The sequence below is a fragment of the Bradyrhizobium sp. 155 genome, from assembly GCF_023101105.1.
GTDB classification, from domain to species: domain Bacteria; phylum Pseudomonadota; class Alphaproteobacteria; order Rhizobiales; family Xanthobacteraceae; genus Bradyrhizobium; species Bradyrhizobium canariense_D.
On record NZ_CP064704.1, the window covers coordinates 4702700 to 4818042 of the forward strand.

Genomic DNA, 115343 nt, shown 5'->3' on the forward strand with positions numbered 1-115343 from the left:
CGGTCGGGCGCGGCGTCCTTCGGTTCGACTTTACGGGCAAGTCGGGCAAACAGTGGAAGCTTCGCATCGAGGACAAGCGGATAGCCGCGATCGTGAAGCGCTGCGCGGAGATCCCCGGACACGAGCTCTTCAAGTACCTGGACGACGACGGACAGCCCCGCACCGTCGATTCCGGCGACGTCAACGCCTACATCAAGGATATCACGGGCGAGGACTTCAGTGCCAAGGATTTTCGGACTTGGGCGGGAACGGTTCTGGCAGCGTTGGCCCTGACCGAATTCAAGAAGTACGATAGCCAGGCCGAGGCGAAGCGCAACGTCGTCGCCGCCATCGAAAGCGTCTCGAAGCAGCTCGGCAACACACCGGCGATCTGCCGCAAGTGCTACGTGCACCCGGAAGTCCTGAACGCCTACATGTCTGGTGACCTCGTGAAGATGATTGATGCCAAGATCGCGCAGAAGTTCAAGCGCCAGTACGCCAAGCTCACTCCCGACGAGATCGTGGTGCTGGCATTTCTCCGCAAGCGTCTCAATTCTCTGAAGGCGCCCGCCTAGCCTCGCGTACCAGTCTCCGGACGCCCGCGTCCTCCTCGATGCTTGCGCGCACGCCTCGGCAGGTGCCGGAAGCTGTCGAAGGCGAACAGAAGCTGGCCGGCGTGCTTGTTATTGTCGGCTTGCTTGCCGCCTTCGCGCTTTCGGCCAAACGTAAAAGGGCATTGGACGCCTTCTGAATCAATCACGTGTTGGCCCACCTGCCAGAGTGCATAAATTCAGGCGGGGCTTTGGGGTCAGCCGCCGTCGCGTTCATCGTGGCGTGTTTGACCGAGTTCAGACGTATCGCGATGTAGACCGAGGAAGCCCCCCTTGCAACGACAACTTTTTAGTAGCTCCTCTATTCCTCTATTCCGAAACTTCGATTGCAATGGGTTGGTGATCGGATGCATCCGTCGCTTCGTTGACCTCGATGCTGCGAACGTAGCCGGTCAAATCTTCCGTCACGAAAATGAAGTCGCGGCAGTCGGGCCCCTCGGCCCACTGCGCGCGGTCGTAGATTCCGCAAGTCGGCGCACGCGCGCGGCCGGGACGATCGGCGGTCCATGCATCCCGATACGCCAGACCAGGCCGGCCAGATCGGGCAATCAATGCGTGCTGAGGGTCGGCAACGTCAAAATTGAAATCACCACACAGCAGGCTCGACGCCGCGACGGTCTGACTTTCATACGGCTCATCGTGCCGGGAGCCGGCCTGCTTCGGACTCATTGACGCGTCCTCCTGCAAATCCAGCAGGCGAGCGATCTGTGCCTCGCGCTGGCCGGCCGAATGGAACTCGAGATGCGTGTTGACGACGCGGACCACGCCAAACGAGGCCTGAACCGTCACCTCCAGGGCGTGACGGCGCATGCTCCGCACCGCGGCTGCGGCGGGCCATGGCAGCAGATGGTTTGCAATCTGCAGCACCGGCAACCTCGACAGCGTCATGTTACCGAAGCGATGGAGGTTGCCATCAGGATCGACAGTTTCGATCGCGGGCCGGAATATTGCGGAGTAGCCGGGCAAAAGGGCTGCCAGCTGTTCGCTCTGATCCGCTCCATCACCAAATCTCGAGAAGTTCGCGCTCACCTCCTGGAAGCAGAACACGTCCGCATCGAGCGTCTGTCGGGCGACGGCAACGATCCTTGCCAGATCGGTCACGCCGTCGCAGCCCTTTCCGCACTGTATGTTCCAGGTGAGAAGTCTCATTAACGGATGCCTGCACGCATGAATGACTGGACGAACTGACGCTGGAACAGCAGAAACGCGATCAGCAGCGGCGCCATCGTCATCACGGTTGCCGCCGTGATCACTGACCAATCCACGCCGGTCTCAGGCGCGCCGAACACGGCAAGCCCCACGGTGAGCGGCCGCGCTTCCACCGAATTCGTGACGATCAACGGCCACAGGAAATTGTTCCAGTGATAGCTGACGGAGACGAGGCCAAAGGCGACATAGGTCGGGCGAGCCAGCGGGACATAGACCCGCCACAGGATTCCGAGCGGACCCGCTCCCTCGACCCGCGCGGCTTCGACCAACTCCTGGGGCACACCCTTGAAGGTCTGCCGCAGCAGGAAGATGCCGAAGGCGCTCGCGAGATAGGGCAGCGCGATCGCAGGGATCGTATCGAGCAATCCCAACCTTGCGATCGCGCGGTAGTTCTCGACGATCAGGACGTCGGGCATGATCATCAGCTGGAGCAGAACGAGGGCGAAAGCGATGCCGCTGCCCCGGAACCTGAAGCGCGCAAAGGCATAGGCGGCCAGCGTCGACAGGATGAGCTGACCAACCAGGATCAGCGTCACCAGCACCACCGTGTTGAGATAGTACCGAGCGAACGGCGCCTGGTTCCAGGCCCGGGCAAAATTCTCCAGCGTCCAGGGCGCGGACAGGCTGAACGACGTGGCGTAAGCGGCCGGATGCAGCGCGCTCCAAAAGGCATAGGCCAATGGGGCAAGCCAGATCAAAGCCAGGAGCCATGCTGCGACGGCCTCAATGGGGCGTGTCCGGCCTCTCATTGATAGTGGATCCTGCGATCGAGGTAACCGAACTTGATCAGCGCAACCGAGCTCAGCAGCATCAGAAGCACAACCGTCAGCGTTGCCGCGTAAGAGGAATCTTGGAAGGTGAAGGCAACTTCATAAATGTAGTAGAGCAGCAGCGTGCTGGCGTTGTTCGGACCGCCCTTGGTCATGATGACCCAACTTGAAGGAGTTGATGACTGCGTTGATCGTCACGAACAACGTGGTCGGCATCAGCAATGGGAACGTGATCCGGCGGAACGTATACCACCGGCTCGCGCCTTCGATGGACGCGGCCTCTTCGAGGTCCGGCGAGAGCTGCTGCAGCGCCGCCAGGTAGAAAATCATGAAGAAGCCGGCCTCCTTCCAGATCACCATCACGACCAGACAGCCCATCACCGTCGAGGGATCGCCCAGCCAATTCCAGCCGCCGAAACCGAAAAGGCCGCGCAATTGATCCACCAACCCGTAATCCGGCGTGTAGAAGAACAGCCAGATATTGGCGACGGCGATCATCGGCAGCACGGTCGGCGTGAAATAGGCCAGTCGCAGAAAGCCGCGGCCGCGTATGTTGCGATTGACCCAGATCGCCATCACCAGGGCCAGGGCAATCGAGGTCGGGATCGTGCCGAGCGCGAACCAGAAATTATTGACCAGCGCCTTCCAGAAGATCGGATCGGCCGCCATGGACCGATAGCTGTCAAGCCCGACGAAGGCGTCCGTGCCGTTCCGCCGTGTGACGAATAGCGAATGCCGGATCGTCGCCAGAATCGGAAAGTGCGTGAATGCGATCAGCAGGACGGCCGCCGGCAACAGCAGCAGCCAGGCATTCACGGCGTTCCACCACGCCTGCGATCGGACGCGGCGCGGGGCAATCGGCGATGAGGCGATGGAGTCGGACATCTGTGAGCCGGCGGGATGGCGGTGGCGCGCCATCCCGCCACGTCCCTATTTGTAGGCGCGCAAGACGCGGTCGGACTGCTGTTGCGCGGAGGCCAGCGCCTCCTGCGGCTTCTGCGCGCCCGTGATCGCGGCCTGCACGGCATCCCCGATGAACTTGTAGATGCGGCCGTTCTCATGAACGGAGAGCTCCGGCACCGCGTGCTCCAGCTGATCGCGCGCAACTGTGGCCTGCGGGAACGCCTTTGCGTAGGCCTCCATCGTCGGCGTCTTGTAGGCGGCCGGCGACACTGCCACGTAGCCGGTCTTCATGCTCCATTCGGCCGCGCGATCCGGAGCCGTCATCCATTGAATGAACTTGACGGCCGCCTTCTGCTGTTCGGGAGACGCACTCTTGAAGATGTAGAAATTGCCGCCGCCGGTCGGTGATCCGCGCCGCTCTCTGGCCGGCAGCATGGCCACACCGAACTGGAATTTCGCGGCGTCCTTGACCGCCGTCAGATTGCCGGTGGTGTGCCACATCATCGCCGTCTTGCCTTCGAGGAAATCGTTGCGCAGCGTCGCCCAATCGATGCTGCCGGCCGGGGCGACGTTGTGCTTGCGCGACAGGTCGACCCAGTACTCGAGGGCGGCGACCGTCTTCGGAGCGGTCAGATAGACCTCGTTGCCGGGTTCGTTCATCATCTTCTGCCCGTTCTCGATCGCCAGCGCCTGCAGCATCCAGTAGGCATATCCGGTCGAGGGAATTTCGATGCCCCAGCGCGTCGTGTTGCCGCCATCCTTCTTGACCAGCTTCTTCGACATCTCGACCATTTCGTCCCAGGACGCCGGCGCCTTCTCGGGATCAAGGCCCGCCTCCTTGAAGGCGTCCTTGTTCCAGTACAGCACGATGGTCGAACGCTGGAACGGCACGCTCCAGGTCTTGCCGTCGATCTGCCCGTTCGCCATGAACGCCGGATAGAACTCCTTGAACCAGGCCTTGTCGCCGACGAGATCGTCAAACGGCACGATCGCGTTCTCGTCCATCAGCGTGAACACGTCGGTCGACAGCAACACCGACAGTTGCGGCGGCTGCCCGCCCTTCATGGCAGTCATCGCCTTGGTCATCGTATCCGTGTAGTTGCCGGCATAGACCGCCGTCATCTTGATGTCGGGATTGTCCTTCTCGAAGCGCGAGACCATGTCGTCGATGATCTTGGTGACGGGACCGCCGACCGCGACCGGATAGTACATGGTCAGATCCACCGCGGCGGCCGGGCGTGCAGCCATCGAGAGTACGGCAAACGCCGCTGCCATCAACATCGTTCGTCGCGCAAACATGGGACAATCTCCTTCGTTACTGCGTTTGAAACAGCCGCTGCTATCGACCGGATATCGCCCGCTGGCCCTCTGTGACGATGGTCTCCAAGCGAGTTTCCAAACTTGAATCGAACCGATGCTCGAGCCCGGGTTCCCACGCGATCCGGACATCCTCGCCTGGCCGAACCTTGCTGAAACCTTCGAGCCGCACCGAGATGGGCTGACCATCGACCTCGCACAGAACGATGCTGTCGGCCCCAAGATGCTCGATCGCCCTGACGCGCGCAAAACGGTCCCCGCCCGACACGATGCGGATATGCTCCGGCCGGATGCCGATGAGATGATCACCCTGGCGCAACAGGTTCATCGGCGGCGTGCCGATGAACCGCGCCGTGAATGCCGTCGCCGGCCGGTTATATAGCTCCTCTGGTGTGCCATTCTGCTCGATACGACCATCGCGCATCAGCACGACGCGATCCGCCATCGTCATGGCTTCGGTCTGATCGTGGGTCACGTAGACCATCGTCATTCCGAGCCGCTGTTGCAGGGCGCGGATCTCCGTCCGCATCTCATGCCGCAGCTTGGCGTCCAGATTTGAAAGCGGCTCGTCCATGAGGCAGACCCGCGCTTCCGCAATGATGGCTCGTCCCAGTGCAACCCGCTGGCGCTGGCCGCCAGATAGCTGCGACGGCTTGCGTTCAAGCAGATGCGCAAGGCCAACAATCTCGGCCACACGCCGGAGCCGCTCGTCTCGTTCCGCGCGCGACACGCGACGCACACGCAGTCCGAAGACGATGTTCTCGGCTACGCTCAAATGCGGAAACAGCGCATAGGACTGGAAGACCATGGAGATATTCCGCTGCGCCGGGGTCAGATGGGTCACGTCGACGCCGCCGATGGCGATCGTACCGGCATCAGCATCCTCAAGGCCGGCGATCAGCCGCAGCGTGGTCGACTTACCGCAGCCGGACGGTCCCAGCAGCACAAGCAGCGAGCCCTCGTTCGCCGTCAGACTGACGTCATCGACGGCGCGCATCGCGCCCCAGAACTTGGAGACATGACTCAGCGTGATCGCTGACATGGCCTGTTCGCTCTCACCGTGATGCAGCTACGCCGCTGGCGACGGCTCGCTGCAACGGACCAATGCAACGCCGCTCACCGCAGACAGACCGGTCCATGCGCCCTCCCTCGTGCCACGCGCATTCGTCGGCGTAGCCACTACGATGTTCATTTGAACATAGCGTAACACCATATGAAACAGAAAATTGCGTCCTTGGAGTTCAAATGATACTTTCGTTGAGAACGGAGGGCCTATGCTCAGGACCGCCACGACCCGTCAGACCTACATACTAGAGATCGTGCGCGAGCAAGGCTTCGCCTCCATCGAGCAGCTCGCGGTGCGTTTCGACGTCACTCAGCAGACCATTCGCCGCCTCGTGAATGCACTCTGCGACCAGGGCCTGCTCCGGCGGGTGCATGGCGGGGTCGGCCTCCCGGTCCAGAACCAGAACCTCGCCTATGGCAGCAGGCACAGGTTGAACGCCAGCGCGAAACGGCGGATCGCGCACGCAACCGCCAACCTCATCCCTGACGGGACGTCACTGATGATCGGACTTGGCACGACGCCCGAATACGTCGCGCAGGCGCTCTCCCGCCGTCGGGATCTGCGGGTGATCACCAACAGCCTGAACGTGGCCGCAGCATTCGCGCACAATCCGGACGTGGAGATCAGCATCGCGGGCGGCACGCTGCGGCAACTCGATCGCGATATCATTGGCGAGTCGGCTGCGCGCTTCTTCGCGGGTTTCCGCGCCGACTTTGGTATATTCGGTGTCGGGGGGATTGATGAGGACGGCACGCTGCTCGATTTCCATGCCGATGAAGTCAAGGCGCGTCAATCCATTGTGGCCAATTCGCGAACGTCCGTGCTAGTGGCCGACATCACCAAGTTCGGTCGCAATGCGACGGTCCGGGGCGGCCATCTCGACGACTGCCACCATCTCGTCATCGATGATCGATTGCCTGGATCGTTTAAGCCAATCGCGGACAGGTATGGCGGTCTGATCCACACGGCCCGCGACGCCCGCGCAGATTTCGAACGCCTTGGCCATACCTAGCGGACAACATAGACTCCCTTGCTCAGATCGATCGCGGACTTCAACGCACGCCGACAATCCGCGCCGCAATCGGCACTGAGCCAGTCCCACGTGCCGCGCACCTACGGGGGCGAGCTCGAGCGGTGGGGAGCTGTTTTCCCGGTGATCCGAGCCCTCGGCTTGAACCAATTCAAGCGTGTTCATCCGGTCTACCTCGGAACAGGCGCTTCCGATTCCAGCAGGGACGCGGCCTTGAGATCGCTCCAGAGCGCGCCCGGCACTGTGGTGGTCAGCGCTGCCACATTGCGCTCGACCTCCTGCGCATTATGCGCCCCGAGAACCACGCTCGCGACCGCGGGATGACCCAGCGCAAAATGTAGAGCGGCCGTCGGCAGCGCTACGTCATGAGCTGCGCAGATACGCTGGATCTCAGCAACCTTCGAAAGGATCTGCGGCGGTGCGTCTTGATAATTGTACTTGGCGCCCTTGATGGCGCCCGTCGCCAGAATCCCCGAATTGAACACGCCGCCAAGCAGCACCGCGATGCCCTGCTTCAGCGCCAGCGGCATGAACTCCTCGAGTGCTGGCTGCTCCAGCAGCGAATAACGCCCGGCGAGCAGCATCACCTCGAAGGACCCGGCCTGCGCAAAGCGCACGCACATCTCCGCCTCGTTGACGCCGATCCCGATGCCCGCGACCACACCTTCGGAACGAAGTTTGTCCAGCGCTACATAGGCCCCGGACATCGCTTCGCGAAACCGATCCTCGATCGCGTCCTTACCGTGGGTCCACACATCGACATCATGGATCAGCAACAGGTCGATCCGGTCGGTGCCAAGCCGCAACAGCGACTGCTCGACCGAGCGCATGGTGCCATCATAGGAATAGTCGACGACGGCTCGGTGCGGCTGTCCACCAATAAATCCGGACCGAGTCTCCGGCTGGTGAAACGGATCCATCCAGCGACCAGTTTTTGTGCAAAGCACCACATCCTTGCGCGGCACGCGCCGGAGCGCCGTTCCGCAGCGATGCTCCGACAGGCCGTTGCCATAGTGCGGCGATGTATCGAGCAGATTGATGCCGAGCTCGAAGGCACGGCTCGCTGCGGCAATTGCAGTGTGGTCGTCGAGCTCGAGAAAGAGATCGCCGAGCGGTGCGGTTCCGAACCCGAGGATGGAAACTTCGAGACCGGTCCGGCCAAGTGTGCGGCGCGGCAAAGCCGATTGCGAAACCATGGTGGATTGCTCTTCCTTCTCCGCGCCTCGATCCGCGCTAGTCTCATTGCAGCGACGCGCAGCGTATGTATTTGCCGTCAGGTGTCAACGCGAGGATTACGGGTCTCGTACAAGACTATTCCGCTCATACATTCGGGTTGCTAAGAAAAGCGGAACCGGCACGCGGGCACTTCACGGCCCGCGGCAACGAGGAGGAACGATGCTCCCCTATGTTACGCACGATGCACGCTTTGCTCGCCTGGTCTTTGGTCACGCCAATCTCGAAAAACTCACCAGCGGCTGCCGCTGGGCCGAAGGACCCGCTTACTTTCCGGCCGGCCGCTATTTGATCTGGTCCGACATTCCGAACAACCGGATGATGCGCTTCGACGAGACGGATTCATCGGTGTCGGTGTTCCGCTCGCCGAGCTTCAACTCGAACGGCAACACGACCGATCGCGAGGGGCGGCTCGTCACTTGCGAGCACTTCATGCGCCGCGTCACCCGGACCGAGCATGACGGCTCCATCACGGTGCTTGCCGAGCAGTTCGAAGGGCGTCGGCTGAACTCGCCCAACGATGTCGTGGTGAAATCGGACGGCTCGATCTGGTTTTCGGATCCGACATACGGCATCGACAGCGATTACGAGGGCCAGCAGACCAAATCCGAGATTGGCGCCTCCCACGTGTATCGGATCGATCCAGCGGGCGTCGAGATCAGCCTCGTCGTCTCTGACCGCGTGCAGCCGAACGGGCTGGCGTTCTCGCCAGACGAGAAGCTGCTTTATGTCGCCGATACCGGCGCGACCCACGTCGACGGGCTGCCCGCGACGATCTGGTCCTACAAGGTCCAGGGAAACAAGGTCGCTGAGCCCTCGCTGTTTTCCACCTGCCCCGACGGCCTCTACGACGGATTTCGCTGCGACATCCATGGCAACGTTTGGACGTCGGCGGGACGGAGCGTGTTCTGCTACGCAGCCGACGGGACACATATCGGCACCATTCCCATCGGCGAGATCGTGGCGAATGTCTGTTTCGGCGGTCCGCAGCGCAACCGTCTCTACATTTGCGGACAGACATCGCTGTATTCGATCTTCCTCAATACGCGCGCGGCCGTGTGAGGGAAAAGGCGGCGCGGGGCGGCGTGCGGCGCCATCCTCAGCCGTTCTGACCGCGCTTTCGCCGGCCGTCGGTGCCCTCGTCACCCTGCAGATCGGATTCAAGTTCCTCGATAGCGCGCGATCCGAACTTGCCGGTCTCTGAGCTCGCGGATACTGTGTCGAGCAAGGCAGTTCGTTTCGCTAAAATTTTGATTTACGATGATTTCCAATTTGTAAAGAAGGCGGGCCACCTTAGGCTGGCCATCTAGCTCGTGACGCGTTCGCCCCGCCCGTAGACGAGCAGCATGAAGATGATAACGAGACCATAGATCACTTGGCGGCCCGCCTCCGGCATCTCCATGATCGACAATACACTGTTCAGGAGCACGATCAGGACGACGCCGATCAGCGTGCCGAGATAGCGGCCGCGGCCGCCGAGGATGTTGGTGCCTCCAATCACGACGGCGGCGATCGAGGGCAGCAGATAGGCGTCTCCCATGCCTTGGTAGGCCTTGGTGGAATAGCCGGCGAGCAGCACGCCCGCGAGCGCGGCAGCAAGGCCGCAGAGGACGAAGCAGACCACCGTGACGCGGCGCGTGTTGACGCCGGCGAGATAGGCCGCCGCCTCCTTGTTGCCGATGGCGTAGATGTAGCGGCCGAGCGACATGCGCTGCAGGATCACGACCACCAGCACGGACACCCCGGCCCAGACGAACAGCGCGTTGGGAATGCCGAGCGTACGATCGCCCGCCAGCATCCGCATCAGGTCGGTCGCCCCGGTCTGAGGTGCGTAGCCGCCAGTATGCGCGACCATCAGGCCGCGCATCACGGCATTCACGCCCAGCGTAAAGATCATCGAGGGGACCCGCAGATACGCGACCCCGACGCCGTTGACGAGCCCGACCAGAACGCCGACCCCGAGCCCGACCGGAATTGCGAGAGGACCGCCGACCGAGGTCGCCATCATGGCCGCGGCCGCGAGCGTCCAGGGCACCGACAGATCAATCTGCGCTATCAGGATCACGATCATCATGCCGGCCGAGACGATCCCGAGGAACGCACCGATCTGCAATTGCTGCAGAAGATAGGCCGGAGACAACAGGGGAGCGCTGCCGAAACGGGCGAATGTGTAAACCGTACCCGCGACGAGAATGACGACGATGAACACCGCCGCAATCAGGATCGGGCGATCGTCGCGCGAGAGGCTGAATGAGGCCGCCGTCATCGAAACAGCTCCAACGTGTTCTTGACGCGCAGCATACCCAACGCGCCGATGCTGACGGCAGCGAGCAGGATCACGCCCTCGAACAGCGGCTGCAGAAGAGGGGCAATGTCGAAGATGCGGAAGAAGAAGGAAATCACGCGCAAGACCATAGCGCCGAAGATCGACCCGATCGCACTGCCGGTTCCGCCAAGCAGCGAAGTGCCGCCGATCACCACGGAGGCGATCGAGTTGAGCGTATAGGCGCCGGCCTGCGGAATGTCCGCATTCCCAGACGAAGTCTGGATAGCAAGGAAGAGACCGCCGCAGCCGGCGAAGAAGCCCGCGAGCGTGAAGGCGGCGATCTTGGCGCGCTCGATCGGAAGGCCGGACATATAAGCTGCGCCCTCGGCCGAGCCGATCGCATAGACGGCGCGGCCGAGAACGGAGCGGCGGAACGGCACCCATACCAGCAGCGGAATGAGAACGAGAAGCACGAAGGGGACCGGGATCCAGGCGAACGGCGCAAACCAGGCAGCCGCGCCATCGTCGAAGATGTGCACGGTCGAGGCGAAATCGCCGAGCGAGTTAGTCAGCGCCCAGTTCAGATCAACATCGATCTTGCCGCCCGGGGTCGGACGCAGGAAAAGCGCGATGCCGATGTAGACCGCGCCGGTCGCAAGCGTCGCGATGATCGGCTGGATGCGCCCATAGACGACGACGCAACCATTGATAAAGCCGGCAGCCGCGCCGATCACAAGGCACACGGCGATCCCGAGCAGAATGCCGCTCACGCCGCCCGGAAAGGTGCCGAGGCCGAGATGCACGCCGAACAGGTCGAGATGCAGCGGCGCACCACCTGCCGCGCCGGTCAGGAGGTAGCTTGCAAAGCAGCCGACCATGGTCATGACCGCTCCGACGGAGAGATCAAGGCCCGACATTAAGACCGGCACTGTCTGCGCCATCGCCAGCATGGCGAGCGCAAAGATTTCGTCGCCATTCTGCACCAGCACGGCGGAGGAGAAGCCGCGGGGATGCGCGGCGTTGTAGAAAATGTAGAGAGCACAGAACAACAGGATGGCGGTGACCAGACCAATGTTCTGGCGGATCCTGATCGCGAGATCGTCAAGCATGCGCCGCCCTCGCTGCGGTATCGGTGTCGACATTCAGGGAGCTTGCGACAATGTTGGTCTCGGTGAGGTCGTCGCCCTCGAGCTCGCGCACGATGCGGCCGTCATACATGATGACGACGCGGTCGCAGCAGCCGATCAGCTCGTCATAGTCGGTTGAGTAGAACAGGATTGCGGCGCCCTGGTCGGCGAGTTCGCGCATCAGCCGGTAGAGCTCCTGCTTGGTGCCTACGTCGATTCCGCGCGTGGGATCGTTGAGCAGGATGATGCGCGGATCAGTCATCAGCCATTTGGCGAGCACGACCTTCTGCTGGTTTCCGCCCGACAGCGTCGAGACCGCATCACTCGCGGCGTCCAACTTGATCTGCAGCCTCGCGATGGCTCGCTGGATCGCGGTGCGTTCCTTCCCGGTATCGATGAATGGGCCAGTCGAAAGCGCGTCGAGCGATGCGATCGCAAGATTGTCTGCGATCGACATCGGCAGCATCAGTCCTTCGGTCTTGCGGTCCTCAGGCACGAGTGCGATGCCGACCGATTTTGCCGCCGCCGGGGAGCCGGGACGTACCTCGCGATCTGCCACCGTGAGGCGACCAGTGACACCGCGCAAAACACCGAACAGCGCAAGCAACAGGGATTTCTGGCCCTGCCCGTCGAGACCGCCGAGCCCGACGATCTCGCCGGCGCCGATGCTCAGTGAAATGCGATCGAGCTGCCTCTCCCAGCACAGGTTCTCGAGCGCCAGCACCGGCTTCGCGGCATTTCGCGCCGGCTTGGGCGGATACTGGGCCGCGATGTCACGCCCAATCATGAGCTGGATGATATCGGCGGTCGAACGCCTCCCCTTGTCGAAGGTCTCGATATGGCGGCCGTTGCGAAACACCGAGGCCCGGTCGGCGAGCGCCTCGACCTCGTGCATGCGGTGCGAGATGTACAGGATTGCGACGCCCTCGGCCTTGAGCCGCGCCAGCATCGCATAAACCTTCTCCACATCGGCGCTCGTCAGTGCCGATGTCGCCTCGTCGAGGATCAGCAACTGCGGCCGCTTGCCGAGCGCCTTCGCGATCTCGACCACCTGGCGCCTCGATAGGGGCAGATCGCGCACGCGCCTCAGGGGGTTGACGTCCTCACAGCCGATCTCGGACAAAAGCTCTTCGGCGCGGCGGCGCTGCGCCTTCGCATCGATCAGGCCGAACCGCCGCGGCGGGGATGCAATGGAGATGTTGTCCGCGACCGAGAGGTCGGGCATCAGCGATAGTTCCTGAAAGATGCAGACGACACCGGCCGCATTCGCCGCCGACGGCGTGGCGAAGCTGACCTCGCTCCCCGCGAGGCGCATGCGACCGCTGTCGGGCTGCACCACACCGGCAATGATCTTGATCAGGGTCGACTTGCCGGCGCCGTTCTCGCCCAGCACGGCATGAATCTTGCCGCGTTCGCAGGCGAAGTCGACGCCTTCAAGCGCGCGAACGCCGGCATAGCGCTTGGAGATGCCGGCAAGCTCCAGGAAGGCGGATTGCGTCGGATCGGCAGCCGGCATGGCCGGGCCTTCACGCAACGACGGCCCGGCGAATGCCGGGCCGTGACAGAGACATCGCTGGAGCCGTCACTGGGTGTTCTTCTCGCTCTGCGACATGATCTCCGGTGCAGTGAAGTTCACGCCGCACGGTGTGAACTGGTTCGGCGCAAAGAAGTTGGCATTGAGCTCGGGCCAGTAATTCGTGCCCGGCTTGAGATCCTTGTAGGTCGCCACTGGAATCGGGATCGAGATCAGCTGCGGCATAATGTTGCCCTGCAGCGCCGAGATCGCCGCCTTGGTCGCGATCGCCACCAGCGCCGGCGACTGGCCGTAGGACATTCCCTTTAGTCCGTCCTTGGCGTGATCGGCAATCTGTTTGCGGTACTCGTTTTCGCCCTCGCCCGACATCGGCACAAAGGGATGCTTGGCAGCCATCAGTGCCTGCACGGTGCCGTCGGATCCGCCTTGGGTGAATACTCCGTCGAAATGACCATGCACAGCTAACGCATCTGCAGTCACCTTCTGCGAGGTGCCGGTGTCCCAATTACCAACCACCTCGGTGATTTTGAAGCTGTTGCCGGGCGATTCTATTACCTCGCGGAAACCGAGATGACGGTCGCGGTCAACGGAGTTTCCCGGGAGGCCACGGACTTCGAGGATGTCGCCGGATTTCTTGCCGCTCTCGTCGATCAGCCATTTGGCCGACATGCGGCCCATTTCCTTCTGGTCCTCGTTGACCATCATCACCTTGTCGGTGTCGAGGACGTTGTCGAACGGCACCACCACGACGTTGTTCTTGTCGGCAAGACGGATGATGCGATCAAAACCGTCGGGAGCTACCGCAATGGTAACGATTGCGTCGAAGCCTTGGTTGATGAAATCCTCCATCGCGCCAAGTTGCGCCGCGACATCGGTCCCGGTGGAAACAACCTTGAACTCCTTGATGTTCTCCTTGATACCCGGCTGATCGGCGAAAGCCTTGGCAGTCTTCACCATCTGGATGCGCCAGGTGTTGCCGACAAAACCGTTGACCAGCGCGATTCTGTAGGGGCCCGCCTTCTTGGGCCACTGAAAGAATTTGGTCTCGGACGACCACGGCTTGAAGCAGGCGGGGTCGGCGCCGGGACCGGAGACGACCTTTGGACCTGCCAGAGCACTCACCGATGACAACAGCAAGCCGGCGCAAGCCAGCCCCGCCAGACGAAGCGTCCACACCATGTCGTGTCTCCCTGAGCGTTTGTGTTCCACCCTAACGCGGCGCGTAGCCATGCCGGGAATTGACTTTCCCATGCGCGTGTCGGGCTAGGATGGCACGCAGCTTGCGATGCTGACAAGCCGAGGGCGGACGCTCCGGCGCGAGACACGATCTGAACGCACGGCCAAACCGACGGCAATTGTGGAAGCAGAAAACGTAACAATGACAGTCGGGTGTTCGTGGGCGGCAAGGGATTGTGCAACGGCGAAGCTGGCGATGGCCGGGCTTTCATGGTGGCATCCACGCGCGTGACGAAAAAAATGACACTCAGGGAAAAGTGTGAATCGCTACGCGAAGCCGAACGAAGCCCGCTTGCGGAAGCCGGGTTTTGAAAACCAGAGGCTGGGACTACTTGCTTTCGTCCGGCGGCCTGGCGCTCCTCCGCTAAGATAATGGCTGTAGCAACGCCGATCGCTCGCAGCTCCTCACTCAGCAGCTCGACGGCGAGATCAGGTATCGCACCGCGACGGTGGCTGGCGAACATGTCACTTGCTTGACACGTTCTGAAGCGCCGGTCTCTAATGTCCTTCAAGGTCCTGCGGTTGGACAGGCAACACTTTCTGCCCCCAAGCAAGAACAGGCTCGACTGCCCCACCCAGCGACTGTCAGGTCAAGGGTGCGGAATCCAAGATCGTTTCCTGGGAGGGAACAATGGACAGACGCCAGACGCTCAAGCTGATCGGTGGTACGGCCGCGTTGGCCGGTGCCGGTTTTCCGGGCTTTGCCTTTGCGCAAGCCCAAAAGGAAATGGTCACGGTCGTGAAGATCGCGGGAATTCCGTGGTTCAACGCACTTGAAAAGGGAATCCAGAAGGGTGCGAAGGATTTCAGCATTAATGCCACTATGGTTGGCCCGGCGAACGTCGATCCGGCACAGCAAGTAAAGCTGCTTGAGGATCTGATTGCCAAGAAGGTCAACGTGATCGGCTTGGTGCCGCTTGATGTAAAAGTCTGCGAGCCCGTACTGAAGCGCGCCCAGGCCGCCGGAATCAAGGTCATCACGCATGAGGGTCCGGAACAGGAAGGCCGTGACTGGAATGTGGAATTGATCGACTCCGTTCGGTTCGGCGAGGTGCAGATGGAACGTCTCGCCAAGGACATGGGCGGCGAAGGTGATTATGTGGTTTATGTCGGGACTCTTACGACGCCACTTCACAACAAATGGGCCGATGCCGCGATTGCCTACCAGCAGAAAAATTTTCCAAAAATGAAGCTCGTCGCCGACCGCTTCCCTGGCGCCGACGAGATCGACACCAGCCAGCGCACGACGCTTGACGTGATCAAGGCCTATCCCAACCTGCGTGGTATTCTCGGCTTCGGTTCGAACGGACCAATCGGGGCCGGAAATGCTGTGCGTCAGCAACGTCTTGGCAAGAAGATCGCCGTTGTCGGCACCGTGCTGCCAAGCCAGGCGAAGTCGCTTATCGCGGATGATACGATCCGCGAGGGTTTTCTGTGGAATCCCACCGATGCGGGTTACGCGATGGTCGCGGTGGCCAAACTCGTGCTCGATGGCAAGCCGATCACGGATGGCGTCGATGTACCCGGCCTTGGCAAGGCAGCCGTCGACGTTGCAGGAAAGCAGATCAAGGTGGACAAGATCATGCGCATCAACAAGGAAACCATCGACGGTCTGATCGCCGGAGGGCTCTAGGCCGGACCGGTTTAGTCGCCTCGTCGCGCTGCATTCCCGGCCCTTCCGGTCGGGAATGCGGGACCACTCGAGTGATCGCACGACTCCATTGCAGGCGAACCTTTGGTGACTTTCCTGGAAATGTCCGGCATATCGAAGCGCTTCGGCGGCGTGCACGCGCTCCGCGACGTCGATCTCACTCTGGAAGTCGGCGAGGTGCATTGCCTGGTCGGTGAAAACGGCTCCGGCAAGTCCACCCTGATCAAGATCATTTCGGGCGTCGAGGCAGCGGAGCCTGGCGGCCGTATCGCAATTTCCGGCAAGGAATATCCTAAACTGAACCCGGTCTACTCCACGCATTGCGGCATTCAGGTCATCTACCAGGATCTTTCGCTATTCCCCAACCTCACCGTCGCCGAGAATATCGCGATGGCGCACCATCTTGGCGGCCTCCATTCGGTGAACTGGGCCTCAATGCGCGCCACCGCGAAGGCCACAATGGCAAAGATCGGCGTTGCGTTCGACCCGGACGCGAAAGTGTCAGAGCTCAGCATTGCCGGACGCCAGCTGGTCGCGATCTGCCGCGCCTTGGCTGCGGATGCCAAACTCCTGATTATGGATGAGCCGACGGCATCGTTGACCCGCCACGAGGTGAACGCCCTGACCGCGCTCGTAAGCGAGCTGAAGCGTGCCGGCATCTGCGTCGTTTTCGTCAGCCACCGTCTCGATGAGGTGCTTGAAATCGCCCAGCGCGTAACGGTGCTGCGGGATGGCGCCAAAGTCGGTACTTTTGCCGCAGACACAATCGATGGGCGGAAACTCAGCCAGCTGATGACTGGCAAGTCCTTCGAGTATCAGATACAGGCGCCTGAGCTTGCCGCTGGCCCGGTTGTGCTGGAAGTTAAGGGCCTGGGCCGCGAGGGCGAGTATGAGGATGTAAGCTTGCAGTTGCGCGCGGGCGAAGTAGTGGGTCTCACCGGTCTGCTCGGCTCAGGGCGAACCGAATTGGCGCTATCCCTGTTCGGCATGAAGCCGCCCGATCGCGGCACTATCGCACTTGACGGGCGGCCCATCGCCCTCCGTACAAATGCAGAGGCGATCGATCGAGGGATCGCCTACGTATCCGAAGATAGGCTTACGCTTGGTCTCATCCTGAATCAGTCCGTCACGGCGAACGTCACGCTTACGGTGCTGGATCGTCTGGCTGGCGCGTTCGGCCTGATTGCCGCACGCGCGCGACAGACCCATGTCGCTCGGTGGGTTGCTGAACTCGGGATCAAGGTCTCCAATCCCGCCAACCCGGTGAAGACGCTCTCCGGGGGCAACCAGCAGCGGGTCGTGCTCGCCAAATGGATGGCGACCAATCCGCGGGTGCTTATCCTCGATAGCCCCACGGTGGGCGTCGACATCAGCGCCAAGGACGGCATTTACGAAATCATCCGGCGGTTGGCCCGCGACGGCGTCGCGGTCTTGATGATATCGGACGAAATCCCCGAGGTCCTTTATCATAGTCATCGCGTCTTGGTGATGCGGGAAGGTCGTTTGACAACCGACGTGCCTGCCGCAGCCACTTCCGAAGATGCGCTTCGGCAGGCCGTCAATGCCTGAATCGCACATGGCATCATTCGGCAGGTTTCGTCGCAGCCATGAGTTCTGGCTGCTGATAGTGATCCTTGGGCTCTGCGCCAGCTTGGGCTTCGCGAACGCCCAATTCCTGACCATGCAGAATCTGTTTGATCTGCTGACCTCCTATGCATTTGTCGGCATCCTAGCGCTCGGGCTGCTGGTCGTCCTGATCGCCGGCGGAATCGACATCTCATTCACCGCGACCGCGTCGGTGGCGCAATATGTCACACTTTCGCTTGCCAATGCTTACGGGGCGAACTGGATCGGCGTCTTCGCCATCGCGATTGGAATTGGCGGTGCGCTCGGTGCCCTCAACGCGATTTTCATCCAGAAACTTCGAATACCATCGATCATCGTTTCGGTCGCGACGCTGAACATCTTCTATGGGCTTCTGATCTTCTTCACCGGCGGCAAATACATCTATTCGTTGCCCGACTGGTTTGCGACCGGAATATTCTGGTTCGAGTTCGAATGGGGCAAGGATAGCTCGTACGGTGTCAATCTGCAGATCCTCGCGCTCGTGCTGGCATTTCTCGTCACCTGGCTCCTGCTTAACCGAACCAATATCGGCCGGCAAATCTATGCCATGGGAGGCAATACCGACGCCGCACAGCGGCTCGGCTTCCACATTTTCGGCCTCAATATACTGGTCTATTGCTACATGGGTGTCATGGCCGGAATCGCCTCTCTGATTCAGGCACAACTCGCGCAGTCCGTTGCCCCGACGGTGCTGGTGGGCAAGGAACTCGATGTGGTCGCTGCCGTCGTGCTCGGCGGCGCCAGCCTGATGGGCGGCGTCGGCACGGTCTTCGGCACGTTTTTGGGCCTGACACTGCTCGCGGTACTCCAAAATGGAATCATTTTGCTGGGCGTTTCGTCCTACTGGTCGCCGTTCTTCGTCGGCTTGGTTATTCTCATTTCGGTCTCTGCGACCGCCTGGTCGCAGCGCGAGCGGCGAACCCGGAGCGCGCCCCGATGAGCAACGCCCCTGCCCTCTCGCTTCGCCGGCGCATGGTCGGTCTCGCCAGCAGCGGCACAGTCGCCACCCTCATCCTGCTGTTGTTCGCACTCTGGGTCGTGTTCGCGATCACGATCGGCGATCGGTTCTTCTCGGTCAACACGCTGCAATCCATGGCTTTCCAGATGCCCGAACTTGGCATCCTCTCACTGGCGATGATGCTGGCCCTGCTATCTGGTGGACTCAACCTTTCCATCATCGCAACCGCCAATCTGTCCGGACTGACCATCGCCTTCCTGCTGACGCGCTACATCCCGGGGAGCCAGGGCCTTGCCTGGGTCGGCATTCAGGTCTTTGCGATCGCTGCAGGATTTGCAGTGGCTGCATTGGTCGGCCTCCTCAATGGTTTTGTCATCGCCTATCTCGGCGTTTCGCCGATCCTGGCCACGCTCGGCACGATGACGCTCTGCAAGGGTCTCGCGATCGGCCTGTCGCGCGGTAACGTCATCTCCGGATTCCCGGAGCCGATTGTGTTTATCGGCAACGGAACGGTTTTCGGGGTACCCTTTGCTCTGATCGTACTTGCGTTCTGCGCCTTGCCCGTCGCGCTCATGCTGAACGCGACGCCGTTCGGTGCAAAGGTTTACATGATCGGCTCGAACGAGAAGGCGACCCGTTACTCCGGCGTCAATACCCGCGCCGTCCTCCTCAAACTCTATGTATTTTCCAGCTTGCTCGCGGGCGTGGCGGCGGTCGTCATGTTGGCACGTTTCAATTCGGCCAACGCGGCATACGGCGAGAGCTATCTGCTGGTCACCATTCTCGCGGCCGTGCTCGGCGGCATCGATCCGTTTGGCGGCTTCGGCAAAGTCGGCGGGCTATTGCTTGCGTTGATCATCCTTCAGGTGATCTCCTCGGCATTCAACCTTCTGAACCTCAGCCAATTCCTCACGCTAGCGATCTGGGGTGGAATCTTGATTGCCGTCGCGGCGGTTCCTCATGTCGCCGGCAAAGCGCCGCGGTAGCCGGCGATGATGCACTCGATCGTCTCGAACCCTATTGCAGTTCTCGACATCGGCAAGACCAATCTCAAACTGGTCGTGGCGAGCGACGACGGCTGGCCGCTCGAAACACATGGGCTTCCAAATGTGCCTATGGCTCAGGGGTCGTACCTCGCCTATGACCTTGCCGGGTTAGAAGAGTGGTTTCTCGATACCCTTGCCGACGTGTCTCAACGCCATGCCATTGGCGCCGTGATCGTGGCTGCGCATGGATGCGGCGCGGTTCTCTCGACGGTGATACGCCAGTGCTGCCGATGATGGACTATGATGCCGTCTCTCCGCCCGCAATCGATGAAGCATATGCCCGGATCGCGCCTGGTTACGATGAGGTGTTTTGCGGAATCGGAGGGGCGATGCGGCTCGGAAAACAGCTGCTTTGGCAGGAAAGCGCGTATCCCGTCGAATTCGCTCGCGCAAAAACCTATCTGACCACCGCGCAGTTTTTCGCCCTGCGGCTTGGTGGACGTGCGGCCAGCGAAATCTCGCAGCTCGCGGCTCAGAGCCATATCTGGGACCTCATCCACCGTCAGCCTTCTTCTCTTATGCGTAAGCGCGGTTGGAGCCATCTGTTGCCCGAATGCGTACCCGCCGGTGAGGTGCTAGGGACGGTTTCGGAATCTGTAACCAGGCGCACTGGCCTGGCGCAATCGACCGAGATCCTCTGCGGCGTGCATGATTCCAACGCCAACCTGTTTCGCTACAAGGCCGCCGGCATGGCCGATGCCTCGATCCTATCGACCGGTACTTGGATGATCGGCTTTCAGCGCGGCCTCCCCCTGGACAAACTCAATTGCGCGCGCGCGATGGTTCTCAATATCGATGTCGATGGGGAGAATGCACCTTCGACGTTGATCGCGGCCGGCCGCGAATACGACCTCATCCGCGGGGATCATTTTACTTCTGATGCAGCCGTCCTTGCCGCATTGCCCACCCTGCTGTCGAGAGGAACCCTGGCGCTCCCCTCATTCGTCGGCGATGATGGATTGTTTCCGGGCGCTGCTCGCCGCGGACGGGTCATCGGGCCGCCCCCCGAAACGCCTGCCGAATGGCAGGCATTGGCGGTGCTCTACGCAGCGTTCAGCGCAAACCGCTGCCTTGATGCGCTCGAGAGCTCAAAACGCATAGTCATCGATGGTGGCTTTGCCGCAAACCTGCCCTTCGCCCGTTGTCTTGCGACTTTGCGATCCTCGCAGAGTGTCTGGGTGAGTCGATCTCCCGACGGAACGGCGCTTGGCGCTGCGCTGCTGTGGCGGCGATTCTCGCGTACGCTGCCGGTTTCAAGCGTGATCCTTGAAGCCGTCACATCACTCAGCAACGATAGGTTCGAACCGCGCGACCTTTCCACCGCTTACCAGTCCTGGATCGCTTTCTCGGAGCCCGCTTCATGACAGACCGTAATCATGCCGATCTCCGCCAAGGCATTGTCGATACCTGCAGGGAGATGAATCGAAACGGTCTCAATCAGGGCACATCCGGCAATCTTTCGCACCGGATTCCAAACGGCATGCTAATCACGCCTACCAGTCTGCCCTATGATCGGATGCAGCCAGAGGACATTGTCGCGATGGATTTTGCCGCGAACTACCAGGGCAACCATCGGCCTTCATCCGAATGGCGCTTTCATCGCGATATTCTGCGAGCACGCGAAGACGTCAACGTCGTGCTGCATACGCATTCCACCTTCAGCACGATTCTCGCCGTTCACGAACGTGATATTCCCTGCTTCCACTATATGGTCGCAGTTGCGGGTGGCAACGATGTCCGGTGTACGCCATATGCTTGTTTCGGCACGCAGGCACTATCGGACTACGCCCTCAAGGCCCTCGAAGATCGCGACGCTTGCCTCCTTGGCCATCATGGCTTGATCGTGACGGCCCAGACCTTTGAAAAGGCGCTTTGGCTCGCCTTGGAGGTGGAGACGCTGGCGAAGATGTATGTCCATGCGTTGGCTATCGGCGAGCCGCCGCGCCTCAGCGACGCTGAAATGGCGCAGGTACATGAGCAGATGAAACGCATGGGATACGGCCAGGCGCCTGACCTTGACGATGTCGGCGATGTTCCGCGCGCCTTACTGGACTCGAAACGGACAGCACATTGATGGTGGATTTCACGGACAGCTGCCACCGAGTTCGGTCAGCACCGGCCCACGCGAATGTTGCAACAGTCGCAAAGGTGTCAACGGACGTTGGCTAGGGTGCTTTCAAGCTGAGAGTGGCGGAAGAGTGAGGCCGCCCACCACCGATTCTACACGCAAGCAAGAGCAACGGGCTTTGGACTCAAAGCACAGCAGGCCACCTGGATCTCCGGAGAGAGCAATGGCGATGAGCGAAAGAGGTTACCGTAAATCATAAACCAGCGTCTACGTTTGAAGAAACGTTAGCAGCTTTGAGCAGCTTTCGCGAGAACTGTAGTCGCACGACTCCACCGTCCTCAAGAAATATGAGGCAGCGACGACCGCGCATCGACATATTCGGCAGAGTTTCCGGCGCCCCTGCCGACCGCAACCTGATCGACCTTTATGCCGACGCCGGCCTGGAGTTCATCAGCGACAAAACGTCCCGATGACAAGCTTGGGATCGCGTTTGGTTATGCGCATATCTCGAAACGCGCCCAGCAGCTCGACAGCGATTACCGAACTTTCGTGGCATCCACTGACTACAACGCGCGTTCGTAATCCGGAAACTACGCGGGGCATGTCCTGGCCGCTAAGATCGCCCCGTGTTTTTCCTGTGGAATGGGTCCATGTCGGGCGGAGGGGCCCATTCTATGTCGCCGAAGGCTTTTCTCGCAGCCGGACTCGTTTTCCGGTAAGCCTGAACGAGATCACTTTTTCTGGCGCTAGTTTTCTTGCTGGTCTACTTCAAGGCCATGAACTCGCTGCTCGACCTGTCACGCTTGGTCCAGGTCGTCGCGCCGCCCATCCTGGTCTTGGTCTGCGACCGCTTCTTCACCGCGCCTTTGCGCGTTGTCGCCGACCGGTTTGTCGGCAGCCACGGAGTCATCCTCCTATGTTGGTGTGGTGATTGATCACTGGAATGATGGTAACTTGCCGGCTGGCCTCGTCCTCAATTGCGATGCGGCGCGGGTCGTGCACGCGGGGGGCAGACGCAATCTCGCTGGCGGTGGTCCTGGCTTTGGCCAGGGCATCTTCATCGTCACGGCAGTCCAATCCCGATGGATCCTTCAATGCCGTCCCGTCCGGCCGCCAACCCAGCACGCTTCAGCTTGACGAGCTGCTGAAACCTCTGCTGGCGGCGTGGAATGAGCAGCGCTCCACGCTGCGTAGTCCGAAATAACCGACCCCCAAACGGATCCGCTGTCTTAAGCATGACGAACGCCCGGGCCTTCGTTTTCTATTGCGCGCAATGAAGGCTCACTAGCTCACGTTAGCAACGGGTCACAAGCCGCCGACCTGGCCCCTGGCTGCAAACTTCCGGTCTGCCCTTGTGAGCCGACATGCAGCGACACCGCGTAAGGAAGCGATGGGCCAAAAGCTGGCCTCGCGCCAATTGCTCAATTTCTCCGAATTGGTCGAATGAATCTCTAGCGAGGCGAGGCTAATTGCGAGAATGGTAGTTAACCCGGGAACGAACGATGAGATGGCTCAGGTGGCAGCTCGCACGCAGTGACGTCTTCGTCGTCCTCTTTGCCGTTGTTCTGATATGTGTCTGTGCTGTCGTTCTTGTTCGATATCCGTCCGTTCATCAGGCATCTGGCTTCGGCCCAGATTGGGATTGCAAGAGCGTCCCCAACAGTGAGCCAGTTTGCATCAAGAAAACTAGCCATTAGCTTGACGACTGCTGTGGGTCACCGCAATCACCCCGAAGCAACTCATGGCTAAAAGGAGGACATTCCCGGCATGTCGAGCACAACGTTTATCCCGTGCTGTGGCATGGAGTGGGTCCCCAGCACGTGTTCGTAAAGACGAACGCTCGAAGCTTTTGCAATGGGTCAAAATGCGAAGAACTCAAGTTGAACAACCTGGTCTGCTGTGGCGCGATGAGCGGACCTCCTCCGAACGAGGCGCAACTTGATGGGCCACAAGGGGGTGCAGTCCACTCCCCTCAGGTGCGCGGACCCGGCGCTCCAGGTCATCAGTAGGCAGGGTGGCAATGTTGAGCAGCCTGTGTCGGAGATTTAGTTCGCACTCAGGGACGAGTGCGCGACGTTCCGTGGCTAACTGACGACTTTGAGCGATGGTTTCGTTGGCTCGCTCGAGCCGGCGGCGTGTCTCGGCGCTGAATTCTTCGGCCATTTTGCGCTCCTAACATGCAGGCGGGAGCGCGGAATTGTCTCTCAGCCACCGGCGCCTACGGTTAGACCCTCGGCCGGCGATGCGTATCAACGTGCGGAGCCGCCCCTCACATTGCTGGCGGTTCCCTGGCTCTCGTCCAAGGCGCGGTAAGCCAGCGCTTGGAGAGGTTTTAGGAGGAAGCCCACCATCCGTCGGGGAATGGCTCCAGCAAAGTCCGATTGACTTGGTTGTCGTTGTCAGGGGCTGATAGCGCCTGCATTCCAGCTTGGTGGCGCGCGGCGACGGAAGCGGACAGACAGGGCGCCTGGTTCACGAGTTCGAAGGCGGCGCGAAGCAGGATGTGTCAAGCGTAATGGAGGCACACTGCGGGCGCTTCGCTCTGCTTCTTCGACTAGACCTCGAATATATTCCAATTCTGAGAGCTGAGAGGTGAGTTCGCTAAGTCGTTGGGCATAAAGGATTGCGCGAGAGCTTCGCATGAATGTTCTCCCCTGCGCAAAAAACTATCGGGAAAAACCAGCAAATCAATTTAACTATGTTAACGGGCTCGGTCACGAAAGTGCGCCCATAAGTTGCTCCAAGGCTATTCGAGGCTTCGCTACTCCCTCAGGGGCAGCGCGATGCGCTGGAGTCCGCTTTGGGTCCACAACCGGACCTGCACCGCAGCAACTTTCAGCTTCGCGTGTCCACACGGAAAACAATGCAGCACGACGGGATGGGACCGAACGCTGTCTGGGACCGACCATAACCCGATAACCTCGTCGCGCCCTGAAGTAGGCACGAGGCTGAATGTATGTCGAGCGTGCGGGCGGTCTTGAGCGACGGCTCAGGCCAACAAACCGTCTTGATGTGGCGCGAAGATAAAATCCTGAGGTCTGAGTGCTTGCTGGCTATGCACCACCACGTCGTTGCCTGGACTGAACGTGACCGTGCTCTCGTGCGTGACAGGATCGAACGGTGAGAAGCTCAGATCGCTGAAGTTCTCGATACCGAGCGCAGAGACGTCGATGTGATCGGCGCCCTGATTCGAGAGTCCCTGTCCGAAGTCTTCGACTTTATCGTGCCCGTTATCGAAATCGAACACGAACGTGTCGTTCCCTCCTTGGGCAAAGCCGAGCATCATCTGGGCATCGCCCCATATGTCATCGTTTCCCGTGCCGCTAACCAGCCTGTCGTTGCCGCCGCGCGCGTAGTCGGACATGGATTGGGCATCGCCGACGAGAATGGTCTCGTAGCTGCCCACGGCATGCGGATTCGGATCATTGCCGCCGACCAGGGTGTCATTGCCGCCATGCGCGCGGCCCGACATAGTCGACGCATCGCCATATGCTTGATTGATGAGCTGGGAAAATACGTTGCCACCGAAATAGGTGTCGTCGCCGCCAACGGCCTGATCGCCCATATTGCCGCCGGCATCGCCGTAGAAGAGATTTTGGTTTTGCGTGCCCGAGGCCTGGAATGTGTCATTGCCGCCCTGGGCACGACCAGACATGTCGCCCGCGACTTCGCCATAGAACGTACTTCCTCCTAAGCCGGTCTTGTTGAACGTGTCGTCCCCTCCGTGGGCAGAGCCGGACATGTTCCCGCCAGCATCGCCGGAAAAGACATTTCGGTCAGCGAGTGTTGCGTCGCTAGAGTCGTCGAACGTGTCGTTTCCCCCGGCGGCGGAAGCGGACATATTTGCACCGGCATCGCCGAAGACAAAATTGAACGGATTAATCCCGCTCACAGCGAAACTATCATTGCCGCCGGCCGCATGACCGGCCATGTCGCCGCCGGCGTCACCATAGAGATAGTTGTTGTACTCGGATCCGCTCGCAGTGAAGCTGTCATTGCCGCCCCGGGTATGCCCGAGCAAGCCTCCGCCAGCGTCGCCATAGAACACAAAACTGCCATCCGGTCCGATGTGACCAACGAATGTGTCATTACCGCCGACCGCGCAATTGATCAGGTTTCCACCCGCATCTCCATACACGATAATTGTTTGATGTCCGCCAGCAGTGACGCCGAAGTTGTCGTCACCACCCTGGGACTGACCAGACAATGTTTCGCCAGCGTCGCCATAGGCATTCACCCTCACTCCGGGCGTAAAGGCCAGGGGCAATTCGACATTGAACATGTCATTGCCCGCAATGGCCCAGTCCGAAATGTTGCCTCCAGCATCACCGTACATATCCAGGCTGAAGGTCTCGCCGGGAATGATAGCGGGCGCCGATACTTGAGCGGACAACGTGTCGCTGCCGCCCCGGGCATGATCAGAAATGTTTCCGCCCGCATCACCATATAGGCTTCCAGAGCCGGACGTCAGCAACGTGTCGTTGCCGCCGATCGCGCGGCCGAGCAAGTCCACGCCAGCATCCCCGAACAGTGTGTTTGTCGGATCGGAACCAACCAGTGTTTGCGCTACGCCATGCTGTCGGCCCGTGAGTGATCCACTTGTGTCGCCAAAGAGAACAGCCATGTGAACCTCCCTCGTGGTCCGCAGGTTGCCGCGGAGATGCGTCCAAATGACTTACAACGTTTCGTTGTTGTGATTAAATCACATTTTTAAACGAATTTAAATCATATATTTGAAATCGACAGCTATCGTCACGAGAGAAGGTTCTAGCCCGGATTGATCGAATTCGGGGCCAAATGCAGTACCGTGCCTAGTCCGCAACGTCTCTAAAACGGGGGGCGTCTCTCAACGTGAGCAGCCCATTCGGCATTCCGGACTTTTTCACGCGGGTTTTGACGTTGGAAGGTCGATGGCGTCCAGCTCGGATCATCGGGCGCAAAGACGTGCAGATTGCCTCGCGTTCGAGAGAGTCCTCCGAAACCCGAGCGCCGCAAAGGCTCGCCCGATCAAAGCTCCCGGTGTACTGCGGGATGATCCGGTTCTTGACCTCTTCACCCAGTGCTTTTGCCGCCCTTCCGGTATGGCCGATCGCGTGCTTAGAAGGCCCGAGCGCCTTGAACATTCTTCTGGAGGAGATCGGCCCTTTAATTGCGGTTTGTTGTCAAGTTACCATTCTTCCTCTCTCCAGTGACACGCCCGTAGCGATTGCTCCGTCGGAGCTGGTCAGGTTGCGGAGACGGAGCGATCGCGGATGGCGAGACGATTGCCTAGCGGGATTGGCAATCGACATCGTTGGCGGCTTCAGCGAGTTGGGTTGATGTCGTAGATGGGGTCATGGTCCTTTCCGAGGTCGCGAGCGCCTCATGATGATGTCCGGATCGGGCGCCTCAACGTCTGCAGCGGAGTGCGGGCGAACCGCCACCAGCCGATTGACCGAGGTCACCACAACCACCGTCCCAGCGGGACATCGCCAGTCCGGCGGACCGGACCAGGAACTTGCGAGCAAATATTAGATTGGCTTCGGCTGGACCCAGTCGAACGATGTGCCATCGACCCAGATGCAGTGGAGAATCACGGCGATCTTTCGGGCAATTGCGACCTTTGCCTTCTTCATGCCGATCCGGTTGGCGAGCTTCATGCCTCAGGCCTTTAGAGAAGACCACTTTTTGGTTCGAGAAAGAAGGACAGTGGCGGCCTCGAACAAGTAAGTTCGGAGAAGCCGGTCGCCCCGTCGAGATATCTTTCCGTTGGTGTCGGTTTCGCCGGATTGGCTACGTCGCGGCGTAAGGCCGAGGTAAGCGCCGACTGTCGACGCCGATCGGAAGCGCGAGGGATCATCGATCGTGTGGCGGAACGTTAGGGCCGTGACGACGCCGACACCCGGGACCGTCATCAGTCGCCGCGTCGTCTCGTCCAGCTTCGCCAACTGGCGGACCTCGTTGTCGAACTTTTCCTGTTCTCGACAGATGTTCTCATGGATCGAGAGCAGCGGCGATATCACGTTGAGGAGTAAATGATCAGCGCCTAAGAATTCGCTGACCTGGTTGCGGAACTGTTGGCCGATCGCGCGAGGGAATAGTAATCCAGATTCCTTGATCAAGCCACGAATCTGGTTCTCAATGTCTCGGCGCATCGACACTAGCCGAGATCTGGCGACAAGGATCGCTCGGATCTTTTGGCTTTCCTCACTTTTGACCTTGACCTCTCGATACCATCCCACTCGCACCAGTTCTGCAAGGCCTCGCGCATCATTCTGACCGCTCTTGTTCATACGGACCGACAAAGCTGCGTGCGCATGCCGAGCGTCGATGCAGACCACCGGAAGCTCAACCCTGCGGAGTTCATGCCATAGCCAACTCGCCATCGCACCCGTCTCGAAGCCGATACGCTCGGCTTGAGGCGCATGTTGCGAAGCAGGTCGGTCAAGGCACCAGGATTAGACTTGGCTTTTCCTTCGAAGATTACTTGGCCAGTCTCGTTGACAACGCATACGGCGGTTTCTCTCTGTGAGACGTCCAGCCCGACGTACTGCTTCATGGGAGCTCCTTCGAATCAGGTGATTGCGAGGGCTCGACGATAATGCGGCTTGCATGCCACGAGCGCCGACCGCAATTACGTCATCGTTTGCAAATTTGCCCCCTCATCGGCGTCCAATTTTGACCCCTTTGCGCGGCGGGGTTTGCTGGTAGCGCTCGTCTCGTCGGAGCTGGCCGGGATAGCGGAGGCGAGACGAGCGCGGGTCGCGTGATCGTCGTCTCGGCTTTTGAACCGCCAGCTATCGTTGCCGGTCTCGACGTGAAAAGCCGTTTTAATTCGGTCTTCAAACCGTGGATCGGCCTAAGGCTTTGCGAGGTGCGGTGGGCGGGGCCCAAACCTGGGACCCGCCTGATTAAGAGTTTAGCCACGAGTTAAGAACGTTCAATGATTAGGCAGTCGCCGCCTGAGCATATTCGGCCAAAAATTGGCATCCGTCCCACAGGCATAGAGCGTCCGCTCCGAGGACACTCTTCCGGTTCCCGAGAAGGCGGACGAGCGATAGGCTCGGCCGAAATCAACTGCAATGCCCGCGAGCCTGCCGGTCTCCAGTTGGCGCCAATCGCAGGATCTCGCGGGATCGTGCGTGGCGGTGCCGTCGCACACGCACGACTCCCAATTGGAACCATATCTCCGGTGACCGATTGGATCGCTGTTGAGTAGTGCAGACCAGCTGGCACCAGCCGGCACGAGACCTAGCGCCGGACATCGGTGGGGACGAATCCCATGATGGACCACGCGACCAGAGTTGGTAATCGATTGTTAGCAGCCTTGCCGCCGGCCGATTTCGCTTTGCTTGCGCCTCACCTGCGGAAAGTCGTGCTCGAGCGCGACGCCGTACTGGTCCGATCGGGAGATCGGATCGAGCACCTTCTCTTCCCCTGTGGCGGCGCGATTGCCTTCATCGTGGACTTGCCGAACGGGCAGACTGCCGCCACAGCGGTGATCGGTCGTGAAGGTGCGATCGGTCTAACGTTGGCGCTTGGCACATCCCACTCATCTGTGACGGTAGTCGTCCGCGTACCAGGGCCCGTGCTGCAGATTCCGGCGGCGCAATTTTTGTCAGCTCTGGGGCGCAGCCCCGCCATCGCATCCATGGCGCAGATTTTCACGAGATCGCTGCTGACGCAGGTTCAGCACGTCGCGGCTTGCAATGCACTGCATTCCGTCGAAGCCCGGATGGCCTGCTGGCTGCTTCAAATTCACGACCGGGCGAATAGCAGCAATCCCCTCCCTTTGACACAGGAGACTATGTCGGAGCTACTGGGGGTCCGGCGCACCACGGTCACGCATGTTGTGAGGGCATTGCGCGCGTCACGAGCCTTGAAATCCAACCGCCGCGGTCAGCTCGAGATTGACCGGCCGCGGCTCGAAGCCGTGGCATGCGAGTGCTACAAGGTGATGAGCCGCAGAATCGATCGGATCGTTTCGCGTGGCGCAGCAGGACTTATTCACGCCGCGCCGGCGCGAGACGCCTGCCAGCCGCCCGGCAACCGACTATCCAGGGCAGGCTCGTAGACCCAGGGCTCTCGCGCGAACCACTCGTGTGTAGCCGCGCAGACCCGGCAATAGGTGCGCGAAAGAATACCGCGCTGCAACGAAACCTTTCGCGATCGGTTTCGATACCCGTCGAAATGGCGTCGCCCGTTTCCGGGCATTTGATCATCACCACACCCATCTTGATCTCCTGCAACCTGTTGTGCGGTCAGGGCACGCTGCCCCGCCATCGACTGGACCGAGCGTCCCCTCGTCGCGGAGATGTCCGTCCAGTCGAACCGCGCGGCCGGTAGCCTCGGTTCAGACGGTCTTGTGAAACACCCTATTGAAGCTGGTCTTGATGGGCTCGGTCGTCTCGATCGCAACTTTCTGCGCGAGCTCCCAGAGCTCCCGATTCTGTGCGGAGACGACTTCGAAAGCCTCGCGGCTTCGGGCGGTCGAAAGATGCACGATATCCAGCAGCGACCTGGTCTCAGCGAGCCGGGATAAAAACTCCAGGGTGGCCCTGGTATTGTCTTTGGAAATCTCGATGACCTTGGCACCGTAATCGACGGCCCCTCTGGCGTTCATTGAGCAGGCTTCACGGAGAATGTCGCTGATCTCCTCGGAAGTCGCTTTCATGCTCGCGATATTTTTCTTGGTCTGCGCGGCGCCCTGCTCGGCGAATCCACGGAAGAGTTCCTGGAAATTCAAAAGCGGCAAATCGATCCTTGGTTTTGCACCATTCGTATTCTCATTCACCGGATCGGCCTGCGTTTCGACTTTCACATTGGCATCATTCACGAGCTTTCATCCTTTCAAGCGAAACTAGTTAATGGATTGAAGACTCCCCGCTCCCGGCACGTACTGCGCCAGAAAACCAGCGCCCCTGTTCTCGGCGTGACCGGAGGCTGCTGCGGATGAACCGCTCGCCCCCTGCCGAAGCCAATATGATCGATTAAATTCGAAACATCCGTTCGCTTTCGGACTCTCGCTGAAATAATTTGATGGGTTGCGACCAGGCGGAGCTTTAGATCTGCGACGTTGCAGCGACCGCTCGGTTGCACTCTGAGCTTGCTCGTCGTCTGAGATAGCCGGACTGGCGCCGCTCGCGCTGATGGTTCTCTTCTCGATCCACCCGGTCCCTGAGACTCTCAAGTTCTGCGAGTTGAGAGGCAAGGGCTTCGAGACGCTGGCGAAGAACAGCGGCAGGGTTGTCCACTCGAGCGCAGATTTTCATGTGAGTTCTCCTAGCAATATGTCCGCGAGAATTCCGCCAGCTTTGACGTGGGCAAAAAAAATATGCAATCAAAGGAAAACGCGACTAATTCGGCATGCTGCGTTGCCGATGACGATGCGGCGGCGCGTTAAAAAAGTACTCATGTGCCCCGGCGCGCGGCACGCTCCATTGGGTCTGGCTGCTCAGCTTGCAACAACAGCGGATCGAACCGTTGTTAAGGCTCGGAGCGGGTTGCGCTCGAAAGTCGAGTGGCGGCTCGCTCGCACTCGGGCTTGTGCCTCCGCTCGTCGTCTTCTTCATCTGCACAATCGACCCCTCCATATGCGGCCGGATTTCCGGAGTTCCCTCCCGTCGCGAAAGGTCCTTCGCCACCGGTCGCTCCGCCCGATCTGCCGCCCCCGCCGGATGGCTTTCCAGCAGCAGATGAGCCACCACGGCGCCCCCCAGGTCCGCCACTACCTCCAGGTGACCCGCCGCCAGAGGACCCCGAGGCCCCAGAGGACGGACGATCGTTGTCGAAGAATGACTGGTCCCTGTCATCGCCTTGCGTTGCTCCGTTCTGTCCGCCTGAACGTGCGATGGCTGTCGAGGTCAGCGAGGTCGACAGCAGCAGCGTCATGACGGGGGGTGTCACGGCCGCGAATCTTCCGCAGGTTTTCAGGAACGCCCGCCGGTCGTCATCTTCATTGCCACTTTGGCTCACGATGCGCTCCCCTTGATTTAAATTTACTTTATTGGTATTATATATTAAATAGACTTTCAACCAAAATTTTGTTTGAAAAATGGAGATTGCGAGGCGTGCGCCGCCGGCGGACTGCCAGCATTTCCATGGCCTTTCGGGCTTGCTAGCCCGTTGCCGGAGCCCCAATCGAGAGTATCAAATTAATATTTAATATGCATATATCTGATTAGCTGGGTCAAGAGCAGCGCACGACGGATGATTGCCATGCCACTGCAATTTCACCGGCCAATCGAAAACATGGAGATCTGGAGCGCGAGCGGCGATGGCTTCTCGTTTGTGATCAGCCTGGAGAGCCCTACCGGTCCAGGCTTTCACGGACGCTTCGGGTACCTGGCGAGTTGGCGACCACTCTACGAGAACAACGGCGCGATCAAGATCAGCGGGTCGCCCTTCCGAACATTGGCTGAGGCCGAAGGAGCCTGCCGCAACATGGCCGAGCATCTGCGCGCCGCAACCGATGCTCACCGCCCAGCATGATGCGATGTCCAGCTAACGCGTACGTTCCGGAAGGACACTGCTACGCTTGACGTCCTCGTCGTTTCGAACCGACGAATCCTGCTGTAGTAGGCCGGAAGGGGCGAGTTCACGTGCGGCCGCATGTTGCCCGTTTTGCGAAATTGCAAATGCCGCGAGAACTGTTCGATTGCTGATATCGAGCTTCTGGAAGATGTGGTGAAGGTGGACTTTGATCGTACCATCGGTAATGTTCAGGAAACGCCCAATCTCCTTGTTCGACAGCCCCTCCGATACAAGTCTCATGATCTGCCGTTCCCGGTCGGTCAGCTGCGTCGGAGCCTTTTCCTCACCGATGTGAGACTCCCCACGGACCTCGCCACCTGTGCACGGCGACCGCGATGCCGGCCCCTGGCGTTCCGCAACCTTCCTCAGGGTCGCGACCAGCATCTCCGGCTCAGCATCCCTCGTGAGGACGAGGCAGGCGCGGCCCGCGGCCAGCGTCTGCGACCTTTGATCGCCGGCCTTTTCAGCGAAGAAAATGACCCGGGTACCTTGGCCAGCGGTGTTTGCGATAGCCAGAATGTCAGGTCGACTGATACTGGGCATTGCAATATCGACCAGTGCAATGTCGGGCACCAAAAGTCGGATGGCCCCAATGCAGCTTGCAGTATCGCCGCAGGCGGCCACGATCGCGAAATCGCGCTGCGCCGCAAGGACGCTGCTGATCCCCTGCAAGACGATCGGGTGCCGATCCGCGATGACGACTCTGATGCGGCGCATGCTTCCCCTGCCTATTCCTGATACCCCGCGCGGCAGTTTTTATTCCTGCATTCACCTCAAGACGCGCGGGAAGCACAACAATCCGTTCTGCCAAAATGCCGCACTGTCAATTCGTCACGGCGATCGGCAACGCATGATGGCCACACCACTGTAACTCGCTTTGAGAATGCGTGCAGCACCGTAGGATTGCGGTCCTCCATGGAAAATCCGAAGCAGTCGATTCATCTACAAAACAGCGCCTTCTCTCCTGGCTATGATCTGCAAAACTCTCCCGCAGATCTGGCGGTCCAGTATGTGGCTGCCTGTCAGGATTGGTTAACCGCCATCAAGCTCATCACCGACCACTTATTACGAACGATATATAGTCACATTCACGATTCGAATCTAACATTCGACAAACTTGACCGGAGCGAGGCAGCTGAAAGCCTCGCCCCATAACACGAAGAGGAGGCTCAAAAAGTAATACTATTCATCCAACATCAATATGAGGAGTGGAAATTTTCCGACCATTAATCAGACGTCGCGAACGATAACGGCTCTGCTTCGGCAGTAGCACCGATGAAAACCTGGTCAGCAAAGTTCGGGCGACATTTTCGCTAACCCGGCAAACTTCAATCTGCGGTCACGGGACATCGCTGGTAATGAGTAGGTGGTCATATGTATTCTTCGGCTGTTTTGCGGCAAACGCATGAATCTCTGATCGTTCAATTCACCGAATTGCAGAATTTACGTAGTCGCGTGTCGATGGCCGAGCAGCGCTTGCTCGGCCCGATGCGAAGGGTCCGCCGGCGGAGACCGGCTGGGAGGCGACCGGCCGGTCGAAGGCACAGGCCCGGCTGGTAGCGCCAAGAAGTACCGCACTGCACACTAGAGTTCTGTGCGCGGGCCGATCAGGCTTGCCCGACGGGGCTTCGACCTGATAAGCCCCCCTCCTATTTCAAATCGGAAGTAGTGGGGACGGCTTCCATGGGGAACGAAGAGTGGGCATCCGCGACCACAGCTGAGCTGTGGCGGCTTTACGATGAAGTGACGACTGTTCTTAGTCGGAGAATGATTGCGGAAAAAGCCAAGCTCGAAGAGCGGCTTCGCAGGATCGAGGGAACTTCCGGGGCCCCCAACGGGGAACGTGCGCGCCGCCCCTACCCGCCCGTGCTGCCGAAGTACCAAAATCCGAAAAACCCGTCCGAGACCTGGTCCGGTCGTGGCAAGCAACCCCGCTGGCTGAAGGCGCAGCTCCGAGCCGGCAAGAAGCTGAACGATTTGTTGATCAACCGTTCATCCAGCCACAAGCGCCGCCGCACCGGTTGAGCCCCGCGACGGTCGCGACGCCGTAGACACTGCTATGGCGCGGCTGTCCACAGCAACATCTAGCGATCGCGATCCTCTTTATTGTTCGGACTGCCGTCACCGCCGCCGTTGCCGTAGCCATTGTTGCCATGAACAATATGACCGCCTGAACTGGCTATCGCGGTTGACGTAAGAGAGGTGGACAGCAACAGCGTCACTGTCGGAGGGGTAACAGCAGCGAATTTTCCGCAGGCCTTCAAGAATTCACGACGATCATCGCCTTCCGTATCGAGTTTGGTCATCGGCTCGTCCTGCTACAATCCAGCCCGCTTCCAACATAGACTTCAATTATCTCCCCTCAAGTTAAATATGTTAGTTTAACCATTTTAATTGCCACCTTCCGCATCGGTCCACGGCAACTAGCGTTGCGTTTGCGAAAAGTACGTGGCCCAAATTCCCTGCGAACAGGGAATTCTACAGGGAAATCCCATGCCGCGGGGGGCTATTGGCCAAGGAAACTACGAAAACGCCGCTACGGCCAAGTTATTGCGGCACTGGATGCGCAAATCCATAACAGGGAAATTTCTGATGTGACCAGGGAATGGACGCACGCTGAACAGGGATCCCCGCAGCTTATGGCTTTGGAGAGGGTAGCACGATGTACAACAACGTACTCGTTCTGGGGCGCGTCAATGTCGGACGAAATACCTGGATGGGACCAGAATGTATTCTGGACGGTTCAGGTGGAGATTTGCAGATCGGGGATTGGTGCTCCATCTCCGCTGGCGTTCGCGGCACCGGCGTAACGTTGGCATTCGACCAAGTGTTTGCAACGGAGGAACGCGCTTCCACTCTGCCGACAACGCGTCGCGCGCGCTCAATGGGGCGATTCCCGAATCCGCTGCCGATGTTAGAGGCGGCGTCAATTCAGACGCGCTGCTTGGCGATCTGGATCAGTACGACGACTCCTGTTCTCAGCCGCCCCCAAGCCGGGGCCAAATAAAACTGTCATCGGCAAGGCGATGAGGGCTCTGTTTGGCGCCGCATCATGGGCGCTGTCATCGCACGCGCTAGGCGGGAGAGCCCCGCACCAGAAGTTGCAGCTGTGTAAGTCCGATGTCAGGCATGCATTGCTTTTTAAAAAGAACAACTCCGAGCACTTGTGACGAGGCGAGCCAACCCTGTTTCGGGTTTTGGAACGTGCTAGGAAAGGTACAGCGCAATCATCAATCGAGTCTCCTCTGGTCATCGCGTCACGAGGAACAAACGCGACGACCAGGTAGATAGCATCACTCGGCGCTGCACGTGGCGCCCCATGCTATGCTCACAGCTTTAATTAGTACGTAGGAGGCCTTCTGGCAAAAGCCTGGCGCGAGCCGGAAATTCCGGAGCGAAGCCAATTTGCTCGCGTGCCCTCTCACTCGCTTGGTCGAAGGGCCCGAGTGCGCGCTTGTGTTTCGCCAATGCCGCCCGCTCATAGCCCTCGAGATTATTAAGGCGTTTCACGCCGGCCGGGACCGGCCAGTTCAATCAGCGTGGCTAACAGGTCGTGGCGGAGGCTGCGGATGCGCAGCAGCGCGAGCTTGGACCGCAAGCGCCATCGCCACATCGGGCGTGACCTGATCCTGAGTCCCGCGTTGCTGCGATTGGCTTCACTTTGGCGAATTGACGCCATCTCCGAACTCCTCGACGGGGGCAGGTTTCGGCACCGGAAACCTTGCTCCAACGCCCACATCTCAAGGATTTTCAGCCCAAAAGGGCAGCAAATTCGCTGCAGAAAGGACTGGCATTCCCGCGCAAAAGGAGCGTTACTAATTGGACGGGCCTTGACCGTTGGCCCCGGTCTTTCTCCTCGCCGGTGCGGGGCTTTTGGTGGTGCGGCGCAAGCCGCGTTTGCCAAAACCCAGGAGAGACCGGTGACCCCGATTTCAGCTGACGGCGCCGCGGCGCCCCACTCCGTACTCACGTTCAACCGCCACGACCGCCGCGCCTTTATCGGCGGCTCGGACGCCCGGATCATCATGGGCAACGACCAGGACGAGCTCATGCGCCTGTGGCAGGAAAAGCGCGGCGAGATCCCGCCGCAAGATTTGTCGCGCAACCTGATCGTTCAGCTCGGCATCGCCACCGAAGAACTCAACCGCAGCTGGTACCAGAGCGCCACCGGTCACGCGATCACCGACGTCCAGAAGCGGGTGCGGCACCCCGTCCATGCCTGGATGGCGGCCACGCTGGACGGCATGGTCGCGCCGACCGGCGCGGTGTTCGAGGCTAAGTTCATGCTGCCCTGGGCCTTTAGCGAAGAGGTGGCGGCCGAGAAACACATGGCGCAGCTGCAGCACAACATGTGGGTGGTCGCGGCGCGCGTGGCCGTGCTTTCGATCATCACCGGCGGCGGCAAATGGGTCGAGCTCACGGTGCATGCCGACCCGCTCTACCAGCACCTGCTGCTCACGGCGGAAAAGAAGTTCTGGCGCTGCGTGCAGAGCGGCGAGCCGCCGCTCCTGTTTGGGATCGAGACCCCACGTCCGCGGCCCGCCGCCGTCAAGGTCGTCGACATGAGCGCGTCCAATCTGTGGGCCGCATGCGCGGCGACCTATCTGCGCACCCGCGAGGCCCATGCCGAGCACGAACTGGCCAAGGCCGAGCTCAAGAGTAAGCGCGAATTTCCCTGCACCTTTTGCTTTTGAGTGCTCTGATGCATGAGGTGTCCACCAAAATAGGTGGACACCTTGTGATGGCAGACGATGATCAGAAACTGCGGGTCAGGCTTGTTGGTCGGAACGGTCGCCGGCGCTACGAGGCGGCATCGAAGGAGCGTCTTGTCGCGAGTTGTCTTGAGCCTGGCGTTTCGGTATTGAGACTTGCGCTCGAACACGGGGTCAACGCGAACCTGCTTCGGAAATGGATCAAGAAGCACACCGCGACCAGGTCTGTCCCGCGGTCTCCCCCATCGGCGTTCATCCCGGTTCAACTTGAGGGGGCTTCCGATCGCGCCCTGTCGCGGGGGAGCAGCGTGGCGATGGTGGGTTTGCCGGCGGCTTGCGATGAAGTGCGCGGGTCGGAACCCAAGGGGACTACAGCTTTTTGTTCTCCGGCCAAAGTGAGCGCGTCGCTGCCGAACGGCGTGAAGGTCGCGCTGGAATGCGGCGATGTGGATGCATTGACGGCGATCATCGGAGCCCTGGGCCATGTTCAGACTGGGCGGTGACCTGCAGGTCTATCTGCACCGTGAGCCGATCGACTTCCGGGCTGGCATCAACAGCCTTGCGGTTCTGGTCCAGGAGACGATGGCGCTCGATCCGTTCGCTCCGGCGGTTTTTGCGTTCTGCAATCGCCGTTGCGACCGGATGAAGTTGCTGTTCTTCGACCGGTCCGGCTTTGTGCTGGTCCTGAAGCGGCTGACCGAGGACAAGTTCCGATGGCCGCGCCGCCAGGAGGCGGTCGTCACGCTGACGACCGAGCAATTGCACTGGATCCTTGACGGCATCGATATCGATGCGATGGTCCGCCATCCGGTGCGGCAATATCAGGTTGCCGGCTGAGCTCTCGACTTGAGCGGTTGACGCGTCGGTACGGTTCAGATTCAAGAATCCGATGAATCGAACCGGCGAACCGAGTGTCGAAGCGCTGTTGGCGCGCATTGCTGCGCTGCAGGTGGAGAATCGTCAGCTCACGGAGCGCGTCGTCAGGCTCGAGGAAGAACTGGCGCTGGCACGCCTGCATCGTTTTGCGCCGCGCAGCGAAAAGCACGTCGACCGTCTGTTCAATGAAGCCGAGCAGGCCGCCGACGAGGATGATGCCGGCAGCGAAACGGACAATATCGCCGAACTTCCGGACACGGGCTTGCCACCCGTCGAAAGCACAACGGGAAAGAAGCGCGGCCGCAGACCGCTGCCGGCGAACCTGCCGCGTGAGCGGGTCGAGTATGACCTGCCCGACGATCAGAAGGCGTGTCCTTGCTGCCGTGGCCAGATGCATCGCATGGGCGAGACTGTCACCGAGCAACTTCATATCGAGGTGAAGGCGAAGGTTTTACAGAATGTGCGCTTCAAATATGGGTGCCGCCATTGCGATCGCACCGGGATCAATGCCCCTGTCGTGACCGCGCCGATGCCGACGCAGCCCTTGCCGGGCAGCGTTGCCACGGCCTCAACGCTGGCGTTCGCGCTGGTTCACAAATATGTCGATGGCACGCCGCTCTACCGTCTGGCGCAGGCCTTCGAACGCGCAGGTGTTCCTGTCAGCCGCGGCGCTTTGGGTCACTGGGTGATCGGCTCGAGCGAGAAGCATCTGCATCGCATCTCAGACGCCCTGAAGCTGCGGCTCAGACTGCAACCTCTCATCCATGGCGACGAGACGACGGTTCAGGTCCTCAAGGAGAAGGACAAAAAAGCCACCAGCACATCGTACATGTGGGCTTATCGCAGCGGCCAGGGCAGTCACGAGCCCATCGTTCTTCTGGATTATCAGCCGGGCCGCGGCCAGATCCACCCGCAGGCCTTCCTCGGCGATTACCGTGGCATCGTGATGAGTGACGGCTATACCGCATGGCGCACGCTGGAAGGGACCACCCACATTGGATGCATGGCCCACTCCCGACGGCGCTTTGTCGATGCCCTCAAGGCGAGGAAGAAGGGCGGCGGCCCGCCAGAGCAGGCGCTGCGGTTCTTCGAACAGCTTTACCGGGTTGAAAGGCAGGCGCGGGACGAAAAACCAGACAGAGGCGAAACGCCAGATCAATGCATTCGCCGCTTCCGCCAGCAACACAGCATTCCCGTCCTGAACGCCCTCAAGGAATGGCTCGATCAAATCGCCCCGAAGGTCTTGCCCGACAGCAAGCTTGGCGATGCCGTATCCTACACTCTGAACCAATGGTCATATCTGACGCGCTACACGCAAGACGGCAGGATGCCGATCGACAACAATCTCCTGGAGCGCGATATCAGAATCTTTGCCACTGGCAGAAAGAGCTGGCTGTTCAGCGACACCGTCGAGGGAGCCAGGGCCAGTGCCGTCGTCTACAGTCTGATGCTGACCTGCCGCGCCTCACGCGTCGAGCCGTTAGCCTGGTTGCGCCACGTGCTCACCGAATTGCCTCAGCGCGCCGACGACGCCGATATCACCGACCTGCTGCCCTTCAACTTCCCCAAAACCGCCGCTGCCTGAACGGGTCAGATGCCGCCCTCGATACGAAGGCCATCCGTCAAAAGCGCGGGCGTCATCGTGCGGAGAAAATCGCGCTTACGCTCAAGAAGCTGCTGCCCGAGGACGCCAAGGAGGCGTTTGGCCACGGCATTCGCGCCAAGCGCTCCAAGGCCGGCGCGATCAGCTTTGATCCGGTGGAGATGGAGGCCGTCCATGCACCAGGCCAGTGAGCAGATCGGGGCGATCGCAGCGGCCTTGGCCCGCGCCCAAGCCGAACTGACCAACCCGGAAAAAACCCTGACCGGGATGATCCGCCCGCCGTTTCTTCGCGACGACGACCGCACCTTTCGTTACGCCTCCCTGGCGAGCGGCCTCGACATCGTGCGCAAGACCTTGAGCCGGCAGGAGATCGCCACCATCCAGACCACCCGGGTCGAGGAATCGACCGGCCACGTCCATCTCACCACCCTGCTCGCCCACTCCTCCGGCGAGTGGATCTCCTCGGACTGGCCGGTCTGCGCCGCAAGGGACGTCGAGGCGCCGCACCGGATGGGGGCGGCGCTGACCTACGCCCGACGCTATGCCCTGTTCGCGCTGGTCGGGATTGCCGGCGAGGATGATCTGGACGCCCCGGATGCGGTGACCGGCCCGCCGGCAGCTGGGCCACAAGCAGCTCCGGGCGCGACGCCCAAGCCAGCCAAGGGCCTTCTCAACCGTGCACCGCTGCTGGCGCTGCCGCAGTCAGCCGAGCTCCGCGACCAGCTCTTACAGCAGCTCGCATCCTTGACCGCCAGCGCGGACCTGCTCGCCTGGGCCAAGGCCAGCCTGCCGCGCAAAAATACCCTGCTGGAGGCCGACGCGCGAGACGTCGAGGCCGCCTATCAGGCCAAGCTGGAGGACGTCGCGCGTCCCGACCAATCGGCTGCCCGGGATTGTGAGCCAAGCCTGCCCGCGCCGCTCGCCGAGGCCGCGCTGCAGCCGGCGCTGCCTGAGGTCGGGCTCGCCCATCCCAAGGAACCGCCGCGCAAGCGCAGCAAGGCGCACCTGTTATTTGTCCGCGAACAGCCCTGTCTGGTGTGCCAGCAAACCCCATGCGATGCCCATCATCTGAAATTCGCCCAGGCCCGGGCGCTCGGCCGCAAGGTCAGCGATGAGTTCACCGTACCGTTGTGCCGCATCCATCACCACGAGCTGCACCGGCACGGCAACGAGCGGGCGTGGTGGGCGAACCTGCAGATCGCGCCGTTGCCGGTCGCGCACGACCTGTGGGCCGCGAGCCCGGTCCACGTTGCGGCTGAGACCGCCGTCACGGCCGCGCCGCTTGCCGCCAACCTGGGGTCGGAGGCCGCCGGATGAACGGTCTGTTCCAAACCACGCGCGAGCTCACCAACACGGCGCTGCCGGTCGAGTTTGAGGCTTTGGCGCCGCCGCCCCAGCTGCTGTCGGGCGAACAGCTCGAACACTACCACGCACTCCGGCAGGCGATCTTTGCCGACCTTGCCCCGCAATCCGCCATCGAATGGCTGCTCGCGATCGATGTCGCCGAGCTGTCCTGGGACATCCAGCGCTACCGCATGTTGCGGCATAAATTGCTTGAGACCTATCGCCAAAAGGCGGTGGAGACGGCGCTGCGGCGCGTCGACATGCTCGGGATCGATCCCGACTTCGAAGCGGAGGCCGAGTTCCACACGCTGCAAAATGCGTTGAGCTGGCGCTGCGATCCCATCGCTGCGACCGAGATCGACGCGCGACTTGCGACTCATGGCTTTGATCAACTCGCCATCACCACCGAAGTCTACGTGCAGGCGCGCGAGGTCCTGGTCCTGTTCGAGGGGCTGCTCAACGCCGCACAAACCAAGCGCATACTGCTGCTTCGCGAGATCAGGAACCAGCGCCTAGGTGGACCGATGCGCCGGCCGCGCTAGATTTGGTCGTCGTTTCTAGATCCGATACGGGTCACGCATAAGAAGCGCGCACGATAGGACGGCTGCTAGAAAGCGCAGGACGCGCGCGTACTACTTCAAGCTCCGAATGCAACATAACTTGAACGCTCGCTGTACTGCAATTAGATCAAAGGACATCGCTGGCGCGAACGGCGAAGGCAACTGACGATGACTCCTGTCTTCCGAGCGAATGACTTTGGTGCTGCGTAGCTGGCCCGATGGCGAGGACTGGACGCAAGCTGTGAGCGACAAGATGCTGAGTGAGTCAGCGTAGCGAAACATCCCGCTGAGCAGCGCGGCAGGCTTGACAGGCCGCCGGCGTGACGATGAACAAGGGCGGCAGAGATTGTGGTGGACCCATGACGACGATATTGACGCGCCGGGCGACCGCGACGGTGTCCTCAATCGCGGTGTGGGCTATCTCATCGAGATCAGTAAGTCCAAATGGATCGAGGGCGCCCGCGAAGCTCGTCAAGCTCGTGAATGCGCTAGGCTACCAATCCGGCGTCGCCCCCGGGCCTTTATGAGGAAAGCGACGTGCACACCCTTCAGCGCTGGATGACGGAGGAGCTCGCCGCAGCGGGCGCGCATATCGATGCATTGACTGTCCCGAGTATCCGCAGGCCCTCGTCGAGCGGTATCGGCGGGACAGCGACCGACGCAAGCCTGGCCCGGCATGATCATCGATCTGATTAAGCGTTTTCCCGTCGCGGCCGACCGCAGCCTCTTGATCGGCGAACAGGAACGCAACACGGAGGCGGCGCACGCCGCGGGCATTCGAGGCCTCTTGTTTCGGGACGGCAATCTCGCCAGTTTCGTCCGCGACGCTCTCAAGCTCGGCTGAAGCAACTCCTCAACCATCGGCTTTTCGTCGGAATTTCAGAGGCACAACGAGACCCATTCGTAGCGTGCAGATGTGGCACTCTATCGTGGATCATCGCCGACAACCCGCCAACCTCGGAGCCGAGCGCAACTTGGCTGAGGTTCTTGACCGGCGACCACCGATCGCTTCTGCCTAGAATGAACTCCCTCCAGCTTGAACCGGGCGCGAACCTTCCGCGCGATCGGCGAGGCACACCAATTGCTAACACGGCCGCGTCAGTATGAACTGGCCACCGTTTCGCTCTCAGGCAAAGAACTAGACCGCGCGCACAGAAGCTGGCTTCACCAAGACCGGTCGTAGCGACGCGACCGATGGAACCATAACCATAGCCACCATAGCCTGGACGATAGGCCGGACCGCCGGCCGCGGCAAGCAGCCCCCGATGGCTGAAGGCGCAGCTTCGCGCCGGCAAGAAGCTGAACGACCTGTTGATCGACCGCTCATCCGGGCAAAAGCGCCGCCAGATTGGCTAGCCACGGGGTGCGGGCGCTGGCGGGCGATCGCATATGGCGGTCGGCGCCACCTTCACCGGTCGCCATCCTCCTTGCTGTTGGGACTGCCGTCCCCGCTGCCCGTTGCCCTGCCATTGTTGCCTTGCACAATTTATCCGCTCGAACCGGCAATGGCCGCCGAGTTCAGAGAGGTGGAAAGCAACAAGGTCATCACCGGCGGGTCAGGGCGGCAAATCTTCCACAGATCTTCAAGAACTCACGCCGGCCTTCACTGTCGGTAACGAGGCGGCTCATCGGCGTGATCCTGCAATCATCGGTCAATGAAAATCCAGCCTACCTGTGGCAATGTTGCATTCGCGGGCGGCCATGCACGGAGACACGACGCGCACCAAGGTACGAGACTGCGTCCCATCAAGGAGCGGGCCACGTCCTTCCCTTCTCGGGAATAATAGGGTCAGGTGTCCGCGCGTTTGACATTCTAAAATTAGATCCACTATAATCTTAAAGTAAATTTATCAGTTTGGAATTAACTCATAAGCCTATTCAGCGCGTAACGAGCCCAGGACAGCGACACGTACCGCGCACCAAAGCACCGCCATTTCCAAATAGCGGAAGCGAGAGGCATTTATGACCGGAACCGAGGCCGGAGCAGCATTCAGGCAATTGCGGTCCGGTGCCTTGCGACCAGGGTTCTCAGTGCCGCGCCTGGGAGCCCTGATGAGCCGAGCTCTTACGCAAACTCTCCTGGACCTTTCGGAACTAACGGTCCTCACCGAGGCTGCCACCGGCGCGTATGCCGTAACGGCCGTCCTCGCAGCGATGGCCGGAGCCAGGCACGTCTATGCCTTCACCAGACCTACGCGGCACGGCACACCAGCTGACGCCAGGCAGCAGACCATGGAGCTTGCAGATTCGGTCGGCGTGGCCGATCGCATCGATGTCTTGGAGAAGATCACCCCGGATATCCTCCATCAAACGGATATTTTAACCAACAGCGGCCATCTTCGGCCTCTGACCGCTGCGCTGATTGATGAGTTACCGAGGCAGGCCGTCATCGCCTTGATGTTTGAGGCCTGGGAATTTCGCGCCAAGGATCTCGACATGGAAGCGTGCTTACGGCGCGGAATTCCCATTGTCGGCGTGAACGAACGCCACCCGTCGGTCGATGTCTTCTCGTTTCTCGGTCCACTGTGCGTGAAGCAACTGCACGATTGCGGTCTATCCGTTTACAAGAATCGCATTGCCGTGCTGTGCGACAACGAATTTGTCAGCTCGCTCCGCGCCGGTCTCGCGAGCTCTGGAGCGAGCGTGGACATCTTCCACCACGTCCAGGCGATGTATCGCGACGAGTGGGACGCAATCATCGTCGCGCTCCGACCGACGGCTGAGCCTCGCATCGGTTCGCCGGAAGCGACGCACCTCGCTGCTTGCGCGCCCCCTGGTGCCATTGTCGTGCAGTTCTGGGGCGATATGGATCGGACCGTATTGTCAGCAATTGGATTGGGCGTTTGGCCGACGGCGTCTCCGGCGCCGGGGCACATGGGCATTCTCCTGTCGGAGATCGGCCCTGAACCGGTCGTGAGACTGCAGGCAGGCGGCCTCCGCGCTGCTGAATGGGTTCGGCGCAGCAGACCAGTTTCGTCCGACGGATTCGCGCAAATCGTCGCTCAGCCGCCGATCGAGCTGTCGCCAATTCACGCTAGCTCCCCGCCTCGATGAGCTCGATGAGCGTGAGCGTCGCGGAGGCGAGAAACACGATGCGACGCATGTCGAACGCGACGGCGGGGGCGGGTGACGATACGGGAAGATACTGCCGCTCCCTGAAGTGAGCGATCGCGTCGTCGAAGCGGGCCACTTCGTAAGCAAGATGATAGAATTTGCTGCCGCGCTTCAGAACGCCCGCCACGGGCGATTGTGGGCTGGCCGGCTCGATGAGTTCCAGGCGCGGACCGCCGCCCGACACGAACTGAATCCGAACCTGCTGGATCGGGTCCTCGAAGATTGGTCCTTCAGGACGGTAGCCAGTCGTCGCGAGCTCCGGCAACTCCGCTGCGATGTTTCGGCAGGCCATTCCCAAATGATGAAAATGCAACTCCATCTGTCAGTCCTCTTTCCCCTGCCAGCGCGCCAAGACACAAGTGTCCATGGTCCACGCGCTGTCCGCGAGGTGCCCTCGGGGACAGACAACACCCAGTTCGGGCGTGAAATCCGTCGCCTCCGGAAGCGCGATGCACCGCTGCCGCTTTCCGGCCAGCCGCGCGGAAGCTAACTTTCCCTGGCATCGAGGAGCAGCGCCGACCAGGCGTGCTTTAACCGCGGATAATCCTCACGCGACATCCGAAATGTAATCACGTCGTCGCCATTCCACCAAGCGTTCGGCGCAATCTCGTCGATCTGGAATCCAAGGCGAACATGGAAGTTCTTCGCCGGCCCGTTCCGGCTTTGCACGTTGGCTACGACGGCCGAAAGCCCCAGCTGCTCGAACGCAAACGCGAGCAGCAGATCGAAGATCTCGGCCAGAAAGAGCCGCGCGCCCGGATCGACGATCAACCGCGCCACCTCGCCGCGTTTCGTTGCGAAATCCAGGTTCGCAATCGCGATGCTGCCGGCCGGTTTTCGCGAACGCTTGAACTCGGCAATGAAATAATAGTCGTCCGCCCTGCCCTGGTAGCTTCGGAAAAACTCTTCCTGCCGGGCCAAGGTCAGCTTTTCTCGCGTCATGAACTTGCCGAGCACGGGGTCGTTCCGCCAGGCGATGATTTGCGCCGAATCGTCCAGCCGGACCTCCCGGAGGACCAGGTTGTTCCCTTCGGGAAGCCGCCTGAGGTTCTCAGCCTTGGTGAAAAGCGTGTCCGAGCTCGATGGTCCCAGTTCCGCATGCGCCGTCATTTATCTACGCCATCCCAATTAACAAATTTAAATAAATTCAATTGACCCACCCTTTATCATGATTTAATTTGGCCGACAATCAAATGATGCCGCCTTCGCTGGGGGAGACCCGCTATTCTCGCTGCTGCACCCGTCTTGCCGGACCGGCCCGTGAATGACGCCGAACTCAAGTCCATGGCGCTGTCCGGCGATGCCGCGTTCTGGGGGCATCTCGCCGCCCGCTCGCGGCACGCGGCGAGCTTTTCCGAACTGTTTTTTCTGTCGACGCTTCGAAAAAAGGCCAAGCTGCACGCGGCCGAGAGTGTCCAGCCAAGACTCCGCCTTGCCTTGATCGGCGGCTACAACCTTTATCCGTTGCACGAACTGGTCGAACATCTCCTGGCCGTTCGCGGCGTCGCGTGCGAACGCTTCCTCGGCGAGTACGATAATTTCGTCTCGGAGGTCCTCGACGACTCGAGCCCGCTGTACGCCTTCAAGCCGGATATCGCCTTCATTCTGCCGAACGGAAGCCGCTGCCGGTTTTCCGGCTCGCTGCTCGATGCCGTGGAAAGCCAGCGCGAAGCTGCAGTTGGCGCCGCGGAGCACCTCCTCGATCTGGCGCGGACCTTCATCGCACGTTCCGGTGCGGCGGTAATTCTCGCCAATCTTGCGCTGCCCGCCGAGCTCGGGCTCGGCTCGTTCCGTTCACGCACGCTTGGCGCCGATTGGAGTTTCTGCAAAGCGGTGAACCTCGAGCTCGGGCTCCGGGCGCCAGCCGAGGTGCAAATCTGCGACCTCGAGTTCCTCTCGGCACGCCGAGGGATCACGGCCGCTGAGGATGCGCGAGCGTGGTATGAATCGAAGCAGCTCGGCTCACCTGATTTTCTGGTGGATGTCGCACAAGAGCTCAGCCATTTGATCGCCTCCCGTAAGCAAGGCCCTAAGAAGGTGCTGGTGCTCGATCTCGATCACACGCTCTGGGGCGGTGTGATCGCGGAGGACGGCATCGAGGGAATCGAGCTCGGCGACTCCTCGCCCCGCGGCGAAGCTTTCAAGGCCTTCCAGAAATACCTCCTTGCGCTTTCCGAGCGCGGCGTGCTGCTCGCGGTCTGCAGCAAGAACGACCATGCGCGCGCGGTCGAGGTCTTCGAGAAGCATCCCGAGATGGTTCTCCGCCTGGAGCATTTCGCGGCCTTCAAAGCCAATTGGGACCCGAAGTCCGATAATTTGCAGCGGATCGCGGATGAACTGCACCTCGGCCTCGACAGCTTCGTCTTCGCCGACGACAATCCGGCGGAGATCGAGATCGTGCGCCAGTTTCAGCCCCTGGTCGAAGGCGTGCTCCTCGGGCCGGACCCCGCCGAGTTCATCGGCCGCCTCCAGGCCGGACGCCATTTCGAGCCGGGGAACGTCACGGAGGAGGATCTCGGGCGGACGGCGCAGTACAGGCAGGAACGGCGACGTACGGAGCTCGCGGCGAGCGTGACCGACATGCCGGCCTACCTCGCCTCGCTCGAGATGCGGGCTACGATCAAGGAGTTCGACGCGCTCGACCTGCCCCGCATTGCCCAGCTGATCGCGCGCAGCAACCAGTTCAACCTGACGACGGCCCGTCGATCCGAAGCCGAGATCCAGGGGCTCCTGAGCAGACCGGACTACCGGTGCTTCACGATGCGGCTCGAGGACCGGTTCGGTGATTCCGGCCTCATCTCCGTGGTCATCGCAAAGATCGAGGACAGCGTCCTCGTGCTCGACACCTGCCTCATGAGTTGCCGCGTGCTCAAGCGCCAGGTCGAGGACGAGATCATGAATGAGATTTTCCGGCTTGCGGAGCTCGCCGGCTGCGCAAGGGTGCGCGGCGTCTATCTTCCGACAGCCAAGAACGGGATCGTCGCCGGAATCTACGAGGCGTTTGGCTTCGTGCGTACGGAAGACTCCGCCGCCCGAAAAGAGTTCGAGCTGGAAGTGGGGAAGTATCAGGTGCATTCGACAAAGATACGCGTAACCCGGAGGGCTTATGAAGCAGGCTGAAGTACTGGCGAAGTTGCAGGAGGTATTCGACGGAATCTTTCTCGAGAAGGTCGCGGCCAAGCCCGAGCTCTCGGCGGCAGACGTCGAGGAGTGGGATTCGCTCATGCAGATCTCGCTCGTCATCGCCGTCGAGCAGAAGTTTCGCGTACGATTCCGTGTTGGCGAGGTCGAGGCGGCGCGGACCCTGGGTGAGTTCGCCGATCTGATCGCGAAACGGATGGAGCCATAAGAGCTGGACGGCGAAGGTAGAACGCGGGAATACGCGGTGCGCCACCCGCTTTTAGTGTCTCGCGCCCCGAGCTGCCGGCGTACGCGGTACCGCTTCGCTAAACCTCCAGCGGGAAGCCCCACCAGGCCGTTGTTCATGCGCCGAGGCCAACAGCGAACACACCCTTCAAGAGAAGTTGACATCCGTGCACACGCGGGTTGCTTCACAAACGGAATAAAAGGTGAGACAAATAAGTATATTATCAAACCATTTAACTTCGCCTTCCGTGAAATCACCAAGTGCAGGAATCGACTTGCGCGGGAGAACAAAATGGCCAGTTTGTTCACGACCCAGACGCCGTCCATCACCAATGCCACCGACGGGCCAGGGGCGGATTATGAGCTGGGAATGCGCTTCACCGCGGACGCTTCAGGCACGATCCAGGCGATCCGATACTACAAGGCTTCGAACGAGACTGGCACCCATGTCGGCCACATCTGGTCGGCGACGGGCCAGGAGCTGGCGACTGTCACGTTCACCAATGAAGGCGCATCGGGCTGGCAGCAGGCGACCCTTGCCACGCCGCTCACCATCGCGGCCGGCACGACCTACGTGGTCTCGGTCAATATCAACAGCTACTACGTCTCCACCACGCAGGGCTTCGCGTCCGGCATCAGCAATGGTGGCCTCAATGCTCCGGTCGGCGCCGGCGTCTTCGACTACACCGAGGGCGTCTTCCCGACCAACGTCTATCAGAATGCAAACTACTTCCGCGACGTCGTGTTCGCTGCGAGCGCGACCAACCCCAACAACCACCCCGGCACGGTGAGCATCAGCGGGACGCCGACGCAGAACCAGACCTTGACCGCGACGGTGAGCGACGCCGATGGCGTGCCGGGCAGCATCGCCTATCAGTGGCAGCGAAGCACGGACGGCAGCACGTGGACCAACATCACCGGCGCGACGGCGAGCACGCTGGCCCTCACGCAGGCCCAGGTCGGCAGCTTCATACGTGTCAACGCCGTCTACACGGACTCCCTGGGCAGCAGCGAGACCCCGGTGAGCGCCGCGACCGCCACGAAAGTGGCCAACGTCAACGACGTCGGCGTCGTCACGATCAGCGGCACGGCAACCCAGAACCAGATGCTGACGGCCAGCGTCGCGGATCCCGACGGCGTCCCGGCGAGCATCACCTATCGCTGGCAGAGCAGCCCCGACGGCACCACCTGGACGAATCTGTCCGCCACGACCTCGAGCCTCACCCTGGACAGCAGCCTGGTCGGCAAGCGGATCCGGGTCAATGCCACCTACACCGACCAGCTCGGCACCGCCGAGAACGCAACCAGTGCGGCCACGGCAACGGTCGGTGCTGCGAGCGCCACGACCACCCTGTTCACCACCCAGACGCCGGTCAACACCAATGCCACCGACGGGACCGGGGCGGATTATGAGCTGGGAATGCGCTTCACCGCCAACACGCCCGGCACGATCCAGGCGATCCGGTACTACAAGGCCTCGAACGAGACCGGCACCCATATCGGCCACATCTGGTCGGCAACGGGCCAGGAGCTGGCGACCGTCACGTTCACCAATGAAGGCGCATCGGGCTGGCAGCAGGCGACCCTCGCCACGCCGCTCACCATCGCGGCCGGCACGACCTACGTGGTCTCGGTCAATATCAACAGCTACTACGTCTCCACCACGCAGGGCTTCGCGTCCGGCATCAGCAATGGTGGCCTCAATGCTCCGGTCGGCGCCGGCGTCTTCGACTACACCGAGGGCGTCTTCCCGACCAACGTCTATCAGAATGCAAACTACTTCCGCGACGTCGTGTTCGCTGCGAGCGCGACCAACCCCAACAACCACCCCGGCACGGTGAGCATCAGCGGGACGCCGACGCAGAACCAGACCTTGACCGCGACGGTGAGCGACGCCGATGGCGTGCCGGGCAGCATCGCCTATCAGTGGCAGCGAAGCACGGACGGCACCACGTGGACCAACATCACCGGCGCCACGGCGAGCACGCTGGCCCTCACGCAGGCCCAGGTCGGCAGCTTCATACGTGTCAACGCCGTCTACACGGACTCCCTGGGCAGCAGCGAGACCCCGGTGAGCGCCGCGACCGCCACGAAAGTGGCCAACGTCAACGACGTCGGCGTCGTCACGATCAGCGGCACGGCAACCCAGAACCAGATGCTGACGGCCAGCGTCGCGGATCCCGACGGCGTCCCGGCGAGCATCACCTATCGCTGGCAGAGCAGCCCCGACGGCACCACCTGGACGAATCTGTCCGCCACGACCTCGAGCCTCACCCTGGACAGCAGCCTGGTCGGCAAGCGGATCCGGGTCAATGCCACCTACACCGACCAGCTCGGCACCGCCGAGAACGCAACCAGTGCGGCCACGGCAACGGTCGGTGCTGCGAGCGCCACGACCACCCTGTTCACCACCCAGACGCCGGTCAACACCAATGCCACCGACGGGACCGGGGCGGATTATGAGCTGGGAATGCGCTTCACCGCCAACACGCCCGGCACGATCCAGGCGATCCGGTACTACAAGGCCTCGAACGAGACCGGCACCCATATCGGCCACATCTGGTCGGCAACGGGCCAGGAGCTGGCGACCGTCACGTTCACCAATGAAGGCGCATCGGGCTGGCAGCAGGCGACCCTCGCCACGCCGCTCACCATCGCGGCCGGCACGACCTACGTGGTCTCGGTCAATATCAACAGCTACTACGTCTCCACCACGCAGGGCTTCGCGTTCGGCATGAGCAATCAGGGCCTGAACGCCCCGGTCGGCGCCGGCGTCTTCGACTACACCGAGGGCGTCTTCCCGACCAACGTCTATCAGAATGCAAACTACTTCCGCGACGTCGTGTTCGCCCCGTCCAACGTCATCGCGCTCCTCAACACGTCCACGATCTATGTCAGTGAAGCGGCCGGCACGGCCACCGTCACCGTCACACGCTCCGGCGACCTCTCGTCGCAGAACACCGTCGAGTACACGACGAACGAAATCGGCACCGGCGGAAGCGCGACGGCAGGATCGGACTTCATCCAGCCCACCTTCAACGGTCGGGCGAACACCGGCCAGATCGTCTTCGCACCGGGCGAGAGCACGAAGAGCTTCACCATCCCGATCGTCAACGATCAACTGACCGAAGGCAACGAAACGTTCGCCATCGGCCTTCAAAATCCCGGCTCCGGCTCCCTCGGGGCTCCACGCACTGTGCTCGTAACCATCGTCGACGACGACTCACCCGCCTCGATCGCTATGGCGGACGTCGTGATGAGTGTCGCGGAGAGCAGCCCGACGGCGACGATCACGCTGCTCCGCAGCGGCAACGTCAGTCAGGCAGCCACGGCCGGCTTCACGACGAGCAGCGGCAGCGCACTCGCAGGATCCGACTACACGACCACATCCGGCACGGTGACCTTTGCTGCCGGCCAGGTGAGCCAGACCATCTCGGTGCCGATCATCAATGATGCGACGCCGGAGAACGACGAGACCTTCACCATCACCTTGAGCAATCCGACGGGCGCCACGCTTGGCGCTCAGGCGACAACGACCGTGAAGATCCTGGACAACGACAACCCCGCTCTCGGCAATCTCGTGGGCGAGACGGCCGTCTCGGGCCTGAACCAGCCTGCGGCGATGGACTGGACTCCCGACGGCCGCTACATGCTGGTCGCGCAGAAGGACGGCGTGGTGCGGGTGGTGGACAACGGCACATTGCGATCGACTCCGCTCATCGACCTTTCGAGCGAGGTCAATGATTTCGGTGATCGCGGGCTGCTGGGGATCGCGGTGAATCCGAATTTCGCAAGCAACCACTATGTCTACCTGCTCTACACCTACGATCCGCCCGAGACGGCGGGCCAGAGCGGCCTTGCTGCCGCCGATCAGGGCGGCAACCGGCCTTGTCGTCTGGTGAGGGTTACTGTCGACCCCACCACGATGATCGCCAATCCGGCCAGCGAAGTGGTGCTGGTCGGCAAGAACAGCACCTGGGCCTATACCAGCCGTCCCGACGCGAACAGCGGCGGCGATCCCAGCATCGTTCCCTCCGGGATCGTCAACGGCACCACGATCACGGCTCCCGCCAGCCAGATCGAGACAGGAGCGCAGGACAACGATCCGGACAGAGCCGGCATCCAGAACCAGAACATCCGCGACTATCTTGCGACCGACAGCGATTCGCATTCGATCGGCGCCGTTCATTTCGGCCCCGACGGCTACCTCTATATGACGGTCGGGGATGGCACATCGTACAACTTCGTCGATCCCCGCGCAGTGCGGGTCCAGGACATCCACAATCTCTCGGGCAAGCTGTTGCGGATCGATCCTGTCACGGGCGAGGGAGCGCCGGGCAATCCGTACTATCAGGCCGGCGATCCAAACAGCAATCAGTCGAAAGTGTTCTACTACGGCGTCCGCAACGCGTACCGCTTCAGCTTCGATCCCGTCACGAATCTGCCTGTGCTCGGAGACGTGGGCTGGAATAATTGGGAAGAGCTCAATACGGGGCCTGCCGGCTCGAACTTCGGATGGCCCTACTTTGAAGGTCCGAACAAAACCGCCAGCTACCAGAACCTCTCGCAGGCGATCACCTTCTACAACAATGGCAACCGCAACAATTTGTCCGACCCGCCTGCGGTGTTCCCGATCCTGCCTCTCAGCCACGGCGCACCGGACGGCTTCCATGTGATCACCGCGGGAGATTTCTACAATCAGAACACGATGTTCTTCGACGACGTCTACAATGGAACGATTTTCGCCGCGACGCTGGATGCGAACCGGCAGGTCGCAGGCGTCCAGTTGGTGGACAACGTGCCAGGCGTTGTGGACATGCAGAAGGGGCCCGACGGTTGGGTCTATGGTGCCGATATATATGACGGCACGATCCGACGTTGGGTGGACCCCTCGGCCGCCGGCAACGTGGGCCTCGCGGCGTCATGACCATGAGTGCGCCGGCAGAAGGTGCCCCACTTGTGAGACTTGTATAGATCTGTGGGGCACGACAGAGCCGATGCCCTCACCGCACTTGCATGCTTGTGACAGGTCGTCCCGCCGGCGCAGTTCCGCATGATTCCGGCGACATGACAGGAGTCATGCTCGCGGGCGGCCAATCGTCGCCCACAGTCGGCTGTTGCTCGGCATCTGCATCCGGACCCAGCCATATGGCACTTGCGACCAGGACTTGATCTCGGACGCCAGATTATCGAGGACCAGATCGCCGGTCCTGGCGCGCACCACCAGCACGAGGTGATGGTCTCCAGAACTGGTGACCACCTCGCTCAATAGCAGGGCCCGCGCGGGCCAGCCGCGTTGCAGCAGCTCGTGACGCTTGCTCACTGCGTAGTCGTTGCAATCACCGCGATCGGGGTTAACGATCCACTGCTCACCTGCAAGGCCGAGTTCATTGGGCTGCGGAGCAATGGCGCGGTTCACGGCGCGATTGACTGCTTTCAGCTCTGCCCATCGTTCCTTGGTCAAACGGACCGGCCCGCCGCGGAAGAAGCGCCGCGGGCGACACTCGGCCTCATAGCGCATGCAGAACATCGTATAGCTGAAGGGCGGAAGCGTCGGGCGTCCCCGCTCGATATGCGCAAGAGCCGCTTGCGGAGTCCCTGGTGCGGTCAGCAATGCCGCACCCGCCCACTGAACGCCTCCGATCATAACAGCCAAGACTGCCGCGACGACCGGTCCCGAGGCTCGCTGCATCTGCCGATCCTCCTGCGAACGCCAAACCAAGCCCGGATTCACTGCTCAGCGCGGCCGCCCCGGTCGTGGGAACGATCAACCGCCTGTATTATATTATTTAATACCAGTTAAATTTACTGGCAATAATAAGTTAAGAATTAACTCGGCGAAGATGTCGCACGCAGACAGCTACCGGATGCCCGCGGCCTGCCGAAGTGAATGAAATGGAGCGAGAAGTTCCGATCGGCTCGGGGGTCCCGATGGATGGCCCGTCAAGCATGGTGCGGGACATGCGCGCGCATCCGCGCACCATCCAACATCTTAACGCCACATATAATTTTGATTGTTGATTTAATTATCACCGAGGCCCAATCCTCAAACCGCACTTCCCGGGGGCAGGACGGATTTCACATGCAGGATGAGTTGCTCGTCATTCTGGGGGCTGAAGCTACGATACTTGTCTTCGTCGCCGCGATGACCCTGTACGCCGGGCAAATGGATGTTCTGAGCGGACGCTCGTTCGAGCGATCGGTGGTCTCGCCTACGGGCAACAGGCATCCGTTACGGCCGATCCGCCGAAAGCAGCGCGATCTGCTGCGGCTGATCAGGAGGTGGGGCGGCCTCACTACGTTCGCGTTCGCCCCGCTAAATCTGCTGCGGCGACCTGACATCGCCAGAACGCTGCGGTGGAGCGTTCAAACCAGCCCCCAGACTCTATCTCGGCGCGTGATGCGCTTTCGTCGGTCGGGCACGCCCGCTGCCGACGCGTCCGGCCGCCCAGCCCTGCTTTCAGAGGCTTGTTCGCAACGCCGGCGCCCAGGGATAGGGCGCCGGCGCCGAATGCGGCGGTCGAGCGCTGCTTTCTTCCGCGAAGACTCAGCGCTCTTTGAACGCGCGACCCGCCTGATCCTGCAGCGGCTTGAGCAGGTAGGACAGCGCGGTCCGGCCAGCCGTCTTGATGAAGACCTCGACCGGCATGCCGGGCAAGAGCTTGGCCGACCCAAGTTTCGCCAGCTCTGCCGGCTTCAGCAGGACACGGCCCGTGTAGTAGCTCGTGCCGGCGCGCTGATCCTGGGTAATGTCTGCCGAGACCATGCTGACCTGGCCGTCGATTTCGGGCGTGGTCTTTTGGTTGAACGCTGCGAACCTCATTGTCGCGATCTGCCCCACATAGACCTGGTCGATGTCGCGCGGTGCGATCTTGACCTCGACCGCAAGCGAGTCCGCATCCGGCACGATCAGCATGATCTGCTCGCCGGGAGAGATCACACCTCCGACCGTGTGGACGCTCAGCTCGTGGACGCGGCCGGATTGGGGAGCCCTGATCTCGATCCGATTCAATTGATCCACCGCCGCGGTTTTGCGCTCGCCCAGTTCGGAGAGTTTGGAGCGCGTCTCGATCAGGTCCTTGCCGACTTCCGTCCGTAGGTCCTGGTCGACTTGAATGATCTGGAGTCCGATTTCCGAGATCTTGCCCTTCGACTGAGCAATCATTCCCGCAAGCTGGCTGCGCTCGCCTTCGATGCGGGCTGAGTCGCGCTCAAGAGCGTTAAGGCGCGTGATCGGCACCAGATTCTTCTGCCAGAGGCTGCGCACGCCCTCCAGCTCCTGGCGGATGAATTCGACTTCCTTCTGCTTGGCCTCGGTCTGGCCCGTGTAGCCCTTGATCTCGTTCTCCAGCTGCGCGCCTTTCTCCTGCAACTGCGCTTTTTGGCCGCTCCGCGCCTGACGACGCAGCTCGAACAGCTTCCGCTCCGCGGTGATTGCACGATTGGCCTCGGAGTTGCTCTCCTTGGCCCGATCGAGCAGCACCTTGGGAAACACGACCTGGTCGGCTCCATCGCGCTCGGCCTCGAGACGAGCCTGTCGCGCGAACAGCTCATCGATGCTGTTGGTGACGATCGTCGCATTGGCGAGCGTCTGGGTCTCGTCGAGGCGGATCAAAACGTCCCCTGCATTGACCCGGTCGCCTTGCCGCACGCGCAACTCTCCGACGATGCCGCCAGTGGCGTGCTGGACCTTCTTGACGCTCGAATCCACCACGACCACGCCCTGGGCGATCACCGCGCCCGACAACTGGGTCGTCGTCGCCCAGCCGCCGACCCCAAAGGTCACCAGAGCGAACATGATCATCCCAACGATCATGTAACGCTGGATGGACTGCAACGCCGGCGCTACCTGAGCGTTCATCGGCCGCCTCCTTGAGCTTCCGCGACGACCTTGAGCGGCACCGGATTCCGCAACACTCTCTTGAGGACCTCCTCTCTCTTGCCGAAGGACTGCACCTTGCCTTCGCCGAGGCACAAGACATGGTCCACGCCTTCCAGCGCCTTCGGCCGATGCGCGACAACGGCGACGATCCCGCCGCGGCGGCGCACGTTCAGGATCGCCTCGGTCAAGGCTTCCTCGCCCTCGGCATCGAGATTGGAAGAGGGTTCATCAAGCACGACCAGGAAAGGCTTGCCGTAAAAGGCGCGCGCAAGCCCGATACGCTGCCGCTGCCCCGCCGACAGCGCCAGCCCTCCCTCGCCGATCTTCGTGCTGTAGCCGTCCGGAAGGGAGAGGACGAGGTCGTGGGCGCCCGCGGCATGGGAGGCTTCCAGAACAGCGGCGGCGGTTGCGTGCGGGTCGAAGCGCGCAATGTTCATCGCAATGCTGCCGTCGAACAATTCCACGTCCTGGGGCAGATAACCGATGTGCTTGCCGAGGGCGTCCGACGACCAGTGATCGAGGGCCGCGTTGTCGAGCCGGATCCGGCCTCGAATGCACGGCCACACACCAACCAGCGCACGCGTCAGCGTCGACTTGCCGGATCCGCTCGGACCAATGATTCCGACCGCCTGGCCGCTCCGCAGCTGGAACGACACTTCGCTCAGGGTTGCCCTTTCGGCGTTCGGTGCGCCGATATAGAGGTTCTCGGCGGTGAGGGTTTCGACAGGCGCAGGCAATGCCAACCGCTCCTCCTCGTGAGGCAGAAGCTTCAGCAAATGATCGAGCCGCTGTCCCGATTGCCGCGCGGCGACAAATCCCTTCCAGTTCGCAATGGCCATTTCGACGGGCGCCAAGGCCCGCGCGGTGAGGATCGATCCGGCAATGATGATGCCGGCCGTCGATTCCTGGTTGATGACGAGGACGGCGCCAACGGCAAGAACCAGCGATTGCAAGATCGACCGGAAAACCTTGGAGGCACCACCGAGTCCGTTTGCGACATCGCTGGCCCGTTCATGGGCCGCGAGGTACTTCGCGTTGACATCCCGCCAACGCAAGGCTGCCTGGAGCCGCATGCCCATGGCCTGCAGAACTTCGGCATTGCGCCGCCCCTCGAGCGCGAGGGCAGTTCGCGAAACGGCGAGACGCGAGCTCGCCTTTGCCGGGCCGCGGGTGCGCGTTTCCGTGAGCACGGTAATGCCGACCAGCACCAGTGCCCCGACCAGCGCAGTGACGCCAATCCAGAAGTGAAAGAGGAAGCAGACGCCGAGATAGATCGGCATCCAGGGTAGATCGAAGAGCGCCGTCGGCCCTCCGCTCGACAGGAAGCTGCGGACCTGATCGAGGTCCCGCACCGGCTGCAGGCCGTCGCCATCCGCTCTGGTCTTCAAAGGCAAGCGAACAAGCGCGTCGAAGATGCGAACGCCGAGACTTTCGTCGAGATACCGGCCGACCCGGGCGCTGATCCTGCTCCTGACGAGGTCGAGCCCGCCCTGAAACAGGTAAAGCACCGTGGCCAGAACCATCAAGGCGACCAGCGTCGGTATGCTGCGTCCGGGCAGCACCCGATCATAGACTTGCAGCATGAAAAACGAGCCGGTGAGCATGAGCAGATTGCTCATCCCGCTGAAGGCCGCGAGTGCCCAGAAAATCCGGCGGCAAGACCGCAGGAAATCCGACAACTCTGACTGCGAGTCGTCATAGTGATCCACCGGTCGGGGTCGACCGGCGAATATCCGTTGCCGCAACGCTTCGATCAGGCCCTTTGCCCGGCCGATCAGTTGCGGCGTCCGCATTTCGGCCTCTTCCGCCCACTGCCGTCCGGCCGTCCAGAGTCCTGATATGTGGAGAAGTGGTATTCGATAGAGATTCGCGGGCGGGGGGAATACCCCCCGCCGTCCAAAGTCAATCATGGTAGCCGCCCTTGAACCATGCCTTTGTCGGAAGATCCCCCAAGAGATCCCCAAGGCAGTTGTTGAGTACTACTCCGTGTGGAAGTCCGTACCTTACGCAAAGTGGAAGTCGTTGCTGGTCAACCCGCCGAGCTTGGCGTTCTTCAGCGTAAGCGTATCGCTCCCGGTCGCGATCACGACGTCGGCGCCCGACTGAGTCGCGTGGGAGAGAACGCTCGCAAAACTGTCGAACACACTCTTGCTGAACTCGATCGTGTCGTGCGCAGGACCGCGGGCAACGAACCCCTTGACGACGTCGTTGCCGAAGTTCGCGGCAAACGAGAAAGTGTCGGCCTGGCTGCTGCCAACGAAGGTGTCATTGCCTGAAGTACTCTTCAGGGTCGTGTTGCCTGCCGAGGCGACGAACGTACTGCTCGCAGTAGCAGCGGTGCTAGTGGTTGCGGTGGACGACGTAGCTACGCTGGACGTACCGATCTGCCCGTCACCGTTCAGATCCTGATGGAAGCCGGTCTCGAGTGACTTGAGGCCGGAGTTCGTACCCGACACGGAGCCGCCCGAGGCGGAGCCGGTCAGGGAGCTGACATGGGAGACGTAGTTGCCGTTGTTGTCGACGTTCCAGGCCGTGTACTGACCCGTGCTCGCCTCCTTCCAGGCAACCTGATAGCCCGTCGCCGTTTTCTCCGCACCAATGGGAGTCCAGGTGCCATCTGACCCGCTCACGAAATCGGCACCGCCATCCTTCAGCGAGGGGCCCGTTCCGCTGCTGCCGTTGAGGTAGAATTTGCCGCCACTCTCAACGAGACTTGTCACACCAGCCGACTCGACGACCTTGCCAGTGGTCGGCGCTGGCGACGTCGGTGCGGTGGCCGTGGACGTACCGATCTGACCGTCACCGTTCAGATCCTGATGGAAGGTGGTCTCCAACGATTTCAGGCCGGAGTCCGTACCCGACACTGAGCCGCCCCACGTTGACCCGGTCAGGGTGTCGACATGGGAAACGTAGTTGCCGTTGTTGTCGGTGTTCCACGCCGTGTACTGACCGGTGCTGGCCTCCTTCCAGACAACCTCATAGCCCGTCGCGGTCTTCTCCGCACCAATCGGTGCCCAGGTGCCATCCGCCCCCTTCACAAACGCCACACCGTCATCCTTCAGCGTGGGGCCCGATCCGGTGCTGCCGTTGAGGTAAAATTTGCCGCTGCTCTCAACGAGAGTTGTCGAGCCAGCCGACTCGACGACCGTACCGGCAGTCGGCGACGTGGGCGCGGTCGGCGACGACGGTGACGTCGGCGAGGTCGGGGCCGAGTTGCTGATGCTCGCCGCGAACGCGGTGGACGCCGTGCCGGTGTTGCCTGCCGCGTCCGTTGCCTTGGCGGTGAGGATGTGCGAACCGGCTGCTAGGGCAGCGCTGGTGTAGCCCCAAGCGCCACTGCTGTCGGCCGTGACGGTCCCGATCTGTGTCGTGCCGTCGAATACCTTGACGACGCTGCTCGCTTCCGCCGAGCCCGACAACACCACCTGATTGGCACTGTTCACCGTATGGCTGGCCATGGTCGGCGCAGTCGGCGCTTTGGTGTCGACGGTGATTGCCAACGCAGACGACGCCGCGCTGGTCTGACCGGACGAGTCGGTCGCGGTTACGGTCAACGTGTGCTTGGCGTCAGTCAGGACCTTTGTGATGTAGTCCCAATTGCCGCTCGAGTCCGCGGTGGCCGAACCGATCTGGGTCGTACCATCGTAGAACTTGACCGTGCTGCCTGCAGCAGCGGACCCCTTCAACTCGATGGTGTTGTCGCTGGTGATCTTGTCACCAGCGGTGCCGCTATCGGTCGAGAACGACGCGATGACGGGAGCGGATGGTGCAGTCGGGGCTGAGTCCGAGCCGCTGTTCGCCGACGTGTTGAGGGTCGCGACCAAGGTCCCGCTGTCATCGACATTGCCGGTGTAAACCGGGGAGTTGCCGGTGAATGCGGTCGGGCCCCAATAACCCCCGCCCACATGATTGTTCGTGACCGACACTCCCGTGACCGATCCGCCGTCGAACTGGGCCGAGCTGTAGATGTTGTAGCCACCTCCGTACAGCAGGTTGTTGTCGACAGTGACGTTCGAGACGGGCCCGAAGTAGTTGTCGATCATGATCGCAGCCGTTTGGGTATGGTCATTGATGACCGTGTTATGGCTGATTGTGATGTTGGAGTTCTTCCCGTCGATCGAGATGCCGTCATAGTGCGGAGATCCCGACGCGATCATGTCGTGGATGTAGTTGTCCTGGATGAGGGTATTCCCTCCATCCACCCCGATCCCGTTTTCGACGTTGTAGATGTTGTTGGCGATGAACTTCCCTTGACCCATGATTCCATAATCGCCGTCGTTGCCCGAGCCGACGCCATTGATCTCATTGTGCTGGACCACCGCCCCGGTCACGCCCGCCGCAACCCTCACGGCGTAGAACGCGTCGGTCGTAACCTTGCAGTTCTCCAACGTGACGTTCGGAGCGTTGATGAAGACCGATCCATGGATGTCGAGGCCGCTGATCACGGCGCCCGCCGTGTTGATTACGAGATCTCCGTAGTAAGGAGTGAGGGTCACGCCCGCCGACACTCCAGTGTTCGTAGCATCAGGCCACGCAGTCGTCGTTGCCAAGATATATGTCTCCTTCGCAGTTAAATCGAACGTGGGCGCATCATGCCCAAAGGCGCGCCACGGGCCGTGTCATGATCCATCAGCGGGGGCTTTTTTGGGACGAGACGGGGGCGCGACTAGGGTCATTTTTGGGGTCCAACGCTCGGCTTAATTCAGCGGCGATTAAAAAAACCCGAAGCAACTCCGCCATATAAGCTGCGCCACATTGCGAGTGTTCGCGCGTTGCCACAAGAGCACACTGCGAACTTATTCACTTCAATCTTCGTCAGCGCCGGCAGAGAGGGTCATGCCCATCCATCAGCACGGGGCGCCCGGCATTTTCCAATTTAATTGGCGATATATAATCCCTGCCTTCAGCAAAGGATTACTGGCAAGAACGCTCGTGGCCACACCTCACGAGATGTGGCGTTCGAAGGAGCCGCTTGGAGGGCCTGATGTTAAATCGCGCGCGGATTTATCCCGCAATCGACCGCCGCTCACGCCAGGCTCGCTGCGTTGTCGCCAAAGCTACGCTGAAGATGCCCTTTCCGGCAGGCAAAGAGCCCAGGCGGCCCCGTGTTTTTACGGCCCGGACGAACTGGAGGGATGGCCGTGGTCTGGACGGTGGAATGGCAATGGGCCACAATATTCTCGTGCATCGAGATGGAGCGTTATCGGACCGCTGATTGCCCTCGTTTTCTTCGTTCAGATCGGAAGTGATCCATGCACTATTTCCGCAAGTCTGTTTACAGAATACTTGATCTGGTTTTGGCGCCGTTCATTCTGCTTTTTGCGCCGCTTGCAATCCTCGTGAGTCGCCTTCGTGATCGAGCCCCCTTGTCGAGGTCTGTCTGCGACAGATTTCAGTTCGCCATTGTGCGGCATCACTACTACGAGCCCATCGTTTTTCCGGCAGACCTGAAGCGCGACCTTGATCTGCCGAGGCAAATAGCCGGACTGAACCTGAACGAAGCGGCACAGCTCGCTCTGATCGCGCAATTCAACTACCGGGACGAACTACTCGCAATTCCGGTCCATCAAAAAGGCCTGGGCGAATTTGGCTACCACAACGGCTCCTTCGAGCCTGGAGATGCCGAATTTCTTTATAATATGATCCGTTGCTTCCGACCCAAACGCATCATCGAGGTCGGCAGTGGAAATTCGACCCTCATGGCCCGCCTCGCGATAGCGGCGAACAGGAAGGACGATCCACGATATCATTGCGAGCAGATCTGCATTGAGCCGTTTGAGCAGCCGTGCCTCGAATCGACCGGCGTGACGGTTTTGAGAAAAAAGATCGAGTGCTGTCCCGACAGCCTGTTCGAGACGCTGGACGAAAATGACATTCTCTTTATCGACTCATCTCACATGATCCGGCCGCAGGGTGACGTGCTGCACGAATACCTGCACGTGCTCGGCCTGCTCCGCCCCAATGTGATCATCCATGTCCACGACGTCTTCACGCCGCACGACTATCCCGCTCAATGGATACTTCGCGACCGCTGGCTGTGGAATGAACAGTATCTACTCGAGGCGTTCCTGAGCTTCAACCCGCATTTCGAGATCATTGGCGCTGTCAATTGGCTCGCCCGTTCCCACAGAGACAGGCTGAACGACGCATGTCCGGTTCTGATGCGCGAACCCTCGCGCCAGCCCGGTTCGTTCTGGTTCAGGCGGGTGGCATAGGCAGGAGGCCCGAAGCCAGGCACTGATTACCTCGGGCCGGCACGGCGGCCTGTCGCGTCATCGACATTTTCTCGCCAGACCGGGACGTTCTTCACAATCGAGCTATAGCCCCACTTGCCTCTGCCCATCCGGTTGTTCGTAAAAGAAACCCCATCGACCGCCCCGCCATTGAATTGCGCCGAGCTGTAGACCGTGTAACCGCCGCCTATCAGCAGGTTGCCGTCGACTTCAATATTCGAGATCGGTCCGAAATAATTGTCGATCATGACCGCCGAGGTCTGCGTGTGCGCATTGATGACCGTGTTGTGCCTGATGACCACGTTGGAATTGCCGCCATCGATCGAGATGCCATCGTAATGCGGAGAACCGGACGCAAGGAGATCGTGAATGTAGTTATCCTGGATGAGCGTATCGGACCCGGACACGCCAATTCCGTTCTCGACATTATAGATGTTGTTTCCGACAAACGTACCCTGGCCAACGATGCCGTACGAACCATCGTTGCCGGAGCCGACGCCGTTGATCTCGCAATTCCGGATCACCGTGCCCGTTACGCCCGGCTCGATTCTCACGATGTAAAACGACGCGGAAGTCACTCGGGAGTCCGTCAACGTCACGTTCGGCGCCTTGATGTAGACGCGGCCTGCAATGTCGAGGCCTGAGAAGGTCGCGCCGGCCTGATCCGCCACGACGTCGCCAAACGGCGTCAGTTTCGCGTCCGGCCGCACTCCCGTATTCGTTTCGTTGGGCCACTCGGACCTGTCGCGCTCGGCCGCGCGTGCAGCAACTCTGGCTTCGAGGCTCGCTACCGCAAGCAATAGAAGCGCCTGAACAAGGATCGGCTGCCGCATCTGGAGGCGCCCCCGGCTTCGCTATTGGGCCATCCGCTCCTTCGGCCGGCCCATCTCACCCTTCAATCCCGCGACAAGTCCTTCGACCGCTGCGCGACTGTTGCTTGGCGCGCCCTGCAGCAAGAACCTGAATGCGTACATGAGCGAAACCGCAACTCTCAGAGGCAGCGACCACGGAAAATGCCGTCGCACGAAGCGAACGCAATTGCGGTGCTGGAGATAGACGGAGAGCACCGAAGCTCTGCCCGATCCCGTCGTCGTACCTCGCTTGTGAACGACGATCGAATCGGCCGCATAACCGAGCCCCAAGTGCCTTGCGCGAAGCCCCCAATCCATGTCCTCGTAAAACAGGAAATAGCTTTCATCCATGAGGCCGATCCGCTCGATGCACCAACGGGTCACGTACATCGATGCCCCCGAAGGGCTATCCATCGCGGATTCAACGGCGGCGATGTTGCAGGACACGTCGATAAGCTCTCCCAGGCCTATGGCAACGTCTCTCGCCGCCAGCCTCTGCCAGGAAAGCCCGCCGCGAAATCTCACGTGATCTGCGTCGAGGCTGTCCAGAATGGTGCTGCCCACCATCGCCTTTCGGCCGGACTGCGCCCGTTCGTGCAGCGCCGCCAGGGCAGACTCGGTCGGCTGAGTATCGGGATTCAGGATCCAGATGGCGCACCAGGTGGGTATCGCAGAGAGGGGACGCAACCACGCGTTAATCCCGCCGGCATAGCCCAAATTGTCGCAGGCGCACCCCACCCAGACATTTGACGATCTTCCGCGCATAGACAGGCGCTGAACGTTCGTAAACCGGCTGGTGTTGCCATCTAGGGCGATTCCGAACGATTGGCTCTGCCGGCAGGGCCCTCCTTCGCTGATCAGGGCGCTTACAAGGTGGTGATAGGCATCACGACCGCCATTCTCGCAAATGAAGATGTCGAAAGTGGGCGACGTGGTCGCACGCGACAATGCCAGCAGGCAATCAACGACGTCCTCCGAGTTCCCGTAACCGACGATGAGCACCGCGACCTCGGAAACGAGGCTCTCCGCCAGCCCATACGAAGCATCGGTTTCGCCAACCTTCAACGCGGTCGCCATGGGGAACTTTCGCTGCGCGATTTAATAAGTTGCCTACATTCCCTATATTTAAATGGTCGATATTGCAATCGGATTTATTTTGTTTAATCTGAACGATTAATAGCCGCTCCAAACTTGCGCTTGGGCAAGGTCCTGTCGTCATGAACTTGAAGCCTTTTGCCCGTTTCGCATATGCGAACATCCCCGGCGTTGCCGCGGCGCGATTCGCATTCAAGGACGCGGCGGCCTCTTACCTCGCAAAACCCGAGTACAGGGGCGCGAATTGGACCTCCAGCGCCAATGGCCTGATCGTCGACATCGGAGCCAATCGCGGACAAAGCATCCAGGCGTTCAAGAAGTTCAGGCCGCAATCGAGCATCGTGGCCTTCGAGCCCGAACCGCTCTCGGCCGAGCGGCTCAAACTCCGTTTCTCCGGAGATCGGTCCGTCTCGATCTTCCCCTGCGCTCTCGGAGCCAAGCCGGGCACCATTACGTTCTTCGTCCCCTCATACGGTCGGTGGGCTTGCGATGGCATGGCCGCGACCTCCCGGGAGGCGGCGACCGAGTGGCTGAACGATGGCGGCCGCATGTACCGTTTCGATCAGTCCAAGTTGACCGTGGAGGAACACAGGATCGAGTGCCGCACGCTCGATTCCTTTGCAATGTCGCCCTCCCTGATCAAGGTGCACGCTCAGGGCGCCGAGCTGGAGATCCTGCGAGGGTCGGAGCACACGCTGAGGCGGCACAAGCCGGCACTGATGTGCGCCTTCGCATCGGACGAGATCTCGGAATTCGTTTCCGACATCGGCTATCGGCCGTACGTCTTTCAGAATGGACGTTTCACGAGCGGACTGGCGCCGCGTTCGGTCACCTTCACTTGGTACTTGACTGACGACAACAGCCGCCGCGTTCAGATCGAAGCGGGATCACCGGGCAAGGCGGTTCTCTCATGAGCGTCACGGTTGCGGGCGGCGAATTCGGCCTGACAAGTACGGCTTTGCCGAAAGCCGCTGAGCGGTGCAGCAAGCTGCCGGCCTGGCTGCTGCTGATGGGGCTCATTCTGCCGGCGGCGCAAGTCCAGCTTTATCTCGCCGATGCGAAACTCACGGTCGGGCGGATCGGCATCCTGCTGCTCATAATACCTGCAGCGGCAAGACTGCTCAGGACCGGTCGTCACATCCTCGCCTCGGACTATCTTGCATGTACCGTCGCAGCCTGGATGTTCGCAGCCGCCACCTACACCAGCGGGTCGAGTGCGATCTCATCGACCGCCGCCGAGAGCCTCGAGTTTCTGGGCGGCTACATCGTCGCCCGCGGATTTTTCTTCGGGCCGGCGGCAATTCAAAGCTTCATTCAACCCTTCAAGATCGTGACTGCCTACATCGTCCTGCTGGCGCTTTTCGATAATCTTTCTGGCCGGCTCATTGTTCAGCAGGTGTTTTCTGCCGCCTTCGGCAGCAATGCGCCACTCTCGCCCGACTACAGGCTGTATTGGGTAAGAGCCGCCTCGACGTTCGACCACCCAATTCTGTTGGGCACCTATTGCACCGTCGCTTGCGCCATCCTGCTGTTTTCGGAGCAACGGGCATTGTCGAGGATGCTTTGGGCAGGTCTGTGCGTTTTCGGTTGCCTGCTGTCGTTGTCCTCCGCGCCCTTGTTGTCGTGTCTCCTCGTCCTGATGCTTTACCTCTATGATACGGCACTGAAGCAAACTTCTGGACGATGGCGCGCGCTGCAAGTGTGTCTGGCTACGATCGTTCTCGCGATCCTGGCCGTGGCCAATCACCCGCTAGGCTGGATCATCTCCCACCTCACCTTCGATCCGGTTTCGGGTTACTTTCGAATGCTGATCTGGGACGCAGCGACACAGAAGATCATGTATTCTCCCTTGACCGGATACGCATTCGCCCTGCTCAATCACGACATTCTCGATACCACGATCGACTCAGTGTGGCTGGTGTTCGCGCTACGGTTCGGACTTCCTATGATTTTCTTGCTCATCCTGACGAACATTGCGAGCATTCTACCGGTAAAAAAACGCTTCAAGGGCGTCATGGAGGATCCCAGCGCGTCGGGCCTGCGCATCGCATTCACCGTCGCGGTCGTCATGCTCATGTTTACCGGGCTGACGGTCCACTACTGGAACTACCTCTGGATCTTCTGGGGAGTATGCATCGGCATCAGGGCATCGCTGCGGGAGTCCGCGATGTATCCGGTCTAGCCCGATCCAGCGGTAGAACACGCCGTCGGGCGGAAACGCGGCTTGCAGCGTGGCAGCCCGTGAGCCTCGAGCCGATTACAGCATCTTCAGCCGCTCGATAGCAGGTCGCAGCAATTGCCACCCGCGCAATCCCAACTGCCGTTTGCTGGCGAGAAGCCACCAACGACGCGATCTCGTGACCGCCGGGTCCAGCTTTGCCGCTATCGCCGAAAGGCGCTCCGATAACCCAACGTCTCCGTCATTGAAGGCTCGGCTCGCACAACTGATCGTGTCGAGCGCCAGATGGCTTGTCAACCAGGACCTGAGATCGTCGACGTCCGGAAGCACGCCAGCGCAGCTATCCAGGAAATGCTCCAACGCCAGCTTGCGTTGAACGAAATCCTGCTCGGCCGAATATCCGCCTGACATGTTGGTTGAATGTCGCCGGTACACGGCCTGGATCGCATCGATGAAGCCGACGGGTCCATGCGCGGCGAACCGCAGCCACATCTCCATATCGCCGCTGTGCGTCAAATCCGGTAAGTATCCCCCCACCTTCTTCTGCAGGCTGGTTCGCACCACCACGCTTGGCGCCAGGACTATGTTTCTGGACCCCCCCATTTTGATGAAATCGCGGCCGGCCAGTATCTTCGTACCAGGTCCAAGTTCCGGTGGCAGCGGCACAACCTCCTCGCGCCCCTGACAAAGCGCGACTGCGCCTCCAAACGTGAGACCGACGGAGGGATTCTCATCCATCAGCCTCGCAGCCCTCTCGATCGCACCGGGCATCAGGTAATCGTCTGCGGAGAGCAGAATCATGTAGTCCGCAGCGGCCCAGGCGATCCCCTCGTTGAAGGTGGCGATGTGGCCGTGATTGACAGAATGCCTGCGAAACTCGACCCGAGCGTCTGCACGAACCAGTTCCTGCGCAACCTCGGCTGTATTGTCCGTCGAGGCATCATCAATAATCAGCAGCCGCAATTCGGGTTCGCACTGCCTCAATATGCTGTCGGCGCATTCTCTAAGGAAATGCCCATACTGATAACAGGGTATGATCGCATCAATGGAACTCACGGCGCATCCATTCCTGCCAAAGGCCTCCGGAACGCGCCTTCCATGATTTTTGAGCCCGCATCCCAATATTGGTTGCCGACAATCCAAACCGGCTGTTCATCAAATCACGAGGCGACATATGTGATCGTACATCCTAAAAATATGGCCGCAAGTATAATACCATCTGTTTAATTAGATTGTTATCAGCCGCAATATATGTTTAATATCAATTTGCAGGCTGTATATCGATATCAGCAAATCGAGACCGACGCATTTGAACTCATGACGGGTTTCAGCCAGAACGACTTTTCCTTGCGAGGGCGTGCGACGCTTTGGGCACAACGAAACTCCTGGCGGCTGCCGCGAAGCGTGCGACGTATCGGGAAGAAACTGTTCATTGGCGGCCGGTTGGCGTCCGGAGACGACGGTCTCGTTGACGACTGGTCGAAGCCGCTCATGCCATATGATGCCATGGTCGCGCCGCATGCCCCGGCGGCGCCCGCCTCTATTCCGACCAGCAGCGTGTCGAATCCGGACGACTTTCTCGTGTCGCCGGGAAGTGTCCATTGCCTCATCGTCACTCCGGTGCTCGACGCCGGCGGGCTGGATGAATTTGTCGCCTTTCTTGCGCGGCGCCTCCCCCATTTCGGGCTTCGTGTGACGGTTATGTGCGCACATTCATCGTCGGCGCCCGTCGGACAATTGTTCACGATCTTGCAGATTGAAGGCACGGCGGTTGTTGCCGCCTCGCCAGGCGACGCTTGTCTCTGGATGAAAGCGAACCGTCCTGACGTTATCAGCGCGCACGATCCGCCGGGTTGGCTCTTGCAGGCGGCCAAAGACGCCCGCGTTCCGGTCGTGGAGACGCTCCACGGCATTCCAACCCCCATAAGCACAAATTGGATGGAGGAGCGTCAGAGATCGGAACTCGTCACCTGCTTTGTCGCGGTAAGCGAGCTCGTGCGGCGTCAGTACCTGTCGGGCAATCCGACCTATTCCGATCGTGCGGTCATCACCATCCCCAATGCATTCAACCAGACACATCGCCCGTCGGTGAACCGGTCGAAGGCCCGGGCCTGGCTGGGCCTCAATGACGAGTTTCTCTTTCTCTCGCTCGGTCGTCACACGGTCCAGAAGAATGCATACGGCCTGGTGCGGGCATTCTCCGAAGTCGCAGAAGATGATCACAAGGTCCATCTGCTGATCGCCGGCCGCCTGGACGATGCTGTGTACACGCGTCAAGTCCGTACGCTTCGCGACAAGATGCCTTGCAAGGACCGGATCCACCTGCGGCATTCGTTTCCAGATCCATCCATCCTGCTGGCCGCCGCCGATTGCTTTGTTCTGAACTCATTTTTTGAGGGATGGTCATTGGCCTCCATGGAAGCGCTAAGCGCGGGATTACCTACAATCATGAGTGACGTCGGCGGCGCGCGTGAGCAGATCGGTCTGGACGGTAGCCGAGGCTTCGTTGTGGCGAACCCGGTTGGCGATCCCGAAAGCGCAAATTGGCATAGTTCGAGCCTTATGCGATTTCAGCCGCAGAAGAATATGGATGAACTCGTCTCCGCCATGAAGTCAGTCGTCGCCCATCGCGACTATTGGTCCGGGGTGCGCGAGCACCTGTCGGCAGATTCAAAAGGCCGCTTTGATCCCGTCATATGCTCCAAACGGCATGCCGAGGTCCTGCTTGGGGCGATTTCACGATCTATGCTCGAAGGTGAATTCGCGGATTGTCCCGCCGTAGTTGACGCGCCCGACGGCCAGGTGCGCCTCTTCGAGAATTGGAGCGGTCCGCCTGACGGCTATCGCTGCTAGCTGATCAGCCGGTTCTTCTTCCAGTTGATTTTCGGCTGCGCGGTCGATGCAGTGGTGAGCTCACCCGCCATAATATATTGCTTTGCCAGGTGATGGGTCAGGCCGCCGAAGGTAAGTCCGTCCAACATCTTCGATCGTCGACCTTCAATGCCCGTGACCAGACCATCCTTAACGACCAGGCTCGAATCGTTCAGAAGCCTGACGGCGGTGCCTTCGACAAAGAACTTCAAATGCGTGCGGTCAAGAATCCCCGAATCTGTGTATTCAAATCGACGCTGGAAGAGCAGCGGAAGCGTCACGCTCAGATGCGCGATGTTCGGAACAGAAACGATTACGCGCCCACCATCCATGAGAAGGCTTCTGGTGATGGCCTGAAGAGTTCGCGTTGGATCCGGAACATGTTCAAGGACATCAAGCAACAAGATCAGGTCAAACTTGCTACCGACTCCTGATATCAAATCGTCGATGTCTCCGATCATCGCGACATCGGCGTTCAGTATCAGGTCGGCTTCAAGTTCTTGATTGAGCTCGACTCCGAATGTCGTGGCGGCAGGGTAGATCGACTTGAGCCAAGCAAGAGTGAAGCCTGCGCCAGGTCCCACTTCGAGGATCCGGGAGGCGCGGCTGGGCAGCAACGACCGTATCTCGCGGCGAGAGCGGGTGTAGTAGCTTTGCGCAGTCGTGTCCTGCGCAGCACCAGCGCGTCCCTGCATGTCGTCAATCTGGTTTCTTCTGGCAGCCTCCAAGCTCATTGAACGACGCTCCTTCTGGAAACCTCCATTTGCTCCATGCCGTGATCCTTGCGAAGGAACGGCCTTAGCGATTCACGCCTGGTGGCGGTCGCAACAAGGTCGGGCGCAAGCACAGAAGACAGGAATTTCAACTTCAGACCGGCGCGATGCGGAGCGCGCCTCTCAACCTTCTCGATCGCTAGACCGGCTTGCGCACACCACCTCTGGATTTTCCTGGTCGTCGTGTCGTGGATTCCCACAGCATCGAAGCTTCCCCAGCGTCGAAAGACGCTGCTGGATTTCGCGCATTCCCAGGCGTACCGAAGAGAGGGGCGGTTTGGCGCGCAAATGATCACTCGCCCGTCCGGAGCCAGGAGATCGGCAAACAGCTTGAGGAGATGCGCCGGATCACGAATGAATTGCAAGACATCAACGAACAGCAGTCGGTCAAACCGCTCCGCTGCAATTTTTGATCTCGCCGTTATGACGTCCCCTAACACCACCTCAGCCCCAAGCTGGGCCAAGCCGCTACCCACAACGGGGTCGAGGGGAATAGTCACCACTCGGTTTCCTCTCTCCAGCAGTCGGCGTTCGTTTGCAGCCGAGCAGGACCCGATCGACAATACGGCCGCGCTTTGCGGTACAGCGGACAACACCTCGTCCCTGGCCGGCTCGTAGTAGTCTTTCGAGTACATGCCGTGCCAGAGCCTGGTCTCGGCGCTGAACAGCGGAACGGCATTGTTTCCCTCACGCGCGATCTGCATCAGGACGGATAGTTGTGCGTCCAATTGCCGGCGATCGACGCCGAGCCGGTTGATATATTTGTTCGGTAAATGGTGCGCCGAGAAATCGTCGATATGGGAAATTGGTATCAGCTTCCTGAAGCCACACTGGGTGAATGGATCGGTTGCAGCGGTGCAAGGCAGGTCGTACTTGCCTTCGTGAGGCCCGACCAAAAAGCCCCCGGACGCAATTGCTCTGGCAAGCTGCTGCCGGGTGAGCATATAGCTGGCAGCATGCTCGTTGGTAAAATGAGCAAGATGGTAATTTCCCCTGGTCTTGACCGCCGTACAATCCCAGTGGAAGGAACCGTGGGCCTGCGGATAATTCAATTCGCCGTTCGACGCTCTCTCGACGAGCATCCATCCGGCAACCTCGTCCTCATTCAACACTGAGGTCACGTCGAGAAACGCTCGAATATTTCTTTCAGTGATCAGGATATCGTCCTCGGAATAAATGAACAGATCATACTGATCAGCCCGCGCTGCAAACAACTCCTTGTGCGCGAAGGGAAGCGACCAGGGATTCTTGTTGGGAAGGCCAACGACACACTCGATGTCTGCAGCCGACTTCTTGTCGATGTTGGAGATGATGACGATATCCACGTCGAACGACATGGACCGGTATTCCTGGATCACTCGATCCAGGTAGGCATTATTGGCAGTCCCATAGCTCGCGATCACAACCAAAAGTCGCGATGCCTTTTGGTCGGCGATCCCCGGGATCATCGTTCCAACTCTGCCCGCACCGCAGCACTCACCCTCAAGGTCTCCTCGGCGCTCATCTGTGCATAGATGGGCAGCAAGATCGACCGATCCTGGGCGAGTTCGGATTGACGCAGATCCTGTGTCTGGACAAGGGCCGAATAAGGCTGCTCACGATGAGCGCACATGATACCGCGGCGGGTCGCGATGCCCTTATCGAGGAGATGTTGCATTACGATGCGCTGGTCGAGGCGGTCTGGAAGACGTACGCAATAGCTCTGCCAGTTGGATCTGGCCCACGCCGGTTCAGTCGGTAACCGCAACCCTTTTAGATTGCCGAGCTGTTCGGCATAATTGGCGGCGACGGCTCGCCGGCGCGCTATCAGTTCCGGGAGCCGCTCGAGCTGTTTGCGCCCAATCGCGGCCTGCATGTCCGTCATTCGGTAGTTGTAGCCCACAACGACGTATTCCTCGAAGATCACGGACGACGAATTGTGCCGCACCGTGTCGGGAACGCTCATGCCGTGCTGGCGCAGGAGCTTGAATTTGCGATCAAGCTCGGCATTCGCGGTGGTGAGCATTCCCCCCTCACCCGTCGTGATCACCTTTCGCGGATGGAAGGAGAAGCAGGCAATGTCGCCATGCGGCTTGCCGATCGACTCCCATTCCCCATTAATCCGGATCTGCGATCCGGCGGCACAGGCTGCGTCCTCGATCACCGCAATGCCGTGGCGGCGCGCCACGGCCACGAGTGCTGCCATATCACACGGCATGCCCATCTGATGGACCGCGATGATCGCGCGCGTGCGCTCGGTGATGGCTTCGGCCAGCCGGGCGCAATCCAAATTGTAGGTGTCCGGCTCGATATCGACAAAGATCGGGGTGGCGCCCTGATGTCGGATGACGTTCGCGGTCGCAATGAAGGAGTGGCTGACCGTGATCACCTCGTCGCCGGTGCCGATGTCCAGCGCCGCCAAGGCGAGCTGAAGCGCGGTCGTGCAATTCGAGACGGCACAGGCGTGCGGTGCGCCGACAAGTGCAGCGAACTCGCGCTCGAATGCGGCCACCTGCGGACCTTGCGATACCCAGCCCGACAGCACGACTGCGCGCGCCGCGTCAGCCTCTTCGTCCGCTAGCAGCGGCAAAGCGATCGGAATCACGATGCTGCCGCCTGCCGCTGGTGGTCCGAAGCAAGCTCGCGTTCGGATCGCCACCATTTCACGAGGTCGGCGAGCCCCTGCTCCAACGAAACCGTGGTGCGGAAACCCAGCAGACGCTCCGCCTTGCCCGTCGATGCCAGCCGTCGCGGCACCGGATTGACCGACCGCTCCGGCGCGAATTCGGGAGTCAGGCCGCGGCGTCCCATCACAGATGCAAGCGCCGTAGCCAGCTCTACCAGACTGGTCTCAGTGCCGCTCCCCACGTTGAAGACCTCGTCAGTGATCTTTGCCCTGGCTGCCAGGATATTGGCCCGCGCGATGTCGCGGACGTGGACGAAATCCATAGACTGACGGCCGTCACCAAAGATAATGGGAGGCAATCCGGCTTCGAGCCGCTCCATCCAGCGGATCAAGACCTCGGTGTACCGTCCGTGGATGTCCATCCGGCTGCCATAGACGTTGAAATACCGGAATGCCACGTAATCGAGGCCGCATACGTCGTTGAAGGCCCGCAGAAGCCCTTCGTTGAAGGCCTTGGCGGCTCCATAGAGGGTCCGGTTGTTGTACGGGTTCTGCCGCTCGGTTGTCGGAAATTCCTCGGCCATGCCATATACGGACGCCGAGGACGCCGCGATGACCTTCTCGATATCGTGCTTGATGCACAGCTCCAGGAGGTCGTAGGTGGCGTCCACCATGACCTCCTTGGCGAGGCGTGGCTCCGCCGCGCAATGAGTGATGCGAAGTGCGGCCTGGTGAAACACGATGTCAGCAGCCTTCACCAAGGCTTCCATCAGCTTGCGATCGCGAATGTCGCCATGAATCAGTCTCACCGGCCCACGCCCGAGCGCGCGCCGGAGATTTTCCGGCCGGCCTCTGACCATGTTGTCGAGGGCAACGATTTCGATGCAGCCCTCATCGCAGAGCAGATCAATGATGTGGGAGCCGATGAAACCTGCGCCGCCGGTGACCAGAACGCGTTTTCCCTTGAGATCAATCAAGACGCTCTCCTGTTGTGGGACCTTGTCACGAGACTCTCTGGATGCTCTGCTCGGTCGCTCGTCACTTCGCTGGGCCGCAGTGCCGCGCTCCTGAGCGTGGAGGCAACCTCGACCACCTGTTCCGGCAGCAACTCTGGATAAATGGGAAGAGAGAGGAAATCGTTCGCCAGCATCTCGGTGACGGGAAGATCACCGGCACGATAACCGAGTTCTGCATAGGCAGTCTGCAGATGCACCGGAACGGGATAGTGGATCCCGGCGCCGATGCCGGCTTCACGCAATAGCGTCAGCGCTTCGTCGCGCCACGGCAATCTGACCGCATAGACGTGATACACGTGACGGGCGTACGGGGGCGGCTGGGGACGCGGGCATGAAAGATCAGACAGCAGTGCATTGTATCGCTCAGCGAGCGAACGACGAGCTTCCGTCCAGCGCTCAATGTAGTTCAGCTTGACGTTCAGTATCGCGCTCTGAATTTCGTCCATGCGATAGTTGTATCCGGGAATGACGTGATTGTATTTCGTCTCCTGTCCCCAATCCCGCAGCAGTGACACGCGGCGTGCCAATTCAGGCCGATCGGTTACGACGGCCCCGCCCTCGCCAAAGGCTCCAAGATTCTTGCCGGGGTAAAAGCTGAAGCATCCCAGATCGCCAATCGAGCCCGCGCGACGTCCGCGGTATTCCGCGCCATGCGCCTGCGCGGCGTCCTCGATAACGACCAGACCGTGACGACGCGCGATCTCCATAATGGAGTCCATATCGGCCATCTGCCCGTGGAGATGAACCGGCAGGATCGCCTTCGTTCGCGGTGTTATCGCAGCCTCGATCGAACCGGGATGCATCGTCCATGTTACCGGGTCAACGTCGACAAACACCGGCCTGGCTCCACTGTAGAGGATCGCTGCGGTTGTCGCGACGAAGGTCATGGATACCGTGATGACTTCGTCACCGGTTCCGACGCCCGCCGCCAGCAAGGCAAGATGAAGTGCCGAGGTTCCGCTGTTCACCGCGCGGCAATGGGCGGTCCGGCAATATTCCGCGAAGCGACCCTCAAAGGCAGTGACCTCTGGGCCGAGCACAAAGTGCCCGCTGCCGACGACTCTCGCGACTGCGGCATCGATTTCCGGCTTGATTTGGCTATATTGGGCTTTCAGATCCAGGAAGGGTATCAAGATTCAAGTCCTCTATTGGACCAATATTATAATACATTTAACCCGCATTATTATATTTAATCAATCATTAAATCTTGCCGTTTATGGAGTAATTTAAAATGGTTTACGAAGCGCCTCTGCTGAGCCGCGATCGCCCAAGACCGCCGTTTCAGCCGCAGACAATACCCGAGCGGGCACTCCCGCGACGACAGCGCCAGGCGGAACGTCCCTCGTCACCACCGCACCCGCCCCTACGGAGGCCCCCTCTCCGATCGTCACTCCGCACAGAATGGTGGCGTTCGAGCCGATCGAAGCTCCCCTCCCGACATGAGTTCGCTGGAGCGTCCAGTCCGAAGTTTGCTGAAGACGACCATCGGCGGTTGTTGACCTCGGATATTTGTCGTTCGTGAACATCACACCATGGCCGACGAACACTTCGTCCTCGATCGTGACGCCCTCGCAGATGAAGCTGTGCGAAGATATCTTGCAACGCGCGCCTATCTTTGCTCCCGCCTGGACTTCGACGAAGGTTCCGATCCTGCTCTCGTCACCAACGATGCAACCATACAGGTTGACTAGATCGGGATGCAGGATGCGGACGTCGCGGCCAAGCTGGGTGTTCTCTATTGGCATGTCAGTTTTCCTATCTCTACAGCCAAGCAAGCTTTTACAGTACCGGGCGTGACGGGAGCAGCCTGGGCGCCATCTCGGCAAGACCTGCTGCCGCTTGACGAAGGTGCTGCAGCAGGGGATGCCCTGTCACGATCAGTCCCCAGAACCAGCAGAAGGCGGCGACCACCAACGCTGATATAAGCCCTACAATGAGGTTAAGAGTTCCCGCCTCGATTAACACCGCACAGGTGGCTGCGCCCGAGGCGGTCGCCATCGTGACGACACCGCTCTTCAGCAGGGCACGGAACAATTCGCCCGGCCGCAGCGCCAGATGCGGACTGAGATAGTATATCGCCACTGCTGCTTGGAATGGCAATGTCAGCACGGCGCACGCTGCGACTGCCTCCACGCCAAAAAAGGACGCACCCAGAAGGGCAAGGAGCGATGGCGGCAACGAGATGAAGGACGAGACAAGCGCGTCGCGCACGCGCCCAACTGCCACGAATACAGGATATGTCAGACACGCAGCGAACAGCGCCAGATTCGCAAGGCAAAGGATGCGCACTAACGGCACGACTTCCAGCCACGCTTCACCCAACCAGAGCAAAACGATCGGTCTTGCCATAATCGCTATGAACGTGAGGAATGGCCACTGCACGGCGGAAAGCAGTTGGACCGCGTCAAGATATACGCCCTTCAGGTCCGCCCCGGCTGTACGCCTCGTCACGATCGCCGGCATGATGATCGGGTTCAGCACCTGGGTGACGAGCCTGTCGAATACCTGGGTCAGGTTTATCGCCCGGCTATAGAGACCGACAGCCGCAAAATCGAGAATCTTCGCAAGAAAGAGCTGGGGTGCAAGGTTGTAGAAGATATTGATGGCGCTAACGCCGCTGGAAAAGAGACCGAACTCGAGGACGTCTCGGTATTCGGACAGCGAAGGACGTAACACACTGCAATCCCGATACGAGCTCAGCAGCATGGCCGTGAGAACCATGCTCCCTGCCACAACACCCCAAATCGGAGCCATGTAGCTGAAGTTCATTACCGCCAGTCCGATCGAAACCAGCGCGATGGTCGTGTTGCTTGCAAGATTGCAGATCGCGAGCGTCCCGAACTTCATGTCACGGCGAAACAAGGCGGCCACCGTTCCGGAGACCGGTAGAAGGAGAAGGTTTAGCGCAGAAACCTCAATACCTCGCCTTAGACTGTCCTGCCCAAAGAGTTGCGATATGACGTCGGCCGAGGCCAAAAGGATCAGCGCAACTGCCAGTGAGATCGCCCAGGTGATAGTGAACGCTGTGCGAATAGTCCCGCGCGATAGCTCACGTTTCTGAATCAGGTAATTCGCGCCCCCAAATTCCTGAAAAGCTGCCGCGATCACGGCGGTGAGCGCATTGACAACCGCGAAGACCCCGAACTCGCCCGGCGTCAGCAGACGCGAAAGCACTGCGGTCGAGACGAGGAACAGCACAAGACCCGCATAGCGGTCCACCGCAGAAAACAAGACTGAACGCTGTACTGAATTCATTGCGACTCCGTCGTGGGGCTCGGCGGGCGAACAGCCACGACCAAACCGCCAATTAAGCCGTGGCCCGAGCCCGCTCCAGTAGCTTTCCCGGCAACTGCCTGATCGCGACTGGTTTGCCCTGTTCGGCGATCGATCGCGAAGCCGCCTCAAGCACCTCGACCACTCGCAGCCCAGACATGCCGCTGGAAATCGGCTGTCCGCCAGTGCGCACGCAGTCGATAAAATGCTCGACCTCCGTTTGCAGTGCCTCCTTAGGCGAGATATGCGGAGCCCACATGTCGCCGGCGCGATATCCGATCCGAAATTGATGTGCACTCTCGGAAGGCCTATCGAGTGTAATTCCCTTATCATAGACTTTGATCTTTTCGGTCGGCTCGAGATCGTCGTAGACGATCATCTTCTTGCTACCACCAATGAACGTCTGGCGTACCTTGACAGGCGAGAGCCAGTTGACGCTGACGTGGGCCACACATGCGTTGGGGAAGAACAATGTGATGTGGGCCATGTTTTCCGGCGAGCCGGCAACATGGCACGAGCCCGTTGCCGAGACCGCGATCGGCTTCTCATCGAGGATATGGTTGATGATCGAGATGTCGTGCACCGCCAAATCCCAAATCACATTTACGTCCTTTTGAAACAGCCCGAGGCTCGAGCGTATGCTATCGTAATAGTAGATGTCCCCGAGCTCTCCCTTCAGCAACAGCTCACGGATCTTCTGAACCGCTGGCGTGTAGAGAAAGGTGTGATCGACCATCAGCGTCAACCCGCGCCGGTCCGCTTCGTCGATCAAGCGGGATACGAGCTCCGTGCTTGGCGCCAGGGGCTTCTCGACCAACACGTGCTTGCCAGCCCTCAACGCCTCAATTGCCAGCTCGTAATGTGTGTGCACCGGCGTAGCGATAGCGATTGCATCAATCGAGGTGTCCTTCAGCAGATCGTCATATCGAGGTGTGGTTGATACCCCCGGGTAAATTTGCCTTATGGCGCCGAGCCTGCCTGGATCAAGGTCGCTGACGCTGACAACGCGGGCGGCCGGATTGATCGAGAAATTGCGAACGAGATTGGGGCCCCAATAGCCGTATCCCACGACCCCGATTCCCAGCTGGCTATCTCGCATACTGACCTCGATCCATTCGGGGGGTTACGCCGCTATACGTTATGTCCGCGCCGGCATATCCTGCCATATGCCTCGCGTATCGATGACGTCGAGGTGCCGGCGCTCTGCTAACGGCACCATTTTGAATTCGTCATGATCGACGAGAAGAATCGCGATCTCGCAACTGCGCATGGCTTCCTCGATATTCACGAATGCGACACGATGATCGGCCAACTGAGGAGGCAGACGGCGCAGATTCGGCTCAACAACCTTGATCCGTTCACCGTATTTTGCCGCGAGATGCGTGGCTATCTCCATGGCCGGACTTCCACGCACGTCGTCGACATTGGCCTTGAAGGTCAGTCCACAACAAGCAACGTTCGCATAGGGATGATCGTCGATCAGCGCCTCTGTGCGCTCGATGATCTTCTGCGTTTTGGCGTTGTTCACTTCTCGGCTTGTTCGCATAACACGCGCGAGGTCCGGCGCTGAGTCGATGATGAACCAGGGGTCGACCGCAATACAATGCCCGCCCACTCCAGGTCCCGGCCGCAATACGTTTACGCGAGGGTGGCGGTTGGCGATATCGATCACTTCCCAGACGTTGATGTCGAACCTGTCGCAAATCAGCGAGAGTTCGTTGGCAAATGCTATGTTGGTATCGCGAAAGGCGTTTTCCGTCAGCTTGACCAGTTCGGCCGCGCGCGCTGTAGTACCGACGCAAGCGCCGCGAACGAACATTTTGTAGAAGCGCTGAGCACGCCGCGTGCAGGTTGGCGTAATCCCGCCGATGCACCTGTCATTGTTGATAAGCTCGGTCAGGATCCGTCCCGGCAGCACGCGTTCGGGACAGTATGCGACGTGAATCGCTCCATCTTCCTTGCCGTTGACGCCTATGTGCAACTCTGGCCTGCGTTCAACCATCCGCTTTGCGATGGCTTCTGTTGTCCCAATCGGCGATGTCGATTCAAGAATGACAAGATTGCCTGGCGCGAGAAGATCTACGATAGAGTCGACTGCGGCATTCACGCTTGACATGTCAGGACGGTTCTCGTGATCGATCGGTGTCGGCACTGCGATGATGAACACATCCGCCGGCTGCGGCTTTCTGGCCGTCGTAAGGGCACCACTCGACACGACCTTGGAAACAAGGCCATCCAGATCGGGCTCGGCGATGTGGATCCGGCCGGATGCAACGGTGTCGACGATACGTTCATTGGTATCGATACCGACCACCTGCAGCCCTCGGCTCGCAATCAGCGCCGCGGTCGGTAACCCGATATAACCAAGTCCAACGACATTGATCTTTTGGAATTCAGGCATCGAGGAGGACCTTCACGATCCGCTCGCTCGCGTGCCCGTCACCAAACGGATTGTGCGAACGCGCCATGGCTGCATAAGTCTCGTCGTCGTCGAGGAGGCGAAATGTCTCCGCAACGATCCTGTCGTAGTTCGCACCGACCAGGCGCGCGGTTCCCGCTTCTACTCCCTCGGGACGCTCAGTTGTCTCGCGCATCACCAGGACAGGCTTCCCGAAAGTGGGTGCCTCTTCCTGTACGCCGCCTGAATCTGTCAGGACCAAATATGACATCGAGAGCAGGCTCACAAAATCCGTATATTCCTGAGGGGAAATAAGGACGACCCGCGGATGGTCCGAGAACCGAGACGCAAATATGTCGCGGACATTCGGATTCGGATGCACGGGGAGCACCACGGCAACGTCCTCCCTGCGCAGGATGGTCTCCAACGCGTTAGCGATATTAACGACGCCACAGCCGAAGTTTTCCCTGCGATGGCAGGTCACCAAGATGATGCGCCGATTGCCGTGACGCTTCTTGATTCCGTCCCATCGGCACGACAGTCCCGGATCGGAGTCGACCATGGCTTTCGCAAGGATGAGAGCGTCCACCACTGTGTTTCCGGTAACGTGAATGCGGTCATCCGAGACATTTTCAGCGCGTAGCGCGCGCGCCGCGCGCTCTGTCGGCGCAAAATGTTGATCGGCGATCGAGCCGACGATCTTGCGGTTCACCTCCTCGGGCCAGGGCGCGAAGATGTCACCGCTGCGCAGCCCGGCCTCGATGTGCGAGACCGGTATACGGTGATAATAGGATGCCAGCGCACCCGTCATGGCAGTCGCCGTGTCGCCTTGGACAATAACCCTGGTGGGCTTCAACTTTTCGAGGAGTTCGCCGATTTGTCCGAGCAGTCGAGCGGTCAGATGATCGAGAGTCTGATTGGTCGTCATGACATTCAGATCAAAATCCGGGACCACTTTTGCCAGCTTGAGGACCTGATCAAGCAGTTGCCGATGCTGTGCAGTCGCACAGATCGTTACGGAGATGTCCTTGCGCTTCTCGGCCTTGAGCCGGTTGATGACCGGAAAGAGCTTGATTGCTTCCGGCCGGGTTCCAAGAAGGATGAGAAAATGCTTGCGCACGCTTCAACCCCCGATCCGGCTCGGACCAGGGGGAACGGCGCCGGGCGCACCGAGCGGGTGCCGAAGCGCCTGCCTGAAGAGCGCTTGCGCCAGCACGCCCGCAAACAGCGTGTTCGTTTTGGCGTATCGCCACCACATCCGCCCAGGCTCCTGATAGATACGGTACAGCCATTCGAGGCCGAGTTTCTGGACCTGAACCGGCGCGCGCCGAACGGTGCCTGCCAGAACATCGAATGCACCACCCACGCCCATGATGAAAGGGACGCCGAGATCATCGCGGTGAGCGGCGAGAAAGCGCTCCTTCCGGGGCGTCGGCATGCCGATGAAGAGGCAATCGGCCCCGCTGGACTGGATTTCCTGTACGACGTCTTTCTCCTGCTCGCGCTTGAAGTAGCCGTCGTGCCAGCCCGCAAAGACAAGCGAGGGATGCCTCTCGCGCGCGCTCTGCATCGCCTGGTGCAGCACGCCGGGGGTCGCTCCCAGGAAATAAGGCTTGAAGCCTTCATGCGCGCATACCGCGAGCAACTCGGCGAGGAGATCCACGCCCGCGACGCGCGAAGTGGCCGGAAGTCCCAGCGCTCGAGCGCCCCAAACGATCCCCATGCCGTCGAGGCCGACGACATCGCTGTTGGCGACATCGGCCGCGAGCATGGGATCAGACCTCATATTGACGAATTTGGCGACGTTCAGCGCCACATGTTGCAGCCTTCGCCGGCTGTGCATGGCCCCGCGCGCCAGATCGACGGTTTCTGCCATTGTCAGCAGATCGACGGGACATCCCAGAAATGAGGCACGCATTGGAACCTACCTTCCAGAAAAAAAACGACCTATTTAAGTTTGCATTTAAGATTATTATCCAGATAATACGCACCAGATATTTAATTGCAAGGTTTAAATAGGCCAGAATTTGGCACCAGACGGCGAAATATCACAGCCTACACGCAAGAGGCGGGCAGCATATCCAATGCAAATTAAATAGAGGATTTAACTGATGATTTCGGTCGTTATTCCGCATCTCAACCAGCCTGACGCGCTGGAATCCTGCTTGCGCAGCCTGGACGCGCAGATCCTGCCTCGGCACGCGTTCGAGGTCATCGTGGTGGACAACGGCTCGGCAATGCCCCCAACAGATATCGTTGGTGGCCATCCTGGTGTACGGCTGCAGCACGAACCGCATCCGGGTCCCGGTCCGGCGCGAAATGCGGGCGTCGCTGCGGCCAACGGCGAGATCCTCGCTTTCATCGATGCCGATTGCAGGGCCCATCCGGATTGGCTGAGCAGCGTGCTGAAATGGTTCAACTTGTCGCCGGCTGGCACAGTTCTCGGGGGCGACGTTCGCATTTGGCACCCGGAAAATGCGGAGCTCGACGCCATTGCGGCATACGAGAGCGTCTTCGCTTATCGCTTCAAGCTCTATATCGAGCGCCACGGTTATTCCGGCACCGGCAATATGGCGGTGTTTCGCCGCGATTTCGATCGCGTCGGCCCTTTTGCCGGCATTGAGGTCGCCGAAGACATGGAGTGGGGAGAGCGTGCGCTGCGCGCGGGACTTCGATTTCGATACACCCCCGAGATGATCGTCTTCCATCCGGCCCGGAGCTCTCTCCGGGAGCTCTACGTCAAATGGGATAGACACATCGCGCACTATCGCAACATGGCGGAAGGCAAGCCTGTTTGGCAATTGCGCTGGCTCGCGCAGGCGTTGCTGGTCTTCGCATCTCTCGCGCCAAACGCTGTGACGGTGCTGACCAGCGACCGCCTCCATGGTAGCGGCGTCCGCCTCAAAGCTATTGCCGTATTGTGTGCCGTTCGGGCGCACCGCGCCATGACGATGATCTCGCACCTGCGGGGCCGGCGAGCAGTCGCTTGGAATCGTTAGTGCGACGGCAATTCTGTCAGACGCCGCCGAAGGCACAGTTGTTGGTCAGCCCCGGCAAGTCGGTGCGCCGGCCGAATGACCACAGAATCCAGCCGAGCTCGTAGCTACGGCACTCGAGCCGAACTTCCACGTCGGTGCCGTCAATCAGCCGCTCCCCGTTTCCGAGCCAGGCGTTCTTGACTGCGCGCAATACTCGCGGCGCCTTGGTTGTCAATTCACCCTTGTGAACCTGCGAGCGGAGGGTCAGGCTCAGTTCAGGCACGAGCATGGTGCGCCCCAGCTGGTTCTGGCCGAGCACCCAGTTGAATCCCCTGACGAGGGCGTCCCGCGATCCCCTCTGCCCAAAGCGTTCCGCCCATTCCAGCAGTGCCGGCGCCATTCCATATTGGTGAACCGAATAGACCTCGTAGAAATCAACGACGCGGCCGCTCACCGCGTCGAAAAACCAGGGCCATTCGCCTTGCGGGCCTTGAAGCGCTATCAGATTGCGCACACAAGTATCGGCCATGACAAGCGCGGACGCTTCGCCGGCGAATTCGCCATATTGATAGCAGGCGATCGAGAGATACGTCTGCGTCGCAAATGACGAAAAGCGGCGCCGCAGGCCGAACGGCGCGTCGAAGAACAATCCCGATTTGCTGTGGAAGCGCTCCTTCAAGAAACGATAAAGCGGTCTGGCGTGGCGCCACCACTCGTTCTCGCCTGCCCTCGCCTGCGCCACGACTCCCGTGAGCAGCATGCCGAGATCCTGCGCCCGGAAAGTCCTCCACCCGGATTCATCGGAAAGGATGGCTCTCAGCTCGCATTTGACCGGCTCCGGTATTTCGAGGCCGAGCTCGGCGGCGCTCCATAGCGCCATACCGAAGGCGTACTTCCGCACCGGGAGCTGCGTGAGTTGCAGAACATTGCGACGGAATGTTTCGGGCAGATCAATGCCAGCTGGAATTCCGGCGACGCGCGACATCCCGAGCAGAACGTTGAGGGTATAGAATACGTCGCTGCCTGGTACGGACTCGTTTGGTGAAGCACGTCCATCGAGATGATAGATGTGCGACCACCGGCGATGTTCAGGCAGCCAACAGCGTTCTAGCCCGTTGAGCGCATAGTTCACCAGCGGTGAATTCCGCGAAAGCTTACTCGCCGCCGTGGGCCTCAAGAGCTTCACCCCAAAATTCGGACTAATGATCATGGTCAATCGCCATCCCAACCCGGGTTAATATTCACGGATGCTTTCATCCAATCCGCGTAGCAATGGATAGAGGAAATAGGAGATCACGGTGCGCTTGCCAGCTTTCAGTTCGGCCGTCACCGCCATACCCGGAATCAATTGAATGCGCTCAGGCGGCAGCCGAAGGTGCGTGTCGGACAAGTCGACCAGTACGCGGTAATAGGGAGCTGGCGCGCGGCGCGCACCTTCGGCTTTCGGGTCCGGCGAGAACGTGTCCTGACTGATGACGCGTACTTCTCCCGTCGCAGTTCCATATTTCTGGAAAGGAAACGCTTCGAACTTGATCCGGACCGCTTGCCCAAGCGCCACCTGACCGATATCCCGACCCTCCACGTTGACCTCCGCCTGGAGAGGCACGTCACGAGGAACCAGGACAAACAGCGTTTCCGCTTCGCGAACCACCGAGCCGACTGTCCGGTTTGCGATCTCCAGCACCACGGCATCTGCCGGCGCCTGCAGCACGATCAACTGCCGACGAAGCTCGGCTTTCTTCAATTCCTCTGCTGCGCCATTGCGCTTCGGCACTGTGTCCACCAGTTCCTGATAGTTGGTGCGACGAAACTCCTCGGCGAAAACCTTCTGGTCAGCACGGGCTTTGTCCAGCCGATGCGTGGCATCGGCGATATTGCCACGAACGCGCGCCAGATTGCTCTCAACCTCGAGCCGTGCATCGCGAGACAGTAGGAAGTTCAGCCTCGAACCGACCTCTTTGTCCATTAGTGTGGTGCGCATGGCTTCAATTGAACGCATCGTGTCTAGTCGCTGAAGGAGAACCTCTTCTTCGTTCTGCGCTGTCTTAAGATTGGCTCGAGCGGAAGCGATCTGTGCGTCGTAGTTCTGGATCTGCGCCTCATAGGCGGCTCTCCTCTGCAAGAACAACTTGCCCTGCAGGATCTGGTCCGCATTCGAGAGCTCCGTGACGGCATACTTGGTTCCATTCAATTCGGCGCCCAGGCGATCGATTGACGCATCGAATCCAGCCACTTTGCCGCGCAATTGATCGAGATCCGCCTGCGAGAAAGTCGGATCAAGCGTAGCCAGAACATCGCCGCGGTTGACGCGATCACCGGCCTTGACGTGGATCTCGCGTATGACCGACGTTTCCAACGGCTGTACGACCAGGTTTGGACGTGTCGTGGTCAATTTTCCCTGCGCCGTGACGATCATCTCCACTTGCGAAACGGATGCCCAGGTGACCGCGAAGCCAATCAGTGCAAGTACGCCGTAGAGGGTGAGACGCGCGAGCCGCGGCGGCGCTTGCTGCTCGACCTCGGTGGCATCGGACTGGAATTCGGCGATCACTGGCGCTCGCCTCGGCGATGGCCTGAATAGCTTTCGCCCTCGCTCGACCGGTCTGGCCGGGACCAGACCGATCGGCTTCGCATCTGCGCGTGATGGCCTCGTCTCCTTCATGCAATCTGCTTCATCTGTTGGTTCCACAAGTGTCTGTAGATGGTGCATTTCGACAGGAGGTGGTCGTGGCGATCCACGTCGACGATTCGGCCGCGGTCCATCACCAAGATCTGGCTTGCCTCGGTCAGCATTGACAGCCGGTGCGAGACGATGATGACGGTACGCCCTGCCGCCAAACGGCGGAGATTGCGCTTGATGATCATTTCGCTTTCGGAATCGAGGGCACTCGTCGCCTCATCGAAAATAACGATCCGTGGATTGACGATCAGAGCCCTCGCAATCGCGAGCCGCTGCTTCTGCCCGCCGGACAGGTTCGAGGCATCTTCCTCGAGCATGGTGTCGAAGCCACGGGGCAACCGCTCGATGAACTCGTCGGCGCCTGCGAGCTGCGCCGCAGCGACGACTTCGGCAAAGGTCGCGTCCCGTTTCACGCAGGCGATATTGTCGCGGACCGTCCCTCGAAACAGGAAATTATCCTGCAAGACAATTCCGAGGTTTCGGCGCAGGTGTGCCAAGTCGAGCTCCCTCGAATCGTAACCGTCGATACGCAGCAGCCCCTGTTGCACCGGATACATGCCCGAAATCAGCCTTGTGAGCGTCGTCTTGCCAGAGCCGCTTCGGCCCACGATTCCGAAGATCGAACCTGGCTCGACGGTGAACGAGACATCATCGAGCGCCGGCGCTCCCTCGGCTCCGTAGCGAAAAGAAACACTGTCGAACTCGATTGTTCCGGCGAAGTCGGGCCGAAGCCCATCTTTCTTGCCATCACGCTCAGGCTTCTGATTCATCACCTCGCCAAGCATTTTCACGGCAAGAGCAACTTCCTGGTATTCGTGCACCATGGTCACGAGTTGGACCAATGGTCCAGAGACCCTGCCGGCCAACATGTTGAAGGCGACCAGCGCGCCGATTGTCATTTCTCCAGCGAAGACATCGAGTGCTCCGACAGCGATGATCCCAAGTGTCATGATCTTCTCGAGAAATCCGGTGAGCGCCTGGGCACCGGCGGAAATCTTCTCGACACCGAATCGCATGGTAATCGACTGTGCACAGCGGCTATCCCAAATCCTGCCCTGCACGGGCTCCATCCCTAGCGACTTCACCGTGCGCATACCGTGAACTGTTTCGACGAGGAGAGCCTGACGCGCACCTTCCGCCTGGTAAAGATCGTAAAGACGTCGCCGGAAAGGGCCCATGAGCAGGCCGACAACAGCGCCGCTCGCGGCAGTGAAGGCCAGAACCATAAGCGTCAACTTGACGCTGTAGAGCGCAAGGACCGGCAGGAAGACGAATAGCGAAAGCGCGTCGAGGGTGGTTAAGAATAGTCGGCCGGTCAGAAACTCACGGATCCGCGCCGCTTGCTGCATGTGCTTGACCAAGACCCCCGCTGCCATGTGCTCGAAGAAGGTGACCGGCAGCCCGAGGAGATGACCGAACGTCTTTGTAGCAACTCGAATGTCGACCTTATTGGTAGCATAAAGTAGCAGGTAGCGCCGCAGAAAGCCGAATATCGCGTCAAAGACGAGTGCTGCGGCCGCCCCTGCCGCGAGTACGTAGAGCGTGGTGAAGCTCTCGTGAACCAGAACTTTGTCGATGACGAGCTGGAAAAAGATCGGGATAACGAGGCCCAACGCATAGAGCAGGATGGCGGCAATCGCGACGTCCCGGAACAGTCGCCATTGAAGAAGCAATTCCGGTACGAACCACCGGAGGCCGAAACTCCTCCGACTATCCTGCGTCAACTGCTCGCGCTTGATCAGGATGGTGTCCCCGGCCCATTGGGCACAGAATCGGTCCCGATCGACAACCAAGACCTCGTCCTTGCGCTCGGCGAGCGGGTCGAAGACGCTGACGACCTCAGTGCCCTCAGCTCCCAGTCCTGCACCAAGGACAACGATCCAGTTGCCATTGGCGAGCCGCGTCAGCGCCGGATAGGCTTCTCCGAGACGGATCAGCGCACCCCACTCCATTTTCGTGCTTCTTGCGCGCAGACCTGCATCCTTGGCCATGCGCAACAGAAGGTTCAACGAGAGCGGAGCGGCTACGGCATAGGCGTGCTTTAGACGCTCGACCGCCAGGTCGATGCCATGATAACCGGCAATCTTGGACAGGCACTCCAATGCCGTCTGCGTCGCCAATCCAGGCGGGTCCACAGCCCGGCCTTTCGCGCCACCAGCGGCGTCGATATCACCGGAAATTCGAAGAGACATTATGAGACCGTGGCGTGCTGGGCGCGAGCGCATCGCGTACGACCGACGCACCGTTGTGCGACTCAGCTGACTGATTTCGCCGGACTACGCCCGCGTCGACCAACCCCTGAAGCGCCTTCTGCATCACATCGACCGAATTGGCGAAGGATTCGACCGAAAAGATCAGCCGCTGAGAAAACACGCGTTTCGGGACATTGTTGGCGTCACGCTCCGTCGGTGAAAGACTGACCAGATCGATGCGGACGATGGTTCCGCTGACGGTAATTTCTTCGATTCCGTCTGTATAAAGTTCGGCGTGCATCTTACGTCTCCTATGCAGCTAGCTGCGGCCTAAAAACTACGTCAACGCCATAGCTCGTCGCGTTGTAGGTGTTGGTCGGAAAGAGGCTACCTGTCCCGTACGCATACACACCGTTGCCGCCGATCGATGCCGAGGACGGGGCCGTCAGCGGCCCGTTGGTAATTGCGTTGGCCAGCAGGGCCGGGTCGGCCGCGTAGTTGCCGGCGGTGTGATAGGAGGCGATGTAGGTGGTTCCCGACATGATCGTGACGGGCGTGGCGAAATTGACCTGCTGCCAGCCGTCGGCCGTTTCGCTGGTAAAGGTCGCAGCTGCCAGCAAAGTCCCGCTGCTGCTCCAAAGATCCGCAACGTGGGTGCCCGTGTTGGACGGGCCCTTGTAAAAGCGAAGGCCGATAATATCGCCTGGGGTAGACGCTTGGAACTTGATGCCCAGTTCCACTGACTTTGGATCATTGGCCGCCACAATGCTGGGCTCCTGACTTGCGCTGAACAGGCGCACCGTCGTCGAAGACGCAGCGTTCACGTTGAGAGCGACGGATGCACTGGCGATGCCGCCATGGCCGTCGGAGATGCCATAGTTGAAGGACGCCGGTCCCGTGTAGCCAGCCGTCGGAGTGAAGGTCACGCTATTGCTTTGGGCGTTGAAGCTGGCGACGCCATTCACACCGCCGCTTGCGCCCGTGATCGTGAGCGTATTCCCGTCGGGATCGGTGTCGTTTGCAAGCAGTGCCGAGCCCGGAATCCCCAAGGGGACGTTCTGCGTGGCGTAGAAGCCGCTGTCGTTCGCAGCGACCGGTGACTGGTTGGCGCCGCCGCTCGAGCTGTTGAACACGACATCCACCCAGTAGTTGCTTGCGTTATAGGAACTGGTCGGGAACAAATTGCTTGTTCCGTAGGTGTAAATGCCGTTGATGTTCGCGGGAGCCGTGAGCGGACCGTTGGTGCGAGCGGTGGTGAAGTAGCTAGTGCTGGAGGCATAGTGGCCATTGCTGTGAAAGCTCGCGACGTAGGTGGTGCCAGCCGCGATGGACACGGGATTGCTGAACGTGACGGTTTGCCAGCCGCTGCTGCTCTCGTTCGTGAAAGTCGCGGTCGCCAGTAGCGTGCCGGTACTGCTCCACAACGAGCCCGTATGGGTACCGGGATCATTTGCGCTCTTGTAGTATTTGATGCCGGTTATCGTGCCTGCCAGCGACGACGTGAACTGCACTCCGAGATTGACTTGCGAGGTATCCGAACTGGATACCACTGCAGGGGTATCCGAGCTCGAGAACAGGCTCATCGTTGAAGGAACTGCCGACACTGCGATATTGAATGTCTCAATGCCTGTGAGGCTACCGAGATCAGCAGCAGAGACCGTAACGTTGAGCGTACCAACGTCCGCAGACGTCGGGATGCCGCTAAAGGTACGGTTGGACGCATTGAACGCGAGCCAGGCAGGAAGGGCTGAACCGCCAGCGGTTGCGGTGTAGGTGAGCGAGTCGCCGGCATCGACGTCCGTGAAGGTGCCGGCGGGCAACGTCAGCGAGAACGCCGAGCCAACGGTCGCGGCCTGGTTGCCGGTCTGGATCGCCAATACCGGCGCGTCGTTGGCGCCATGAATGGTGACAGTAAGCGTAGTCGACGATGCGGCGCCCGCGGCGTCCCTCATCGTATAGCTGAAAACATCCGTCAGCGTATTGGTCGACTGCCGCAAGGCCTGCACGGCTGCATCGTTCTCGTTCACCGTATAGGTGAAAGCACCCGAGGCACTGAGCAGGAGGCTGCCGCGCGCGCCCGCGAGAGCTGAGCCGAGTGTCCCGTTGGTCGAGCCGAAGCTGACTGCAGTGACGGCCTTGGTGTCGCCGGAATCGGGATCGATATCGTTGGTCAGCACGTTGCCGATGGCGGGCGAACCGCCAGTGCTGTTGTTCGCGCCGCCCTTCTCGGTCGCATCCGCGGCGTCAGCAACCGCGGTTGGCGGCGTATTATTGGCGGCGGTGGAACCGTTGAAGACAACATCGACCCAGTAGTTGGAGGATTTGAAGCTGTTCGTCGGGAACGCGCTTCCGGCTCCGTAAATATAGACTCCGTTGCTGCCGGCCGGTGCCCTCAACTGGCCGTTGACAAGCGACGTCGCGAAATAGTTCTGGGTACCGGAATAATTGCCGTTGGTATGATAGGACGCGACGTAGGTGGTACCTGCCGTGATGGCCACGGGATTGGAGAAATTGACCTGCTGCCAGCCGCTGGCGGTCTCGTTCGTGAACGTGGCGGTCGCGAGCAGGGTTCCGGTCGAGCTCCAGAGATCTGCAATATGGGGACCGGTATTCAACGATCCCTTGTAGAAGCGCAGGCTCGTGATCGTCCCGCTCACGGATGCGGTAAACTTGACGCCGACTTCGATGGGACTGGCATCGCCGCCATTAGGGACGCTCGGCGCATCATTGGTGCCAAACAGGCTCTGCGCCGAGGCCGGATAATTAACCTTGAGCGACACCTGGCCGGACCCGCTTTGGCCGCTCGTGTCTGTGATCGTGTAGCTGAAATTCGCCGCCCCGGCATAGCCGGCGGTGGGCGTGAAGGTCACGGTCTGGTTCTGCGAATTGTAGCTTACGCTTCCATTGGCCGCGTTGCTGACGTTGGTGAGCGAGAAAGCCAATCCGGACGCGTTGGTATCGTTCGCGAGCAGCGTCGATGCCGCAATGTTCAGCACGCCATTTTGGCTGACCGTGAAGCCGCTGTCGGCGTTCGCTTGCGGCGCGCTGGTTGCAGCGGAGCCGTTGAAGACGACATCGACCCAATAGTTCGAGGATTTGTAGGTATTCGTCGGGAACGCGCTTCCGGATCCGTAGGCATAGACTCCGTTGCTGCCGGCCAGAGCCGTCAACTGGCCGTTGACAAGCGACGTCGTGAAATAGTTCTGGGTACCGGAATAATTGCCGTTGGTGTGATAGGACGCGACGTAGGTGGTACCTGCCGTGATGGCCACGGGATTGGAGAAATTGACCTGCTGCCAGCCGCTGGCGGTCTCGTTCGTGAACGTGGCGGTCGCGAGCAGGGTTCCGGTCGAGCTCCAGAGATCCGCAATATGGGGACCGGTATTCAACGATCCCTTGTAGAAGCGCAGGCTCGTGATCGTCCCGCTCACGGATGCGGTAAACTTGACGCCGACTTCGATGGGACTGGCATCGCCGCCATTAGGGACGCTCGGCGCATCATTGGTGCCAAACAGGCTCTGCGCCGAGGCCGGATAATTAACCTTGAGCGACACCTGGCCGGTGCCGGTTTGGCCGCTCGTGTCCGTGATCGTGTAGGTGAAACTCCCCGCCCCGGCGTAGCCAGCGGTGGGCGTGAAGGTCACGGTCTGGTTCTGCGAATTGTAGCTTACGCTTCCATTGGCCGCGTTACCGACGCTGGAAATCGAGAAAGTCAGCCCGGACGGGTTGGTGTCGTTCGCGAGCAGCGTTGATGCCGCAATGTTCAGCACACCATTTTGGCTGACCGTGAAGCCACCGTCGTCGTGAGCTTGCGGCGACGTCTGGCCTGAATCGCTGAAGACGACGTCCACCCAGTAATTCGCGGCGTCGATAGCGGACGCGTTGCTGGGGAAAGTCGGGCTACTGCCGTAGGCATAGACGCCGTTGAGGCTGCTACCGGGCGCGGTGAGCGCACCTTTCGTAATGCCGTCATAGTCGATGAAATAGAAGTCCGTCGAGGAATAGTGGCCGGTGTTGGTGTGATAGGAGGCGACATACGTGACGCCCGCTTGGACATTGACAGGCGTCGCGAAATCAACCTGCTGCCAACCGCTCGCTGTTTCGTTGCTAAAGGTGGCGCTCGCGAGCAGCGTGCCGTTGGTGGTCCAGAGATCGCCGATGTGAGTGCCGGCATTATCAGGCGCCTTATAGAAGCGAATGCCAGTGATCTTGCCCGACGCGGTAGGGACGAATTTGAGGCCGACTTCAACTGCGCCGGAATCGCCGTTTGAAATCACCGCAGGCGTGTCGGTCGGACTGAAGAGCGTCAGGCTGGAAGACGGCGTGACCGTGTAGGTCGTGCCCGTACCAGGTGTTTGCAGGTTCAGGCTGTCGTCGACCGCCCTGGTCTTGAGACTATATATCCCCTGAGCGCCTGTGACGAACGTATACGACCACGTCACGCTCGCCGCGCCGACATTGCTATTGGCTGGATGCCAGGTCGCTCCACCATCCGTGGAGATTTCGACGCCGGCAATCTTTCCACCCGTGTCAGTGGCCGTCCCCGTCACCGTGATCGATTGGCCCTCGACAACGCTGGTCGCCGAGAGATTGCTGATGGCAGAGGTCGGCGCCGTAGTGTCTGTCGACTGAATCGCGGCCACCAGGTTCGCCTGCAGCGTCGCCGGCTGAACGCCCATGTCGGCGAAAAGGTTGACCATCGCCTGCTGGACATTTGGGTCCACCGGAGTCGCAGGTCCGTCGTGGTCGCTGGCAAGCGCCCACGGCCAGTTGATTGAACCGGCTGAGAATATCAGTGCGCCACTAACGGGATCTCGATGCAGCACGAGGTTGTGGGTCGCCGTGCCTGCTCCGAACGTGTTGCCGTAATCAAGCAGATACTTTCCGTCCACATTGACTGTCGAAGACGAGACACTGACCAACCCCGCCGGACGGAATCCGTTGTCCGGCGCGACGTCCCATTCAACGCCCAATAGGCCGGGTACGAGCGAGGCGGTCTGTCCGGATGAGGTTTGCGCGACGGCCGTATTGCGCCAGAAGCGCAACTGGGTCATCGAGTACGGTATCGTGATCGTATCGTACCGGAATGCGTTGACCGCAAACAATGTACCGGTCAATTCATTAGAGGGAAGAGGAGCACTAAACCGCGGGTCAGAGTAGTTGCCGGTCGCCTGTCCTGATGGATCAATCAGCGCATTTGCGTGCGTATCCTTGTAGCTGATGAGCGTGCGGTTGGCTGTTCCGCTGCCATCGATGCTGGGTGCCAACCTCGTTTTCCAGAAAATTTCGTTGGCTGTGAGAAACGCAAGGTTCACACCAGCGTGCGCTGCGGCCTCTACATTGGCGCGCTGAGCTTCGGTCCAGTACTCGTCATGTCCCGCGTCCATGAAGACTTTGTGATTGAGCAACAACGAGCCTTTTGTCGCAGCATCGATTCCGGAAATGTAAGAAACATCGTAACCGTTCTGCTCGAGCCAATAGATGGCCGCAATCTCAGCCGTGAACGGGGAGTCTCCCCCCTCGGAGAAGGTTCCAGTGCCGTCACGCGTCACCAGCGGGCGATTGTAACTGACCGCGTAGGCCGATCCGTTGATGCCCGGTCCGTTTCCGAAATAAAGGTTGGCCCCTCCCCAACCGTTGTAGGCTTGCCAGTCCTGATCGGTCGTCTGGAGGACGACGTCGCTGTGCGAAGCATCGTTCCTTATGATGAATGGGACCTGGAAGATTTGGGTGCCGTTGACGACGTTGGCTATATAGACGCCCGAGACCGCATCGGTTGGTACACTCCAGGAGTCGGTCACGCTCCAGTTGCCGGCATCTACAAGGCCGGTCGACGGATCAGTCAACGGTGCAGGTTGGACGACCGCAGCTGCGCCCTGATGCTGCAGGCTCGTAACCAGTCTGGCACCATTGCCACCGTAATAGCCTAACCGGTAAACATCGACGTGATAGTTCGGGTTGCCGGTCAGGTTGTTAATCTTGAATTGGACCGCCCCCCCGACATTGGTGCTGATTGCTGTCGTAAACCCTTGGGTCTGAGTCGAATTGTCTCCCGGCTGGATCTGCCAGACACTTTTCGGCGTACCCGGCTTCTGATTTTCCAGTACGATGGAGTTTGTGGGTGGATCAGAGACAAGGGTGCCTCCCTGCCCATCACTCTTGAAATTCCAATTCAGGTCCATCCCCGAGAACAGCAAAGTGACATTTGCAGCACCGTTGCTGAAATCGACCACGCTGATATTCGAGCTGTTGTCGTAATGGACGCTTGCGGTCATCGAGGATGTGAAAGGTAGATCCTTCAGGTCGATGAGATTCCCTGGCGAAAGCGGCGCCCCCGGCGACGAACCTGCGATCAATCCGTGGAATTTGGCCGACTGATCGAGGACCAGCGTGCCAGCTTCCGTGTCGAACGACACGGTTATGCCGGAGAACGATCCATTCCAAAACTGCCCGGAAACCGAACCTCCGATCTCCAGGATTGCCTTGTCTGAAATCTCAAAATATCCCGTGCCGCTGACGTCGCCCTTGAAGTCCCCTGTAGCAATGCGATCGCCAAGAAACGCCCCGACGTAGACGGTCCCATTGTTCAGTACATCGCCTTCGACGATAAAGGGCGACCCGGCACCGAACGAAAGCGTCGCGCGTGCATCAACGACCAGGCTCTCGATATCAACGCGGCCCGTGCTGGTGACGACATACGCTCCCGCCGCATCGAGGAACGCAGAGTCAATAGTGCCTGGGACGCCGGCGCTCCAGTTCGTACCGACATTCCAGGCTCCGTCCCTTGAATTGGTCCAGTGAGTGCTGCCCGAGGTCGAAACCGATGATGATGTCGGCGGCGTCCCTCCGCTTGCCGAAGATGGAGACGTCGGGACCAAGCTCTGATAGCGGCTCGTCAAAGACGTCGAAGACAGCAGCGCAGACAATCGCGACTGGAAAGATGTGGAGAAGTGACGGGGCGAAACGCCGCGCAAGTCTGCCGGAACGCCCGCGGCCCGATACGACTGCGGAAAGAAAGTGGCGTCACGGGCTGGCGGATTAGCAAACGGCGGACCCCACCGGTCGGCCGGATCGGAGCCATCGAACGCCTTCCGGAACGGCGCTTCTCGCCAAAAAACATCCCATGCGGGAATATCTTCCCCTGGAAGAACGGCCCGGGCTCCCCGACTGAAGACGCTCGCCTTTTGAACCAGCATGGTTATACCGATTAAATAAACCAGTCTTATATTTTAATTCTATTTTAAACCGCCCGTCAATTCAATGAGCATGCATTTAACGTAATTCCAAACCTCGACTGAATGGCCTCACTGCGAGGAAAAATGCGGTAGCCGAGTGATTTCGTTCAGATATCTGCCGTAGCCGCTCTTCTCCAACGGTTGCGCAAGCGCGAGAAGTTGATCACGATTGATGAAGCCAAGCCTGAAGGCGACCTCCTCGAGGCAGGCAATCTTCATTCCCTGTCGCTTTTCCAGAGACTGCACGAACGTCCCGGCATCAATGAGCGACTCAACCGTGCCGGTATCCAGCCACGCGTACCCTCGCCCCATGCGCTCAACATGTAGCGTATTGGCCGAAAGGTAGCGCATCTGAAGATCGGTAATCTCGAGCTCTCCGCGCGACGATGGCTCGACGCGACGAGCGTAGCGGACAACGCGATTGTCGAAAAAATACAGTCCCGTAATCGCCCAGTTCGAAGCTGGCCGACTGGGCTTCTCCTCAATCGATACTGGACGGTCTGCCTCATCAAACGCGACGACGCCATATCGTTCTGGGTCCCGCACGTGATAAGCAAAAACTGTTGCACCTTCCTCGCGCCGCGCCGCCCTGGCAAGTAGTTCGCTCAGGCCATCGCCGAAGAAGATATTGTCTCCAAGCACCATCGCCACACGATCGCTGCCGATGAAATCGGCACCAACAATGAAGGCGTCGGCGAGACCGGCGGGACGTGTCTGTTCCGCGTATCTGAGCCGAATGCCCCATTGGCTGCCGTCCCCCAGCAACCGCTCGAACTGACACCGGTCTGACGGCGTGGTGATAATCAGAATTTCGCGGATCCCTGCCAACATCAGCGTCGACAGGGGATAATAGATCATCGGCTTGTCATAGATCGGGAGCAACTGCTTGCTGACCACGTGCGTGATCGGATAGAGGCGCGTTCCGCTGCCGCCAGCCAGCACGATTCCCTTCAGCATCGGTGTCTCCTTCTCCGACCAGTTGGTCAAGACAGGCTTCGAGTGAATGGCGCCAGGACGCCAGTCGAATTCCGAACACGCGTTCGGCCTTGGATGAATCCAGGCGCGAGTTTCGGGGTCGACGCGCAGCGGTCGGAAACTGTTCAGTCGTGATCGCCTCGAGCGCCGGAATCCGCGCTCCACGACGGGAAATCTCGTCGAAGATTGCCTTCGCGAAGTCGTGCCAGCTTGTCTCGCCCTGACCGGCGAGATGAAAGATGCCGGCCGCGGCCCTGCGATCGACTGTTACTGATCGTTCTGCGATCTGAAGGACGGCCTCCGCGAGGTCGTATGCGTAGGTCGGATTTCCGTGTTGGTCCCGGACAACCCTTACGATGGGCTGCGTCTCGCATAACCGCAACATCGTTCGAACGAAGTTGCTGCCATAGGGGCTGTAAAGCCACGAGCATCTGATCACGGTCGCGAGCGGATGCGCGGCCAATACAGCAGCTTCGCCGGCAAGCTTCGACGCGCCGTAGACATTTAACGGCGCGGGAATGTCGCTTTCGTCGTACGCATCGGGTTTTGCGCCGTCGAACACATAGTCGGTCGAGAGATGGATGAGTGGAATGTTCATCTGCCAAGCGACGTTTGCCAGCGTTGCCGCACCATCGCGGTTGATGCTGAACACTTTCGCCGCTTCAGATTCGGCCCGATCGACCGCCGTATAAGCGGCCGTATTGATGATTGCAGACGGCGCGATCGACGCGATGAGCTTGTCGATCCCTTCGCGGTTCTCGAGATCGAGTTCTCGGTGTCCGAGAGCCACCGCAGGCAGACCGCGCGCTGCAGCGAGATCACAAAGACACTTTGCCAACTGACCGTTCCGCCCGGCAATGAGGATGGGTCGATCTGTCATCTTCACCTCAATGTTGAGCAGCGAGCAGGCCCAGACGTGAGCCGTCATAGACACCGCAGCGAGCACGCTGCCACCATGCACGATTGTTGAGATACCATCCGACGGTTTCGGCCAAGCCCTGTTCGAAGGTTCTCGTCGGTTCCCAGCCAAGTTCGCGATGCGCCTTCGACGCGTCGATTGCATAGCGCGCATCATGTCCCGGACGATCCGGCACGAACGTAATGAGAGATCGCCTCGCTCCCGCGCCCGGGGATAACCGATCCACCATGTCACAAATCCGGGTGACCACCTCCAGGTTGGATCGCTGGCCATCTCCGCCGAAATTGTACTTCTCGCCCGGTCTTCCTTCGTACAGAAGTCTTATCAAGCCAGCGGCATGATCATCGACATGAAGCCAGTCGCGAATATTTCTGCCGTCGCCGTAGACCGGTAGCGGCTTCCGGTCGAGCGCATTGAGGATCGTCAGCGGGATGAGCTTTTCCGGGAACTGGTACGGCCCGTAATTGTTCGAACAATTCGATACGATGACCGGCAGACCGTAGGTTCGAAACCACGCGAGTGCGAGGTGGTCCGAGGCCGCCTTGCTCGCCGAATACGGCGAACTCGGCCTATAGGGCGTGTCCTCGCGAAACAAGTCCTCCGGCCCCAATGACCCGTAGACTTCGTCTGTCGATACGTGGATGAAGCGGAACTGCTTCCGCCGCGGAAGCGGCAGACGTTCGTAGTAGGTCCTGGCCGCCTCCAACAGCGTGTAGGTACCAACTATATTGGTGCTGACGAAGGCCTCGGGTCCGGTGATCGAACGGTCGACGTGGCTTTCGGCGGCCAGGTGTATGATCGCATCCGGCTCGTAGTCGGCGAACGCGAGATCCATAGCCTCGCGATCGCAGATGTCGGACTGCAGGAATGCATAAGACCCCAGCCCCTCGATGCTCGCCAGCGAAGTCAGGTCGGCTGCGTATGTCAACTTGTCGATGTTGACCACCGCGGCACTGGTCTGCAGCACCAAACGGCGACACACAGCAGAACCGATAAAGCCCGCTCCGCCGGTCACCATGATACGCATTCCACTCATCTCCACTATTCGAAAACGCAAGCAAGTTGGTTGAGCGCAGGAAGGGTCTGGTCCTTTGGCGATATCTGAGCCCCTGACGGTGTGACGGGCCACTTGATCGCTAATGCGGGATCAGCCCAATAGACGCCGCCGTCATGGCTCGGCGCGTAGACTTGGTCGACCTTGTACAAGACGACGGTCTTGGGCTGCAGGGTACAGAACCCATGCGCGAATCCCTTCGGAATGAACAGCTGCTCGCTGCTTTCGCTATCCAACTGGATGGCGATGTGCTTGCCGAAGCTGGGCGATGACCGCCGGAGATCAACGGCAATATCGAGGATGGCCCCGTTCAACACCCGTACGAGCTTGGCCTGGGCGTAAGGCGGTCGCTGGAAATGCAAGCCGCGCACCGTGCCGATCCGATCTGAGCTGGATTGATTATCCTGAACGAAGTCATGGAGGATTCCCTTCTCAGCAAAAGCCGATCGCTGAAAGGTCTCACAGAAGTAGCCGCGGGCATCGGAAAACCGATCTGTTCGAATGACTTTGACATCGGGGATCGCTAAAGGTCGCAGTTCCAGCATTGGGCACCTCCTGCCGGCCCTCAATTTCCCCATCGGGGTTAGTTGCGACGGACCATAAATATCCGACGGAATTTGATTATCCGCCCGCCGACCCGTCTCGAAACGCTCACATTATTCTCGATGCAAGTACCGGCCAGACCGTAACCCCCTTGAATATCCTCTATTTTGCTAACGCCCTACCGAAATGGCAGAGCCACCGTCATTTTAAATTTCACTCGAATTAATATACGATTTATTTAATTTGGCAAGTAGAATTTTATATGCATATAATCCCCCACCGCCTGCGCGTCCCCTTGGTCTGCGGGCGAGCGGCCCCAACGTGACCCACCGTCGGACAGGTACGTGATGCTCCAGAACAATCTTCGACACACGGATAGCGTACGGCTGCCTGTGACCGGGCTGGCCCAACCCGTTCAAACGGACAGCGGAGGAATCAGCGACGTCATCAATTTCGGCATCGGGCTTCTACGACGCCAATATCTCATGATCCTAGTCACTGCCGGCCTCGTAACTGCAGCAAGCCTGCTCTATCTCCGGTTGGCGTCTCCAACCTATACCGCGCAGGTTCAAATCCTGTTGGCTACCCCAAGGCCCCAATTTGTCCAGCAGCAATCGCTCCTCGCCGATCCGGCTTTCGATCTCAATCAAATCGAGACCCAGCTTCAGCTCCTGAGATCAAAGGCCACTGCGGTTGCGGTTATCGACCAGTTGAAACTGGCGGACGATCCGGACTTCAATGGGTCAGGGCTGTCTCTACAGTCGCTCTGGCAGCGAATTCGGTCATGGGCCTCGACTGGATCGAAGAAAGATGCGCCATCCGATAGACATGGCGAACCATTAGACACCATCGTAGACGCATTTCTCAATCGGCTTTCGGCAGGGCGTGTCGGGTACAGCAACGTCATCGAGATCAGCTTTAATTCGAGCACCGCACCCCGGGCCGCGGAGATCGTCAACGCTGTTGCCAACACCTATGTTGCGGACCAGCTCAATGCAAAATTCGATGCCAATCGCAGGGCCACAAGCTGGCTGCAGGAGAGGCTGCGCGATCTCGGCGACCAAGCCCTCGCTGCACAACGTGCCGTCGACGTCTACAAGGCCCAGAACAATATCGTTTCTTTGGACGGAAAGCCCATCGACGAACAGCAGATCACAGAAATCAACAATCGATTGGCTGCCGCGCGCGCCCAGACCTCTGAGGCCACGGCCAAGTTGGCTCGCTATGAAGCTCTCCTTGCCTCCGATCCGACAAAGCCGTCCTCGATGGGCAATCTGGATGCTATCGGAGCCGATTCGACAAACAGTCAGATCATCAACGGGCTGCGTCAGCAGTATCTGGAACTCATGAGACGTGAGGCCGAGTTGACGGCGAGGGTAGGTCGCGACCACCTGGCAGTCGTCAATATCAGGAACCGCGTGCGGGAATTTCGCGTCTCCATTTTCGACGAAGTCAAAAGACTTGCTGAAGTCAGCCGAAGCGAATTCGAATTCGCCAAACAGCGCCAGCAAGAAATCGAAAAGCAAATGTCCAAGGCCGTTTCGCAGTCCCGTTCAGTCAATTCAGCCGAGCTGACCATCAAGGATTTGGAAAGCCGGGCAAAGGGCTTACGTAGCTTATACGAGACCTTCCTGCAGCGTTACATGGGCTCCGCGCAGCAGGAGACATTTCCCGTCTCGGAAACGCGGGTACTTTTCCCCGCATCGCCGCCGCCGAGCAGGAGCAACCCAAAGACAAGGTTGGTGCTGGCGCTCGGCATTTTCGGCGGTCTCGCGCTGGGCATCGGCTTGGCGCTCCTCAGAGACCTGATGGACCGCGTCTTTCGTACCTCTTCACAAGTGGAAACTGTGCTGGAATTGCCGTGCCTATCCTTGGTCCCCTTGTTGCCGGCCCGCAAACCCGCGAAGCTACCGGTTCGCTCCCAGCCAACCGATGATGATGTTCAACAACGGATAGTTCCGTCTCCAACGGCCATTCATCGAACCGTGATCGGGATGCCACTGTCTCGATATACCGAGGCCATTCGTTCTATCAAGCTAGCCATCGACCACAATCCGGCGAAAATTTCCTCGCAGGTCATCGGCATTACCTCCGCCCTGCCGAATGAGGGGAAGACTACGATTGCGGCCTCGCTCGCGCAGTTGATCGGGCACACCGGCAAGAAAGCTATCATCGTCGATTGCGACCTCAGGAATCCCTCACTTTCTGCGATCTTTGCGCCCAAGGCTGTCAACGGAATCATCGAAGTTGCAAACGGCAGCCGATCCCTGGCGGACACAATTTGGCGGGATCCTACGACCAATCTTGCATTTCTACCCGCCGTGCGGCGGGGATCTCTGCTTCACACCAGCGAAATTCTGTGCGCCGACGCGATAAGCAAGCTGTTCGACCGCTTGCGAGCTGACTATGACTACGTCATCGTCGACCTTCCTCCCCTGACGCCGTTGGTTGATGTCCGAGTCACTTCATCTCTAATAGACGGCTATATTCTAATCGTTGAGTGGGGCCGCACCAAAATAGATGTCGTGCAGCACGCACTGCACACGGCACCCAACATTCATGAATCGCTGATTGGGGCAGTTCTCAGCAAAACGGATACCAAGGCAATGGCTCGATATGACGGCCATCGAAGCTACTACTATCATGACAGCCACTATATCCGTTATGGCCTTTCCGGCTCTTGAGGCTGTCTCGTAGCGGCCTGCACGTTCTCCGGCTACCGGAGTGGCCGCACCACAGGATGGTGTTTACATGATTATCCGGCTTGTCATGTTAGCCGAGTTTGTGGCGATCACCGCGGCGCTCGCAATGCCGGAAAGCCTGCAAAGCTTGGGATTAGCATCATTCATACTAGCAACAGCCGCGCTGGTTGTAGCGATCTTTCCATCGCCCGCCTCCCTCGGGCTCACCAAGCTGCTCCGGCCTGGTCCCGTCGTTGTGCTCGCGGCTCCTGCCCTCTGGATGGCGTTACAGGTGGTGCCGATGCCTATGGACACGCTCGGCAATCCCATCTGGGCAACTGCTTCGGCGGCCTTAAGCGAGCCCCTCGCCGAAATAATCACAGTCGATCTGAGGGCGACTATGCTCTCGCTCGCGCAGTATTGCGCTGTGCTCGCCGCGGCCCTCGTCACTGCGGTCATTACGCTTGACCGATATCGCGCAGCGCAGGTCCTGCATATTCTACTGTCGATAGCCACGATTGCCACGGCCATGTGGTTCGGCAAGGAAACTGCCGGTGTCGCCGGGCCCGATGACTCAACCATCGCAGTGCTCGGCGTCTTGCTCTCCTGCGCGACGGCAATACGCGCGGCCGATCAAATAGCGCGGCACGGTCGGCCAGGAACAGTTGCGCCAGTCCGGCTCCTTGCTCTGTCCGCCGCGACCATCGCAATGATTGTCTGCTTGGCCGCGCTGCTCATTCGGACCAACTCCACCGCCGTCGTCGCCGCCCTCCTCGGATCAGGAATCTTGCTCTCGGTGTTCGTTATTCGCAGGTGGTTCTTGGGCTTGTGGGGTACCGCTGGCGTTTTCGCAACCGCCGCAATAATCTTTATTGCCAGCGTAACGGTTATTCCGTTTAGGGCGAACACCGATGTGACGATCGCCTTGTCAACGAGCAGTCAGGTCGCGACAGAACGGATGCTACAGGACGTCAGGCCGGTGGGATCCGGTGCCGGCGCTTCGACGGTCCTTTTGCCGCTTTATCGGGACGTTGGAATCGGCGCCCCGCGAGAAAGGCCAACGGCTGCCGCCGCAATGGTTATAGACATGGGCTGGGCGTTCCTTTGCGGCCTTGTAGTAATAGCGATGCTCGGCGCTTGTATTCTGATCAGGCGTTCTCTGTCACGAGCTTACGACTACGTGTACCCCGCCTTGGGCGCCGGTGCTTCGATTGCACTGACGATACTGGCCTTTGCCGACCATGGAATTCTGGGTTTGGGCGCATCGCTTTTGGTCGCTGCGCTTTTTGGGCTGGCGCTCGGTCAAAGCGTCTCCGCTGCGGGCCGTGAGGCCATATCCTTGGAATCGAAAGAGGCGTCGGACTGGATGGCCGGTCCAGCTCCGGCGTCTCGTCCAAGGCTCGCGCCAGCGTTTGTCACCCTATGGCCGCGCGCTGCTCTGGCGGTGCTTGGAATAGCGCTGATCATACAGACGATATGGATGGCTGGGTGGTTTCTCGGAGGTCAGTCTTCTTTGTCGGCAGCTGTTTCGGCCGCAGCAGCATGGCCAAACGGGATCTCGAAACCAGTTTCGGCTGCGGCAGCGCATGAAGTCCCTTGGATCCGAGGGGAATCACGATCCCGTGGAGATCCGGCTCTCGCCGCTGACGAGCAAAAAACGGAACTTCCGGCAGCGTCGAATGCGTTTGCCCGCGCGCTGCGCTCGTCGCCGCTCCGCGGCGACATTTGGCTCATGCTCGCGGGGGCGCCGAAACAGAATTCGATCCAGACGGCAGCCATGCTCAAGATGTCGTACTATACTGCGCCGAACGATCTGGATCTGCTTCCGTTAAGGCTATCCGTCGCGCTCGCTACGGATGCTGTGGTACGCGAGCTTGAATTTCGGGACCTGATCAAGCGGGACGTCAGCCTCGTGGTTACGCGTCGACCTGCTATCAGACCAGCGCTTGTGGCCGCGTACCGGTCAGCCTCGGCCGAGGGGAAGATCTATCTCGAGAACCTAATTTCGGAGCTCGATCCGACCTACCTCGACAACATGCGCGCGCGGAATTCCCGACAGGGATCTCGATAGGATCCTCTGAGCAGTGCGACACATTTAAATGGCCGAAACCATGATTTTTCTCTTGATAAATCAGATTAATTAATAATATATTAAATATTAACTCGCGGTGTCCCGACAATGAATTTCGTGAACCGACATTTCCCCCATCGAGAAGTTACGGATCGTGTCAGTCCCGGGCCGATAGTGTCCGGCCAGCGCAAATGGCCTCTCCGTTACGACTCGATCGAATACGTGGCGCTCTGTGCGGATATTGCGACCGTTGTTTTTGCGAGCGTCGTTTCGACGTGGCTGTGCCAAGCCCAGAATGGGTGGGCTGCAGGCGACTTAAGCAACGCACTTGGCCTGGCGCTAGTCAGCGCGGCATGTCTCGTTTGCCTCTTGAAGACCCACGGCCTTTATCGGCCAGCTGAGCTTCTCGTCCTCCGACGTCAGATGCGCGCCGTCTGGATGGCATGGACGTCGTTGCTGCTCTTGATATGGGCCGTGTACGGCTTTGCAATTGGTCCGGGCTCTTCTCAGCAAGCAGGCACACTTTTCGCCGTCCTGGGCCTCGGCTTGCTTATGGCCGAGCGGTGGGGAGTGAGAGTGCTTCTCGGACGGGGCCTGAGCGGCAGAAAATTTGCCAGCACAAATATTGTTCTGGTCAGCGACCAGCCGCCAGCGAAAAACGCCGGACTGTCTGAAACGCTGGCGATGCATGGTTATTGCGTCCGAGGCCGGTTCAGCTTGCCCCCAGTCGGCTTCGGTCCTGCCTGTCGAAGGCGGCTCACTGCTCGCGTGATTGAGTACATTCGCAGTTCCGCGCTCGACCAGGTGGTGGTGGAAGCGAACCCGGAACGATGGCCCGAACTTCGGGCCTTCGTTGCCGACTTGCGGGTCTTGCCGCTACCGGTTGTGTTCGTGCCGGTCGGTACGACATCCGAACTGCTTCGACATCCTACGCGAAGTCTTGGAAGTGCCGTTTGCGTTGAACTCCAGCGTGGTCCTCTTACGCCGCTGGACTGTGCGACCAAGCGAATGATTGATCTTTTCGTCGCGGGGCTCGCCTTGACGATATTTGCCCCGCTGCTTGTGCTGGCCGCACTTGCGATCAAGCTGGATTCGCCGGGCCCCATATTCTTTCGGCAAAAGCGCTGTGGCTTCAATGGTCGGATCTTCCTGATCCGCAAATTCCGGACGATGCATGTGCTCGAGGACGGGCCCGCGATCCGTCAGGCCCATCCCGTCGACCGACGCGTCACCCGCGTCGGCAAATGGCTGCGTCGAACAAGCTTCGATGAACTGCCACAGCTGTTGAATGTGCTCGACGGCAGCATGTCGCTGGTGGGTCCGCGTCCTCATGCCTTGGCTCACGACGGAGAATTTGACAAGCTCGTGCGGAACTACGCCCTTCGCTGCAGGGTCAGGCCAGGATTGACCGGATGGGCCCAAGTCCATGGCTGCCGCGGTCCAACCCCCACAGCCGTTGCGATCGAAACACGCGTACAATACGATCTCTGGTACATCGACAACTGGAGCCTTCGGCTTGATCTCGTAATCCTGCTGCGAACTCCCATCGAAGTGCTGCGGGGACGCAACGCCTATTAGGTGCACAGCATCACAGCGCCGCGCGGGCCATTTGACGGCAACCATCCCACGATCAGTGCAAATTAGGTCACGCGCGCTGACGAAACTTCGGAGTTGCATCCCCTATGCGAAAGTCCTCAATCCTCCGGCCAGACTTCACGGCAGCAACCAACCACCGCGGCCGCTTTCCACGCCCCGACCAGGTCTCTGACGTCTGGGGGTTCCGATATTTCGGCAGCACCCGCGGATATTTGCGTCTCGCTTTGGCGGCTGGAGACGCGCCCGACCCGCTTGAGTCCGCCAAAACAGCCATCCCGCCCCCGAGAACCGCCAAGCGCTTCTCCAGTTCCTGCTTTTCCGCCTTAATCCGATCCGATAAGATCCCGCTAATTTCCTCATGAAGCGACCAGAGATCGTCAAGGGACATTGATTGTAATTCGAGTTTCTTAGCTTGCATGCTCGCACCCTGTAGTTGCGCCCAACTTAGTATTCCCTAGATCGACATTAATCAAGATGGCGAACTCGATTTACCCAAGAAAATACAAGGAACCGAACTGAAATCCACAGTTCCAGATAACTGCGTCGCAACAGTCAATCAAGCCGAAAAAACGGGCTATCCGCATAATTCAATCGCGGACGGGTAAATTCACGCGCCCTGCCTGCAGCCATGGAACCATTCAAGCGAGACCCGACGTGACGGGACCACATCAAGTGGCCGCACGGGGAATCTGCAACGCAGTATTCTCGATGAATACGGTTGGCGCGTAGGCCGTCCTTCGTTCTGGCAGTCTCGTTATTGCAGGGCTTCGGATGTGCATAACTTGACGCGGATAAAACTCAATCCCTCAGCGGTAGTCGCGTGAGCTCGGTTTGAGCCTTCAGGTCCCCCACCCCAACGTCCGACCGTGCAGCCGCGGGAAGGACGCTCCGAGTGTATCTTGAAAGATGCCCAACAGGAACTCGATTGAGATTTCCTCTTTGTTTTGCCCTGCAGCAAATCATTGGATCTCCCATCCAATTTAATCAAATAACCCTCGCATTAATCATTAAATAATATATTATATATTTATTGTAGTGTGATTTGAAGCACTGACTTTGCTCTATCGTTGATCCGCTCTCGGGCAACGATGTCCCGAAAGCTGAGGATGACAGATGCATCAGGCGTCAGTCGAACGGTGACGAGAATGCTGCGCCGGCAAGATCTCGAAGCCATGGACTTTGAGGAACTTTGGCTCCTTCACGAGGAGCTGACAAAGATACTTGCCGAAAAGATCACAGTCGAGAAGCGAGAGCTCGAAAAACGTCTCGCGCAACTCAACCAGCCGGACCAATTCGGTGAAGCTGAAAGCGGGGCGACCAAGGTGGGAACGGGCCAGCCGCCGCGCCGCAAATACCCGAAGGTCGTGCCGAAATATTTCAATCCGCTCCACCCGACAGAGACTTGGTCCGGACGTGGTAAACAGCCGCGCTGGCTAGTTGCCGCGCTCCAATCGGGGCACACGCTCGAAGAGTTCAGGATTCGCGAGAACGACAAGTCGTCCGATCGGAATGCCGGTGGACAAGGGCATTAACTCCGCGCAATTGCAGACATGTCGTTTGCTAAAACTGTTTGGCCTTGAAGGCGTGCGAGCGTGCTGGCTTTACACCTTTCCGACACGAACGGCGGTGGCGGCCCTCAACAGGAACTGTAAGGTGTCCGTTCTTGGCACAGACCACAATCCAGGCCGCCGCATGCCGGTTTGCGTGCAACCAGAGGTCGCCTCCCGCCGGTAGTTTCTGAGGTCCAGGACCGTCATTGCGAGGAACGGCACACGTGTGGCCGGAAGGCGCGCTTGCATTAATTGTCGCATGAACTGCAGACGAGGAATCAGCCGGGTGCGCATTGAGCGCGGGATATCGACCCCAAGCAGCGCAGCAAGGGCGAGCAGTTGGGTTTCGACCGCGTTTTTCATCAGTTCGCCCGAGACATGAGAGGCAAGTTCCTGCCAGTCCAGCCCTTCGGAATCATTCAAGTCGCGCAACTCAACCAGATGCCGCAGATCGAGTTCGCCAAGCCAGTAGCCGTAGTCTTGAAACTGATCGTGGATGATCAACATCAGCGCTCGATAAGTGGGCGTCGGGACGTACACGCGTCCCCGCCCCAGCAGCGCGGAGACGCAATGGTTCAGGGCATGTCCGGGGCCAGCATAGAGGTACGCGGGGCCTGGAGCGGCCCGTTGCAGATCGATGGTTCCGACATCCCGCGGTCGACTTAGCTCGACATACCATCTCCGGCTTTCGGGGCGCGCTTGATCATGAATTTCATAGCCAATTGCGCCCAGAGCGGCGACCGCCCTTTCAGCTTCGTCCGGCACGACCATAATATCCAGATCACACATCAGCCGAACTCCTCGCCGCTCGACAGGTGCTGTGGCTAGCGTTGCCGCACCCTTGAGCAACACCGGCGTAACTCCCTGGCCGTTCATCGCAATGACGGCCTCTTCCAGTTGACCGGCCAACCGGTCGTTGCGCAGCACGTTTCGGCGATGGATCTGGCGGATATAGGTGCACACGTCCTCTGGCAACACCGATGCAAATTGATCAACGAAGTCAATGAGCGCAGGCGTCGTCAACGTCTGGTTTGCGAGCCCGATGACGGAGGTCCACTCCACTTCGACGGGTGGCAAGCCTCGCAAGCAGTTGCATAGGCTTGTCAGTGCCGCACTATGCCTTGTCATCGCACAAGTCCATCAGCAGCTGTCGAGCCTGCGCCGATTCCGAATAGATAAGTTGGAACGATCGTGCGCCCGCAACAATCCGCTTCAAAGCGAAAAAGCCGGACTGCGACAGCTTCCCGTCTGCGGCAAAAGCTCCCTCAATGAGCCGCTTGATCGAATCAAGCTGATCCAGGGGGGTCAGCTCGACGGGGCCGCTTGCGACCCGGTTCAGAAAGATGATCCAGTTGGCAGAGAGGCTCCCATTGTGCGCATCCGGAATCGGCAAATACCGCACTTCGGCGCCATCGGACCGGCGGTGCGTCACGTCGTTCCAATCGCCATACAGTCGGGATAGCAACCGCCACGATCCCTGCTTGAGGGTGACGGCAAATGGGATGCCGCAGATCGTTCCGTCAGCCCCAATCAGCGCAACGTCATCGCCGGCATACTGAAATCCAGCGTCTACCAATTCTAGTGCAAGAGTCGACTTGCCGGCTCCCGGTTGGCCGCACAGCAGTAAGCCCATGCCGCACTTTGCAAGAGAAGCGGCGTGGAGCGCGAAAGCCCACTGATTGCTTCGGATAAGTCGCTCGGTGATGTGAGCTTTGATTGTAGGGGCCAGAGCTGCGGCTTCACATCTATGGATGCTCGCGTCATTCCCGCGGAAGAATACCCGATCGCCGAGCATCATTGTCTCGATCGCAATATCCTCCTCCTCGCCGCTGTCGTCCGTAACACAAAATAGCGAAATCAACTGTTGCGAGAGCTCCCGATTTGCAGCCCGGACGCTGATCCTGCGCTGACCAAGAACCGTTGAGAAGGCACAATCGGCCGACATTCGCCAGTCGAGATCGAGCACCCCTCGATCGATCCAGACGTTCATCGCCTGCCACGTGAACTCGCGCGCTGCGCGCTCGCCAATGCCTAGCTGCCCGAGCTCCTGATGGACGTCTTCCAAAGAAGCGCCTTCTGCCAACTTGCACCAAATGAATGCCCCTAGCTGGTCCAACTCATAGAGCTTCTGCCTTGTCTCGCTGAAAAGCACTGATCGACCGTCCACCAGCGCGAAGACTGCACCCGCGGCGGGTCTCAACACCATCTCTGCCGATGTTTTTTCCAGCATGGCTATTCCCGATAGCAACGATATCTGTTTCGCCGCCGTGTCGACGCGGTGGCGACAACATCCTGCAATGTACTGTCCGCGGTGCGTTCAAACGAGCTGCAGTTGCCGAGGAAATTCGGCTTGATTGCCGTGCTGCAGCGGTGCAAATCCACCTTCAGTGCGGATGCACATCGCCTGACTGAGATTCGTTTCGAATGACCATACGGCCCCGGGTCACGCCGCCAGCTGACCACCCTCGTTCACCCCAGATGGAGAAATATTCAACACTTGTCCTCCGAGAAAGGTCGCCGGCGCGGTCAACCGGTGAGAGTCCAGCAGATAGCGGTAAAGTTCGCGAGCAGCACTCCGCTCTCCTAGAACGCGCTCCCTCTCGCTGATGCTCGCTAGGTTCTCGCGCGTTTGAGCCAACTGCTTCGCAGCCGAGGTGGAGTTGCGCTTCTTCTGGACTGATTCCCGCATCGTCTCCTCCGACCAAGAAAATGACGAAAACAGCTTACGTCATTGACAACAATTAACAACGATATTTATATGATTTCAATATAATCAATATTTATTTCATGTTTGAACCGGATGCAACCATTCAAATACCAAGAAGCGGGTCCTGCGTAGAAATAACAGCCTACCGAGAACAACATCGCAGAAATCGCCGCGATGATCTTGGCCTCCTGCGTGCAGGACAGCAAAAATAAAACTTGACGAGAGTCGCAAACCAGACCGACAGCGCAAGGCTTAATTTGCAGGATTAAATCCTAACGACGAATATCTCGCTGACGAGAGTGGAGTGAAACCGGTGATCGAATTAGCCAATTTGCCCATCACGGGCGACATGATCGTCTTCGTCGCGAGCGGCATAGCACGCCCAAAACTCACACCCGCTCAGATTGGCCCATTTTCAGTGGCGCCCCAGGAGCTTTCGAGAGACGAATAATCAACGCCCGCGCTGTCGAGCCAAAGAGCGGCGGCGTCCAAGGAATCGCTCAAGCAGCGATCCGGCCGGTTGGAAAAACGTCGTCACGAGCAACCCGCCCTGCTCGAACAAGCACTCCCAGTGTGCGATGCCCCCCAAGTAACCCACACTGAGATGACGACGCGCTCCAGCCGGCCGGTTCTCTTTCGTTCGACAACGAATAATAATTTCCTAGGGAGGCTCGCATGGGAATGATCATGGTCAAATGTCCGCAAACCGGTCGCGCGATTCCTACTGGTATTAGGTCGGACCGTGAGGCTTTCCTGCGGAGCGTTGTGTTTTATGGCAATACTCGTTGCCCGGTCTGTCGCGCCAATCACAACTGGTTCGCTCGCGAGGCCTGGGTCGATGAGCCGGTCGTGCGGCCCGGGGAGATATTCGAGGAAGCGCCGCTGTGCTGATGCGTAGCGGGCTTCGGTACAGACGCGGAGCCGAACTGACTAGCATTACACGAGTTTGGGCCGACCGCCTCATTTGACGCCCCGTGTGCGGAGTTGACCTGTTGCGGCATGGTTGCCGCACCGACTAGTCTTGGTACGGGCTGGATGCGCTCAATCATGGCGCAGCGTTCATCCAGATTCCTGTCTTGGCGGCTATTTCTGCCAGGGCTTACTGGAGGGATGCGAAATATTTTGGCCTATCGCCGTAAAGCGAACTGACGCCCTCATGAACCGTAAGTTAAGCGTCACACCGGCAGGTCGGCGCAAACTAACGCTTCCGATCGCTGATCCTGCAAGGGCCTGTTTGGGGGTATTGTAGTGAGTAGTGGGGTTTGCAGCCGCTTGGCTGTTCTGCGTCAAACGGCGATGGAGCTCGTTAGCCTGCTTGCCCAATTGCACAGGCTACGAGAGCAAGTGCGAAGGGCGGAAGGGCGAAGCCTCGGAGAAAGAGCGAGACTAGGGCCGGCGTCACGGATGCGTAGGCCCCGGTTTGGGACGAGTTGCCGCACGCGGATTCAATGATGGCGAGCGGCGCGCGTAATTTCAGCGAACTCGAAGACGATCGTTTCACGGATCGACCTTGAAGCCTCCGATAACCCTTGCACAGCTCCAAGCCGCCCGATCGCTCCCCAATGAGGCGTGCGCACAGCGGGGTTTCAAGGCAGGCCGATGCGAGTGAAGGGTAAGCGCTGTTCAGCGGCCACCTACCGGATGACGGTGTGATCTGCGAGTCTGCGGTTCGGTTTGGACCGTTAGGCTTAGAATGGACACAGTGCATACTGCTATCACGGAGCCGGTGCGGCGGCTCGAGGTCTTCACCGGAGCCGGTCGTCGGCGGAAGTGGAGCGACGAGGACAAGGTGCGGATCGTCGCGGAGATCGTGGCGAGTGGCGACTCGGTGTGTTCCGTGGCTCGACGGCATGGATTGTCGCCGCAGCAGCTGTTTGGCTGGCGACGTCAGTTGCGAGAAGCAGCAGGCGGTCATTCCGAAGCTAACGAAGTACAGTTTGTGCCGGCGGTGGTGGACGCAGTGGTACCGGCGCCAAGTGCTCACCGGGAGCGCAAAACGGTGCGCAAGGCAGATAGCGGGATCATCGAGATTGAAGTGGACGGCATCACGATCCGAGCCGGTCGTGGAGCGGATACGGCGATGATTGCGTCGATTGTCCAGGCGCTGAAGGTGAGCCGGTGATCGGTCCGTCAGGTGCGGTCCGGGTGATGGTGGCGACCAAGCCGGTAGACTTCCGCAAGGGCATGGAGGGTCTTGCGACCCTGGTGCGCGAGAGCATGGGTGCAGATCCATTCTCGGGAGCTGTCTATGTGTTCCGGGCCAAGCGGGCGGACCGGATCAAGCTGGTGTTCTGGGATGGAACGGGCCTGTGCCTGTTCGCCAAGAGGCTTGAGGATGGGACCTTCCGCTGGCCGAAGATCGAGGACGGTGTGATGCGCCTGTCGGCAGCGCAATTGTCGGCGCTGCTGGAAGGACTCGACTGGCGGCTTGTGCACGAGGCACGGGGGACGCCGGCGCCAGCGCAGCCCGGGTAGTTGTTGGCAGCGCTGCGGCGAAGTGAATCAGGACCGTCGGATGCGTCGCCAGATGGCGGCGAATATGCTCTGATTTGGCTGTGAGCGACGTCCTGCCTGACGATCCGGAGACGCTGAAAGCGATGCTGCTCGCCGAGCGGTGCGAGAGCGAGCGGCTGCGTCAGATCATCAAGGAATTGCAGCGGCATCGGTTTGGCCGACGGGCAGAGACGCTGCCTGAAGACCAGATGCTGCTGGGCCTGGAAGACGTCGAGCAAGTCGCAGCGTACGGCGAGACGGCACAGGACATCATTGCACCTGAAGGCCGTGATGCGCGAGCTCGCAAGCGCCGGGGCAACCGTGGCGCCTTGCCGGCGCACCTGCCGCGGATCGAGGTCATCGTCGACATCGAGGACAGGACCTGTCCCTGCTGCCAAGGCGAGTTACATCGGGTCGGCGAGGATAGAAGCGAGCGGCTGGACCTGGTCCCGGCGCAGTTCCGGATCCTCGTGACCCGGCGGCCCAAATACGCCTGCCGGGTTTGCGAGGATGGCGTCATGCAGGCGCCAGCTCCGGCTCGGCTGATCGAGGGCGGACTGCCAACGGAAGCAACCGTCGCACAGGTTCTGGTGTCAAAATATGCCGATCACCTGCCGCTCTATCGGCAAGCGCAGATCTATGCCCGCCAGGGCATTGAGCTCGATCGTTCAACGTTGGCGGACTGGGTGGGGCAGGCAGCCTTCCATCTGCGTCCGTTGCATGAGCGCCTCCTAGGCAAGCTTAAGCAACGGCCAAAGCTGTTCGCCGACGAGACGACGATGCCGGTGCTCGATCCCGGCCGTGGGCGCACCAAGACCGGTCAGCTCTGGACCTATGCTGCGGACGACCGGCCGTGGGGCGGCGCAGATCCGCCCGGCGTCGCCTATGTCTATGCCCCCGATCGCAAAGCCGATCGACCGATCGCTCATCTGGCAGGCTTCAAGGGGATTCTGCAGGTCGACGGCTATGCCGGCTATGGCAAGCTCGCCGAGCGTGGCGATGTTCGGCTTGCATTCTGCTGGTCGCACATGCGGCGTAACTTCTACGAGCTTGCCACACCCGGTCCGGCGCCCATTGCGAGCGAGGCGCTCAAGCAAATCGCCGAGCTCTATGCCGTCGAGAAGGACATCCGTGGCCGCAGCGCCGAGGGGCGCCGTCTCGTTCGGCAACAGAAAAGCCGACCGCTGGCGGAAGCGTTCGAACGGTGGCTCCGCGCCAAGCTTGCGCTGATCAGTCAAAAGGGCAAATTGGCAGACGCAATCCGCTATGCGCTCTCACGCTGGGAGGGCCTGACGCGCTTCATCGATGATGGCCGTATCGAGCTCGACAACAACGCCGTCGAGCGCTCGATCCGTCCGATCGCACTCAACCGGAAAAATGCACTGTTCGCTGGCTCCGACGGCGGCGCCGAGCACTGGGCCATCATCGCATCCCTGGTAGAAACTTGTAAGCTGAACGACGTCGATCCCCTTGCCTTCCTGACTGACGCGCTCACCAGGATCGTCAACGGTCACCCAAACAGCGAAATCGATCAGCTGCTTCCCTGGGCCTATCGCGCGCAATCCCTCAAAGCCGTGGCGTGAGAACGACGCTTACAGTGAAGGCTCTGTGTCGGGAAAAGTGCTGCACTTGGATCCGGCGTCCCTTTCCGGCTCTGACCGAGATCATCCACGAGCGGCATGCTGCGGATCATGTCCCGCACCTGAGTTGGTTTAAGCCTGACTTTTTATCTGTTTTAGTCTTTTGAAGCAGCGCTTCATCTGAAAGACAATTTGAAAGCAAAGCCGAAAGTCGTTCGCGTCAAATCGTTTCGGTAGTCGCGCCACGGAAGGCAAATTTGATTATCCGGTATAATCATAATTAATATGACGCAAAACAGAAAATAAGGTGGGGAAAAATAATGGGAGGAGTGGATGGAGACCGTACGCCGCTTGCGCGCGATGGCGTCGCTGTGCCGACAGACTTCTGCGCATCATCCAGATCGAAGCTGGAAGCTTCTCGCCGAAGCTGAGTTCTGGGAGCACTTGGCTAATGACATGCTTCGCGAGCATTTCGAACAATGCACGGCTGGCTCCTCGCTCCGACCGATCGGACGTGATCCGAATGCCGCGGAATCGAGCGCTCGCATAACCGCGTGAATGCTCTCGCCTAGCCCAAATCCCACTCGGCCGTGTGCCGGGCGTCAGTCCTCTTCAAGGCGCCCCATGGAGAACCAAGCCCTGCCGGCGCCTTCGTCGGGCGGCGCGCAGACCTGAGCAGGGACGCCAAAGCGCGCCCGGCTGCCCGGCTCGGTCCGCTCAGACTACCGAGTTCTGTTTTCTGAGGCGGGAATGCGCTTATGCGAAACTGTCGTTCGCCGTTGGACTTGCACTTTGGCGTCCAGCGGCGTCCAGCACTTTTTCCCCAGTTCGTGCGGCGCGCGGCCGGCTCACTTGGTCCGAAAGGCTGGAGCCCCTACCAACTATTCCAGCGATATTTCCGTCGACCTTCGCTGCCGGTATTTTTCGGTTAGGTGACGGTCCAACGATCATCTGCTCCTCGTTGCTCGTGCCGGTGCCAAAAGCTCCGATCGGCAGACCATTTTGAGCGTGGCCAGCGCAGGCAGTTCTCTTGGCCTGCGCCGCCGCCCGCGACTTCGACGTGGTGGGTTGAACGTCCGTGCTGTTGGTTTGACTGGTGCGGTTCAGGTTTGCACCGGTACCAACGTCTCGTGTCCCTATTCCTGGAGGCGCCGATGGACCAGGGTTGGCGCTGCTCGCATTTGTACCCATGCCGGACGGAGCTGACCCACCAGTGTTGGCGCTGCCCGTGCCCGTCCCAGTGCCGGCACCCGCGGAGCCCGCCACTGCGCCGCCTGCTTGGGCCAGGGCCAGCACAGCTACGCTCGTGATAATCGCAATGATCAGCGAGGGGAGTCGGTGGAGCATTGGACGATCTCCTTCTCAAGCGACCGGCAGCATCGGCCGAACATTTAATTGGCGATAAATGATTGAATAAAATAAAATATGGTTTATTTTTGCCTGAGGGTAAATTGAAATTGAGAAACGGATTGACGCATTAATGTCGCGGATGTGGGCACAAGCGTCGATGCAGGCAGGGTCGGGCCTTGGATCGCCTGTTCGCCGCGCAGACGTGTGGATTGCCTCGGATTGTGTTCGTAGCTGTGCGCGCACCTGCGCAACAAGGTCGGCGTGGGTTGCACCGACTGTCCTGACGATAATATCGGTTTTGACCATACCCGTTCTCGCGCAGCAGCCAAATCGGCCGGCGAGCGACGCCCATGTCATGGCGACGCACTTGCGCGGCACGACCGGCTCGGGAGGGTGGCGCGCGGCGCGGCTGAAACCATCTGCCGACACGACACCCCTGAAGCTCGCACAAGCCACAATCAGCAATACCGAGCGATCGCGGCAAGTGCTCGCCACAGAACAGGAGAGGATACGGGCCCTTGCTGCTGACCTTCGAACATGCCGACGGGAGCAGGATACCGTGCTGGGGCTGTTGCAGCATGCACGCGAGCAATGGACCAGCATTGCGGAGGCCACCGAGAATGAAACCGATGAGCTCCAGAAATCGCTCCGGGAGGAGCGCTTGCACACGCAGCGTCTGGAACGGGAACTTGTCAAGGCGCGCAACGATTTCGAAGTGCAGGCACGGCTAAGCCGCGAAATCGGCGCAGAGGGTCGCGAACCCGAACGCCGGGCACAGAGCGATCCGAGAGAGCTGCAACAGGCTGTCGAGCGGGAGAAAGATCGGGCAAACCGGCTGGAGCAGAATCTGACAGCCGCTCATCACGACCTGGAGACCCAGTCCGCAGAGGTAACCAGACAAGCCGCAGAGATCAGTGCAAAAGAGGCAGCGGAGGCTCAGGTACAGGCAAGCCTCCGACAGGAGCACGATCGTACCAAACAGCTGGAGGAGACGCTCGCGACGACGCGAATCGAGCTCGACAACCGATCCCAGCAGATCGCGAAGGCAACCGAAGAAACGATGCAGACCAAACGAACAGCGGAGAATACCTCGGCTAAACTGAAGCTCTCATTAAAGGAGGAGCACGAAAGAGCAGATGCGCTGGCGCAAGAGCTCTCGTTGGCGCGTTCCAAGCTGTTCGCCTATGAAGCGCAAGCCGCGGCAAACGATGATCGAGCCGAACAGTTGAAAAATCAGCTCCGGCGAGAATGCAACCAATCCGGCCGAGATGAGCAAGAACTTGCCGCAGCGCGCACGAGTATCGGACCGTGGCTACCCGCCGGGGTGTCGGGTGAAGGCGGAGCCGGCAATTCGCCAACAAGGGAACTGCTCCGAACACTGCTGCTGGGATCGCCGCAGGCGCCGCCCGCGCAATTCGCGCGAGAGCTCGTGGTCACAGCAGCTGAGCCGAAGGCGCCATCCCCGGTTCTCCGGAACGAAAACGCCGCCGAACTCGTGCGATTGATCGCTCGCGCAACCGGATTGCTTCGACAAGGCGATATTGGCGCGGCACGAGTTGTCCTGGAGCGTGCTGCTGAATTAGGGAGCGCACCGGCAAGTTTCGCCCTCGCGGAAACGTATGATCCGAGCCTGCTTGCAAAATGGGGCGCGAGCGGAACGCGCGGCGACACGTCCAAGGCGCGAGAGCTTTACGCCAGAGCAGCAGCCGGAGGGGTCAAGGAGGCAAGGGAGCGATTCGACGCACTTGGTCATTAGCAGCATCGGTGCAGACAAATGGTCCTGCGCTGTATCGACTAGCAGATCGAACTTAAACTTACGTGTCGAAGTGAAGAGCGCAGCGGACAA

The 115343-nt window shown here is 59.9% G+C and carries 89 protein-coding genes and 6 pseudogenes (1 of these 95 cut by a window edge); 43 read left to right on the top strand and 52 right to left on the bottom strand.

The window, feature by feature from the left end:
- A protein-coding gene (locus IVA93_RS23070) for a DNA topoisomerase IB (protein ID WP_247485209.1) crosses the window boundary here: on the top strand, positions 1 to 554 show its 3' portion. It extends 550 nt beyond the left edge of the window; the window shows 554 of its 1104 coding nt (coding positions 551–1104); its start codon lies off the left edge, out of view; the stop codon is at positions 552 to 554.
- 38 nt (positions 555 to 592) lie between these two features.
- A complete protein-coding gene (locus IVA93_RS23075) occupies positions 593 to 730 on the top strand; it encodes a hypothetical protein (protein ID WP_018459404.1) in 138 nt (45 codons plus the stop codon).
- 169 nt (positions 731 to 899) lie between these two features.
- Here the strand turns inward: IVA93_RS23075 and IVA93_RS23080 are convergent, their stop codons facing one another.
- The 5 genes and pseudogenes from IVA93_RS23080 to IVA93_RS23100 all read right to left on the bottom strand — a co-directional run bounded on the left by IVA93_RS23080 (position 900) and on the right by IVA93_RS23100 (position 5831).
- Complete coding sequence (locus IVA93_RS23080; protein ID WP_085385585.1) at positions 900 to 1739, bottom strand: endonuclease/exonuclease/phosphatase family protein; 840 nt, start codon at positions 1737 to 1739, stop codon at positions 900 to 902.
- A complete protein-coding gene (locus tag IVA93_RS23085; RefSeq protein WP_026233799.1) occupies positions 1739 to 2548 on the bottom strand; it encodes a carbohydrate ABC transporter permease in 810 nt (269 codons plus the stop codon). Before IVA93_RS23085 ends, IVA93_RS23080 begins: the two co-directional genes overlap by 1 nt.
- Positions 2545 to 3454, bottom strand: a pseudogene (locus tag IVA93_RS23090) (carbohydrate ABC transporter permease). Before IVA93_RS23090 ends, IVA93_RS23085 begins: the two are co-directional and overlap by 4 nt.
- Before the next feature lie 45 nt (positions 3455 to 3499).
- A complete protein-coding gene (locus IVA93_RS23095) occupies positions 3500 to 4753 on the bottom strand; it encodes an ABC transporter substrate-binding protein (RefSeq protein ID WP_247297689.1) in 1254 nt (417 codons plus the stop codon).
- Between the two features lie 58 nt (positions 4754 to 4811).
- A complete protein-coding gene (locus IVA93_RS23100; RefSeq protein ID WP_018459409.1) occupies positions 4812 to 5831 on the bottom strand; it encodes an ABC transporter ATP-binding protein in 1020 nt (339 codons plus the stop codon).
- Positions 5832 to 6063: 232 nt separating this feature from the next.
- Here IVA93_RS23100 and IVA93_RS23105 point away from each other — a divergent pair, with 232 nt between their 5' ends.
- Entirely contained in the window at positions 6064 to 6867 is an 804-nt protein-coding gene (locus tag IVA93_RS23105; protein WP_018459410.1) for a DeoR/GlpR family DNA-binding transcription regulator, read from the top strand.
- A 188-nt stretch (positions 6868 to 7055) separates the two neighbouring features.
- Here IVA93_RS23105 and IVA93_RS23110 read toward each other — a convergent pair whose 3' ends face one another.
- On the bottom strand, positions 7056 to 8081 hold the full coding sequence (locus IVA93_RS23110) for an aldo/keto reductase (RefSeq protein WP_018459411.1): 1026 nt from the start codon (positions 8079 to 8081) through the stop codon (positions 7056 to 7058).
- A gap of 199 nt (positions 8082 to 8280) precedes the next feature.
- Here IVA93_RS23110 and IVA93_RS23115 point away from each other — a divergent pair, with 199 nt between their 5' ends.
- Positions 8281 to 9180 carry an SMP-30/gluconolactonase/LRE family protein gene (locus tag IVA93_RS23115; RefSeq protein ID WP_018459412.1) on the top strand — a complete coding sequence of 300 codons (900 nt, stop codon included), beginning with the start codon at positions 8281 to 8283 and terminating at the stop codon, positions 9178 to 9180.
- 244 nt (positions 9181 to 9424) lie between these two features.
- Here the strand turns inward: IVA93_RS23115 and IVA93_RS23120 are convergent, their stop codons facing one another.
- The 4 genes from IVA93_RS23120 to IVA93_RS23135 all read right to left on the bottom strand — a co-directional run bounded on the left by IVA93_RS23120 (position 9425) and on the right by IVA93_RS23135 (position 14224).
- Entirely contained in the window at positions 9425 to 10384 is a 960-nt protein-coding gene (locus tag IVA93_RS23120; protein WP_018459505.1) for an ABC transporter permease, read from the bottom strand.
- Positions 10381 to 11493 (bottom strand): ABC transporter permease, encoded by a 1113-nt coding sequence (locus IVA93_RS23125; RefSeq protein WP_018459504.1) that lies wholly within the window; start codon positions 11491 to 11493, stop codon positions 10381 to 10383. The genes IVA93_RS23120 and IVA93_RS23125 overlap by 4 nt, the downstream gene beginning before the upstream one ends.
- Positions 11486 to 13027 carry a sugar ABC transporter ATP-binding protein gene (locus IVA93_RS23130; RefSeq protein WP_018459503.1) on the bottom strand — a complete coding sequence of 514 codons (1542 nt, stop codon included), beginning with the start codon at positions 13025 to 13027 and terminating at the stop codon, positions 11486 to 11488. The genes IVA93_RS23125 and IVA93_RS23130 overlap by 8 nt, the downstream gene beginning before the upstream one ends.
- A gap of 66 nt (positions 13028 to 13093) precedes the next feature.
- Positions 13094 to 14224 carry a sugar ABC transporter substrate-binding protein gene (locus tag IVA93_RS23135; protein WP_018459502.1) on the bottom strand — a complete coding sequence of 377 codons (1131 nt, stop codon included), beginning with the start codon at positions 14222 to 14224 and terminating at the stop codon, positions 13094 to 13096.
- 688 nt (positions 14225 to 14912) lie between these two features.
- On the opposite strand from IVA93_RS23135, the gene IVA93_RS23140 reads away from it, so the two are divergent.
- The 9 genes from IVA93_RS23140 (at position 14913) to IVA93_RS23180 (ending at position 22565) form a co-directional block, all read left to right on the top strand.
- Positions 14913 to 15914 (top strand): autoinducer 2 ABC transporter substrate-binding protein, encoded by a 1002-nt coding sequence (locus IVA93_RS23140; protein ID WP_007608730.1) that lies wholly within the window; start codon positions 14913 to 14915, stop codon positions 15912 to 15914.
- A 102-nt stretch (positions 15915 to 16016) separates the two neighbouring features.
- Positions 16017 to 17501, top strand: coding sequence for a sugar ABC transporter ATP-binding protein (locus IVA93_RS23145; RefSeq protein ID WP_247369121.1), 1485 nt, complete (start codon positions 16017 to 16019; stop codon positions 17499 to 17501).
- Positions 17494 to 18498, top strand: a complete 1005-nt coding sequence (locus IVA93_RS23150; protein WP_018459499.1) for an ABC transporter permease — start codon at positions 17494 to 17496, stop codon at positions 18496 to 18498. Before IVA93_RS23145 ends, IVA93_RS23150 begins: the two co-directional genes overlap by 8 nt.
- A complete protein-coding gene (locus IVA93_RS23155; protein WP_018459498.1) occupies positions 18495 to 19502 on the top strand; it encodes an ABC transporter permease in 1008 nt (335 codons plus the stop codon). The genes IVA93_RS23150 and IVA93_RS23155 overlap by 4 nt, the downstream gene beginning before the upstream one ends.
- A gap of 6 nt (positions 19503 to 19508) precedes the next feature.
- A complete protein-coding gene (locus tag IVA93_RS23160; RefSeq protein ID WP_247789237.1) occupies positions 19509 to 19796 on the top strand; it encodes a hypothetical protein in 288 nt (95 codons plus the stop codon).
- Positions 19793 to 20926 (top strand): FGGY-family carbohydrate kinase, encoded by a 1134-nt coding sequence (locus IVA93_RS23165; RefSeq protein WP_247789238.1) that lies wholly within the window; start codon positions 19793 to 19795, stop codon positions 20924 to 20926. The genes IVA93_RS23160 and IVA93_RS23165 overlap by 4 nt, the downstream gene beginning before the upstream one ends.
- Positions 20923 to 21636, top strand: coding sequence for a class II aldolase/adducin family protein (locus IVA93_RS23170; protein WP_026233824.1), 714 nt, complete (start codon positions 20923 to 20925; stop codon positions 21634 to 21636). The genes IVA93_RS23165 and IVA93_RS23170 overlap by 4 nt, the downstream gene beginning before the upstream one ends.
- 420 nt (positions 21637 to 22056) lie before the next feature.
- Positions 22057 to 22212: a carbohydrate porin gene (locus IVA93_RS23175; protein WP_247369116.1), complete on the top strand. Its 156-nt coding sequence runs from the start codon at positions 22057 to 22059 to the stop codon at positions 22210 to 22212.
- Positions 22213 to 22385: 173 nt separating this feature from the next.
- A complete protein-coding gene (locus tag IVA93_RS23180) occupies positions 22386 to 22565 on the top strand; it encodes a hypothetical protein (RefSeq protein ID WP_143275436.1) in 180 nt (59 codons plus the stop codon).
- Here the strand turns inward: IVA93_RS23180 and IVA93_RS41210 are convergent.
- The 4 genes and pseudogenes from IVA93_RS41210 to IVA93_RS40955 form a co-directional block, all read right to left on the bottom strand.
- Positions 22537 to 22755: a DUF6894 family protein gene (locus IVA93_RS41210; protein WP_377791128.1), complete on the bottom strand. Its 219-nt coding sequence runs from the start codon at positions 22753 to 22755 to the stop codon at positions 22537 to 22539. The genes IVA93_RS23180 and IVA93_RS41210 overlap by 29 nt on opposite strands.
- Before the next feature lie 1864 nt (positions 22756 to 24619).
- Positions 24620 to 26254, bottom strand: coding sequence for an autotransporter outer membrane beta-barrel domain-containing protein (locus IVA93_RS23185; RefSeq protein ID WP_247369113.1), 1635 nt, complete (start codon positions 26252 to 26254; stop codon positions 24620 to 24622).
- 886 nt (positions 26255 to 27140) lie between these two features.
- Positions 27141 to 28168 (bottom strand): annotated as a pseudogene (locus tag IVA93_RS23190) (IS110 family RNA-guided transposase).
- A gap of 75 nt (positions 28169 to 28243) precedes the next feature.
- Positions 28244 to 28426, bottom strand: a pseudogene (locus IVA93_RS40955) (IS21-like element helper ATPase IstB); the annotation flags it as partial.
- 465 nt (positions 28427 to 28891) lie between these two features.
- On the opposite strand from IVA93_RS40955, the gene IVA93_RS23195 reads away from it, so the two are divergent.
- A complete protein-coding gene (locus IVA93_RS23195) occupies positions 28892 to 29683 on the top strand; it encodes a Crp/Fnr family transcriptional regulator (protein ID WP_085352704.1) in 792 nt (263 codons plus the stop codon).
- A 279-nt stretch (positions 29684 to 29962) separates the two neighbouring features.
- Here the strand turns inward: IVA93_RS23195 and IVA93_RS23205 are convergent, their stop codons facing one another.
- Both IVA93_RS23205 and IVA93_RS41215 read right to left on the bottom strand, forming a co-directional pair.
- The gene (locus tag IVA93_RS23205) at positions 29963 to 30445 is read right to left on the bottom strand and encodes a phasin family protein (protein ID WP_085352703.1); all 483 of its coding nucleotides are present in this window, start codon (positions 30443 to 30445) and stop codon (positions 29963 to 29965) included.
- 803 nt (positions 30446 to 31248) lie between these two features.
- Positions 31249 to 31587, bottom strand: a pseudogene (locus IVA93_RS41215) (hypothetical protein); the annotation flags it as partial.
- A gap of 240 nt (positions 31588 to 31827) precedes the next feature.
- Here IVA93_RS41215 and IVA93_RS23210 point away from each other — a divergent pair.
- The gene (locus IVA93_RS23210) at positions 31828 to 32100 is read left to right on the top strand and encodes a hypothetical protein (RefSeq protein WP_162847239.1); all 273 of its coding nucleotides are present in this window, start codon (positions 31828 to 31830) and stop codon (positions 32098 to 32100) included.
- A 12-nt stretch (positions 32101 to 32112) separates the two neighbouring features.
- Here the strand turns inward: IVA93_RS23210 and IVA93_RS23215 are convergent, their stop codons facing one another.
- Positions 32113 to 32859, bottom strand: a complete 747-nt coding sequence (locus IVA93_RS23215; RefSeq protein WP_247369111.1) for a response regulator transcription factor — start codon at positions 32857 to 32859, stop codon at positions 32113 to 32115.
- 198 nt (positions 32860 to 33057) lie between these two features.
- Between IVA93_RS23215 and IVA93_RS23220 the strand changes: the two genes are divergently transcribed.
- Both IVA93_RS23220 and IVA93_RS23225 read left to right on the top strand, forming a co-directional pair.
- Positions 33058 to 33297: a hypothetical protein gene (locus tag IVA93_RS23220; RefSeq protein ID WP_085358732.1), complete on the top strand. Its 240-nt coding sequence runs from the start codon at positions 33058 to 33060 to the stop codon at positions 33295 to 33297.
- A gap of 528 nt (positions 33298 to 33825) precedes the next feature.
- Positions 33826 to 34167 carry an H-NS histone family protein gene (locus tag IVA93_RS23225; protein WP_085358730.1) on the top strand — a complete coding sequence of 114 codons (342 nt, stop codon included), beginning with the start codon at positions 33826 to 33828 and terminating at the stop codon, positions 34165 to 34167.
- 59 nt (positions 34168 to 34226) lie between these two features.
- Here IVA93_RS23225 and IVA93_RS23230 read toward each other — a convergent pair whose 3' ends face one another.
- Positions 34227 to 34448, bottom strand: coding sequence for a hypothetical protein (locus tag IVA93_RS23230; RefSeq protein WP_247369109.1), 222 nt, complete (start codon positions 34446 to 34448; stop codon positions 34227 to 34229).
- 1623 nt (positions 34449 to 36071) lie between these two features.
- On the opposite strand from IVA93_RS23230, the pseudogene IVA93_RS23235 reads away from it, so the two are divergent.
- The 9 genes and pseudogenes from IVA93_RS23235 to IVA93_RS23275 form a co-directional block, all read left to right on the top strand.
- Positions 36072 to 36800, top strand: a pseudogene (locus IVA93_RS23235) (YqaJ viral recombinase family protein); the annotation flags it as partial.
- Between the two features lie 83 nt (positions 36801 to 36883).
- On the top strand, positions 36884 to 37357 hold the full coding sequence (gene tnpA / locus IVA93_RS23240; RefSeq protein WP_247789239.1) for an IS66-like element accessory protein TnpA: 474 nt from the start codon (positions 36884 to 36886) through the stop codon (positions 37355 to 37357).
- Positions 37338 to 37691 carry an IS66 family insertion sequence element accessory protein TnpB gene (gene tnpB / locus IVA93_RS23245; RefSeq protein ID WP_148750250.1) on the top strand — a complete coding sequence of 118 codons (354 nt, stop codon included), beginning with the start codon at positions 37338 to 37340 and terminating at the stop codon, positions 37689 to 37691. Before tnpA (IVA93_RS23240) ends, tnpB (IVA93_RS23245) begins: the two co-directional genes overlap by 20 nt.
- Before the next feature lie 52 nt (positions 37692 to 37743).
- Entirely contained in the window at positions 37744 to 39315 is a 1572-nt protein-coding gene (gene tnpC, locus IVA93_RS23250) for an IS66 family transposase (RefSeq protein WP_247384585.1), read from the top strand.
- 74 nt (positions 39316 to 39389) lie between these two features.
- Positions 39390 to 39524, top strand: a pseudogene (locus IVA93_RS23255) (YqaJ viral recombinase family protein); the annotation flags it as partial.
- Positions 39508 to 40650 (top strand): ERF family protein, encoded by a 1143-nt coding sequence (locus IVA93_RS23260; protein ID WP_247369105.1) that lies wholly within the window; start codon positions 39508 to 39510, stop codon positions 40648 to 40650. The pseudogene IVA93_RS23255 and the gene IVA93_RS23260, both read left to right, overlap by 17 nt.
- Positions 40647 to 41219 carry a hypothetical protein gene (locus IVA93_RS23265; RefSeq protein WP_247369104.1) on the top strand — a complete coding sequence of 191 codons (573 nt, stop codon included), beginning with the start codon at positions 40647 to 40649 and terminating at the stop codon, positions 41217 to 41219. The genes IVA93_RS23260 and IVA93_RS23265 overlap by 4 nt, the downstream gene beginning before the upstream one ends.
- A gap of 694 nt (positions 41220 to 41913) precedes the next feature.
- Positions 41914 to 42081, top strand: a complete 168-nt coding sequence (locus IVA93_RS23270; RefSeq protein WP_247369101.1) for an HAD family hydrolase — start codon at positions 41914 to 41916, stop codon at positions 42079 to 42081.
- 1208 nt (positions 42082 to 43289) lie between these two features.
- On the top strand, positions 43290 to 44291 hold the full coding sequence (locus tag IVA93_RS23275) for a hypothetical protein (RefSeq protein ID WP_247369099.1): 1002 nt from the start codon (positions 43290 to 43292) through the stop codon (positions 44289 to 44291).
- On the opposite strand, the gene IVA93_RS23280 is transcribed toward IVA93_RS23275, so the two are convergent.
- Positions 44272 to 44670: a VOC family protein gene (locus IVA93_RS23280; protein WP_247369097.1), complete on the bottom strand. Its 399-nt coding sequence runs from the start codon at positions 44668 to 44670 to the stop codon at positions 44272 to 44274. The genes IVA93_RS23275 and IVA93_RS23280 overlap by 20 nt on opposite strands.
- Before the next feature lie 167 nt (positions 44671 to 44837).
- Entirely contained in the window at positions 44838 to 45461 is a 624-nt protein-coding gene (locus IVA93_RS23285) for a GNAT family N-acetyltransferase (protein WP_247485106.1), read from the bottom strand.
- A gap of 150 nt (positions 45462 to 45611) precedes the next feature.
- On the opposite strand from IVA93_RS23285, the gene IVA93_RS23290 reads away from it, so the two are divergent.
- The 3 genes from IVA93_RS23290 (at position 45612) to IVA93_RS23300 (ending at position 52644) form a co-directional block, all read left to right on the top strand.
- On the top strand, positions 45612 to 47471 hold the full coding sequence (locus IVA93_RS23290) for an HAD-IIIC family phosphatase (protein ID WP_247485104.1): 1860 nt from the start codon (positions 45612 to 45614) through the stop codon (positions 47469 to 47471).
- Positions 47458 to 47700 (top strand): acyl carrier protein, encoded by a 243-nt coding sequence (locus IVA93_RS23295; RefSeq protein ID WP_247369087.1) that lies wholly within the window; start codon positions 47458 to 47460, stop codon positions 47698 to 47700. Before IVA93_RS23290 ends, IVA93_RS23295 begins: the two co-directional genes overlap by 14 nt.
- A gap of 309 nt (positions 47701 to 48009) precedes the next feature.
- Positions 48010 to 52644, top strand: a complete 4635-nt coding sequence (locus IVA93_RS23300) for a DUF4082 domain-containing protein (RefSeq protein ID WP_247789240.1) — start codon at positions 48010 to 48012, stop codon at positions 52642 to 52644.
- Positions 52645 to 52794: 150 nt separating this feature from the next.
- Here IVA93_RS23300 and IVA93_RS23305 read toward each other — a convergent pair whose 3' ends face one another.
- The 4 genes from IVA93_RS23305 to IVA93_RS23320 all read right to left on the bottom strand — a co-directional run bounded on the left by IVA93_RS23305 (position 52795) and on the right by IVA93_RS23320 (position 60095).
- Positions 52795 to 53409 carry a transglutaminase-like cysteine peptidase gene (locus IVA93_RS23305; protein ID WP_247369083.1) on the bottom strand — a complete coding sequence of 205 codons (615 nt, stop codon included), beginning with the start codon at positions 53407 to 53409 and terminating at the stop codon, positions 52795 to 52797.
- Positions 53410 to 54264: 855 nt separating this feature from the next.
- Positions 54265 to 55578, bottom strand: coding sequence for an HlyD family type I secretion periplasmic adaptor subunit (locus IVA93_RS23310; RefSeq protein ID WP_247369082.1), 1314 nt, complete (start codon positions 55576 to 55578; stop codon positions 54265 to 54267).
- The gene (locus IVA93_RS23315; RefSeq protein WP_247369081.1) at positions 55575 to 57392 is read right to left on the bottom strand and encodes a type I secretion system permease/ATPase; all 1818 of its coding nucleotides are present in this window, start codon (positions 57390 to 57392) and stop codon (positions 55575 to 55577) included. Before IVA93_RS23315 ends, IVA93_RS23310 begins: the two co-directional genes overlap by 4 nt.
- A gap of 210 nt (positions 57393 to 57602) precedes the next feature.
- Positions 57603 to 60095 carry an Ig-like domain-containing protein gene (locus IVA93_RS23320; protein ID WP_247369079.1) on the bottom strand — a complete coding sequence of 831 codons (2493 nt, stop codon included), beginning with the start codon at positions 60093 to 60095 and terminating at the stop codon, positions 57603 to 57605.
- 756 nt (positions 60096 to 60851) lie between these two features.
- On the opposite strand from IVA93_RS23320, the gene IVA93_RS23325 reads away from it, so the two are divergent.
- Positions 60852 to 61814 carry a class I SAM-dependent methyltransferase gene (locus tag IVA93_RS23325; protein ID WP_247369077.1) on the top strand — a complete coding sequence of 321 codons (963 nt, stop codon included), beginning with the start codon at positions 60852 to 60854 and terminating at the stop codon, positions 61812 to 61814.
- A 26-nt stretch (positions 61815 to 61840) separates the two neighbouring features.
- On the opposite strand, the gene IVA93_RS23330 is transcribed toward IVA93_RS23325, so the two are convergent.
- Both IVA93_RS23330 and IVA93_RS23335 read right to left on the bottom strand, forming a co-directional pair.
- The gene (locus IVA93_RS23330) at positions 61841 to 62665 is read right to left on the bottom strand and encodes a polysaccharide lyase domain-containing protein (protein WP_247369075.1); all 825 of its coding nucleotides are present in this window, start codon (positions 62663 to 62665) and stop codon (positions 61841 to 61843) included.
- A 21-nt stretch (positions 62666 to 62686) separates the two neighbouring features.
- A complete protein-coding gene (locus IVA93_RS23335; protein ID WP_247369074.1) occupies positions 62687 to 63760 on the bottom strand; it encodes a glycosyltransferase family 2 protein in 1074 nt (357 codons plus the stop codon).
- Between the two features lie 140 nt (positions 63761 to 63900).
- Between IVA93_RS23335 and IVA93_RS23340 the strand changes: the two genes are divergently transcribed.
- Positions 63901 to 64692 (top strand): FkbM family methyltransferase, encoded by a 792-nt coding sequence (locus tag IVA93_RS23340; RefSeq protein WP_247369072.1) that lies wholly within the window; start codon positions 63901 to 63903, stop codon positions 64690 to 64692.
- The gene (locus tag IVA93_RS23345; RefSeq protein ID WP_247369070.1) at positions 64689 to 65960 is read left to right on the top strand and encodes a hypothetical protein; all 1272 of its coding nucleotides are present in this window, start codon (positions 64689 to 64691) and stop codon (positions 65958 to 65960) included. Before IVA93_RS23340 ends, IVA93_RS23345 begins: the two co-directional genes overlap by 4 nt.
- A gap of 75 nt (positions 65961 to 66035) precedes the next feature.
- Here the strand turns inward: IVA93_RS23345 and IVA93_RS23350 are convergent, their stop codons facing one another.
- Positions 66036 to 67013, bottom strand: a complete 978-nt coding sequence (locus IVA93_RS23350; protein WP_247369066.1) for a glycosyltransferase — start codon at positions 67011 to 67013, stop codon at positions 66036 to 66038.
- A 195-nt stretch (positions 67014 to 67208) separates the two neighbouring features.
- On the opposite strand from IVA93_RS23350, the gene IVA93_RS23355 reads away from it, so the two are divergent.
- On the top strand, positions 67209 to 68810 hold the full coding sequence (locus IVA93_RS23355; RefSeq protein WP_247369063.1) for a glycosyltransferase family 4 protein: 1602 nt from the start codon (positions 67209 to 67211) through the stop codon (positions 68808 to 68810).
- Here IVA93_RS23355 and IVA93_RS23360 read toward each other — a convergent pair.
- The 11 genes from IVA93_RS23360 to IVA93_RS23410 form a co-directional block, all read right to left on the bottom strand.
- The gene (locus IVA93_RS23360) at positions 68807 to 69562 is read right to left on the bottom strand and encodes a class I SAM-dependent methyltransferase (RefSeq protein WP_247369060.1); all 756 of its coding nucleotides are present in this window, start codon (positions 69560 to 69562) and stop codon (positions 68807 to 68809) included. The two genes, IVA93_RS23355 and IVA93_RS23360, sit on opposite strands and share 4 nt — an antisense overlap.
- Positions 69559 to 71049: a class I SAM-dependent methyltransferase gene (locus IVA93_RS23365; protein WP_247369057.1), complete on the bottom strand. Its 1491-nt coding sequence runs from the start codon at positions 71047 to 71049 to the stop codon at positions 69559 to 69561. Before IVA93_RS23365 ends, IVA93_RS23360 begins: the two co-directional genes overlap by 4 nt.
- Positions 71046 to 72242 carry a DegT/DnrJ/EryC1/StrS family aminotransferase gene (locus IVA93_RS23370; RefSeq protein WP_247369054.1) on the bottom strand — a complete coding sequence of 399 codons (1197 nt, stop codon included), beginning with the start codon at positions 72240 to 72242 and terminating at the stop codon, positions 71046 to 71048. Before IVA93_RS23370 ends, IVA93_RS23365 begins: the two co-directional genes overlap by 4 nt.
- Complete coding sequence (locus IVA93_RS23375) at positions 72182 to 73183, bottom strand: NAD-dependent epimerase/dehydratase family protein (protein ID WP_247369052.1); 1002 nt, start codon at positions 73181 to 73183, stop codon at positions 72182 to 72184. Before IVA93_RS23375 ends, IVA93_RS23370 begins: the two co-directional genes overlap by 61 nt.
- Positions 73180 to 74355 carry a DegT/DnrJ/EryC1/StrS family aminotransferase gene (locus tag IVA93_RS23380; protein WP_085358674.1) on the bottom strand — a complete coding sequence of 392 codons (1176 nt, stop codon included), beginning with the start codon at positions 74353 to 74355 and terminating at the stop codon, positions 73180 to 73182. The genes IVA93_RS23375 and IVA93_RS23380 overlap by 4 nt, the downstream gene beginning before the upstream one ends.
- A gap of 93 nt (positions 74356 to 74448) precedes the next feature.
- Positions 74449 to 74967: an acyltransferase gene (locus IVA93_RS23385; protein ID WP_247369050.1), complete on the bottom strand. Its 519-nt coding sequence runs from the start codon at positions 74965 to 74967 to the stop codon at positions 74449 to 74451.
- Between the two features lie 34 nt (positions 74968 to 75001).
- A complete protein-coding gene (locus IVA93_RS23390; RefSeq protein WP_247485093.1) occupies positions 75002 to 76477 on the bottom strand; it encodes an oligosaccharide flippase family protein in 1476 nt (491 codons plus the stop codon).
- A gap of 52 nt (positions 76478 to 76529) precedes the next feature.
- Positions 76530 to 77594, bottom strand: a complete 1065-nt coding sequence (locus IVA93_RS23395) for a Gfo/Idh/MocA family protein (protein WP_247369046.1) — start codon at positions 77592 to 77594, stop codon at positions 76530 to 76532.
- 39 nt (positions 77595 to 77633) lie between these two features.
- Entirely contained in the window at positions 77634 to 78896 is a 1263-nt protein-coding gene (gene wecC / locus IVA93_RS23400; RefSeq protein WP_247369044.1) for a UDP-N-acetyl-D-mannosamine dehydrogenase, read from the bottom strand.
- Positions 78889 to 80013, bottom strand: coding sequence for a non-hydrolyzing UDP-N-acetylglucosamine 2-epimerase (gene wecB, locus IVA93_RS23405; protein WP_247369042.1), 1125 nt, complete (start codon positions 80011 to 80013; stop codon positions 78889 to 78891). The genes wecC and wecB overlap by 8 nt, the downstream gene beginning before the upstream one ends.
- Before the next feature lie 3 nt (positions 80014 to 80016).
- Complete coding sequence (locus tag IVA93_RS23410; protein ID WP_524536834.1) at positions 80017 to 80811, bottom strand: WecB/TagA/CpsF family glycosyltransferase; 795 nt, start codon at positions 80809 to 80811, stop codon at positions 80017 to 80019.
- Between the two features lie 193 nt (positions 80812 to 81004).
- Between IVA93_RS23410 and IVA93_RS23415 the strand changes: the two genes are divergently transcribed.
- Positions 81005 to 81892 (top strand): glycosyltransferase family 2 protein, encoded by an 888-nt coding sequence (locus IVA93_RS23415; protein WP_247789241.1) that lies wholly within the window; start codon positions 81005 to 81007, stop codon positions 81890 to 81892.
- 16 nt (positions 81893 to 81908) lie between these two features.
- On the opposite strand, the gene IVA93_RS23420 is transcribed toward IVA93_RS23415, so the two are convergent.
- The 9 genes from IVA93_RS23420 to rfbC form a co-directional block, all read right to left on the bottom strand.
- Complete coding sequence (locus IVA93_RS23420) at positions 81909 to 83081, bottom strand: hypothetical protein (RefSeq protein ID WP_247485112.1); 1173 nt, start codon at positions 83079 to 83081, stop codon at positions 81909 to 81911.
- A 24-nt stretch (positions 83082 to 83105) separates the two neighbouring features.
- Entirely contained in the window at positions 83106 to 84422 is a 1317-nt protein-coding gene (locus IVA93_RS23425; protein WP_247369036.1) for an HlyD family type I secretion periplasmic adaptor subunit, read from the bottom strand.
- Positions 84423 to 84529: 107 nt separating this feature from the next.
- The gene (locus tag IVA93_RS23430) at positions 84530 to 86743 is read right to left on the bottom strand and encodes a peptidase domain-containing ABC transporter (RefSeq protein ID WP_247789242.1); all 2214 of its coding nucleotides are present in this window, start codon (positions 86741 to 86743) and stop codon (positions 84530 to 84532) included.
- Positions 86721 to 87044, bottom strand: a complete 324-nt coding sequence (locus IVA93_RS23435; protein ID WP_247369032.1) for a hypothetical protein — start codon at positions 87042 to 87044, stop codon at positions 86721 to 86723. Before IVA93_RS23435 ends, IVA93_RS23430 begins: the two co-directional genes overlap by 23 nt.
- Positions 87045 to 87054: 10 nt before the next feature.
- The gene (locus IVA93_RS23440) at positions 87055 to 93939 is read right to left on the bottom strand and encodes a DUF4082 domain-containing protein (protein ID WP_247369031.1); all 6885 of its coding nucleotides are present in this window, start codon (positions 93937 to 93939) and stop codon (positions 87055 to 87057) included.
- Between the two features lie 108 nt (positions 93940 to 94047).
- Positions 94048 to 94935, bottom strand: coding sequence for a glucose-1-phosphate thymidylyltransferase RfbA (rfbA, locus tag IVA93_RS23445; RefSeq protein ID WP_247485088.1), 888 nt, complete (start codon positions 94933 to 94935; stop codon positions 94048 to 94050).
- Positions 94844 to 95881, bottom strand: coding sequence for a dTDP-4-dehydrorhamnose reductase (gene rfbD, locus IVA93_RS23450; protein WP_247789243.1), 1038 nt, complete (start codon positions 95879 to 95881; stop codon positions 94844 to 94846). Before rfbD ends, rfbA begins: the two co-directional genes overlap by 92 nt.
- Entirely contained in the window at positions 95841 to 96899 is a 1059-nt protein-coding gene (gene rfbB / locus IVA93_RS23455) for a dTDP-glucose 4,6-dehydratase (protein WP_247369025.1), read from the bottom strand. The genes rfbD and rfbB overlap by 41 nt, the downstream gene beginning before the upstream one ends.
- Positions 96900 to 96913: 14 nt before the next feature.
- The gene (rfbC, locus tag IVA93_RS23460) at positions 96914 to 97471 is read right to left on the bottom strand and encodes a dTDP-4-dehydrorhamnose 3,5-epimerase (protein ID WP_247369023.1); all 558 of its coding nucleotides are present in this window, start codon (positions 97469 to 97471) and stop codon (positions 96914 to 96916) included.
- A 345-nt stretch (positions 97472 to 97816) separates the two neighbouring features.
- Here rfbC and IVA93_RS23465 point away from each other — a divergent pair, with 345 nt between their 5' ends.
- From IVA93_RS23465 to IVA93_RS23475, 3 genes are all read left to right on the top strand, one after another.
- Complete coding sequence (locus tag IVA93_RS23465) at positions 97817 to 100153, top strand: AAA family ATPase (RefSeq protein ID WP_247369268.1); 2337 nt, start codon at positions 97817 to 97819, stop codon at positions 100151 to 100153.
- A gap of 67 nt (positions 100154 to 100220) precedes the next feature.
- Positions 100221 to 102221: a hypothetical protein gene (locus IVA93_RS23470; RefSeq protein WP_247369021.1), complete on the top strand. Its 2001-nt coding sequence runs from the start codon at positions 100221 to 100223 to the stop codon at positions 102219 to 102221.
- A gap of 222 nt (positions 102222 to 102443) precedes the next feature.
- Entirely contained in the window at positions 102444 to 103799 is a 1356-nt protein-coding gene (locus IVA93_RS23475) for an exopolysaccharide biosynthesis polyprenyl glycosylphosphotransferase (RefSeq protein WP_247789923.1), read from the top strand.
- Between the two features lie 67 nt (positions 103800 to 103866).
- On the opposite strand, the gene IVA93_RS23480 is transcribed toward IVA93_RS23475, so the two are convergent.
- Positions 103867 to 104235: an H-NS histone family protein gene (locus tag IVA93_RS23480; RefSeq protein WP_247369017.1), complete on the bottom strand. Its 369-nt coding sequence runs from the start codon at positions 104233 to 104235 to the stop codon at positions 103867 to 103869.
- Positions 104236 to 104989: 754 nt separating this feature from the next.
- On the opposite strand from IVA93_RS23480, the gene IVA93_RS23485 reads away from it, so the two are divergent.
- On the top strand, positions 104990 to 105349 hold the full coding sequence (locus IVA93_RS23485) for an H-NS family nucleoid-associated regulatory protein (RefSeq protein WP_524536868.1): 360 nt from the start codon (positions 104990 to 104992) through the stop codon (positions 105347 to 105349).
- Positions 105350 to 105418: 69 nt separating this feature from the next.
- Here the strand turns inward: IVA93_RS23485 and IVA93_RS23490 are convergent, their stop codons facing one another.
- The 3 genes from IVA93_RS23490 to IVA93_RS23500 all read right to left on the bottom strand — a co-directional run bounded on the left by IVA93_RS23490 (position 105419) and on the right by IVA93_RS23500 (position 108056).
- Positions 105419 to 106495, bottom strand: coding sequence for a nucleotidyltransferase family protein (locus IVA93_RS23490; protein WP_256464750.1), 1077 nt, complete (start codon positions 106493 to 106495; stop codon positions 105419 to 105421).
- Complete coding sequence (locus IVA93_RS23495; RefSeq protein WP_247369014.1) at positions 106482 to 107597, bottom strand: serine/threonine protein kinase; 1116 nt, start codon at positions 107595 to 107597, stop codon at positions 106482 to 106484. Before IVA93_RS23495 ends, IVA93_RS23490 begins: the two co-directional genes overlap by 14 nt.
- Positions 107598 to 107810: 213 nt before the next feature.
- Complete coding sequence (locus IVA93_RS23500; RefSeq protein WP_247789244.1) at positions 107811 to 108056, bottom strand: hypothetical protein; 246 nt, start codon at positions 108054 to 108056, stop codon at positions 107811 to 107813.
- Positions 108057 to 108749: 693 nt separating this feature from the next.
- Between IVA93_RS23500 and IVA93_RS23505 the strand changes: the two genes are divergently transcribed.
- The 4 genes from IVA93_RS23505 (at position 108750) to tnpC (IVA93_RS23520) (ending at position 112150) form a co-directional block, all read left to right on the top strand.
- Positions 108750 to 108965, top strand: a complete 216-nt coding sequence (locus tag IVA93_RS23505; protein ID WP_085349052.1) for a hypothetical protein — start codon at positions 108750 to 108752, stop codon at positions 108963 to 108965.
- An 802-nt stretch (positions 108966 to 109767) separates the two neighbouring features.
- A complete protein-coding gene (tnpA, locus tag IVA93_RS23510) occupies positions 109768 to 110196 on the top strand; it encodes an IS66-like element accessory protein TnpA (protein WP_018459013.1) in 429 nt (142 codons plus the stop codon).
- The gene (tnpB, locus tag IVA93_RS23515) at positions 110193 to 110549 is read left to right on the top strand and encodes an IS66 family insertion sequence element accessory protein TnpB (protein ID WP_247295361.1); all 357 of its coding nucleotides are present in this window, start codon (positions 110193 to 110195) and stop codon (positions 110547 to 110549) included. The genes tnpA (IVA93_RS23510) and tnpB (IVA93_RS23515) overlap by 4 nt, the downstream gene beginning before the upstream one ends.
- A 122-nt stretch (positions 110550 to 110671) precedes the next feature.
- Complete coding sequence (tnpC, locus tag IVA93_RS23520) at positions 110672 to 112150, top strand: IS66 family transposase (protein ID WP_247789924.1); 1479 nt, start codon at positions 110672 to 110674, stop codon at positions 112148 to 112150.
- Between the two features lie 1359 nt (positions 112151 to 113509).
- Here tnpC (IVA93_RS23520) and IVA93_RS23525 read toward each other — a convergent pair.
- Positions 113510 to 113803: a hypothetical protein gene (locus IVA93_RS23525; protein WP_143273084.1), complete on the bottom strand. Its 294-nt coding sequence runs from the start codon at positions 113801 to 113803 to the stop codon at positions 113510 to 113512.
- Between IVA93_RS23525 and IVA93_RS23530 the strand changes: the two genes are divergently transcribed.
- On the top strand, positions 113796 to 115253 hold the full coding sequence (locus IVA93_RS23530) for a coiled-coil domain-containing protein (protein ID WP_085349054.1): 1458 nt from the start codon (positions 113796 to 113798) through the stop codon (positions 115251 to 115253). The two genes, IVA93_RS23525 and IVA93_RS23530, sit on opposite strands and share 8 nt — an antisense overlap.
- The last annotated feature ends 90 nt before the right edge of the window (positions 115254 to 115343 follow it).

Coding starts and splice junctions, on each gene's coding strand:
- IVA93_RS23315 (WP_247369081.1), bottom strand. CDS start 57,392: ATGCGGACGCCGCAACTGATCGGCCGGGCAAAGGGCCTGATCGAAGCG.
- IVA93_RS23395 (WP_247369046.1), bottom strand. CDS start 77,594: ATGCGAGATAGCCAGCTGGGAATCGGGGTCGTGGGATACGGCTATTGG.
- IVA93_RS23490 (WP_256464750.1), bottom strand. CDS start 106,495: ATGACAAGGCATAGTGCGGCACTGACAAGCCTATGCAACTGCTTGCGA.
- IVA93_RS23260 (WP_247369105.1), top strand. CDS start 39,508: ATGCACCAGGCCAGTGAGCAGATCGGGGCGATCGCAGCGGCCTTGGCC.
- IVA93_RS23340 (WP_247369072.1), top strand. CDS start 63,901: ATGAACTTGAAGCCTTTTGCCCGTTTCGCATATGCGAACATCCCCGGC.
- IVA93_RS23335 (WP_247369074.1), bottom strand. CDS start 63,760: ATGGCGACCGCGTTGAAGGTTGGCGAAACCGATGCTTCGTATGGGCTG.
- IVA93_RS23135 (WP_018459502.1), bottom strand. CDS start 14,224: ATGGTGTGGACGCTTCGTCTGGCGGGGCTGGCTTGCGCCGGCTTGCTG.
- IVA93_RS23110 (WP_018459411.1), bottom strand. CDS start 8,081: ATGGTTTCGCAATCGGCTTTGCCGCGCCGCACACTTGGCCGGACCGGT.
- IVA93_RS23465 (WP_247369268.1), top strand. CDS start 97,817: ATGCTCCAGAACAATCTTCGACACACGGATAGCGTACGGCTGCCTGTG.
- IVA93_RS23120 (WP_018459505.1), bottom strand. CDS start 10,384: ATGACGGCGGCCTCATTCAGCCTCTCGCGCGACGATCGCCCGATCCTG.
- IVA93_RS23165 (WP_247789238.1), top strand. CDS start 19,793: ATGATGGACTATGATGCCGTCTCTCCGCCCGCAATCGATGAAGCATAT.
- IVA93_RS23305 (WP_247369083.1), bottom strand. CDS start 53,409: ATGCAGCGAGCCTCGGGACCGGTCGTCGCGGCAGTCTTGGCTGTTATG.
- IVA93_RS23495 (WP_247369014.1), bottom strand. CDS start 107,597: ATGCTGGAAAAAACATCGGCAGAGATGGTGTTGAGACCCGCCGCGGGT.
- IVA93_RS23360 (WP_247369060.1), bottom strand. CDS start 69,562: ATGAGCTTGGAGGCTGCCAGAAGAAACCAGATTGACGACATGCAGGGA.
- IVA93_RS23285 (WP_247485106.1), bottom strand. CDS start 45,461: ATGACGGCGCATGCGGAACTGGGACCATCGAGCTCGGACACGCTTTTC.
- IVA93_RS23265 (WP_247369104.1), top strand. CDS start 40,647: ATGAACGGTCTGTTCCAAACCACGCGCGAGCTCACCAACACGGCGCTG.
- rfbA (WP_247485088.1), bottom strand. CDS start 94,935: ATGCTGAAGGGAATCGTGCTGGCTGGCGGCAGCGGAACGCGCCTCTAT.
- IVA93_RS23115 (WP_018459412.1), top strand. CDS start 8,281: ATGCTCCCCTATGTTACGCACGATGCACGCTTTGCTCGCCTGGTCTTT.
- IVA93_RS23270 (WP_247369101.1), top strand. CDS start 41,914: ATGATCATCGATCTGATTAAGCGTTTTCCCGTCGCGGCCGACCGCAGC.
- IVA93_RS23310 (WP_247369082.1), bottom strand. CDS start 55,578: ATGAACGCTCAGGTAGCGCCGGCGTTGCAGTCCATCCAGCGTTACATG.
- IVA93_RS23195 (WP_085352704.1), top strand. CDS start 28,892: ATGATGGACCACGCGACCAGAGTTGGTAATCGATTGTTAGCAGCCTTG.
- IVA93_RS23390 (WP_247485093.1), bottom strand. CDS start 76,477: ATGAATTCAGTACAGCGTTCAGTCTTGTTTTCTGCGGTGGACCGCTAT.
- IVA93_RS23155 (WP_018459498.1), top strand. CDS start 18,495: ATGAGCAACGCCCCTGCCCTCTCGCTTCGCCGGCGCATGGTCGGTCTC.
- IVA93_RS23370 (WP_247369054.1), bottom strand. CDS start 72,242: ATGGTGGCGATCCGAACGCGAGCTTGCTTCGGACCACCAGCGGCAGGC.
- IVA93_RS23075 (WP_018459404.1), top strand. CDS start 593: ATGCTTGCGCGCACGCCTCGGCAGGTGCCGGAAGCTGTCGAAGGCGAA.
- IVA93_RS23410 (WP_524536834.1), bottom strand. CDS start 80,811: ATGCGTGCCTCATTTCTGGGATGTCCCGTCGATCTGCTGACAATGGCA.
- rfbD (WP_247789243.1), bottom strand. CDS start 95,881: ATGACGGCTCACGTCTGGGCCTGCTCGCTGCTCAACATTGAGGTGAAG.
- IVA93_RS23160 (WP_247789237.1), top strand. CDS start 19,509: ATGATGCACTCGATCGTCTCGAACCCTATTGCAGTTCTCGACATCGGC.
- IVA93_RS23140 (WP_007608730.1), top strand. CDS start 14,913: ATGGACAGACGCCAGACGCTCAAGCTGATCGGTGGTACGGCCGCGTTG.
- IVA93_RS23230 (WP_247369109.1), bottom strand. CDS start 34,448: ATGACCAAACTCGATACGGAAGGCGATGATCGTCGTGAATTCTTGAAG.
- tnpA (WP_018459013.1), top strand. CDS start 109,768: ATGGACACAGTGCATACTGCTATCACGGAGCCGGTGCGGCGGCTCGAG.
- IVA93_RS23215 (WP_247369111.1), bottom strand. CDS start 32,859: ATGCGCCGCATCAGAGTCGTCATCGCGGATCGGCACCCGATCGTCTTG.
- IVA93_RS23100 (WP_018459409.1), bottom strand. CDS start 5,831: ATGTCAGCGATCACGCTGAGTCATGTCTCCAAGTTCTGGGGCGCGATG.
- IVA93_RS23150 (WP_018459499.1), top strand. CDS start 17,494: ATGCCTGAATCGCACATGGCATCATTCGGCAGGTTTCGTCGCAGCCAT.
- IVA93_RS23130 (WP_018459503.1), bottom strand. CDS start 13,027: ATGCCGGCTGCCGATCCGACGCAATCCGCCTTCCTGGAGCTTGCCGGC.
- wecC (WP_247369044.1), bottom strand. CDS start 78,896: ATGCCTGAATTCCAAAAGATCAATGTCGTTGGACTTGGTTATATCGGG.
- IVA93_RS23210 (WP_162847239.1), top strand. CDS start 31,828: ATGCCACTGCAATTTCACCGGCCAATCGAAAACATGGAGATCTGGAGC.
- IVA93_RS23480 (WP_247369017.1), bottom strand. CDS start 104,235: ATGCAAGCTAAGAAACTCGAATTACAATCAATGTCCCTTGACGATCTC.
- IVA93_RS23365 (WP_247369057.1), bottom strand. CDS start 71,049: ATGATCCCGGGGATCGCCGACCAAAAGGCATCGCGACTTTTGGTTGTG.
- IVA93_RS23435 (WP_247369032.1), bottom strand. CDS start 87,044: ATGCACGCCGAACTTTATACAGACGGAATCGAAGAAATTACCGTCAGC.
- IVA93_RS23355 (WP_247369063.1), top strand. CDS start 67,209: ATGTTTAATATCAATTTGCAGGCTGTATATCGATATCAGCAAATCGAG.
- IVA93_RS23170 (WP_026233824.1), top strand. CDS start 20,923: ATGACAGACCGTAATCATGCCGATCTCCGCCAAGGCATTGTCGATACC.
- IVA93_RS23470 (WP_247369021.1), top strand. CDS start 100,221: ATGATTATCCGGCTTGTCATGTTAGCCGAGTTTGTGGCGATCACCGCG.
- tnpC (WP_247384585.1), top strand. CDS start 37,744: ATGAATCGAACCGGCGAACCGAGTGTCGAAGCGCTGTTGGCGCGCATT.
- IVA93_RS23415 (WP_247789241.1), top strand. CDS start 81,005: ATGATTTCGGTCGTTATTCCGCATCTCAACCAGCCTGACGCGCTGGAA.
- IVA93_RS23300 (WP_247789240.1), top strand. CDS start 48,010: ATGGCCAGTTTGTTCACGACCCAGACGCCGTCCATCACCAATGCCACC.
- IVA93_RS23125 (WP_018459504.1), bottom strand. CDS start 11,493: ATGCTTGACGATCTCGCGATCAGGATCCGCCAGAACATTGGTCTGGTC.
- IVA93_RS23500 (WP_247789244.1), bottom strand. CDS start 108,056: ATGCGGGAATCAGTCCAGAAGAAGCGCAACTCCACCTCGGCTGCGAAG.
- IVA93_RS23095 (WP_247297689.1), bottom strand. CDS start 4,753: ATGTTGATGGCAGCGGCGTTTGCCGTACTCTCGATGGCTGCACGCCCG.
- IVA93_RS23440 (WP_247369031.1), bottom strand. CDS start 93,939: ATGCTGGTTCAAAAGGCGAGCGTCTTCAGTCGGGGAGCCCGGGCCGTT.
- IVA93_RS23175 (WP_247369116.1), top strand. CDS start 22,057: ATGCCGACGCCGGCCTGGAGTTCATCAGCGACAAAACGTCCCGATGAC.
- IVA93_RS23325 (WP_247369077.1), top strand. CDS start 60,852: ATGCACTATTTCCGCAAGTCTGTTTACAGAATACTTGATCTGGTTTTG.
- IVA93_RS23225 (WP_085358730.1), top strand. CDS start 33,826: ATGGGGAACGAAGAGTGGGCATCCGCGACCACAGCTGAGCTGTGGCGG.
- IVA93_RS23345 (WP_247369070.1), top strand. CDS start 64,689: ATGAGCGTCACGGTTGCGGGCGGCGAATTCGGCCTGACAAGTACGGCT.
- IVA93_RS23505 (WP_085349052.1), top strand. CDS start 108,750: ATGGGAATGATCATGGTCAAATGTCCGCAAACCGGTCGCGCGATTCCT.
- IVA93_RS23080 (WP_085385585.1), bottom strand. CDS start 1,739: ATGAGACTTCTCACCTGGAACATACAGTGCGGAAAGGGCTGCGACGGC.
- IVA93_RS23105 (WP_018459410.1), top strand. CDS start 6,064: ATGCTCAGGACCGCCACGACCCGTCAGACCTACATACTAGAGATCGTG.
- IVA93_RS23430 (WP_247789242.1), bottom strand. CDS start 86,743: ATGTCTCTTCGAATTTCCGGTGATATCGACGCCGCTGGTGGCGCGAAA.
- IVA93_RS23185 (WP_247369113.1), bottom strand. CDS start 26,254: ATGGCTGTTCTCTTTGGCGACACAAGTGGATCACTCACGGGCCGACAG.
- rfbB (WP_247369025.1), bottom strand. CDS start 96,899: ATGCGTATCATGGTGACCGGCGGAGCGGGCTTTATCGGTTCTGCTGTG.
- IVA93_RS23420 (WP_247485112.1), bottom strand. CDS start 83,081: ATGATCATTAGTCCGAATTTTGGGGTGAAGCTCTTGAGGCCCACGGCG.
- IVA93_RS23295 (WP_247369087.1), top strand. CDS start 47,458: ATGAAGCAGGCTGAAGTACTGGCGAAGTTGCAGGAGGTATTCGACGGA.
- IVA93_RS23330 (WP_247369075.1), bottom strand. CDS start 62,665: ATGCGGCAGCCGATCCTTGTTCAGGCGCTTCTATTGCTTGCGGTAGCG.
- IVA93_RS23385 (WP_247369050.1), bottom strand. CDS start 74,967: ATGCCAATAGAGAACACCCAGCTTGGCCGCGACGTCCGCATCCTGCAT.
- rfbC (WP_247369023.1), bottom strand. CDS start 97,471: ATGCTGGAACTGCGACCTTTAGCGATCCCCGATGTCAAAGTCATTCGA.
- tnpB (WP_148750250.1), top strand. CDS start 37,338: ATGTTCAGACTGGGCGGTGACCTGCAGGTCTATCTGCACCGTGAGCCG.
- tnpC (WP_247789924.1), top strand. CDS start 110,672: ATGCTGCTCGCCGAGCGGTGCGAGAGCGAGCGGCTGCGTCAGATCATC.
- IVA93_RS23525 (WP_143273084.1), bottom strand. CDS start 113,803: ATGGTCAAAACCGATATTATCGTCAGGACAGTCGGTGCAACCCACGCC.
- IVA93_RS23280 (WP_247369097.1), bottom strand. CDS start 44,670: ATGGAGTTGCATTTTCATCATTTGGGAATGGCCTGCCGAAACATCGCA.
- IVA93_RS23275 (WP_247369099.1), top strand. CDS start 43,290: ATGAGCCGAGCTCTTACGCAAACTCTCCTGGACCTTTCGGAACTAACG.
- IVA93_RS23485 (WP_524536868.1), top strand. CDS start 104,990: ATGGACTTTGAGGAACTTTGGCTCCTTCACGAGGAGCTGACAAAGATA.
- tnpA (WP_247789239.1), top strand. CDS start 36,884: ATGGCAGACGATGATCAGAAACTGCGGGTCAGGCTTGTTGGTCGGAAC.
- IVA93_RS23085 (WP_026233799.1), bottom strand. CDS start 2,548: ATGAGAGGCCGGACACGCCCCATTGAGGCCGTCGCAGCATGGCTCCTG.
- IVA93_RS23220 (WP_085358732.1), top strand. CDS start 33,058: ATGGAAAATCCGAAGCAGTCGATTCATCTACAAAACAGCGCCTTCTCT.